Here is a 115343-nt window from a genome sequence, read left to right on the forward strand (position 1 = left end):
GACCTCATATTCGACGTGCCGACGTTGATCGAAACAATCACCGCCAGCATCGAACTTCGGCCCGGCGATGTCATCTCCACCGGTACGCCCGCGGGCGTCGGGTTCGTCAGCGGACGCTACCTCGTTCCCGGCGACGTCATCGAGATCACCCTCGGCGACCTCCCGCCGCTGCACAACGCATTCGGCCACGACTAGCCGGTAAATCGCGGTCAGCTGTACGCCCACCGGCGACATGGCGGTGACACGATTCCCAGCCCCAGGGCCATTCGCCATCAGTGTCGTTGTCAGAGAAATGATGCAAGGCGGAAAGGGAAGAAACGATCTCGCAGTGGAAAGGAAAGTGACATGAAGATAGAAGACGTTCGGCGGCACTTGACCACCCCGCTGACCAGCCCCGCGTACACGCCGATTCTCAGCCGATTCACCGACCGCGAGTACCTCAACATCGTCTACCGCACCGACGCCGACGCCCTGCGAGCCGTTGTCCCCGAACCCCTTCAGATCGACGAGCCGCTGGTGCGGTTCGAGGTCATGAAGATGGGCGACGTCACAGGCTCCGGCCCCTACACCGAGTGTGGCCAGGCGATCCCGGTGAGCTTCGACGGCGAGCAGGGCGAATACCTGCACGCCATGTACCTCGACAACTTCCGGGCCACTGCGTCCGGACGGGAGGTCAGCGCTTACCCGAAGATCGCCGGCGCGCCAAGGTTATACGTCGACAACGGGGTGCTGGTCGGCACGCTCGACTACGGCACGCTGCGGGCCGCGGCCGCGACCATGGGCTACAAGCACCACATGCTCGACAAGCGTGCGGCCGAAGCGCAGATCACCGTGCCGACCTTCATGCTCAAGATCATCCCGGGCTACGACGGCATGCCCCGCGTCCAGGAACTGGTTCGCACCGAGATCACCGACATTGTGGTCAAGGAGGCCTACACCGGACCCGCGCGACTGCAGTTGTTCCAGCACGTTCTTGCTCCGCTGGCCGATCTGCCCGTGCTTGAGGTCGTCTCCGCCAGCCACATCCTCACCGACCTGACTCTGGCCGGGGTCAAGCCGGTCTTCGACTACCTGACCGAGAGCACAGCATGACGCTGGCCAAGGGGAGCCGCCCTGGACGGGCGCTAGCGACTAGAGAGCGCCGATGCATACCCGGCCGACGGCGAAGGAAGATGTCTGTGAATGTCGCGACACGTGATGGATAGTCGCTGATATCCACCAGGTGTCTGGCGCTTTGCGCGTAGCCGTCTGGCCTGATGACGCTCGCCCATCGTGGGCGCGTGGGCGGCGGCACGTTGTGAGCGGTGGTGGTGAAGCGCGGGATGTGGCTGCCTGCAGTGACTTTGATTCCGCGCGGCCCGTTAGTGTTGATGATGACGGGAGCCGGCAGGTTGGGTAATGAGGCTATTGCGAATTGCTTGCGATTGACTCGCAACTGCTATTTACTAGTGTTATTATGAGTGACGACCTGCTGCACAACCCCAACCACACTGGTCACCTGCTGGCTGCCGCTTTGAAGCGGCACAAGGGCAAGCCGGTGCTGTCCCTCGGAGACACCACCCTCACGGGCGGCCAGCTCGCCGACCGAATCAGCCAGTACGTCCGGGCGTTTGAGGCGCTCGGTGCCGGTACGGGCGCTACGGCCGCGGTGCTCTCGCTCAACCGTCCCGAGGTGCTGATGATGGCCGGGGCCAGCCAGACCCAGGGTTTCCGGCGGACACCGCTACACCCGTTGGGTTCGCTTGATGACCACGCCTACGTGCTGGCCGACGCCGGGGTCACGTCGCTGGTCATCGACCCGAACCCGATGTTCGTCGAGCGCGCACGGCGCCTCCTTGACAAGGTCGACTCGCTCAAGCAGATCCTGACCATCGGGCCAGTGCCAGCCGAACTCGCCGACGTCGGCACCGACATCGCCGCAACAGCCGCCGGCTTCAGCCCGCGCACACTCGTCGCCGCCGACCTGCCACCCGATCACATCATCGGCCTCGCGTACACCGGCGGAACCACTGGCAAGCCAAAGGGTGTCATGGGCACGGCGGCGGCAATCATGACCCTGACCGCCATCCAGCTTTCAGAGTGGGAGTGGCCGACGAACCCGCGGTTCCTGATGTGCGCGCCGCTGTCGCATGCCGGCGGGACGTTCTTCACACCCGTCGTCGTCAAGGGCGGCGAGATGATCGTGATGGGCAAGTTCGACCCGGCTGAGGTGCTGAAGACCATTGAGGAACAGCGCATCACCGCGACGATGCTGGTGCCGTCGATGATCTACGCGCTGTTGGACCACCCCGACTCCCGGACTCGGGACCTGTCCTCGCTGGAGACCGTCTACTACGGCGCCTCGGCGATGAACCCGGTGCGGCTGGCCGAGGCGATCGAGCGGTTCGGCCCGATCTTCGCCCAGTTCTACGGCCAGGCCGAGGTGCCGATGTCCATCACCTACCTGGCCAAGGCCGACCACGACGAGAAGCGGCTGACGTCGTGCGGGCGGCCGACGCTGTTCGCGCGCACCGCACTGCTCGGCGAGGACGGCAAGCCGGTGCCCCAGGGCGAGCCCGGCGAGGTCTGTGTCAGCGGACCTCTGGTGACCGCCGGCTACTGGAACCGCCCCGAGACCACCGCCGAGACATTCAGGGACGGCTGGCTGCACACCGGTGACCTGGCCCGCGAGGACGAGGATGGCTTCTGGTTCATCGTCGACCGGACCAAGGACATGATCGTCACCGGCGGCTTCAACGTGTTCCCGCGCGAGGTTGAAGACGTGGTCGCTGAGCACCCAGCGATCGCGCAGGTCAGCGTGATCGGGACACCGGACGAGAAGTGGGGCGAGGCGGTGACGGCAGTCGTCGTGCTTCGGCCGGACGCGCCGCACGACGATACGGGGATCGCGACCATGACGTCGGAGATCCAGGCCACGGTCAAGGAACGCAAGGGTTCGGTGCAGTCGCCCAAGCAGGTCGTCGTGGTGGACTCGCTGCCGATGACGGCGCTGGGCAAGCCCGACAAGAAGGCGCTGCGCGCCAAGTTCTGGGAAGACGCGGACAGGGCGGTCGGCTGAATCTCGCTGCCTGGAACCGATAGTGGCCGAACTCGCCGCACTGCCCGGGATGCGGATGGCCTCCCAGGTCGGATCGAAGGCGCTGCAGGATGAGGACCACCCGGTCCGTCTGGATCGCTCAATTCTCCGCCGCGTAGACACTCACGCAAGCGACTTGCATAATCATGTTGCTCGCGGTATTACTTGCAGGGTGACGAAGAACAACGCACGAGCAGTGGGCGTGGGAATGGTCCCGTTCACGAGCCAGAGGCGGAGCGAGTCCTACGACGTGATGTGCGAGGAGGCAGCAGTGGTGGCCCTCCCGGTCGTCAACGTGAACAACGCCTCCGCGGCGGGTTCCTCCGCGCTTTTCCTCATCCGGCAGATCTCGCTCAGGGCCTGTCCGGCGGTCGCTCGGATCCGGACCGTGCGATACGGAAGGAGTCGACAAGATGTCTAGTCAAAACGAACCTGTGTTGTCACGTCGCGAAGACGCGGTCCTGGTCTTGACGCTGAACAACCCACAGAAACGCAACGCGATCAGTCTGTCGATGCGCGCGGCGCTCCGCGACCAACTCAACCGGGCGGAGCCGGATGTCCGCGCGATCGTCCTGACGGGTGCCGAAGGCTACTTCAGTACCGGGGGCGACTTCAGCGACACACGAGAGGCCGAGGCCGAGCGCAAGCGGTTCGAGCACTTTACGGCCATCATCGACACGATCGTGACCGGGAGCCGTCCGGTTGTCGCGGCCGTGGAGGGCGGTGCCCACGGTGCGGGCCTTGGTCTGGTCGCTGCGAGCGACTACGTGGTATGCGGCGAAAGCACCATGCTGGCGACTCCGTTCGTCAAACTGGGATTGACGGCTGACGCAGGGCTGTCCTGGTCTCTGCCGCAGCGTATCGGCGTTGCTCGGGCTCGCAGGATGGTCCTGAGCGGTGAGAGTCTGGATGCGACGACCGCCCATGCTTGGGGGCTCGTCGACGAGATCGTCGGAGACGGGGAGGCGGAGCGCCGCGCACTCGAAGTGGCCAAACTCTGGTCCTCGCGCGCTCCGCTCGCCGTCGGAACCTTGAAGCGTGTCTTTGCTCGAGGCCAGCTGTCTCATCGCGATGCGCTCGCGCAAGAAGGCCTCGATCAGCGAACGCTGATGGGAACTCGCGACACAGCGGAGGCGCTGGGCGCGTTCCTGGAGAAACGCCGACCCGTGTTCGAAGGGCGTTGACTCACATGACGAGGAGCCGCCAGGCCTCGCCGAACCGGCAACCTTGACGAGCGCGTGCGCGAACTGGCCGAACGAATCGGCGGAGCCGTGCTACAAGCTCATTTTTCGACTCAGATCACCCAGCGGCGAAGGGGCCTAATCGTATGAGTACCAATGAAGTAACACTGTCGATCGACGATCGCGTTGCGGTCGTGGAGATGCATCGTCCGCCCATGAACTTCTTCGATCGTGACCTGCTCGCCGTGATCGCCGACGCAGGTGAGGAGGCTCAATCCGATGGGGCCCGCGCGATCGTGCTGTGTTCGGAGGGTCGCCACTTCTGTGCTGGACTGAACCTCAGCGACGGGCCCGGCCAAGTCGATCGCCGCGATGCCGCAGCGGCTGTCTATCAGCAGGCGATGCGGATCTTCGCGCTCGAGCTGCCCGTGATTGCTGCTGTCCAGGGTGTCGCACTCGGAGGCGGTCTCGGACTCGCATGCGCTGCTGACTTCCGGGTCGTCAGTCCCGAGACGCGGTTCGAAGCCAACTTCTCACGGCTCGGCTTTCATCACGGATTCGCGCTGAGTGTCACCCTTCCGCGGATCGTCGGGAATCAACACGCCGCCTTAATGCTGTACAGCGGTGCTGAGGTCAGGGGCGAGCAAGCGCATCGAATAGGCCTGGCTGATCGCATCGTCGCCCAAGTTGACCTGCGGGATCAGGCGATCGTTCTTGCGCAGGAGATTGCTGCCGTCGCGCCGCTGGCTGTGAAATCGATGCGATGCACATTGCGCCAGGATCTAATCGCACAGCTCGAGAAGGCCCTGGAGCATGAACTTGACGAGCAAGTCCGGCTCTGGGGGACCGAGGATTTTGCGATCGGGATTCAGAGTGCTCGGGAACGTCAGGTGCCGGCCTTCGTTGGCCGTTGACCCGGCACGTGTCGAGGGCGCCGCGGCAGACGCCCTGCTCTTCTGACACTCTCGAGGAAAGACAGCGTCTGGACTTTACCAACGGCGACAGCTGATCGGGATCGGGCTGCAGTTGGTGAGAGACCCGCGGGTCGAATCTGAGTTGCTCGTTGAGAACTTTCTCGTACAAGGGTGACCAGTTAGGACTTGAGCGAGGCGGGCGGTGTGAACCGCTGGCCGTATTTGGCGGCGAGCTCTTCGGCGCGGGCGACGAATGCCGACTGGCCGCCGTTCGGATAGCCGACGATGAACTGGTGCACGCCGCCGGTCCAGGTCGGGTAGCCGATGCCGAAGATCGAGCCGATGTTCGCGTCAGCCGGTGCGGTGAGTACGCCCTCGTCGAAGCACCTCTGCGTTTCGATGGCCTCGATGAACAGCATCCGGTCGATCAGATCCTGGAACGGAACCGGGAGTTCGGTGCTGGTCTTGAAGGTGTCCCGCAGGCCCTCCCAGAGGGCGATGCGCTTGCCGTCTTCGTCGTAGTCGTAGAAGCCGGCCTTCTCCAGGCGACCAGGGCGACCAGCCTCGACGAGCGTGTCGATCACGGGGTAGGCCGCGTGCTCGGTTGCGAGCTTGCCGGCGCCGGTCTCCGCCTTCTCTGTTTCCGCCCGAACCTTCTGCATGAGCTTGAGGTTCAGCTCATCGGTGAGCTGTAGCGGCGGGGCCGGGTAACCGGCCTGCTGACCGGCCTGTTCGATGGTGGCCGGTTCGATGCCCTCTGCCAGCATGGCGATGGCCTCGTTGACGAAGGTGCCGATGACGCGGCTGGTGAAGAAGCCGCGGCTGTCATTGACGACGATCGGGGTCTTCCCGATCGCCAGGGTGTAGTCGAACACCCGGGCCAGAGCCTCGTCAGAGGTCTTCTCGCCCTTGATGATTTCCACCAGTGGCATCTTGTCGACCGGGGAGAAGAAGTGGATTCCGATGAAGTCCTCTTCGCGCTTCACGCCGGCCGCCAGACCGGTGATCGGCAGGGTGGAGGTGTTCGAGCCGAGCAGTGCGTCAGCGTCGACGATGTCCTCGATCGCCTGGAACACCTCGTGCTTGAGCTCGGTGTTCTCGAAGACGGCCTCGATGACGAAGTCGACGCCTGCGAAGTCGGCTACGTCGGCGGACGGGGTGATGCGATCGAGGAGTTCGCTGGACTTTTCTGGGGTGGTCTTGCCCCGCGAGAGCGCCTTGGCCTGGATCTTCTCCGAGTAGTTCTTGCCGCGCTCGGCCGCCTCGATCGTGACGTCCTTCAGCACGACCTGGTAACCGGCCTTGGCGGAGACGTAGGCGATACCCGCGCCCATCATGCCCGCCCCCAGCACGCCGATCTTGCGGATGTCGCGCTTCGGGACAACCTTGGGACGGGAACCACCGTTGTTGATCGACTGCAGGTCGAAGAAGAACGCCTGGATCATGTTCTTCGCGACCGGGCCGGTCAGCAGGCTGACGAAGTAGCGCGATTCGATCAGCGACGCGTTGTCGATATCGACCTGCGAGCCCTCAACCGCGGCGGCCAGGATCGCCCGCGGGGCAGGCATGTTGGTGCCCTTGAGCTGCTTACGCAGGTTGGCAGGGAACGCGGGCAGGCTCGCCGCGAACGCCGGGGTCGACGGCGTGCCACCGGGGATCTGGTAGCCCTTCTTGTCCCACGGCTGCACGCCACCCTCGGGGTTGGCCTTGATCCACGCCTTGGCTGCGGGCACCAGCTCGTCGATCGAGCCGACGACCTCGTTGATCAGGCCGATCTCCTTGGCCTTGCCCGGGTCGTGGCGCTGACCTTGCAGCAGCACACCCATCAGTGCACCCTGCAGACCGAGCAAACGCACGGTGCGGACGATACCGCCGCCAGCGGGCAGCAGGCCCAGACTGACCTCGGGCAGGCCCAGCTGCACACCCGGCACGTCCGCGGCGATGCGGTAGTGGCTTGCGAGCGCGATCTCCAGGCCCCCACCGAGCGCGGCACCGTTGATCGCGGCGACGACCGGCTTGCCCAGCGTCTCCAAACGACGTAGATCGCCCTTGATCTGACCCAGGTCGTTCATGATCGTCTGGGCATCTTCCGGGGCGACCTTCCTCATGTCCTTGAGGTCGCCTCCTGCGAAGAAGGTCTTCTTCGCCGAGGTGATGACCACACCGATGACGCTGTCCTGTTCGGCATGGAGCCGCCCGACGGTCGCGCTCATCGACGTCTTGTATGCCTCGTTCATCGTGTTGGCGCCCTGGTTCGGGTCGTCGATGGTCAGGGTGACGATGCCGTCTGCGTCCTGCTCCCAACCGATGATGCTATTCGTTTCAATCGTTGTCACAGCTCTGTGTCTCCTTGAATTCTCAGCTGCCGGTTGGAATTAGACGCGCTCGATGATGGTGGCAACGCCCATGCCGCCGCCGACACACAGGTTGATCAGGGCGTAGCGGCCGTTTCGGCGCTCGAGCTCGTCGACCATGGTGCCGGTGATCATCGCGCCGGTGGCGCCCAGCGGGTGGCCCATCGCGATCGCGCCACCGTTGACGTTGAGCTTCTCGTCCGGGATATTGAGGTCCTTCTGGAACTTCAGGACGACGGAGGCGAAGGCTTCGTTTAGTTCGAACAGGTCGATGTCGTCGACATTCAGGCCTGCGACCTCGAGCGCCTTCAGGGCGGACGGTGTCGGTCCGGTCAGCATGATCGTCGGGTCCGCGCCGGTGGTGGCGGTTGCGACGATCCGGGCGCGCGGGGTCAGCCCGGAGGCCTTTCCGGCATCCTCCGAGCCGATCAGCACGAGTGCGGCGCCATCGACGATGCCCGAGCTGTTGCCGCCGTGGTGGACGTGGTTGATCTTCTCCACGAAGTGATACTTCTGCAGCGCGACCGCGTCGAAGCCGGCCATTTCACCCATGATCGAGAACGACGGGTTGAGCTTGGCCAGGTCGGCTGGCGTGGTGCCGGGACGCATGTGCTCGTCGTTGTCGAGAACGACGAGACCGTTCATGTCCTTCACCGGCACGACGGACTTGGCGAAATGGCCGCCTGACCATGCGGCTGCGGCGAGCTCCTGGGAACGGATGGCATACGCGTCGACGTCGTCGCGGCTGAAGCCCTCGATCGTCGCGATCAGATCTGCGCCGATGCCCTGCGGAACGAAATAGGTGTCGTAGCTGGTGGCCGGATCCATGGTCACGGCGCCACCGTCGGAGCCCATCGGGACGCGAGACATCGACTCGACACCACCCGCGATCACGAGATCCTCGAAGCCCGACCGGACTTTCTGCGCGGCGACGTTCACGGCCTCGAGGCCGGATGCGCAGAAGCGGTTGAGCTGAACGCCCCCGACGGTGTCCGGCAGGCGCGCCGCGATGACTGCGGTGCGTGCGATGTCCATGCCCTGGTCACCGACCGGGGTGACTACGCCGAGGACCACGTCGGAGATGCGATCTTCCTCCAGGTCGGGGAACCTGGTGCGCAACTCCTGGATCAAGCCGACCAAGAGGTCGACCGGCTTGATGGAATGCAGTGATCCGGTCTTCTTGCCGCGTCCGCGCGGGGTTCGAATGGCCTCGTAGATGAACGCCTCTGTCGTCACTGTGACTTCCTTCCTGTTCGCGTGCCGGCAAACGCAGACGCGCGGTCGTTCGAACCTGTTCAACAGCACTCCCGAGTAAGACGCCGTTCAGGCGCGGGAAATCGGGCCGGAGCAGGAGGATTCATTTCATGTGAGGCGGGCGCCGACCATCAATCCGCACCTCCCGTCGATCCGATGTTAGACGAGAGTCGCTAGAAACAGCAAGTGACTTGCGTAATGAATATCTGACTGTCAGGTGCGGGCTGAATCTCACATCAGAACGCCGCCGGACTCACCGGGGCGATTCACATCGCCTACTAACTCTGTTGTGGCGCAACCCATTCAGAGCCCATGGCTACCCGGCGGCAACCTCGCGGATCAGTGCGCGGTCGCTGCGAGATCGGCAAATGTCGGCCCGCGCCGGATCAAGGGCGAATCTTGCCATGACGACGCCTACGGATACACGGGCTGGCTACCAACGATCCCAGTGAATGTGCTCGGCTTGGGGACTCCTGGGTCCGGGCTTGAAGTCGGTACCGATCGTGTGAGCAACCGGTATGAGCGCCGCCTGCGTCACCTGCTCGTACGAGAGCCCGAGCACTGCCGCAGCGTCGCGTTCGTGAGCCAGGTGCAGTGACGTCCATGCCGTCCCCAAGCCCCTGGCCCGGGCGGCGAGCATGAAACTCCAGGTCGCGGGCAGGATCGATCCCCACGCTATGGCTTGCCAAAGGTGAGGAGCATTTTCATACCGGCCTTCGATGCATGGGATGACCAGGACCGGCACTTCGTGGAGGTGCTCAGCCAGGTAGGTGGCGGACTTCATCACGGCTTCCTGTCCGGGAGGGGCCTCCGCCGGCTCGGTCTCGTCTTTGGATTTGCGGTACAGCTCGGCAAGAGCCTTCTTCTGGTCGGCGTCGGTGACGACGACAAAGTGCCAGCCCTGCTGGTTGCCGCCGGTTGGGGCTTGGAGGGCGAGGTCGAAGCACTCCTCCAACAGATCCCGCTCGACAGGGCGCGACAAATCGAGCCGCTTGCGCACTGTGCGGGTGGTCGACAACAGCTGATCCGGCGTTAGGTCAAGCGTCATGCGTGCATGCTCCTCGTTTGGCGCGTCGAACTGTCCATGATCCTATGCTATGTGAGAGTCACTAGAATTAACAAGTGACTTGCGTGAAATAATTCCCACGATCGGACCGCTTGAGGACGGCGCTGGCTGAACCTTGCGGCCATGCCCTCGATGCAGGCGACATGCAGTCGGACCGAATTACTAAACGCCCCGGGATGTCTGGAGACTCCACGGCCATCTGGACCCGCCGGCATGAAGGCCCTATCGAACTGAAAGGTGTTGTTCACCATACAGTTAGAGGCTCGCAGAACACTTCGATCCGGTTCATCGAGCGACTAGCCGAAGAATGAGACCACCTACTACGGTTCATTACGCTTGCGGTCCCGACTCGATCGGGATGTACCTCTAGCGCTCTGACGACGTCGACAGGATCCGGTCCGCGCGGAAAGTCCGACCAGTTCACCGCAATTGACTGCTGCACTCGCCGCGGATCCTGAAGAGCAGCCACACAACCAGAAGACCGCGATCCAGTCCCCTGACCAACAGATCGTGTGTCAGTCCGCGTTTGATTCGCTCCACGCGTTTTCGATCTTGGTGGCGGCCGCGATCAGCTGCTCACCCCACTTCGGAACGTGTCGCCAGTCGTAGCGGTCCTGCGGCATTGAAATGCTGATGGACGCAACCGCATAGCCGTCTCGTCCCCGGATTGGACATCCGATCGCGCATACTCCGGGTCGGTTCTCTGCGGTATTGAGCGCATACCCGCGATCACGTACCTCGTCCAGCTCGAGCCGCAACGCTTCGGGATCGACAGTGGTGCGGTCTGTCATCTTGAGCAGCGGGCGTGACAGCACGTCGTCGACACGTTGTTGCGGCCAAAATGCCAAGATTGCCTTCCCGGAGGCACACGAGTGAAACGGGAACGTCGCACCAAGGGGGTTGTAGACGCGAACAGGCTGGGTCGAATCCACCCGATCCAGGGTGACCACGCCCTGTGTGCCGCCGGGCACCGCCAAGTGGATGGCTTCAGCGGTCGTTGCACCGAGCTCTCGCATCAGAGGCATCGCGACGTCTCGCAGGAGGGTGCTCTTCCCAGCGCGCTGACCGATCGTCCACACATGTTGCGTCAATTCCCAACGGGTTCGTTCGGAGCCCCCATGTTCCAACCATCCGGCTTGAGCCAACGAAACCAGAGTCCTCTGGACGGTCGACTTCGGCAGCTTGAGCATCCGGGCAAGCTCGCCCACGCCAATGGGCTGGTGTTGTGAGACAACCTCCAGCATTTGAAGTCCACGGATGAGACTTCTCATACCTCCGCTGTCCGCCGCCGTTCCCTCGTCGGCGTGCCACTCCTCCGTCATGGCTATTTCGTACCACATAACGGCACGCCAATCCAGTAATCAGTGGGGTCTTCGCCTGTCGGGACCAGCCAGACGGCGAGGCCAAAGGTACGGAGCTTGACCGTTGACACCGCCCGCAGCCGATGGCAACCTCAGGTGTTCCACACCACGGGCCTCGATGCCGATATATGGCATGAGCCGTCGTACTGCGGCCCGCTACTGTTTCGGTTCTTCAGCACATTCGAAAGAGGATTCCATGCCACGTCCCTATCGTCCCCGGCGCTCCTGCCTCGCAGTTCCCGGCAGTAGCGAGAAGATGATCAAGAAGGCACAGGCCCTGCAAGCAGATCAAGTCTTCCTCGATCTCGAAGACTCCGTCGCTCCTGCCGCGAAACCCGGTGCGCGCGCAAATGTCATCGCCGCTCTCCGTGATGGAGCTTGGACGGGTAAGGCACGGGTCGTGCGCGTCAACGATGCCGATACGAAGTGGGCCTACGACGACGTGATCAGTGTCGTGACCAACGCAGGCGAGCATCTCGACTGCATCATGTTGCCCAAGGTCGAGAAGATCGCACACATCCTTTGGCTGGACGTACTGCTCAATCAACTCGAGATGTCATTGGGCCTTCCTCGTGGTGGTATCGGCATCGAGGCGCAGATCGAAGGGCCTGGTGGGCTGAGCGACATCGACGCGATCGCGGCGGCCACGCCCCGCCTCGAGGCGATCATCTTCGGCCCGGGAGATTTCAGTGCGGCAATGAACATGCCACAACTCACGATCGGGGGAGGGGATCTCGACCACGGCCCCAATCCGTTCGATCACGTCCTGATGGATATCGCCGTTGCCGCACGCAAGCACGGGGTTCAAGCCATCGACGGTCCATTCGCAAAGATCCACGACGTTGACGGATACCGCAGCTACTGCGAACGCGCCGCCGCCTACGGATTCGACGGAAAGTGGGTTCTACATCCTGGCCAGCTCGATGTGGCCAATGCAGTGTTCTCGCCACCACAAGAGTCCTACGACAAGGCAGAGCTGATTCTCGACGCGTACGCCTACTACACCTCCGCTGCCGGCGGATCTGTGGGAGCCGTCATGCTCGGTGACGAGATGATCGACGAGGCGAGCGCGAAGATCGCACTGTCGATGGCTACGCGTGGACGACGACTGGCGATGAAGCGAACCAGTGTCTTCACACCGCCAGCCCCCGCTCTCTAGATGAACGCCGGCATGACGATCACTGAGCTTGTCAGAAGCTCCGGCGCAGCACATCTGCGGCGTCACGCCAACCCAGGTTCATGATCTCGCCGGCCCGCGCGTGACCGACGCAGCGCGTCACCTTCGCGGAGAGGTCGTCGGCGCTGGCGGGTAGTTCAGGGTGCCCGTACGGGAGGTCGAGGGCGGACTCGGTAACCGTTCCGTCCGACCATTCGACAGCGATTCGCGTTTCGCCATGCATCACGCCCTCAGCAGGTCCAGGTGTAGCGACAATCTCAACGCGCTCCATCAAGGCGCGAATCGAGGATCGGTTTACCGAGGCGTCGGTGAACTCCGCCATTCCGGGAAACTCGTCGACCAGCGCGGTCGCCACCGCGTATTCCATACTGAACTTGGCTTCCAGCCCGGTGTTTGGGTTGTGGTGGATGAGCGGCTGCACACCAGCCTGCGGGGTTCGCACCTGAATTCCCTCGATGAGACTCAGATCCTTGCCGGCGCATGGCAATCCGCGTACCGCGCTGATCGGACGTTGCATGGCGTAACAGCAAGGATGCAACTTGATTGCCAGACCTCCCGGAACGGCTGGCCCGGACAGATCCGGTTCCACCGTTCCCCCCATCAATCGAAACCAATCATCGAGGACCGCGGGAGCGGCGGTCGCGCCGGCCGCTGCCAGTCGTGCAGCTCGGACTCCAGCGTCGGTGGCGAATCCCACCTGCAGGGCTTTGCCGGCTGTGCCGAAGGCTCGTTGAAGGCCTCCCGCACTGGGTATCGCCAGTGCCATCGCCCGAGCCAATCCGGAAACGTCCAGCCCAAGGGTAAGACCGGCTGCTACGGCAGCCGCCGGTGCGCCCGCGGTACAGGTGGTATGCCAACCCTGGGAATAGTGGGACCACCCCAGCGCCGTTCCGATCCTCGCCATGACGCCCGCCGCCGCGAGGTATTCGCGCGCACCACCTCCGACCGACAGCGTCGCGTTGACGCACACGACGCTCACATGGGAACTCGACGGCAGGTGCACATCATCGAAATCCAATGCGTGCCCAATTGCCGCCCAACGCAGAGGTTCCGGGAGACCTGCGGTCATCTGTACGACGGGTTCGTCGGACGCCGCCAACGCCACCGCGACGGTGTCGACCAGCGCCCTCCGGGCCAGCTCGAGGTCGTTGTCGTCTGGGCGTAGTTGGACGGCCCACTCGGCGATATCCGCGATCATCGGCTCACGTCCACGTGTTGCGCCGCGCGAGCGTGGCAATGCGCAACATCCGACCATGGTGTGCGATGCCCGCTTTGGGGTCGTCTCTCACGTCTTCGTACGACTCATTGCCGCGTCAAGTGCAATGAAGAGGTGACTGTGGTCAGGCCGCGCGAGGCGTGCAGTAATGCCTGTGAAAGTTGCTCGGGGCGTGAGCAATCCCCACATCGACTTGTGGCTGAAGTCGATGGACGAGGCGGGCGCCACTCGCCAGCCTCCGCGAAAGGGGTGCCGATCCGCCCGTCGGACTCGAAGAGGCTCACGGTCGCGGCGTGGATGGCGCGGTAGCTGTTATCGGTTGACATGTCAGCCCTTCCGTTGGGCTTCACGCGGCACTACTTTCCGCGGTCGAAATCCTATGCGACAGTCACTAGAAATAGCAAGCGGCTGTCATATCGCAGGTGTTTGGCGATGTCGGCAGTCTCGGTGATGGGTGGATTACACAGCGTCCGAGAGCGCCGTGAACTCGTCGTCGGTCAGGGTGACGGTCGCTGCTGCGGTGTTCTCCTCGACGTGCTCGACGCTCGAGGTGCCGGGAATCGGGAGGATCACCGGCGAGCGTCGCAGCAGCCAGGCCAGGGCCAACTGGGAGGGGCTGGCGCCGTGCTTCTTGGCGAAGGTGTCCAGCGGTTCGCCGGGGCGGGCGAGTTCGCCGGTCGCGATGGGGAACCACGGGATGAAGGCGATGTCGTTGGCCTCGGCGTAGTCCAGGACGTCCCCGGCCTTGCGGTGGGCGAGGTTGTAGAGGTTCTGCACCGAGACGATATCGGCTATCTCGCGGGCCTGCTTCAGCTGTTCGACGCTCACCTCGGAGACGCCTATGTGGCGAATCTTGCCTTCCTGCTGCAGTTCCACGAGCGCGCCGAGCTGATCAGCCAGCGGCACGGCCGCGTCGATGCGGTGCAACTGGTAGAGGTCGATCTGCTCGAGCCCGAGGTGGCGCAGGCTCAAATGCAGCTGCTGACGCAGGTATTCGGGCCTGCCAACCGGGCGCCAGTCGTGAGGGCCGGACCGGGTGAGACCACCCTTGGTGGCGATGACCACGTCGTCGGCGTAAGGATGCAGGGCAAGGCGGATGAGGCTCTCGCTGACGAACGGACCGTAGGAGTCCGCAGTGTCGATGAAGTTGACGCCCAGGTCCACCGCGCGACGCAGCACCCGCACTGCTTCGTCGGGATCCTTCGGGTCGCCCCAGACGCCTGGGCCGGTGAGTTGCATTGCGCCGTAACCGAGACGGTTGACAGGCAGATCGCCGCCGAGGGCGAAGGTGCCCGAGGAGTCAGCGGGTCGAGTACTGGTCGATGTGGTCATAGAGTCGCTCCGGGGGCCGGGATTGAGCGGACGGGCATGGTGATCTCTCCTTGCTCGGGCAATGGCGGCTCAGATGGTTGAGTCTGCGCCGTGCACCCGAAGCAATGCAAGCCACTTGTATAATCATGTCACTGGCGGTATTACTAACAGGGTGACGAAGAACAACGCACGGGTGGTGGGCGTGGGAATGGTCCCGTTCAAGAGCCCGAGTCGGAGCGAGTCCTACGACGTGATGGGCGAGAAGGCGGCAACCGCGGCCCTCGCCGACGCCGGCATCGACTACGACCAGGTCCAGCACGCATACGTCGGTTACGTCTACGGTGACTCGACCTCTGGACAAGCGGCCCTCTACGGGGTTGGCCAGACCGGTATCCCGATCGTCAACGTGAACAACGCCTGCGCGACGGGTTCTTCCGCGCTTTTCCTCGCCAGGCAGGCCGTGGAGAGCGGCGCGGTCGATTGTGTGCTCGCCCTGGGGTTCGAGCAGATGCAGCGCGGTGCCCTGGGCACGCACTGGTCGGACCGCCCAACACCTTTCGACCGGTTCGACGAAGTGATGCACGCGGTCCAGGGTCGGGACGAGTCCCCGTTCGCAGCACAATACTTCGGTGGCGCGGGACGGCAGTACTCCGAGAAGTACGGCATTGCCCCGGAGACCTTCGCCAAGATCTCGGTCAAGGCCCGCCGGCACGCCGCCAATAACCCATATGCCGTCTTCCGTGACCAGGTCACCGTCGAAGAGGTGATGGCCTCGCCGCACATCTACGGCCCGCTCACCCGCCTGCAGTGTTGCCCACCCACTTGCGGTGCGGCGGCAGCAGTGATCTGCAGCGCCGGGTTCGCTCGCAAATACGGCCTCGACGCTTCGGTCATCATCAAGGCGCAAGCGATGACGACCGACTCTGCGTCGACATTCGACAGTGCCGACATGATGAACTTGGTCGGGTACGGCATGGCCAAGGCTGCAGCAGACCAGGTCTACGAAGCTGCTGGCGTCGCCCCAGAGGACATTCGAGTCGTCGAGCTGCACGACTGCTTCACCACCAACGAACTGATCACCTACGAAGGGCTCGGGCTCACGCCGGAGGGCACTGCCGAGAAGTTCATCGCCGATGGCGACAACACCTACGGCGGACGAGTCGTCACCAACCCGTCGGGTGGCCTGCTCTCGAAGGGTCACCCGCTCGGGGCAACTGGCCTTGCGCAGTGCGCCGAGCTGGTGTGGCAGCTGCGTGGGCAGGCCGGGGCCCGGCAGGTCGAGGACGTCAAACTCGCGCTGCAGCACAACATTGGAGTCGGGGGAGCAGCGGTCGTGACACTGTACGAGAAGGTGAGTTGAGTGGCCGTAGACGCCGCATTCATCGGAACCCAGCTTCCGGCAACAACTCTCACTGTCGACGCCGGCCGCCTTCGCTTCTTCGCAAAGGCAATCGGCGAGACCAACCCGCTGTACACCGATGTCGCTGTGGCGAAGGCCGCTGGCTACGCCGATTTGCCCGTCCCGCCGACATTCCTCTTCTCCATCGAGCTCGAGAATCCGGATCAGTTCCGATGGGTCGTCGACCAGGGCATCGACCCTCGATTCGTACTACATGGCGAGCAGTCCTTCACCTATCACTCCATCGCACACGCAGGTGACACGCTCACGGCGACGCCGCGGATCGTCGACGTCTATAGCAAGAAGGGCGGAGCGCTGGAGTTCATCGTCAAGAACACCACCGTCACCCGCGCCGACGGGTCCGCCGTCGCCGACCTGGAGACCGTAATCGTCGTCCGCAACCCGGGGGCAGCCCAATGACGTGGACTCAGCAGATCGAGGTCGGCACCGAACTTCCGGCATTGAAGATCGGCACGATCTCGCGCACGACGCTGACATTGTTCGCCGGTGCTTCCGGCGACCACAATCCGATGCACATCGACATCGACGTGGCCAAGTCCGCGGGCCTGGGCGATGTGTTCGCGCACGGCATGCTGTCGATGGGCTACCTCGGCCGACTGCTTACCGATTGGGTTCCGCAGCAGCGGATCCGGTCCTACCGGGTGCGGTTCGCGGCCATCACTCCGGTGCTCGGCCAGCCGACTGCCACCGGGAAGGTCGTCTCGATCGACGAGGTGGACGGTGAATGCCGAGCCACATTGGAGCTCGCCGTCACTCTCGCCGACGGTACCGTCACCCTGACCGGCGACGCCGTCGTCGCACTGTGATATTCCCCGTCGCTTCGCTCGCCGCAACTGAAAGGTATTGCAGAACATGGGAACTCTTGATGGCAAGGTCGGCATTGTCACCGGCTCGGGTCGCGGGATCGGCCGCGAGATCGCGCTGAAACTCGCTGCCGAGGGCGCCTCGGTCGTGGTCAACGACCTGGACGCCGAACCGGCCAAGGAGACCGTCGCCGCGATCGAGACCGCCGGGGGCAACGCGGTCGAATGCTCGGGCAGCGTGACCGATGCGGGATTCGCCGAGCGCTTCGTGCAGGCTGCCGTCGACAACTTCGGCGGACTGGACATCATCGTCAACAACGCTGGCTACACCTGGGATTCGGTGATCCAGAAGATGACCGACGAGCAGTGGGACGCCATCCTCGACGTGCACCTCAAGGCGCCGTTCCAGATCCTGCGCGCCGCCCAGCCCGTGATCTCCGCCGCGGTCAAGAAGGCAAAGGCGGCCGGCGAGCCGGTCCCGTGCCGCAAGGTCGTCAACATCTCCTCGCTCTCGGGGACGGGTGGCAGCATCGGGCAGGCGAACTACTCGGCGGCCAAGGCCGGTGTCACTGGTCTGACCAAGACCCTCGCGAAGGAGTGGGGCCGCTACAACGTCACCGTCAACTCGGTTGCGTTCGGCATGATCAAGACCCGCCTCACCGAGGCGCCTGCCGGCGCCGGCGCCACCATCGACGTCGCGGGCAGGGCAATCAAGGTCGGCGTGAACCCGGACGTGCTCACTGCGATGGAACAGTCGATTCCGCTCGGCCGCGGCGGCTCACCCGTCGAAGCAGCCGGCGCCGTCTACCTGCTGTGCACGCCCGAATCCGACTACGTCAGCGCGCAGACCCTGATCTGCGGCGGCGGCCTCAACTTCTGAGAGACCACAATGTATCGCTCACTTTGGATCGACGACGAGGTCGCCGCGCTGAGGGACATGGCTCGCAAATTCTTCGACACCGAAGGGGCTCCGAATCGGGAGCGTTGGGAACAGCAGCAGCACGTCGACCGGGAGTTCTGGCTCAAGTCGGCGAAGCTGGGCCTGCTGTGCGCGGCGATACCCGTCGAATATGGCGGTGGCGGCGGCACACTTGCGCACGACCTGGCGATCTTTGAGGCGGCTTCGGCCAGCGGCGAGATCGGCTTCGGCAATCACGCGCACAGCGGCGTCGTCGCGCACTACCTGTCGACCTACGGCACCGTGGAGCAGAAGCGGCGCTGGCTTCCCAGGATGGCAACGGGCGAGCTGATCGGCGCAATCGCCATGACCGAGCCGGGTGGCGGGTCGGACCTCAAAGCACTTCGCACCACCGCGATCCGCGACGGTGACCATTACCGACTCAACGGCGCGAAGACGTTCATCTCGAACGGCGCCACTGCGGACATCATCGTGCTCGTGGTCAAGACCGATCCGGCTGCCACGTCGATCCACGGCATCTCGCTATTGGTCTTGGAGACAGCGGACGCTACCGGATTCAAGGTCGGCAAGAACTTGAAGAAGGTCGGCATGAAGGCGGCGGACACCGCCGAGCTGTTCTTCGACGACGTTCGAGTACCTGTCGCGAACTTGCTCGGTGACGAGGGCAAGGGCTTCAGCTACTCGATGGCCCAGCTCGCCTGGGAGCGGCTGATCATCGCCGTTCTGGGAATAGCCGCGCTGGAGCGAGCCGTCGAGGAAACCATCGCATACACAAAGCAGCGCAAGGTGTTCGGGCAGGCACTCTTGGACATGCAGAACACCCGATTCGAACTCGCCGAGTGTGCCACCATCGCCCACATCGCACGCGTCTTCGTTGACAGCTGTGTCGAGCGCCACCTGCGCGGCGAGCTGGACCCGGCCGCCGCCTCCATGGCCAAGTACTGGGTTACCGACATGCAGTGCCAAGTCGTCGACCGTTGTGTGCAGCTGTTCGGCGGATACGGCTACATGCTGGAGTATCCGATCGCCCAGATGTTCATCGACGGACGCGCACAACGAATCTACGGCGGCGCCAACGAGATCATGAAAGAACTCATCGCCCGCTCGTTGTAGCCGGGAAGAGGACGAAATGCAGACCATCCGGACCGGAAACCTGCGCGTCTTGAAATCTTGCCATCCCCACCCACCCACTAGGAGCACACCATGGGCGTTGAGTTCAGCCCGGAACAGCAGGACTTCGCCAAGGCCATTGCTGACTTCGCCAGGCGCGAGGCAGGCACCCGAGAGAAGCGGGACCGGCTCACCAACCATGATGCGCACCAGCACAATCAGGCCCTCTACGAGAAGATGGCCGAGCTGGGTTGGCTCGGCCTGACGGTCTCGGCGGAGTACGGGGGATCGGACGCCTCCATGGTGGACATGTGCATCCTGCTCGAAGAGACCTCGCGCGGCATGCTGCCGATCAGCGCGATTGGCCCGACGTTCATCACCGGCGGCCCCTACCAGAGATTCGGCACCGAAGCGCAGAAGGAGAATGTGCTGCGCGGCATCGTACGCGGTGCGTCCCAGTCGATTTCGATGTCCGAGCCCGAGGCGGGCTCCGACGTCGGCAACCTCAGCACCAAGGCTGAGAAGACCTCGGAGGGTTGGCTCATCAATGGCCAGAAGACGTGGTGTTCCAACGCGCACATCTCCGAGAACATCCTGCTCGTAGCGCGCACCGACCGCGGCGGCGGAAAGCACAAGGGACTCACCATGTTCCACGTTCCCGCCGATACCGAGGGCCTCAAGATCAGCCCGATCGAGCTGATGGGCGGTCAGAAGGATACCAACGACCTTTACTTCACCGACGTCGTGCTACCCGCCGAAGCGGTCATCGGCGAAGTCGGCAACGGCTGGCGCCAGCTCATGACCGGGCTCAATTTCGAGCGCCTCATCATCGCGGCCCAGAACCTCGGTGCCGCTCAGCGCGCGTTCGATGACACCCTCCAGTTCATCAGTCAGCGTAAGCAATTCGGCCGTCCGATCGGGTCATTCCAGGCGCTGCGGCACCGTGTCGCCGACCTCGCCACCGATATCGAATGCACCAAGCTGCTGGTCTACAGCGTCGCCCGCGAAGCCGACGCCCATCCTGACAAGATGCTCGCCCGCGAAGCCTCGATGGCCAAGCTCAAGGCCACCGAGACCGCGAAACAGGTCGCACTGGCAGGCATGCAGATGATGGGTGGCTACGGCTACGCCCGAGAGTTCGACATGGAAAAGCACGTCCGTGGTGCCCTGGTCTCCACGATCCTCGGCGGCACCAGCGAAATCCAACGCGACATCATCGGCAAGACCTACGGCTTGTAGATGTGTGAAACGCCAACCCAAACGTCAGCTCGGCGAGAACTCGACCGGCGTTTTTGCCGGCGATCATTCAGCCTCGCGTTCCGCCGGGTCCTGTTCTGCCGCACCCGAAGCGAGTAGCGGTTCCGGGTTTATGTCCGACTCGCAGAGCACCTCTATGGTGTGCCGGCCCGGAGTCGGCGGCGCGCTCGACACCATCACCGGGTGGTCAGCGAACCGAGGTGCCGGCCCGGGCTGGAACAGCCCGTCGCGGGTGAAAACTGCGTTTCGGTCCTTCATGTGCGGGTGCTCGGCAGCCTCGTGCATGGTCAGCACCGGCGCGACGCATGCGTCCGTGTCTTCGAACGCCGCCGTCCACTCGGCCAGCGTGCGCGCGGCAAACGCCTCCGCGATGACCTTGCGGGTCGCCTCCCACGTCGTGCGGTCATGTTGCTTTGCCGGATCTACGGCCACCCCCAGGCCCGCCACCAACTGCGCGTAGAACTTGGCTTCGATCGCACCAACGGCCATGTGCCGGCCGTCGGCCGTCTCGTAGACCGAGTAGAACGGGGCGCCACCGTCGAGCAGATTGACCCCTCGTTCATCGACCCAAGTGCCGGTGTTCATTAGTGCGTGAGTGCCCGCGAGCAGGTGGGCGACACCGTCGACGATCGCCGCGTCGACCACCTGTCCGCGCCCGGTCAGCTCGGCCTCGCGCAGGGCGGCAAGGATGCCGGCGACGAGATACATTGCACCACCGCCGAAATCGCCAATGATGTTGAGCGGGATCTGGGGTGGCCCCCCGGCCTGGCCGATCGCGTGGAGGGCTCCGGTGATCGCGATGTAGGTGATGTCGTGACCCGCCGTCTGCGCGAGCGGCCCCTCCTGCCCCCAGCCGGTCATCCTGCCGTAGACCAGCTTGGGGTTGCGCACCCGGCACTCTTCGGGGCCGATGCCGAGCCGCTCGGCCACGCCCGGACGGTGGCCCTCGATCAGGACGTCTGCTCGCTCGACCATGGCCAGCAGCGCTTCGACCGCATCGGGTCGCTTCAGGTCGAGGATCACGCCGCGCTTGCCACGGTTGAACACGTCCTGCCCTGGTTTGCCCGGAAAGACGCCGAGGCCGCCGGGGCGTTCGACCCGGACGACCTCGGCGCCCATGTCGGCGAGTGTCATGCCGGCGAACGGCCCAGGTCCCATGCTGCCGATCTCGAGGACCTTGACCCCCGCCAGCGGTCCCGTTCTGTTTGACTGCGTCACGCAATCTCCTGGTAGCGAGCCGCTACTACTCGGCCGGCTCCGGCTGGCGCCATGCCTCCCAGGTCACCAGCGTCCGTACGGGTTCTCCGGCTTCGTAGCGCCGTAGCAGATCTTCGGCATCGATCAAGACACCGACCACGTTCGCCTGCCCCTCGGGAGAGTCAACGAACTCTTGAGCCGTACCCATTGGCAGGTTATCGATCTGAAGTTCCACCCGGTTGCGGTCGGGGTCGTTGTAGTAGAACGACGTCGTCGGGCCGTGATTGACGGTCAGGATCGGCTTGATGTCCTTGTCGCGCAGTCGCACGTAGGTGTTGAGAAGGCCCTCGAGGCTGTCGTAGGTGAATGCGACGTGTTCGAGTCCGGGTTCGGTTGAGAATTGAAGAGCGTCGGCGCCAGCCGTGGCGGCGCGCTCAGCCTCATCTTGCACCAGGGTGCTGGCACCGAAGGTCTCCGTCTCGCGACCGGCTCCGGCTACTTCGATGAGACCGATTCGATGGTGCTCCTCGTCGTAGGTGATGCCGGCGAAAAAGCCACCGGAACCAACCATGCGCGCACCGAGCACTTCGCGATACCACGCGACGCTGCGCTCGAGGTTGGACACCCGCAACACCAGGTGTGCGAGTTTGTAAGGGGTTACCTGGCTGCCGTCGATGGGCCGGTTCGTCATGGTGGTCTCCTGTGAGTGCTGGTGGTGCGCCGGTGCTGTCGAGTCGTGAGCAATCTTGCGAGTCACTGGTATATTCATGTTACATGCAGAGTGTAGTGCATGGAGTTTCCCTGCGTCGCTGCATTGATCGCACTGGCGGCGAGCAGGATTCCCGGACCACTGGTGCCGGGGGAAGGTCGCGATGGGGATGGGGCTTCAGTTCGGCGTCGTCGACTCTGGGCCCGCGAACAGCTGCGAGGTTGCCGACCGAATCATGGCCACGAGTTCGTCCAACGTTTCGGGCGCGTCGACGGTGCGGCGGTGCACGGAGACACGCCGTCGGCGATACCACTCCAACGCCGCGAGCCAGACCGTCGCCGAAAGGTAGGGCCGTGGGTCGTTCTGGTGATCGATGCCCAGTCGTTCACCGATCAGCTCGGCCAGATCCGCGACCACCTGCTCGCGGCGTACCACGGTTTGGGCTCGCAGCTCGGCAGAGGACTGGGTTAACTCGGCGCGAAGATCTTCGAGTTGGTTGTCGAATCCCTGGGTGGTGACGAACTGCAGGGTGATAGCGCGCAGTGTGTCCAGAATCGGCTCGTCCAACGGCCGCTGATGGATCAGACCGCCAATCCGGGCGACGTACACGTCCATGTCGGTGAACAGCACCGACTCCTTGGAACGGAAATGCCGAAAGAACGTCGACGGATCGACGTCGGCCCGGTTGGCGATGTCGGTCACCGTCACGTTGTCGAATCCTCGCTCGGCGAACAAGTCCAGTGCTGAACGGGCGAGCACCGAACGTGTCCGCTGCACCTTGCGGCAGCGGCGACCAGCCGGTTGCTTGGTTGCAGACTCGTCCACCCTCGCTCACCGCATCCTCTCGGGCCATCCGAACCTCAGCACCCGCTACGGGGCAGCGCTACGCAGTGATAATACCAGTGACTGGTATTATCACGTCAGACGCGTAATACTGTGTCGAACCGTGGCGTCTCTGTACGGTGCAAGGTCTTCCGACGACGGTGAACCATGCTCACCGGTCATACCAACCACCGGCACACATCCTCAAACGAAAGCGCTGGAGGCACTGATGAGCAGTCCGACGATTACCAACCTGGCGTCCGTCACCGGATCCTGGATCCTGGATCCGAGTCGGACGGTGATCCGGTTCCAGACCAGTGTCCTGCGGGTGATCAAGGTGAACGGCACGTTCAGTGCGCTCGAGGGCTGGGCAAGCGTGGATCCCAATGGCGCACTCACCGGATCAGCAGTCATCGACGCCACCTCTATCGATACCAAGATCGCCAAGCGGGATACCCACCTTCGCGGTCCCGACTTCTTCGACGTCGAAACGTACCCGAGAATGGTTTTCACGGCGACAACCGGGAAACTCACCAGCGCAGGACAGTTCGAACTCATCGGAGACCTCGAAATCCTCGGACAGACGCGACCTCTGACTCTGCGAGCGGAGATCAGCAACACCGGGGGTTCGCTGAAGTTCTCCTCCGAGGTTGACATCGACCGCAGAGACTGGGGTATGTCATACGCCGCCCAAATACGGTCCAGCACGAAAATTCACGTGGACATCACTGCCTACTTCAATCGAGCGTAGCCGGGCCGGGCGTGAGCGTGGATCTTGTGCTACGGCAGACCCTTTGGTCACTTCTCTGGAGGAAAGAGCTGCGGCGGCTGTGTGAACGGACTACGTGGATCTCTTCTTCCGCCCGGCCGCCGACTTGGGGGACAAGAGCAAGACCGCGGGAGCAGATTGAACAAACTCCACTATGTCATTTACCGCAGTGGTCACGTTCTTCACCCGCTTGCGTGTCGATACGTTCCGGTGGCGGAACCAGTCGAACGCCGCGACCCAAACAGTGGCCGCGAGATAGGGCCTCGGATCGGTTTCTGAGTCAATGCGCAGATGTTCACCGATCAGCTGGGAAAGTTCGGCAGCCATTCGCTCGCGATGAATGACCACTTGTGCGCGCAATTCTGCTGATGACTCGGTCAACTCGGCTCGGAGGTTCTCCAGTTCATAGTCGTAGGAGTCGGAAAGCTGGATGGAAACCGCTCGCAGGCTCTCGATCAAGGGCTCGTCGGCCGGCCTCTCGTCAAGCAACGGCCGAATCGTCGCGACGTAGTTGTCCATGTCGGTGAAGAGCAGGGACTCCTTTGAGCGAAAGTGCCGAAAGAACGTTGAGGGATCTACATCCGAACGGTCGGCGATGTCGACCACCGTTACCGCATCGAATCCGCGTTCTGAGAAGAGATCCAACGCAGAGCGAGTGAGCGACGCTCGCGTCTGCTGCAACTTGCGCTCGCGTCTGCCGATTGGCCGTTCGTCTGCGAGCTCGTCTGCAGTCACCGTATGCACCTCGTCTCGTCCAACTTTCAGCATGCTAGCAGTCGGCAAATCTATCCTGTCGGAAGCTGTTGCGGTCTGTAGCCGGGCCGTGTCGAGGTGCGACCAGCGAGCGGAAGCCCGGACGCTCAACGGATCCAGCCGTGGCGGCCGGCTCTCAGCACGCCATCTCCGGCACCCGGGGGGAAGTTGAAAGCTCGTTGAGATGGCGCCGTATGTCTTCGAGTTCCCACCTCGGTCCTCACAGCTTCGAGCGTAACGAGGACCCCAAGCATGAGCGGCACACTCGGAGACACGCTCAACACGCAAATACTAGTCACTCTTGTGTGCGAGCCGTTACGCGCGTAGGGTCATCTTTGTACTGGACCCGGTGGAGAAGGACAGAATCACTGCCACCCGCCAAGGATTCCCGCTGGCGAGGGCCTTGATGGGTGTCGGCTGCAGCGCGACATGCAGTTGCTGCAGCGCGACGATTTGACCGCAAATGCTCGTGAATCGCAGGCAAGATGATGACATGGACGATATGCGCTGACCGCGCGGCTTGGATGGCGGAGTGGGCTCAGCGCCGTTGCGAACAGTGGTCTGAGGCTCAGGCGAAAGCCCAAGGGGATACGGGCAAGGGAGAGTCTCCACGGATTTGGGGTCGTGGCTTCCTGGGGTGGTTGATGTGAACGCCAGACAGGCATGGGCACTGCTGGCTGCCGCCGTTCTCGGTTATGAAGTCGTCTGCAAGGACGGCCAGCTCCTTAGTGAATGTGTGGACGAGTGGCTGATGTCTCGCCCGATGCTGACGCGCGCGGTGATAGCTGCTCTCGCGCTTCATCTAGGCAACGCATTACCCGTACGGTTTGACGTCGTCTCGCTGGGGTTCACGGCGATCAGAAGAACCTCGCGGTGTTGGCCCCGCGATCGGTGGGGATCGAGTAGAACGCCGCAAGGAGTGTGATGACCGCACCGGCAGGGAGCATCAGCCGGCTCACCCGGCCGGCAGCCCACTTCGACACGCCTGCGGTTAGCGATCGATCAGTCTGGGGCGAGCCATCTCGTGCCTGGTGTGTAGGCGCATATCGCCGATCCCGAAACGGCGGCGTGGCGGAACTGAGCGGAGAAGCTCAACAACAATCAGGGCGTTGCCGCCGAAGAAACCGACAGCTACTCCCAAACCACGCCCAACGACCAATCCCGTGTGGGACGGTCGCCCACGTGACCACGAATCACATGCAGAACGAAGGTCCCGTCATGAAGGCAACGACGCACCCTGAAACCCCGCCGCCGCAATCGCTCTGGCTGCGTTCGCCATATCCGGCCTTGACCATCGATAGCTGCAACCATGTGGACTCTCACCACTAGTGACGGCCGGCGGGTAACCGATGTCCGCTCGGAGATAGATGCACGCCGTATCGTCCACGCGCTGGGCACTACACAGCTACGCGGTCCCTATTCCTGGGACGTTGTCGACGACCAAGGGCACTGGTTTGTCGCTGAGATCGGGCATCGATTCGGAGGCGGTTGGCAATGATTGTCGGACGCAATCCGCGTAATCCGGTTATCGGCGATACCGTGCTGCTGCGGGCGGGCAATACGCGCGGTGTCGGCACGATCGTTGACACGAACGAGGTTAGGTACAAAGTCTATTGGCGCAATGGGAGAGGCATGCTTTCGTGGCATGCCCGCGGTGAGCTGACCGTCCCCCGACTCGACTATGACAGCGCACGTGGCAGTCACGATTGAACGTCGAATGCTCGGCACTCTCGGCTGCTGCTTTCGAAAATCCATGCGGTGCTCCTGGATTCGCGCCGCGCTGGGCTCCGGCACTGGGCGGAATACGAGCGGGTGGTAACCGTGGCGGCAATTGTGCAAGAAACCGACTTGGCATGGGCGCTCGCTGAGGCCGTAAAGCCGCACCTGAGCGCCCTTGAACGTAACCACATCTTCGGATCAATCGGCGCCGGTGACACATTCCCAGCGATTCGCCATCTGATCAAATCGGTCGCCATTAAGCGCATCCCCCTGCGACCCGATCTGGTGCAACAGTGCACAACGTGGTTGCACGCTTACGTTGGGCACAACGACGAGCGGTACCTTCGTCGCCTCATCGACGACTATTTGGTTCCATACTCGATGAACGTTCCGAGAGCGGTACGGGTCAACCGCCTGCCAACCACGTCGAAACCCGGTCAGATGATTGCCCTGACGGCGCAACGTCATCGGTTTGGGTCCGCAACCGATGGCGGCGTCGGCATCAGCCGCGGAACCGGCTGAGCGTGTGCATCTTGTCCGTCAGGTCCAACGCGGCGACGTTGTAGGCCTCCGCGAACGTCGGGTAGTTGAATGCCGCATCCACGAGATAGCTCCTTCGGAACGTCCGGTCGCAAGGTTGCGCTCCTCCGGGTCTGGCCGACGTGGCCGTTCAGGCAGCGTTTCACTGCGCGCTGCACGTATTTGCCATTGACTTGTATATACTGTTTACTGGTGTGAATATGAAGGACGACCTGCTGCGCAACCCCAACCACACCGGTCACCTGCTGGCAAGCGCGCTGAAGCGCCACCGAGACAAGCCAGTGCTGTTCCTCGGCGACACCACTCTGACGGGCGGCCAGCTCGCCGATCGAATCAGCCAGTACATAAGGGCTTTCGGGGCGCGAGGTGGAAGACGTTGTCGCCGAACATCCCTCGGTGGCCCAGGTGTGCGTGATCGGGACACCCGACGGGAAGTGGGGCGAAGCCGTCACCGCTGTCGTGGTGCTGCGGCCCGATGTCCCAGCGGACGAGGCGGCCGTCGCGGCGTTGACCGCAGAGGTCCAGGCAACCCGGTTCGAGAGCCGGTATTCACATCGAAGTCAGGGAAGCACAATGACAACCGCTACCACCTCGACAACTGTCGGCTCCTACCTGGCGACGCGGCTGGTGCAGCTTGGCGTCGGCCACCTTTTCGGGCTGCCCGGTGATTACAACCTGACGCTTCTCGACGAATTGCTCGCCGTAGAGGGCATCGACTGGTCGGGATCGACGAACGAGCTCAATGCCGCCTACACCGCGGACGGATACGCCCGGGTGGGTGGTCGCCTCGGTGCACTCGTCACTGCCCACGGGGTGGGCGAGTTGTCGGCCATCAACGGTATCGCCGGCAGTTACGCCGAAGACGTACCCGTGGTGCACATAGTCGGCATGCCATCGCGTGCGGCGATCGAGCGTCGCGCCCCGCTGCACCACACCTTGCTCGACGGTGATTTCCTGCGGTTCGCGCGGATGTCCCGTGAAGTCACTGCGGCGCAGGCGATCCTGGATCCGCGCACCGCAGCGCAGGAGATCGACCGGGTCCTGCAGGTCGCACTGGACACGAGCAAGCCCGTCTACATCGGCGTGCCGGTTGACGTCGCGAACGCGCCGGTTCTCGGTGCGCCGTTGCGGATCCCCTTGCGGTGCATGGGCAGTGAGCCTGGCGCGGTCGAGGCGTTCCGCAAGGCCCTCGGACGTCGTTTCGCCGGCGAGAAGGGGATCACCGTGCTGGCGGGGCCACGCATCCATCGCCGGGGACTGGAGGCGATGGTGGCCGAACTCGCCGGACTGCCCGGGGTCCGGGTGGCGTCCCAGCCTGGATCGAAGGCGCTGCTGGATGAGGACCACCCGGCCAGCCTGGGCACGTATTCCGGCGCCGCGACCCGGTCGGACGAGGCCCGAGACGCGATCGACAACGGTTCTCTTCTGGTCCTGGCCGGAACGGTGGAGAGCGACTTCACCACCGGATCCTTCACCCATCGCTATGACTCTGCCCTCGCGGTGGAGCTTGCGGTCGATCACGCGCGGATGGGGCGGGCGGTGTACCCCGGTGTGCGGCTGGAGGACTCGCTGCAGGTCCTGCAGCAGCTGGTGAGCAACAGCCAGTTCGCCGACGCCAGTGCGATCGCGGCCACGGCGCGCGCGTCCGTCCCCGTCGGGAACTTTGACGAACTTCTGAACCACGAACGATTCTGGGCACGGGTGCAGGACTGGCTTCCGGCGTCGACGACAGTGGCAGCCGAAATCGGGACGGCGCTCTACGGCGTGCTCGGTCTCCGGCTGCCACCAGAGTCCGACCTGATCGCCCAGCCGGTGTGGTCGTCGATCGGATACACCCTGCCGGCCGTGCTCGGCGCCGCGTTGGCCCGGCCCGATCGGCGACCGGTCCTCTTCATCGGGGACGGCTCGGCGCAGCTGACCGTGCAGGAGCTCGGGACGTTCTATGCCCGCGGTATCCGGCCGGTCGTGTTCGTGCTCAACAACGACGGCTACACGGTCGAACGACTGCTCCAGAGTCCAAACGCCGACTATCAGGACATCGTCCAGTGGAACTGGACAGAGCTGCCCGCTGCCCTTGGTGGTACCGATGTATGCACCGCGAAGGTCCGAACCGTCGGCGAGCTGGGGGCCGCCCTCCACGGCGCCTCGGACCCCGAACACGCTTGGTTCATCGAAGTAGTGCTGCCGCGGATGGACTTACCGCACCTGCTTATGGAATTCGCCCGTGGGAAGAGGGCAACCAAGTCGACGCCATCGGAGGATTGATCGGCTGGTAGGGGAGGCATCGAACCAGGGAGCGCTACCGATCCGGTCGCCCAGGCGTTCTACGGCTCGCCAATCGCTACTCGGCCGCCTTGAGCAGTTCTTCGGAGACCGTCCACAGTCGGTCGGTGTTCGCCGGGTCGCCGATACTCGGTGGTTGCCTTTGCGGGAGACCGGGGTGGCGCGGGTGCACTGGGTACTGGGTTGGGTGCGCCGCGGTGATTCGCCGCGCGAGCGGCAGGCAGTTGACGCGCCGTTGCGATTTGTCGTTCACTTTCGCGAGTGGCACACCCGCAAATGCCGTATGGCCCGCGCCTCGCGGGATAGCCGGACGGCGACTCTGGGCAGGGTCGGCGCCGTCGTGGAGGGGCCTTTGCAGTGGTTGCAGAGATAGATGGTCGGCTGAGCGGCCCTGCGCCCGGCCGGAACACATCCCGGGGTGGTGGGTGCCTGATGGTGTCTGGTTGTGCGGCGACCCTATCGAGTGTTAGTCAGCGGGCCGCGGCCGATCCGGACCGTGGCGCGCCGCCCGGCGGGTGCCTGGCGGGTGCTCGGTTTGTCGATTAGCGGATGGCTGCCAGGCGGAGATTCTGCGGACCTACGGGGCTGCCGAGCAGATCCTGACCGGCAACGGCAAGGTGTTACCAAGGTGGCGTTCCCGCTCCGATTAGGCCGGCGACGTCCGAATGCGAGGCGTTCGAGAACGCATGGGGCACTCCGCTATCGAACCGAGCGCAGCTCCCGGTCGTCAGCAGATGCTGCTGAGCGCCCAGATGCAGGTACACGTCGCCGAAGAGGACGTAGACGAACTCCTCTCCCGGATGGGCGATGGGATCGTCGGTATATCCGGCCCCGGCATCGAACATGATGCGGTAGGGCTGCAAGCTGTGCTCTCCGTGTGATCCCACGAGGGTGTAGTGCACGCCGCGGCCGCGGCGGATGGATGTCGCTCCGAGGTCCGCGGGTTGGCTGATCTCCAGAGGTCGGGCCTCGACGCTGGGCGCTTCCTCGTTGGTCAGCAGGTCAGAGACACTCATTCCGAGGCTTTTTGCCACCGACTGCAGTCGTTGCAATGAGATGCCGGCAATTCCACGTTCGAGTTCGGACAAGGTCGACGGGCTGACCTGCAGCAGGCTGGCCTGTTCGCGGAGGCTCAGGCCCCGCATCTTTCGCATCTCACGTAGGCGCCTACCGATGGCCGGGGTGAGGTCAGAATTCACGGCCGTCTCCTGATCAGTCGATGCGCTGTTGACTTCAGTCGACGGCTACTCTACCGTCCCCTTTACCGAACACTTACGTATCATTTGTTCGGTATAGCCGAACAGAATCGAGGGCTCCGGGTATGCCGTGCACGCGAGCCCAACTGCTCAAAGCGCTGGCCGATCATCCCCGCCTTTCCCTGGCCAATCTGCCGACACCCCTGACCTACGCCGCGCGATTCTCCGCCGCGGTAGGCGGCGACGTCTGGATCAAACGTGACGACCTGACCGGCCTAGCGCTGGGCGGCAATAAGGCGCGAAAGATCGAGTACATCTTCGGCAATGCCGTTGAGCGGGGCGATATCGACACCGTGGTGACCGTCGGAGCTCCGCAGTCCAACCATGCCCGAAGTGTCGCTGCGGCAGCATGTCTGGCGGGATGGGACTGCCACTTGGTGTTGGGGGGCGCCCGGCCTTCTCGACCCAGCGGCAACCTCTCCCTCGACGTCGCGCTCAACGCTGAATTGCATTTCGCCGGAACACACGATTGGGACGAGCTGGAAACCATCGCTCGATCCCTCATCGACGAACTCGCCGCCGCGGGTCGCCGAGCGTTGATGATCCCGGTGGGTGGCTCGACACCCATCGGAGCGCTCGGCTTTGTCGCGGCCTATCTCGAGTTGCTCGAGCAACTCGACGAACATGGGATTGCACCGGAATCGATCATGCACGCCACGTCGACGGGCGGAACACAGGCGGGTCTCGACTTCGCACACCGTGTCCTTGCCGAAGGCCCGCAGGTGATCGGCGTCGGAGTCGCCAAGACCCAGACCGACCTTGCTCGAGACGTCGTCACGATCGAGGGCGGCCTGCACACCTTGCTCGGCGCGGATCCAGGCGTCGTCGAACCCACCGTTCTGCGCGGATACCTGGGTGAGGCGTACGCCGTTCCCACAACCGGCGGACAGGCCGCATTCGATCTGTTGGCAAAAAATGAAGCAGTGCTAACCGATTCGGTGTACAGCGCCAAAGCGCTGCACGCCGTAGTCGACCGGGCAGCCAAAGTCGACGGCCCGATCGTGTTCTGGCACACCGGGGGCATCCCGGCGCTGTTCTCCGACACCGCCGGGGTCACCGCCTGGCGACAGACCGACCCCCCACCAACGCCCATCCACTCCTGACCCAAGGAACATTCATGAGCACACCATCGGACGCCGACGTTGAACAGTTCGGCTACAAGCAGCAATTCGACCGCACGCTGAAGTCGTTCAGCTCGTTCGCGGTCGGATTCTCCTTCATCTCGATCACCAGCGGCATCTTCACCACCTTCGCCTTCCTGTTGGCGACGTCGGGTCCGAGAGGACTGTGGATGTGGATCCCGGCCGCGATCGGGCAGCTGCTCATCACACTCGTCTACGCGCATTTCGCCGCCCGCATCCCCCTGGCCGGGTTCTCCTACCAATGGGCCTCCCGACTTGCTGGCCCCAAAGTCGGGTGGATTTTCGGCTGGCTGTCCTACGCGTTCCTCGCAGTGGTTGTGGTGGCGACCAACTACGGCTTCGTGACCCAGGCCCTGATGCCGCTGCTGCACATCGCACCCAGCTTGCACGTCGCCGAAGCGCTGACGATCGCAGTGGCAGCCATTGAGGCTGGCGTCATCATCTTCGGGACGAAACTCGCTGCGCGTATCAATGCCGCTGCGGTGGTGACCGAGATCGTCGGAGTCGCCGGACTGACGATCGTGCTGCTTGTCGTGGCACTGGCCGGCGGCAAAGGTGATCTGGCCAATCTGACCTCCACCGGTGTGGTGCCCGAGGGCTCCGGTTACTACGGCTTCAACGGGCCGTTCATGCTTGCCGTTCTCCTCGGCGCGTTCACTATCGTGGGCTTCGAATCCATCGCAAACCTCGCCGAAGAGACCCAGAATCCGACCAAGGTTGTTCCGAAAGCGATGATGAGGGCGACCGCAGCGTCCGGTGCGCTCGGGTTGCTGTTCCTGATCGCGCTGGTCGTGGCGATGCCCAACGTCATCGACATCAGCAACAGCGCGACCCCGATCACCGACATCATGCAGGCTCAGCTCGGCAGTGTGGTGGCCAACATCTTCCTCGTCATCTTCGTCATCTCACTGTTCGCCAACTCATTGATCATCATGATGAGCGGATCGCGGATGGTCTTCGCCATGGCACGCGACAAGCGTTTCCCGGCAAGCCGACTGTTCTCCACCGTGGCCCGCCGCACCGACAGCCCGATCGCCGCGACACTGCTCATCTTCGCCGGACTGGTCGTCATCATGCTCGCCGTAGGAAACCAGACCACCGCGCTGAGCAACCTGTTCACCGCCGCCACCATCCTGCCCGCCATCATCTATCTCGCCACGGTCATCCTGTTCGCCGTGACGAAGGACAGACTGCCCATGGCAGACGATGTCTTCACCCTTGGCCGGTCCGCGCCATACGTCGTCGGCGCATCGCTGGTGTGGCTGGCCTTCGAGCTGAGTGCCCTTCTGTTGCCCGAGAACTTCCGCACCGCCGTGATCATCGCAGCGGTCGTTTTGGGGATCGGGATTCTGGTGTTCATCGGCTACCTGATCTTTGCGCCCGAGGCGCTCACCGAGGAGCCCGGCGGTGTGCTCACCGACGACCAACCCGTGGCCTCGTAACCTCCGCACCGAAGACTAGGACACCTCATGGGACTGCTGGACCACAAGATCGTCCTCATCACCGGGGCGGCCGGCGGAATCGGCTCCGCCACCGCCGACGTCGTTTACGAACAGGGCGCCACCGTCATACCGACGGGTCGTGACGATAGCGAACTCGCCGCCCTTTCGGCGGTGCGTGACGACGCCCGCTGGCACCCCATCCAGCTGAACGTCACAGACGAAGCCAGCGTCAACCGCGGCTTCGCGGACGCGCTCGCGCAATTCGGACGCCTCGACGGCCTCGTCAACAACGCCGGCGTGCTTATCCCCAACGACGTCCCGTCCAGCACGCTGGCCGAATTTGACGCAATCTTCGGCGTGAACGTCCGCGGAACGTACCTGTGCTGTCGGGCCGCGCTGCCCATCATGATCGAGCAGCACACAGGATCGATTGTGAACGTCGGTTCCATCAACTCGATCGGCGCCGAAAAGAAACTTGCCCTCTACGCCGCGAGCAAAGGTGCCATCCTGATGCTCACCAAGGCCATCGCGCTGGACCACGCGCACCAGGGCGTGCGCGCCAACGTCGTCTGCCCGGGCTTCGTCGATACCGCACTCAATGTCCCTCATTACGAGATGCTCGGCGGCCGAAGCGAGCTTGAACGATCCCTCGCCGACTTTCAACCCATCGGGCGTCCGATCGAAACCCGCGAGATCGCGGAGCCGATCGCATTCCTACTCTCCGACGCATCAAGTGCCATGACGGGTTCAGCGATGCTCGTCGACGGCGGCGTGCTAGCCAAGGCGTGACGGATGCGGCACCGACATTCCGACTCGGTCGGGTTTGAAAGTTGTTGCATGGCAGACCTCATAGGGAGGAAGAGCTTCTGTGAGGACCGGTCGCCACAAATCCACAACGATCCACCTTTGCAGCGGAGTCGCGTGTGTCGACCGGGCCCACCGCGCTCGCCTCCCCGGCCGCTCCATTGCCGAAGAGTTGACCGGACGCAGATCCCGAGCTGGGCGCCGCAGCGATGACCCGGTAGCCGTCGGGCGGCGCGAGCGTTCAACCCCGAGAGGTGCGGCCGTGGCAACTTCGTGATCGGGTAGGTCACCGCGGCGGGTAACGCGGTATTCCAGCCTACTGCGAGCAGGCGACGCTCGACGACTCGGCGATCACCTACTTCTCGCTTTCATCTCCTAAAGCATTGTTGCCCAACAGTACCCACCCATCAACCCCTCTACAGGTCCATCCAACACTCTTTCCACGAATCAAATCCGCTGCATCCCAACAACTCCAACGCCATAACCTCCAAAGAAGTCGTCGGCACTTTGGCGCAAGAACCACCGCGATACTAGGTTTCCTGGCGCACCCGAAAACGCCTCCACGGTAACGCGGTTCGCCCCCAGGCGAGGTGATCGGAGAAGTGCCGATAGCCTGATTGGCGAAGTGGGGCATCAGCTACTACAACGACACCGCGAACAAAGCCATGGCCCGCGACGATGGATCGTCGCCGCGCCTACGGTGGGCGGGGGAGTACTACTCCGAGGGCGACACCCGCGCCCCGACCTGGATACTCATCGGGAACACTCGGAAGGTCGCGAGCTGGTTGGGCTGACGCTGCCGCTACGGACGACGGGTCCGCGGACACCGACACAGCGGCGACTTGGCTCGACGACGGCGTCAACCCGAACGGGCGCGCGGGGCGGGCGTTCACCGGCGCGTCGCACGTGACAAGAATTGGCGGAACAGCGTAAATGTGCCAATACCGGGCGAACAGTTGGAGACCAACCGTCTCCACCATTTGACCCGACATACTGGGCTGCTGAACCGGTCGCCCCGGATTTCGGCGGCACGCCGATCGCTACTCGGCCGCCTTGAGCAGTTCTTCGGAGACCGTCCACAGTCGGTCGGCGTTCGCCGGGTCGAGAGCGTATCGCGCCACGCCCGTGCGGATGCGAGAGCGACTGCGACCGATGGGAGGATCAACGGTCTCGGCTTGGTTGCAGTCTTCGAAGTAGCGGCCGCCAACACCGTCCAGCAGTGGCGACACGGCGAGTAGCACAGATGTGGCCGCACCCTGCTCCGCGGATTTGAGCTGTTCTTCTGGGATCCGATTCACGTTCGTGTCCTCGAGGTGGCGCATCAGGTTGGTCATGATGAGACCCGGCATGAGGGCATTGGCGGTGATGCCGTCGCGGGCCCATCGGCGAGTCGCTTCTACGGCGAACAGCACGTTGGCGGCTTTGGACTGCCCGTAGGCCAGCCACGGGTCGTAGGGCCGCGTCGTGAAGTGCAGGTCGTCGAAGAATACCGGGGAGAGCAGGTGGCCGGCGGAGCTCACCGACACGATCCTTGCTGCACCGTCCGCGGCGAGTGCCTTGTGAAGTCCGGTGGCGAGCGCGAAATGGCCTAGATGGTTGGTCGCGAACTGCAGTTCCCACCCCTGTGCAGTGCGGATTTCGGGGCTGGCCATCACTCCGGCGTTGTTCACTAGCACGTGAAGAGGTCCGTCCCAGGACTCGACGAACGCCGTGATCGAGGCCGGATTGGTGAGGTCGAGCGCGGCGACGTGCAGTGCGTGGTTGCCAGTGGACTCGGCGATGTCGTTGGCGGTACGTTCGCCAGCTGCGGTGTCTCGCACGGCCAGGGTGATTTCGGCGCCGGTCCCGGCGAGCGCACGAGCGGTCTCAACGCCGAGGCCGGACGCCGCGCCGGTGACCACGATGCGATGGCCGGACAGGTCGATGCCGGCGGCGACCTCTTCGGCGGTGCTGGAAAAGCCGAAGCGGGTCTTGATGGCAATCACGATGGGTCTCCTCATGGATTGGCGATGATCGACCCGGGTAAGTCAGGCAGGTCGACAGGCAGTGGCTTCAGGAGTGTCGATCTGTTCAATGATGCGACGATAGCGGAAATGGCGACATGATGTCGCCATTTGTCCTTTCCTGCGCTAGCGTGTGGTTGGGAAGCGGCCACCGACAGGACGCGGCAACGAGTTGGTGGGCGCCACCAAGAGCGCACCACGTTTCGAGAAACGTTGGAGCACTTGGGCATTACACCGCAAGCCGAGATTTCGCACGGTCCAATGACGATCTATGGAGGATTAGGGAATGTCACATCTGCTGCATATCGACAGCTCGGTCCGGGGCGACGCCTCGGTGAGTCGTCGACTGACCGCCCGGGCCGCCGATCGGTGGCGGGCAGCCCATCCCGGCGCAACGGTGACCTACCGCGATCTCGGCGCCAGCCCGATACCGCACTTGGATGCCGCGACGGGACTGGCGCGAATGGTGACCGCGGCGCAGCGCACTGAGGCAGAAGACGCGTCGCTCGCGCTCAGTGTCGAATTGATCGACGAGATCAAACAGGCCGACACGGTCCTGTTCGGCCTCCCGCTGTACAACTTCGGTCCGCCAAGCACGGTCAAGGCATGGGTCGACCACATCATCGCCCCGGGCTTGTCCATCGACGCCGAGACCCATGCCGGCCTCCTCGGCGACGCCGACTTCATCGTGCTTGCCAGCCGCGGCGGCGGTTACGGTCCCGGCACGCCGCGTGAAGGCTGGGATCATGCCGAAACCTGGCTGCCACATGCCCTGTCGGTGACCGGGCTCGAGTCGCGATTCATCACCGCCGAACTCACGACAGCCGATGCCGACCCGAAGCTGGCTCATCTGAAACCGCTTGCCGCCGAAAGCCTCAACAATGCTCTCATCGCCATCGACCAGCTCTGGACGGCCGGCGAAGACGCTGCCTAGCTGGCGGTCAGGCCTGCGAGTACGACCCGCAGTATCCGGCCGCACTCCTCCTCGGTGGGCGGGCGCTGGCGGGTCTCCCGCCAGAGCACGACGCCGAAGAACGCCAGGTGCGTCATCACTTCGGTGTCGTCGATTGGTCCCACCTCGCCCCGGGCGCGTGCGTGATCGAAGGCGCGCCGAAATGCGCCGAGCGCACGGTCGTTGACTGTATCGACGAGGTCCTTGAGTTCTTCTGACGTCGACCCCACCGCGCGGTAGACCGCCTGCCCCTCGGGCAAGGCCATTCTCTCCGCGATGATGAGCATCAGGGCCAGCAGATCACCGCCCAGCGAACCGGTATCGGGATCGTGGTCGAAACGCTCGAGTCCCGGTTCGAGGACGGCCAACAGCAGGGCGCCCTTGGATGGCCATCGCCGATAGATCGTCGTGCGATTGACGTTGGCGGCCTTGGCGACTCCCTCGACGGTGAGCCCCGGGAAACCCACTCGTGCCAGTTCGGCCATGGTGGCTTCGCGCACCTTCTCGACCACCTGCTGGCTTCGGGGACCGCGCTGCACGCCCGTCGTTCGCCGCGTCGAACCGTCCATAGGCCCACGACGCTAACACGTTTCGACTAATGGCAACAGAACGTTGCCATTAGTCGATATCCGCGCTAGCGTCGGTGCTGACCCCGACAAAAGACTTTCTCGGAAGGACTGGTGATTCTCGTGGCAACTGATACCCGTGAAGAGCGGTTCGCGCGCCGCATCGCCGATTTGTACGCTACGGACCAGCAGTTCGCCGCTGCCCTCCCCAGCGAGGCCGTTTCTGCGGCGATCGATCAACCCGGGGTGCGACTGCCGCAGCTTCTGCGAACGGTGATGGAGGGCTACGCGGACCGGCCGGCACTCGGGCAGCGCGCCCTCCGATTCGTCAATGACCCGGAGACCGGCCGCACTTCCCTTGAGCTGCTACCGCGGTTCGAAACCATCACCTACCGCGAGGTGTGGGACCGCGTCGGCGCGATCGCAACCGCCCTGGCGTGCGACCCGGTACGGCCCGGCGATTGCTTCTGCGTGCTGGGCTTTGCGAGCATCGACTACACGACTATCGACATGGCGTTGGTCCAGATGGGCGCAGTGTCGGTTCCGCTGCAGACCAGCGCGCCGGTCGCCCAGCTGCGCCCCATCGTCGCCGAGACCGAGCCGGCTGTGATCGCCTCGAGCGTCGACTATCTCGACGACGCCGTCGAATTGGTGCTGACCGGTCATGGGCCAGCGCGACTGGTCGCGTTCGACTATCACCCGGAGGTGGACGCGCAGCGCGAGGCGGTCGAAGCCGCCAGGACGCGGTTGGCAGAAGCGGGCAGCCCCGTGATCGTGGAAACGCTGGCCGAGGTTCTCGCCCGGGGGAAGGCGCTGCCGGTCGCGCCGCTGCCGGTCGCCGACGAGGACGACCCGTTGACGTTGCTGATCTACACCTCCGGCAGCACCGGCGCGCCGAAGGGTGCCATGTACCCCGAACGCTTGGTCGCCAATTTCTGGCGCAAGCCGCCCAGAGCGGTGGGTGGGCAGCACGGCGCCGAGCCGTCGATCGCGCTCAGCTTCATGCCGATGAGCCACGGCATGGGGCGGGGGATCCTGTACGGGACGCTCGGCAACGGCGGCACAGCCTATTTCGCGGCCAAGAGCGACCTCTCCACCTTCCTGGACGACCTCGCGCTGGTGCGGCCCACCGAATTGACCTTCGTGCCGCGGATCTGGGACATGCTGTTCGGCGTGTTCCAGAGTGAAGTGGGCCGGCGATATTCCGCCGGCGCCGATCGAGCGGCACTGGAGATGCAGGTGATGGCGGAGCAGCGGCAGACCGTGCTCGGCGGACGGTTCGTCTCGGCGAATACGGGCTCGGCGTCGATCTCGGCAGAATTGAAGGCGTTCGCTGAGTCCTACCTCGATCTACATCTGGTGGAGGGCTACGGCTCCACCGAGGCGGGAGCGATCTTCGTCGACGGCCAGGTGCGTCGGCCGCCGGTGATCGACTACAAGCTGGTCGACGTGCCCGATCTGGGTTACTTCCACACCGATCAACCGCACCCGCGAGGCGAGCTCGTCGTCAAAACGGCGAACATGTTCCCCGGCTACTACAAGCGACCCGAGGTCACCGCGGACGTGTTCGACCCGGACGGCTACTACCGAACCGGGGACGTCGTGGCCCAAGTCGGTCCCGATCGGCTCGTCTACCTCGACCGCCGCAACAACGTACTGAAACTCTCGCAGGGCGAGTTCGTCGCCGTCTCGAAGTTGGAGGCAGTATTCGGCGACAGCCCGCTGATCCGGCAGATCTATGTCTACGGCAACAGCGCGCGTTCCTACCTGCTGGCCGTCGTCGTGCCCACCGAGGACACGCTGGCGCGCAGCGGCGGCGATGTCGAGTCGCTCAAGCCACTCATCGGCGACTCTCTGCAGGGGCTGGCGAGATCAGCGGGCCTGCAGTCCTATGAGATTCCGCGCGACTTCGTCGTCGACACAAAACCGTTCACACTGGAGAACGGCTTGCTCACCGGTATCCGCAAGGTCGCCCGCCCGAAGCTCAAGGAGCACTACGGTCAGCGTCTCGAGCAGCTGTACACCGACCTCGCCGAGGGCCAGACCAACGAACTGCGCGCGCTGCGCCTGGGCGGCGCAACGGGGCCGGTACTGGACACCGTCGCCCGGGCCGCTGGCGCACTGCTGAGCGCGGCAGCCGTCGATCTACAGCCCGACGCGCACTTCACCGATCTAGGCGGAGACTCCCTGTCGGCGTTGACATTCGCCAACCTGCTGCACGAGATCTTCGACATCGACGTGCCGGTCGGCGTCATCGTGAGCCCGGCGACCGATCTGCGAGTGATCGCCGATTACATCGAGGCGGAACGGACCTCAAGCGCGCAGCGGCCTACCGTCGCGACCGTGCACGGCCGCGACGTCACCGAGATACACGCCAGTGACCTCACGCTGGACAAGTTCATCGATGTCGAGACGCTCGCCACCGCACCGTCGCTGCCCGGGCCCAGCACCGAGGTGCGCACCGTGTTGCTTACCGGTGCAACGGGTTTCCTCGGCCGCTATCTAGCTCTGGAATGGCTCGAGCGGATGGAACAGGTCGGCGGCAAGGTGATCTGCCTGGTGCGGGCCAAGTCCGACGAGGATGCCCGGGAGCGCCTGGACGAGACCTTCGACAGTGGCGATCCAGTGCTGCTGCGCCACTACCGGAAGCTGGCCACCGAGCGTCTCGAGGTCATCGCCGGCGACAAGGGCGAGGCGAACCTCGGCCTGGATCAGCAGACTTGGCAGCGCCTGGCCGACTCGGTCGATCTGATCGTCGACCCCGCCGCGCTCGTCAACCACGTGCTGCCCTACAACCAGCTGTTCGGCCCCAACGTCGTGGGCACCGCCGAACTGATCCGCATCGCGCTCACCACGAAGCGCAAGCAGTTCGCTTATGTGTCGACCATCGGCGTGTGCGAGGGAATCGAGCCGCCGTCGGCGTTCACCGAGGACGCTGACATCCGGATCATCAGCCCGACCCGCAGAGTCGACGACGGCTACGCCAACGGCTACTCGAACAGCAAGTGGGCGGGGGAGGTGCTGCTGCGCGAGGCCCACGACCTGTGTGGCCTGCCAGTCTCGGTGTTCCGCTGCGACATGATCCTCGCGGACACCAAGTACGTGGGCCAGCTCAACGTGCCCGACATGTTCACCCGGTTGATGCTCAGCCTGGTCGCCACCGGCATCGCGCCGGGCTCGTTCTACGAACTCGACGCCGACGGCAATCGGCCACGCGCGCATTACGACGGGCTGCCAGTCGATTTCATCGCCGAGGCGATCTCCACACTTGGCGAACGGACTGTGGCTGGGTTGGCGACCTACCACGTAATGAACCCGTACGACGACGGCCTCGGACTCGACGAATACGTCGACTGGCTGATCGACGCCGGCTATTCGATCCATCGCGTCGCCGACTACGGCGCGTGGTTCCAGCGGTTCGATACCACCCTGCGCGCCCTACCAGAGCGGCAGCGCCAAGCCTCGCTTCTGCCGCTGCTGCACAACTACCAACACCCCGAAAAGCCAACTCGCGGAACCATCGCACCGACCGACCGGTTCCGTTCCGCGGTGCAGGAAGCGAAAATCGGCCCTGACAAAGACATCCCACATGTCTCGGCGCCGATCGTCGTCAAATACATCACCAACCTGCAACTGCTCGGCTTGCTATAGACCAACCCTCTCACCAGCGGCGAAGACACGAGCCTTCAGGCTGTATTGCTGGACGCAGTCGCGTCCCATGACCATCTTCGACTTGGGAGGCATTAGGAACGGGAGGTAGTGAAAAGCGATGGGCGTGCGAGACGACGGACAAACACCTCAACATTGCCGGGCACCGCATCTTGACCGCCGAGGTGGGGTCCGCTCTCGTCGGACATTCCGGGGTGGCCGAGGCTGCCGTCGTGGGCGCCAGCGACGACACGACGGGTCAGGCGATCTGCGCGTTCGTCATCCTGGCGGCCAGCCAGGCCCGCGCAACCAACGATGAAGCGATGGTCGAAGAGTTCCGAAAGCAGGTGACCAACGAGTTATCACCGATCGCGATGGCGCGCGAGATCCACGTCGTTCCCGAACTGCCCAAGACCCTAGTCGTCGGCCATGCCCGTCACCGCACACTCGAACAGGCCGAGAATCGCGCGCATCCACTCGACCTCGTCGAAGTGCATCTCCGAGGTTCCGGGGTTGGCGAAACACGTCGTCACCCCACACGCCACCAACGTGCGCACCAGGCTCTCAGCACCGTTCACGTTCGAACCCTTCACGCATCGACCATTTCCCAGCCGGGTGAACGATGTTGGGGTGCCGGAGTTCACCTTGTCCAAGGTAGCCGCCTGCATCGGAGGTGTCCTAGGGTTTAGTCGGAGCCGAAGGAGTCGCATGAGGACACGAGTCGTTGCCGCGTTGGCGGCAGCCATGGTCGTGGCAGCGTGCGGTACGCCCCCGGACGTGACCACGTCGAAGGTGGAACCGCCAGGAACGCTGATGTCCAAGCGATCCTTGGCCAACTTCGACCCGAATTTGTCGTCAGTGGTCTCGTCTGCGACGTACATCCGGTATCAGTCGACCTCCCCGGCCGGACAGCCTATCGAGGTGTCGGGTGCGGTGTTCCTGCCGAACGGCAACGCGCCCGCTGGGGGCTGGCCGGTGATCGCCTTTGCGCATGGCACCTCCGGCGTGGTCGGTGCCTGCGCGCCGACCAATTCACCCAGCCTGTTCGGCTCCGGCCCCACGGTGACGCGGCTGCTCGCAGGGCACCGAGCCGTCGTGATGACCAACTACCAGGGGCTCGACGGCCCGGGAAACGCGCCGTACCTGGACACCCCGTCCTCGGGCTACGACGTGCTCGACTCGGTGCGCGCCGCGCACGCCACCGGCCTGCCGCTTTCCTCGGATACGGTGCTGGTCGGATCCTCCCAGGGGGGGCGAGCCGCGGAGTCTGCCGCCGAGACCGCGAAATCCTATGCACCGGAATTGAACATCCGCGGCGTCGTGCTGATGTCTCCGGCGTTGGAGATCAAGTTCGCCGATACCGTGCGCGCCGGCGCACTGAACGAACCCGCTCAATACCTGATCGTGCCGTATCTGGTGGCTGCAGTGCGCTACCACGATCCCGGGTACGGCTATGACCGGGTGCTGCACGGTGATCTGCTCACCGCCGCGTCGCAATTGGAGTCGACGTGCACCGGCGCCATCACGCCCGCCGACGTGGCCATCGGCACCTCCGCCACTCCCGATGAGGCCCGGTTCGTCGATGATGCTGCCGTACAACCCGTTTTGGACTTCGAGTCGCGCACCAACCTGCCGAAGGCGGCCACCACCTTGCCCACCTACATCGTCCGTGGCGATGCCGATCATCTGGTGAGCACCGCGTGGTCCACCGAAGCGATCGCCAAGATGTGCGCCCTTGGCACCCCGGTGCACGACCTGGTCGTCCCAGGCGATCACGACGCCCCTGGTCACGTGTCGGACCGGTGGACGCAGTGGATCGGCGACCTGTTCGCCGGCACTCCCATCGCAACGACCTGTCCGCGCTAGGGCGTGTCGACGAGCCGGCGATGCAACTCCGTTGTCAGCAAATGGATTTGACGGGTCAGCTCGAAGGTGGTGATCCGATCAGCCAGGCGCAGTTGAATATCCTGGCTTCGTCTCTCGGCCTCCTCCGGTACGACTGGATGGTGGGCCGCATTGCCGCGCAGAGGCCGGCGCTGGATCAGCTGAGGGCTGCACCAAACAGCAACGACGCTGTGATCGGTTGTCATGATCATTCCGCTCGCGGCCCATTGCAAACACCGGTCGAGCGCACTCTAACCGCGGGTAGCCGAGCGGTCGGTGCCCGCCAGCACACTGTCGGCACCATGGAATTGGTGCGCACGACAACTCCGCCGAGCGGGGCATCAAGATGCGAGAGACGCCATGCTCCTGTGAGATCCCCGATGAACGGCGGAATTCCGTTGGACCCCCCGAAATCGACTCCACCACAATACGACTCAAGTACTACGCTCTATCCAAATTGGGTGTTCCCGCCTACGACGAACACGGACACCGGCTAAAACAAGCTCAACGGACCCTTATCGTAGGGTCGCGGATCGAGGTTTGAGCACTTCAATCTCCCGACACCCACCCAAACGCTCTCACCCGAAAGATCTGGGATGCAATGGGTCTCGCTAATAGGCACCAGGTTCGACCAGATCGTCACTCAAGAGACGCAAGCGCCGGCTACTTGCGGACTCGGGACGGCCCGCGTGCATATCGGACCACACATGAGATACCGCCGCCGGCGTGCCCAATCCTCTGCGATTGCGTGATGCGTCGCCCGTCGGTCTCATCGTCGAACTCGCCGCGGTATGGACGGTAACACGCGCGAGTTTGATTGGCAGCGATCACATTACCGCTACGAGCACCGTCCAACGTCTCGCAGCGTCGCGGCGGCCGCTTCGTCGACACCAGCCACAGACCTGATCCGATCACCGACGGCATGCACCAAACCACACCATGCCGCCGTACTAGCGAGCGTGGGAGAAGCGAAGAGACGATGTAAATTGCAAACAGGCCTCGCTGCCGATCGCTGTCACCAATCACATCGACGGGGTCGGTGGCTCGCAGAACAATGGAATCGCCTGGTGCAGAAGTTAATCGAGCGCCCGGACCGGTAGCGTCGACAAAGGCGTCGACTGCCGGATCCTTATGAACCACCGATCGGACGGGGGCTGATCATGCCTGTTGTGACGGCCGCCTATTTGCGGTTGCCCCGGCTTGACGGGCCGACGCGGGATGCGCTTGAGCGTCTGCCGCCTGGTTCGGCGCTGATAGTCGTGAGACGGGGTCCCAACGCCGGATCCCGGTTCCTGCTGGATCAGCCGGTGACGTCGGCGGGCCGACATCCCAGCAACGATGCTTTTCTCGATGACGTCACTGTGAGCCGCCGGCACGCGGAGTTCCGGTGGGAGAACGACGAATTCCACGTCGTCGACGTCGGTAGCCTCAACAGCACCTACGTCAACCGGGAGCCGGTGGATTCGGCGGTGCTGGTCAACGGCGGCGAGGTGCAGATCGGCAAGTTTCGCCTGACGTTTTTGACCAAGCCCAAGAACCACGGTGGCGCGGGCGGAACTCACGACTCTGGATCAACTGACGGATAAGTCGTAGTCATCTTCAGGTAGTTGGACATTCACCGCATCGCGATTGTTCGACGAATTTGGCGGCTCATCAGGAGCACCCATCGAGTCGAGCACTACGGAGACACCGTTGGTCGCCGTCAAACGCGGAGGGCGCAGTTTCGGCGCTGGGGTCGATAGTGCTGTTGTCCCCCAACGTGATAACGGAGAGGTTTACCGGTAACGCCGCATATTCGATTGCGTCGTATTCGGCTAGTTCGGGTGGGCTGGGGATGGATGCTGCTGACTCTATGAGCGGCTCTTGCTGACCCGTGAAGCCAGGGACAGCGCGGCAGTCTGGGTCGCGGACGCTACATTAGCCAGCGACGCACCTCGAACGCCAGGCATAGTTCTGCGACACTGCGAGGGCGAGACAACGACCGACTGGTCAGCTTCTCGATCCTGCGCAGGCGATGACGCACGGTATTGGGATGGCAAAACAGTTGCGCCGCAACGACGTCCACCGACGCATCACTTTCCTCCCACACCCGAAACGTTTCATACAGCATCTCCCGCTCCCGCGCGGGTATCTTGGCAAGCCGGTCCAGTGCGCTTCCGGCAGATTTGAGCATCAGGTCCGGGGCGCCGATCGCGGCGGTCGCCAGGATGGAGCCATCAAATATCGCAACCGCAGAAGAACCCTCGGTGTTGCTTCGCATCATCACCTTGGCGAAATGGAGAGCTTCTGGTGTATCGCGAAGATCGCCGAAGCGTGCGCTGACGCCGACACGCTCGGCCCCCAGCCGGGACACGAGGGCCACGATCTTGTCGAACCGCTCGTCGGACGCGACGTGCAGAATCCCAACCTGCACATCGGGTAGCAGTCGCCACGCTGAATAGACGTCGATGCTGCGCAGCTTGGGTTCAACGTCGGTGAGCGCCTCGGTTACGGTGTTGCTGACGTCGGCGGCGACTACCACAAACGGGCCATTGCGTGGCAGCCGAAGACAACTAGCGACTTCCCACAGGCTCCACTCGTCGAGAACCTGGCCCTGAAGCAGCGAGTCGATCACGAGCGGGCGGCGCGATGCCCCACCCAGGATCTGCCTTTTCTGCTCATCGCGATACCCGGCCACCACTGCGGTGGCGACAAGTTCAGCGAAGCTGCCGATGTGCGCGTCGGTGTCGGCCGGCAGCACCCGGGAATGTGTGGATCCGACTGTGGCCAAGCCCCAGATGCGTCCATCGACCATGATCGGGACGCCCGCGGCCTCCCGAATGCCCGTCGCACGAATGCGGGCAGCCAGATCCCCCGCGGCGTCGTTGTAGGAATCCATGCGCGCGGGCCGACCGGTGCGCTGCAGCACCGCTGCAAGGTTGTCCTCGGTAAATGGTGCGCGGGTGCCCACCGGCCAGTTCACCAGCGACCCGGAATGATAGCTCGCGGCGATGAGCGTGATCTCACCAGCTGTCTCATAGCGCCACAGGAAGGCGATCTCCGCGCGCACGCATTGGCGCATTTCGCGGGCCACGGCGTCGAATACCTTCGGCGGTTCGACTCCGCGTCCAACCAGGGTGGCCAGTCGCCGCAAGGCCGCCTGCTCGGCAGCCAGCCGTCGATACTCGGGGCAGAGATGCGCGTGATCGGCCGACGCGTTGAGCTCGGCGGTGACTTCGGCGTTGCTGAGGCGGATGTTGGCGGGTTTGTTCATGACTTCATCACCTTTGTCGGCTGTTTGATCGCGGGTGCAGCTGACCCGCCCGTTTCACGGCACGTCGTCTTGGCGGACGTCTGTTGCTGTGGGGGTATGAGCCCCGACATCGCCACCACGGTTGACTGACCCCGGTCACGCCGAACGGTGCTAGATTTCATGACACGTAAAGCGCTTGCTCGCAAGCGAATCCTGAAGTCAGGGGTCCACCAAACACTGACCCAGCAGACTTTCTGCTGTATCGGTCAGTGTGTCGGCTGCCGAACGAGGCTGCCAACCAAGCACGTTGGTCGCCTTCGCGGCTGACACCGTCTTTGGCGGACCCAGCAGCCCCGCGAATGTCTCCAGCTGGGGCACGAAGCGTGCGGCCGCACGCACCAGCCAGTCAGGAGCCACCCGAGTGGGAATACGCGTGCCCCGGTCGCCCAATCGGGAACGCAGGATCGCGGCGATCTGCGGCAGCGTCACCGGTTCACCGGAGGCGGCCAAAAACCGCTGCCCGGCGGCCTTCGGACTCGTCATCGCCGCGACGTGCAAGTCGGCAACGTCTCGCACGTCGACAACTGCGAACGAGGACCGCGGTAACAGCGGTGGCTTGCCGTCGAGCAGCATCGCGATGAGACCGACTGAACTACTGTCGTTGCGGCCGAGCACCGGGCCGAAGATCCCGACCGGGTTGATCACCGTGAGTTCGGGCTGATTGCGATGCTGGTCCGCGAATTGCCAGGCCGCCCGCTCGGCCAGGGTCTTCGACCTGACGTACGGGCTGTTTGTCTGCGACAGGTCGGTCCAGTCCGACTCGTCGTAGGGCGTCCGTGACGGCTTGGGGCTGTATCCGATCGCGGCGAACGACGACGTCACCACCACCCGCCGAACCGCGGCATCAGCGGCCGCCTGCAGCACTCGCAATGTGCCCTCACGAGCAGGCCTAATCAGATCGGCTTCGTCCTTGGGCTGTTGCGAAGGAAAAGGCGACGCCACGTGCAGCACGTATTCACAGTCGGCAACCGCCTCCGGCCACCCGTCGTCGGCAGTGAGATCGGCTGCCACGAAAGCGAGTTCGCTCACGTCGGCGCCCGCTTGTTCTAGGGTGGCGCGGACCTCGGGCCCGCGGTCGAGAGACCGGATCGTGGCCCGGACCCGGCGGCCATCGCCTAGCAGCCGCAAGATGATGTGACGGGCCAGGAATCCGGAGCCGCCGGTGACCAACACCGGGTCGGAACTGTCAGGCATGGCTCAGCCCAGCCTTGTCTGCGAGTAGTCGCGCGGAAATATCCGCCACGATCGGGATGAGGCGTTGTTCGCCAGCGGAGTCGGCACGCTCGCGGGCGGCCCACAGGTCAGCCTTGACGGCGGCATAACGCTCGCGCAGCTTCAGCCGCGTGATCTCGGCGCCCAGCCGCTCAGCATGACGGGCAAACAGCTGCCGCTGCTGTGCGGCGCCCGCTAGTCCCAACTGCATGTTCGCGAGATACGCGCGCATGTCGGCCACGGACATTCCCATTCCGCGCAGGCAGCTCATCGCTTCGATGGCCGCGACCAGATCTGGCGGATAGCGGCGGTGGCCGCTGCGTTCGTCGCGCGGAACCTTATCGATTAGCCCGATGCCCTCGTAGTAGCGAAGCGTCGATTCCGAGAGGCCGCTCCGTCGCGATACCTGCTGAATCGTGAGGTAGCCGACGTCGTGCTCGGTCATGTTGATACTCATGGCACCAGTCTGCCGAACTTCAAGCGCTTTAAGTCAAGCTCTAGCCGTGACCGGCCAGGTTCGACGCGCAAGCGCTCCGAACGAGCCTGCGCGTCATCGGTGCTGCGAGCTTGATGATGCGCAGTTGCCGCGTCCCGATGAGCTCAAACATGATGCTGAGACCGACAAACGTGGTGCTAAGACCGATACCCGGGACAGTCGTAGCGGTGATCTAAAACCCGCTGGGACGGAGGACATCACACGACCCGTCAGATTGTCGGCACACAGCTGGTCCCGAATATGGTGCACCACAACATGGTAACGGATACACAGGTTCGTCATGGATAATAGAGACTATCCATCGAATGATCTCGGAAAACTGTTGCGGGTCAGCAATATTGACCGTACTCACCTGCCATGGGCTAGACCCGTCACTATGACGAATTGCGCTCCGACGGCGAGCCGCGATTGCTGTCGAGGTGGCCAGACTCTCGACGGGCAACCTGAGCGGGTGTGGGCTTATCGCTGGCAGAACAGCGCGGGTGAGGCGTACGAGAGCATCGGCATTGACGGCAACCAGATGGCGATCGGGATCAGCCGCCCCGACAGCGGGGCGTGCGAACCGTCACCGTGACGAAAAGGTTCTGCTAACTGCAAAGCTAAACGAACCGACATGAACAGCCGGCGTAACCGTCGCATGAGCAGAGTCGGGTAGTTCTGGACATGGCGACAGTGACGGAACACCTTGTGTGACAGACATCTTCCCGCGTCACCGTTCGCGGGCCTGCCAAGTCAATTCGGCCCGGGAAACCCTGACAGCGCCGAGCGGCATCCGAGAAGGCGCAGCGGCTGTCATCACGACCACGGTCATGTCGTCGACCACTCGCGCCGGCACACGCCACTGGGCCGCTACGGACTGCTTCGTGCCAACTTTCTCGCATTGCTGGGCGAACCATGTCGGGAACACGATCGCAGGTCCACCGGTGGCGATCTCCACATGGGCAGCTCCGGGCCGGCGCCATTGCACGACGTTGTGCAGCTGGACATTGGCCGCGACCTCGTGTTGTTACCGATTCCATCGGCATCGCTGCGTGATGTTTCGATCACGGATGCAGCCGGAGGCCAGCGGGAGTCGCCAATGAACTTGAGCTGTTGTCTCACCGAGCCGAACTGCCGGGCGTCAAAGTCAAAGGCGATAGATGTGTTCGGATGACAGCGTTACCGCCCGGGAGTGATCGCCGAGTTGGCCTCGCTGCCAGAACCTCTCGACCTCAGCACGGTCTACCAGAGCCCAAGCGTCACAGATCCCCCTGTGTCCCGGCCGGGGCGTGCTCCGGCGCCGTGCTGGTGCACACGCACACTGGTGGAGTCGACTGACAATAACTCCTGCAGGTCAGCGGCATCGCCATCGTCGAGGCTGTGCTGGATCACGGTGAAGATCCGCGCGTAGGTGCCATCGGTAGACCACCGCAGATGGCGTTCAGCCACCGACTGCCAGGCACCGAACTGCTCTGGCAGATCCCGCCACGGAGATCCAGTGCGACAACGCCAGATAACCCCCTCCAATGTGCGGCGATGGTCATTCCAAGGCCGACCGCGCCGCCGGCCACAGGGCATCAACGGCTCAATCAGCGCCCACAACTCATCAGAAACAACATCTGTCCGGATCGCCCAGCCAGCATCAGGCACAACACCATTCACATTAAGCAGACACGCCCTAGTCGAGATCCCACCGCTCTGACTATTCGTTAGCCAACCGTGGTGCAGAGGTTCGAGGTCGCCGAGGTCGGGAGAGGGCAGCATCGTCGCCCCCGAGGTGATGATTCCGGAACCGATCGGCGCGGTGCTACCGCGCACATCGCCCGACGAAGTCGAATACGGTAGGCATTTGGTCGTCGGTTGCCTCAACGGTTGGGACCCCCACCGTCCGACCTCGCTGCTGCGGGGTCGGGCATGTCGGGTTCCGAGTGGTCGACGAGCCGGCGATGCAACTCCGTTGTCAGCAAATGGATTTGACGGGTCAGCTCGGTATTGGTCTTGAGCTCCAACTCTTGAGACTCAAAGTCATGGTCTGCCTTGGCCTGCTGGAATGCCGACTGTCGGTTCTGGCCGATCATCACGAACGTCGAAAGGAAGATTGCCTCGAGCGAAACGACAACGGTCAGTATGGCCCACGGGCTCTTCTCCAGGAACAGCATCCAGATGGTGAACAACGCGGCATGAAACCAGACGAAGTTCATCGACCCGGCGAACGTCGTGATTCGATCGGCCAGGCGCAGCTGGAAGTCCCGGCTTCGTCTCTCGGCCTCGTCCAGCACGGCAGGATGGTGGGCCACCTTGCCGTGCAGGAGCCTGCGCGGGATCAGCTGTGGGATGCGTCGGCTGGTATCGGAGCTGTGTTCGGTCGTCATGGTCGATTCCTTTACGTCCTGTCTGCCTGCGAACTACTCGGTGGGCAGCGGAATCCTGTTGGAGCACAAAGTTGAGTGTCTGCAGGTGCCAAAGTAGATCGGGTCGGCGGCTAGACGGGTGTGGCGCGCAACAGCGTCTGCTCGCCGACGTTGTCTGCACCAACAATGACGGCGAGGGGACTGCGCTGCACGATTCAGGAGTTGTCCCATCGCACCCGAGGAGTCCCAGTGACAAACATTGACCTGAACGCGCAGTTCGACAAGATCTCCGATAAGGCGAAGAGCGCATCCGACAAGCTGAAGTCCGCGAACCACGCCGCCAAGGATCGGCTGGAGGCCGACGCGAGCAGCGCCCGCGATCGTGCGACTGCAGCAGCTGATCGACTCAACGACAAGGCAGTTGACGCCAAGGACAAGGCCTCGTCGCAGTGGAAGGAGATGCACGCGAAGTGGCAGGCGCATGTTGCGAAGGTGAAGGCCAACGTCAAGGACAAGGAGGACCGCCTCGACGCGGACTTCGCCGCCGACGACGCCGACCTCGCCGAAGACTATGCGTTGTCGGCGATCGACTTCGCCCAGGCCACCATCGATGAAGCAGAGTCGGCGGTGTACGACGCCTTGTATACACGTAGGTACGCGACCGCGCTCGACGCCAACGCTTCCTGAATCGATGTCCATGTGACTGCTGCCGCAGGCGCAGAGGGACGGCGGGTCGCGAGCTTTGGTCGGCTCGACCTCGGCCTGCGGCAAGCCAGTGACTGGTACCTCTGGGGGCCTTACCTCAGTGAAAGACAGTGGGGCACAGTCCGCGAGGACTACAGCGCCGACGGCGACGCATGGAGATATCTGCCACATGATCACGCACGCTCGCGCGCCTACCGCTGGGGCGAGGACGGCCTTGCGGGGTTCTGCGACATCGAGCAACGGTTGTGCTTGGCGCTGGCGTTGTGGAACGGACGCGACCCGATACTGAAGGAGCGGGCGTTCGGACTCACCGGTGCCGAGGCGAATCACGGCGAAGACGTCAAGGAGTACTGGTGGTACGGCGATGCCGTACCCAGCCACGCCTGGAACAGCTGGCGATATCACTACCCACAGCGGGCATTTCCCTACCAGCAGTTACTGGACGAGAACCGCAGGCGCGGCAAGCACGACCGTGAGTACGAGCTGCTGGATACGGGGATCTTCGACGACGACCGCTACTGGGTCGTCGACGTGCACTACGCCAAGGCCGACCCAACCGACGTGCTCATGACGATCAACGTGACCAATGCCGGTGCCGACACCGAGATTCTCCATGTGCTGCCGACGTTGTGGTTTCGCAACACGTGGTCGTGGGATGCCGGAGCCACCCGGCCTTCGTTATCGGCCGCCGCGGCGGGAACGGTGGCCGTCGCACATCCGATTTTCGGCGACATGGAGATGCTCGCCGGGCCGGCCCCTGACGGCGAGGGGCCAGAGCTGCTGTTCTGCGACAACGAGACGAACCAGCACCGGCTCTACGGTGTCTCGTCGGGTGCGCCATGGCCGAAGGACGGCATCAACGATCACGTCGTCGGCCGGGCCGACACCGTCAACCCTGCGCGCCGCGGCACGAAATGCGCTGCTTGGTACCGAATTTCACTGGATGCGGGCGAGACAGCCGAGATTCGGCTGCGGTTGCGACCGGCAACCACGGGGCCACTCGACGCGGCCACATTGGGGACGGACTTCACTCGGGTGAACACGCAGCGTCGGGCCGAAGCCGACGAGTTCTACACCTCGCTCACCCCGCCGCAGGCGTCGGCCGACGAGGCTGCCGTGATGCGGCAAGCGTTCGCCGGCATGCTGTGGAACAAACAGTTCTACTACTACGACGTGGCCAAGTGGCTCGATGGCGATGCGGCCCAACCGCCGCCCCCGCCGCAGCGCAAGGACGGCCGCAACGCCCGGTGGCGGGGCTTCGGGGCGTTCGATGTGATGTCGATGCCCGACACCTGGGAATATCCGTGGTTCGCGGCCTGGGACATGGCATTTCACTGTGTCGCGTTGGTGCACGTTGATCCGGCGTTCGCGAAGTATCAACTCTCCCTGCTGTGCCGCGAATGGTTCCAGCACCCCAACGGCGCCTTGCCCGCGTACGAGTGGGACTTCTCCGACGTCAACCCTCCGGTTCACGCGTGGGCAGCCCTGGAAGTCTTCGCCATCGACGGCGGTCGTGACTTCGACTTCCTCAGCAGGATCTTCGACAAGCTACTGGTGAACTTCACCTGGTGGGTGAACCGCGAAGACGCGAATGGCTCGAATGTCTTCGAGGGCGGCTTCATGGGCCTGGACAACATCGGCCCCGTGGACCGCTCACACCTTCCCTTCCACGGACTGCTCGAACAATCCGACGCCACCGGCTGGATGGCCGGATACGCGTTGTCCATGGCGACGATCGCAGCGATCCTGCACGGCTCTGGACAACGGCCCGCGCTCGACCTCGTACAGAAATTCTTGGAGCATTTTGCCGGCATCGCGGAAGCGCTTGAGGTTGTCGGTCTTTGGGATGAGAACGACGGCTTTTACTATGACCGAATCCTATTGGCCGACGGGGGCGCCGTGCCTGTTCGGGTGCGTTCGATGGTCGCCATGATCCCGCCGCTGGCAGCGGCGGTGGTCAACGAGGAGGCCATCAACCGGACACTCGTGACAGACAAGATGTTCGCCGACTACCTGCGACGCCATGGACTAGGGGGGACCAAGGAAATGGCCGACGCCGGGATTCTGCGCGGGGACCCCGGCGCTCGGCGGCTCTTGATCGGGGTGACCGGCCTGGACCGGGTGCGGCGGCTCTGCCAAACCCTGTTCGACCCAACGGAATTCCTATCTCCACATGGACTTCGTTCCGTATCCGCCTACCACCGCGAACATCCGTACCAGTTGGACGTGCAGGGTGTGCGGGCCGGAATCGACTACGAGCCTGCCGAGTCGACCACCGCCATGTTTGGAGGCAACTCGAACTGGCGGGGTCCGGTGTGGTTTCCGCTGAACTACCTCGTCGGGACGGCATTGGAGCGCTACCACGAATTCTTCGGCGACGAACTGACGATCGAATACCCGACCGGATCAGGAACCAATGTCACGCTCGACGTCGTCGCCGCCGATGTCTGGGAGCGCCTGGTGTCGACCTTCCTCGTCGATCAGGACGGAAGACGGCCCTGCTTCGGTGCCACGGAACGGATGCAGACCGATCCTCGGTGGCGAGACAACCTGCTCTTCCACGAATACTTCCACGGCGACAACGGTGCTGGACTAGGTGCGTCGCACCAGACCGGCTGGACCGGCCTGGTTGTCGACGTGATCCGCCGCCGCCATCGCGCGTACCCCGCGGTGTCGGAGGTGGTTCAGCGACTCGTCGAAGGTGAGGGGAGCGAATGACGATGACAGCCCTGCCCGGCAGCCCAGCTCCGCTGGGCGCGACGTGCGGACCGCATGGGACGAACTTCGCAGTGGCGTCGAATGGCGACCAGGTGAAGCTGTGCTTGTTCGACGACAGCGGAGCCGAGAGTCGGCTGGCGCTACCGGAACGTGACGGCGACATCTGGCATGGTTTCGTGCCCGGAGTGGGGGAGGGCCAGGCTTACGGTTTCCGAGTCAGTGGGCCCTACGATCCCGCGCGGGGCCTGCGCTACAACCCCGCCAAGGTTCTCATGGACCCGTATGCCCGCGCGATCGATGGTGAATGCCGGTTCGGGCCCGAATTACTCGACTACGCAACGGATGACGCCGCGGCTCCCAGCCTGCTGGATTCGGCCGGTCACACTCCACGCAGCCTGGTGACGGCGCCGTTGCCGCTCGTTCCGCCCGTGCCCGGTCCGGGGCATCCGCTCGCCGACACGATCATCTACGAGGTGCACGTCCGCGGATTCACCGCAACGCACCCCGACGTGCCGCCCGAGCTTCGCGGCACCTACGCCGGTCTGGCGCACGAGGCAGTACTCGACTACCTCGTCGGGCTCGGCGTCACCGCCGTCGAGTTGCTACCCATCCACCACAACGTGCCCGAGTCATTCCTCGTCGAGCGTGGGTTGACGAACTACTGGGGCTACAACACCATCGGCTTCTTCGCGCCGCACGCGGCGTACTCGGCTGCGGTGCGGGCCGGCCGACGGGGCGGCCAGGTGGCGGAGTTCCGCAGCATGGTCGATGCCCTGCACGCGGCCGGGGTGGAGGTGGTGCTCGACGTCGTGTTCAACCACACCGCCGAGGGCGGGCCCGGCGGCCCCACGCTGTGCCACCGCGGCCTCGACAACGCCGCGTACTACCGCCTCGACCCGAGCGATCCGGGTCGCTACATCGACACGACCGGCACGGGCAACTCGTTGAATGCGGCGGACCCGACAACGCTGCGGATGATCATGGATTCGCTGCGCTACTGGGTGTCGACCATGGGCGTCGACGGGTTTCGTTTCGACCTCGCACCGACCCTCGGACGAGAGCACGGCGCCTTCGACCCGTTCTCGGCGTTCTTCGATGTCGTGAGCCAGGATCCGGTCATCTCACAGGTCAAGCTCATCGCCGAACCGTGGGACGTCGGCCGAATCGACAGTTACGACATCGGTCGCTTCCCGCCGCTGTGGAGCGAATGGAACGGACGCTTCCGCGACACCGTGCGCGACTGGTGGCGCAGTCACGACGGAGTATTGGGGGATTTCGCTGCACGCCTGTGCGGTTCGGCTGACATCTACGACCACCCCGATGAAGGACGCCGACCCAGCGCGTCGGTCAACTTCGTCACCGTGCACGACGGGTTCACGCTCACCGATCTGGTCTCCTACAACGGAAAGCACAACGAGGCCAACACCGAGGACAACCGCGACGGCACCGACGACAACCGTTCGTGGAACTGCGGAGCCGAAGGCCCAACCAGCGATCCCGACGTGCTGGCGTTGCGCGTTCGGCAAGCGCGGGCATTTCTTGCGACCCTGCTGCTCTCGGCAGGCGTACCGCTGTTGTTGGGGGGCGACGAGCTCGGCCGCACTCAGTCGGGCAACAACAACGCCTACTGCCAGGACAACGAGATCACCTGGTTCGACTGGACGACAGACGACCATGGGTTGTTGGATTTCACAACGGACCTCATCGCGTTACGCCGTCGTCATCCGGCATTCCGCAGGCGCCGCTACCGCACCGGCAAGGCCGCGTCGGACCTGCGCTGGTTCACATCGTCAGGTGCGGAGATGACTGCCGAAGACTGGTCAAACCCGAGTGCCCGTGGCGTCGCGTTGTTCGTCGACGGTTCAACGGATCCGGATGAGGGAGCCGACGGAACGCCGATGGTGGATGACGACTTCCTCATGCTCGTAAACTCATGGTGGGAGCCGTTGACTTTCACGGTGCCCGCCGAACTTTCTGTGCGGCGGTGGGACATGGTCTGTGACAGTTTCGACCCGTCACGCACGGGCACCGCGGGGCGAGAGCTCAAGGTCGGGCCGCGGTCAACGGTGGTCCTGCGCTCCCCGCCTTGACCGCGGCAATCGAACCGCCCCAGCTCAACCTCGGTAGGCGGCTCATTGACCCAGCGCGGTCCCCATTCGTGGCCGAACGGCTTGGGATTGAAGTCGTTTGGTGGACCCAGTGTCAGGCGACTTTTGCCGTCTGAGTGAGTCGGTCTTCGAACTCGGCGAGGTGATGGTACCGAGGGCCGCGAGACGTGTGCGATTGTTGTGGAATTCGACTTTCGTTGTGGTCCAAGATGTTTGGGCCAGTGCATTGTCCCAACCTCCGTGCGGCCGACCGAACGGGCCAGATTGTGCTCACGGGCACAGCTGGCGTTGTCCAGCGAACAGTCCGGGCGTCCGAACTATCTACGACGCGTTATGTGGCCGAATCCAATACTTGCCGAGGCCACAATCGTCGGGCGGCACGACTCGAGCTGAGCACTGGATCGCCCGATTGGTGAACACGGTGCTCGGGTCACGGTTCAAGACAATTGGAACGCAACGTGATTCGGACAACGCGTGCGCCGAACGATGCGGGGAATCCCATCAGGGCCGTCTCCGGTGGCGCGCCGTGGGAGTACCACGCAGACCAGCAGCTGTTGGAAACCGTTTGCCACTGGTGCCACAGAACAACCGAATGGGTGCTCGTCCTGCGCACCGATGCTTCTAGCTGCGGCGGCGCGCCGACGCGTATTCTTTCGCAGCCTCCGCTGCATACCGGATGGCATGCACCTGATGGTCATGCGCCAGATGTGCTTGATCTACTGCCGCCAGAATATCTTTCGCCTCCTGAAGCTTGGCGGCTTCGCGATGGTGCCGTGCCGCGTGCTCATGATGTTCAGCCGCACGTTGATGAAGTTTGCTTAACCCTGACATGGAGGTCCCTTCTTGGTTGCAATCTCTGCTCCCCATCGTGGGCGCCGGCACGCCAGGAGTCATTGTCCGGCGGCCCACGATGTTCCGCCAGTCATTAGTCGCATCAACAACCGATCGAAGAACCCAGTCACCGCGACAACAAGATCGATGCCTTCTCCGAATATCCGCTCCGGCGGTGGTCGCAGCTCTCGCAATCTCACTCCGGCAGTACCTTGAGGCGTTCTGACCGCGATGCCCTCGGCGACCTCCTCCGCCCCAATACTCTATCGGTCGGTGTTCGCCGAGACATGATCTTCAGATCAACGTTAGTCACCGCCACAACCCGGACCGGCAAACCGTGCATTAGCTTCTCTCTTAACACCACAGCGGAATCCGACGAGTGGTGGTCGTCTGCAGGGTGCCTCGCGATCCAGGGCGGTTAGGTATTGATCGCCAAACGGGCTGACCTTCAACCGCTTACACCCTCGCCGGACGGCACACTGAGCGAAGGAGAGCACCTATGAGGCGCTGGTTCGAGAATCGGCTGGCCATGCTGTTCGCCGCCACCTACGTGGCGGCGACGGCACGGGCGATGACCGCGCTGCCGCACGACGAACTGACCTGACAGGGGTGGGAAGCGGCTAAGGCCCTATCTGGCACCGAGCATCGCCGTCCAGCAATACGAAACGCGAACTCGCGGGACGCAAGTTCTACGCGGCACCGCCAGAACAGTCGAAAAGGAGCAACACGTGACCCAGACGGACGACGACCAGACGTCTCGAGAAATCATCGCCGAGATCGCAGTGCCGGACGTCGAATGGACCGCCTCCGCGATGGTCGTCGTCACGCGTGGCCCCATCGCCGGTTCCCGATTCCCGCTGCATCAGGCGGTCACATCCGCAGGCCGCGATCCGCGCGGCGACATCTTCCTCGACGACGTGACCGTCAGCCGGCGCCATGCCGAATTCCGCTCGGAACGCGGTGAATTGCAGGTCGTCGACATTGACAGCCTCAACGGCACCTACGTCAACGGCCGGCCGATCGATTCAGCTGTGCTGACCAACGGCGACGAGATTCAGATGGGTAAGTTCCGGCTAGTATTGTTGATCCAACCGCGACGGGTTGACACCGACGACCATCCCCATTCGACGAATCGGTTCACCCATCAATCCCAATTTTCGCCACCGCACTGACGGGACCCCGCTAGCTGGTCCGGTGTGGGGTTGCGCCACAAACTATGCAGGCTGCCTGTACAGGTGTCTGTTTTGGCTAGCCCGTGGAATATCAAGGCGGGGACACAACAAGACGCGGTATGCACTGTTGCCGCGAACCTCACCGGTCGGAGCCGCCACACACTCGCGGGAAAGTGGCTCAGTTCGGTGAGTGAGTATTGCTGTAACACAAGCTGACTGCACCGTCGTGGTGCCGCACGCCGGGCACGATCGATTCTCGGTCGGTCACAAAGGGACGGAGAATCAACGACATCGTCAGAGAACAGAACCTGGCGACCGGCATCGCGAGGGAGCTGCCGCCGATGCGGGTTGGCACATGGCAGTGACCGGCGGCGATCGGGACCGTGCCCAGGCGCGAGCTTGGACTCAGCCATCCTGCACCGCTGTTAGCACCTCGAGCCGGGCGCCGTCCGAAAGTTTCGTCTGCCAGGCGGATCGCGGTAGCACCGCTCGGTTCAACGCCACGGCGACACCGCGGGCGGGGCAGCCGAGCGACTCCAGCAGCAGCGCGACCGTGACGTTATCCCCAACCCACATACGCCGGCCATTGACGGTGATGACCGCCGGGCCATCGTCCCCGGCTCCGTTCGGGCCGTCGTGACCGACAGTGTCGCTCATGTCAGTTCCCCCCATTGCTGAGCCGTACTGCGGCAGCCTTGCACCACCCGATTGTTGCCCTGCCTGGTATCGAAGCCGATGTGTGCAATGACAACGTCGCGACAACGCCGATGTGGCGGCCGCCACAACATGTACAGCGGCCGTCGTGGCTTGAAACATCGGTTGGAGTGATCGTTGCCGCAGCAGCCGACTCTTACGGGGTACGTCGGCCGCCGACACCGTCAACCAGCTCAGAGGCGACGGGTACAACGTGGAGTTGAACTTCGACGGGACCAGGGATGTCCCGCTGTCGGAGTGCACGGTGACCGGGACCCACGAATCCCCGAGACGGCCCCCTCGGCAGCGCACCGGTGCCCCGGGGTAGCTCGTCACCGTGTCCGTCGACGTGCTATTGGAAAGTAAGCATTGCGTCGTCGAGTTTGAGAGCGACGGCGCGGCGGCGCAAGTGTCGTCCGCGACGCCACCAAAGGCTGGCCGGGTATCAAGCGGCGCCGCGTGAGGATTTTCGTTGCTGGTATCAAGGCGACGAGGTGCAGAAGCAGGTCGCTGAAGTAGCGAAAGCGCTCTACCAGCGCGCCGATGATCTGGCGGTTCTGCTTGCCCGCGCGATCACCCGCCGTTCGTGGTCGTCGCCGCTGATGTTCGGCTGTCGGCGCCGAGGCGCTGCCCTCGATCGCGTGCACGCTGAGCAGCATCGACGTGTATTCCGCGTAGCTGGGCGGAAGCCTACAATGACCCGCACTGCATTGGCAGTCCAGTAACGGTAGACAGGACACCCCATGGGGCCTTCGACCGGTCTTTTTGATAGTGGCGCCCAGCGGCTCGCAACTCCGCCGATTCGGGGCCGGGCGGGCGAGCTGAAGGTGATCGGCGCGTTGGTGACGGCGCTGGTGCAGGGGCGCGGGGGCGTGCTGGTCATCGAGGGCCCGCCGGGCATCGGGAAGAGTCGGTTGCTGACCGAGGTGATGGCGCTGGCCGACAAGGGCGGGGTGCGCACCTTGTTCGGTGAGGCATTCGAGTATCAGCAGACGGTGCCGTTCTTCTCGCTGTTCATGGCCACGCTGCGCGCCGATCCGCCGGTTGGCGACGCCGACGCGTTGCGCCGGCTGGGGGGCTCGGCGGATCTGCGCTACTGGGTGGTGCGCGATCTGGCCGACGCGATTCATGCGGCGGCCGCGGAAACCCCGCTGGCGATCGTGTTGGAGGACATCCACTGGGCCGATAACAGCACGTTAATGGCGCTGCGGTCGCTGGCCAGCGCGCGGCCGGATGCGGCGGTGTTGTGGGTTCTAACCGCCCGCACCGGGGCTGGCGGTCCGCTTCTCCAGGAGACGTTGTCGGTGCTGCAACGCGCGAATGCCGCAGTTGTGCGCGTGGCCGCTATGTCGCCGGGCGCGGTCGTCGACATGGTCCAGGACGCCGTGCGGGCCAACGCCGACGAGTCGCTGCTGAACCTGGCCGCCAAGGCGCACGGAAATCCATTCCTCGTCAGGGAGCTGGTCGGGGGTCTGGACGAGGAGGGCCGGCTCAACGTCAGCGGCGGGCGTGCGGTGGCCACCGGACATGCGCTGCCGCGACGCCTGAGCGCAAGCATGCAGCAACGACTCGACCACCTCTCCGCGGGTTCCGGCGAGGTGGTGCGGGTGGCCGCGGTGCTGCCGAACCGGTTCTCGGCTGGGCTGCTGGCCGCGATGCTGGAACGCCAGCCGGCGTCGTTGATGTCGGCGCTCGAGGAGGCGGTGCGCGCGGATCTGCTCGTCGACGACGGTGAGCAGTTGAGGTTTCGGCACGACTTGCTGCGCGAGGCCACCCGGCAGTCGTTGCCGCAGTCGCTGCGCCGCGCGATGGAGCGCCAATCGGCGTCGATCATGCTGAGTATGGGCGCGTCGCCGGCCGAGGTGGCCACCCAGCTGGTACGCAGCGCCGAGCCCGGAGACCGGGAGGCGATCGACGCGCTGCGACAGGCCGCTCAATCAGTGGGCCACAGCGACGCGAGTGCGGCGGCGGACTTGAGCCAGCGCGCGTTGGAGCTGTTGGCGGCCGATGACGCTGAGCGCGGGCTGCTGGTCGCCGAAACGGTGGGGTTGCTCAACCGGGCCAGCCGCCATCCCGAAGCCGAAGAGTTGGCCGTTGCGGCGCTCTCGGAAGCGGCGTCGCCCCAAGAAGAGGCCGAGATTCGCCTGCGCCTCCCGACGATCAATAAGCACACTACTCAGCGGCGCGTTGAGGAGAATCGGCGCGCGTTGCAGTTGGGCGAGATCAGCGAGGTCACCCGGGCACGGCATCTGGCACACCTGGCCTACAACCTGGCGTACCACAACCAAGGTGAGCAAGAGCGCACGGCGGCCGATGAGGCCGCCGCGGCCGCTGCATCGACCGGTGATCTCGAGGCCACGATCATGGCTAACCTCACCCTCGCTTTGCTCGATGATGGGGAGGGGTACGCGGGCCGCTCGGTAGGCCGCCTCGAGGAACTTTGCGCGCTCGCCCGCACGAGTGATGCGACCGCAGCCCATGACTTGGCCGCGATCCACTACGCCAACCTGCTGGCGGTAGTCGGCCGGTTGGACGACGCTGCGGCCCAGGTCGCCGACGGAACACAGCAAGCCCGCCGGGAACGCAACGCGATGGCCCTTGCAATCTGGGCCACGATTGACGGGATGGTCCACCTGGCTGCGGGCCGGTTGTCTGCCGCCCGCGCCGCGACTGAGTCCCTGCCGCCCCCACAGCCGACAGGCGTGACCGAGCCGGACATGATCCGCATCGTGATTCTGGCCGAGGTGGCGGCCCGCACCGATGACCGAAACTTGTTGCAGCAGATGGTCAATCACGCGCGCAACGCCTACCCCACTGGCTCATCTGTCGTGCGTCGGGGAGCGGCGCATGTGCTAGCGCTGGCGGCGTGGCTGCGCGACGACGTCCATGACGCGATGCGCTGGCTCGGCGACATCACTCTATTCGGGTCACCAATCTGGCCCCAGGTCTTAGATCAGGTGATCTTGGCCGCGCGGGTTGCATCGGCCGCCGGCGATGCCGGCTTGCGCATACGTGTCCTGCAGGCCACGGAGCTGCTCGAGCGTGAGCGGCCGGCGATCCCGTTGCTCAGCGGGGTCGCCACGTACGCTCGCGGGATCCTCGAACGTGACGCCCACGCGCTCGTGGGCGCCGCCGACGTGCTTCGGGCGTCGTCGCGGCCGCTTCTTTACGCCGCGGCCGCCGAGGACGCCGGCGCTGAACTCTCACGCACCGACCGGGGTGATGAGGCGCTGGATCAGCTCAACGCCGCGTTCGACACCTACCTGCACCACGAAGCGCTCGCCGATGCGCGCCGGGTGGGCCGCGAGTTGCGCCGGTTGGGTGTGGAACGTCGCATCGTCAGCCAGCCGCGGGCAAAAGCGGGCTGGGACAGCCTCACCGACTCCGAGCTCAAGGTGGTCAACCTGATCGCACAGGGCGTGACCAACCGCGACGCCGCCATGCAGCTGCACCTTTCCCTGCATACGGTGAAAAACCACGTCCACAATGCGTTCGCCAAGCTGGGCATCAACTCCCGCGCCCAATTGACGCAGCTCATGCCCGGGTCCGATTAACCAGCCAGTCTCATATCGGGTCCGCCTAGTATTAGGTCCATGCGGCTCTAAACATGAATCCTCGGGCCATGGTGCGGGGCTGGCCGCGCGGCGACCGTAGTAGTCGTCAACTCATCACGTTCTCACTCGCACGACGGCCGAGGCTAGGCCAGACACCGCGCCGGTGAGCACACGAGGAAAAGAGCCAACGATGCTGAATGCAACGCTTGGAATGCTGGCGATGCTGCCGGTGGTGTTCGGTGTCGCTGGGTGGGCAATGGTGTCCCGATGACCATAGACTCGCCTAGCTCGGTCGCCGAATCAGTAAGTAGCACTAGCGATCCCGACGCGCAGGCACGACGTGCGAGCGATGGCGAACTGAGCGCAGGGTTTCAATCTGACCTGACGATTGATGAGGATGCCGTGGACGGACTCTTGTCCGCCGAGGAACTTGCTGCCGAATTCGAGGAGAACCTCGACGATGGCAAGTGGTACACCGAGTATCGCCGGCTCGCCACCGAACAGGCCGCCTTGCGCCGGCTCGCCACGCTCGTCGCGCGCGGCGTTGAACCTTCGGAGGTATTTGGCGCGGTCGCCGACGAGATGCGCCGATGCGTGCCTGCGGCTGCCGCAGGGTTGTGGCGATACGAAACGACCGGCGAAATTACGCTGCTCAGCCTCGCGGCTTACCTTCCTGACGCGGCGATGAAGTGGCCGGTGGGCACTCGAACACCGATCGAGGGCAACACCCTCGCGGCGGTGGTGCAACGCACCGGCCGCCCTGCCCGGATGGACAGCTACGACAACGCCACCGGAATTTTCGCCGAGCTCGTCCGCGCAATCGGCCTGAGCGCTGCGGTGGGAGTCCCCATCATCGTCGACGGACGCCTGTGGGGCCTGGCGGCCGTCGGCGCGGACCGGCCAGGCCCCATGCCGGCCGACACAGAGGACCACGTGGGCCACTGTGCCGAACTGATCGCCACTGCACTCGTGGCCGGCCATCGCGACGAGCAGAACCGGCAGCTCCTGGCTGAGGGGTCACAACGCTTGAGTCTGATTGACGCCCTGCTTGAGGGACGGGCCTTCGACGATTGGAGCCTGCGGGATCTCGCCGGCCATCTTCGGCTGCCGATCAATGGTCCTTTTGTGGTCATCGCCGCCCACGTTCCCAGCGCGGGCGATGAGCCGCTACCCGAGATCGGGTCGAAGCTTCGTAGCCTTGACATATTTTCAGCGTGGCGGCTGCTGCCTGATTTGCAGGTCGGGGTCGTACACGTCAAGTCCGAACGAAAACTCGACATGGTCATTGGCCTGGTATCTCGGATGACGACTGCGCGGGTGGGCGTAAGTGCGGCCTTCGGGGATCTGCGCGATACGCGACGAGCCCTGCATGTCGCAAGGGTGATGTTGCGGGGCCCGACCGATTCCACATCCTCGGTCGCCGTGTTCGACGGCTCCATCCTGGCCACCGCTGCCGTCAGCGCACCGGAGGCGATGATCAAAACGGTCCGCGCTGCGTTGGACGGTTTTGGCAACCTTCCCGACGAGGACCGGGAGATGCTGTTCGAAACGTTTCGGGTCTGGCAGGACAACGATGCGTCGGTGTCCGGTGCGGCTGAGGTACTCATTTGCCACCCGAACACCGTCCGCCACCGGTTGCGCCGGATCGAGAAACACACCGGAAGATCCCTCTCGCGGCCAAGGGATGTCGCCGAGCTGTGTTTGGTTTTCGAGGTACATCGCCGTCTGATGTAGCCGAAAACCATTGAGGCTGTGGACGAGCGGAAGGCCGCCACGATAACGATGCTGCCTAGTCAGGGCCCGCGCGCGTAGCACATCATGCAAAGCCGTTGCCACACTGTGCGTAGCCGAAGTCGGTCTGCTCTCGTTCGTCGTGCTCGTTCAAACGGTTTTTGGGCTCGGCTGCCGGTGTTCCCCGCTACACCCAACCGGATTCATCGCTGTCATCGGGGCCAATGACGTGGATTCCCTAGCGGGCAATAGTCGGGACATGACAGTCACCGCGGCATGGAGATGAAAGGACCAACATGAGCAGCAACAGTGTGGTTACACCAACCCTGTCTACGGGCTTCGACGTCAACGCGCATTTCCGCTCTGTCATGAGCGATCTCGGACTGTCGCCCGAAGACACCGGCGGCGCAATAACTTTTGTTGGCGCGGATCCGATTTTCCCGACCGTGCATCGGCTCGGGGCGTGCATCGGCATCCCGATCATGGCCGGGGCCGCGGGCATCGCCGATATCTGGCGCCAGCGCACCGGCCGCGGCCAGGACCTGAGCCTCGACCTGCGCAAGGCCATCCACGGCATCAACCCGATGTACAAATTCATGCCCACGATCAACGGCTACCCCTACCAGCTGCCATATTTCATCGGCAACCCGATGGGGTTCGACCTGTACCAGACCAAGGACGGCCGGTTCTTCCTGCCGACGGGGGCCTACCCGCGTCTGCTGAACAGCATGTGCACGTTCCTGGGGTGCTCGCCGGACAAGAACAGCATCGCCAAGACCGTGTCCAAGTGGGACGCCATGGAACTCGATGAGGCGGCCGCTGACAAGGAGCTCGTCTTCGCCGTCGTGCGCACGCCCGAAGAGTGGGCAGTCCACCCCCAGGGCAAGTACCTCGCCGAAAAGCCGTTGGTGGAAATCGTCAAGATCGGCGATAGCGATCCAGAGCCGTTCACACCGGCGGCACGCCCGCTGTCGGGGCTGCGGGTGCTGTCGGCAACCCACGTCATCGCCGGCAACGTTATGTCGCGCACGTTGGCCGAGCACGGCGCCGAGGTGCTGCAGATCGCCCACCCCGAAGAGTTTGAGCACGAGGCCCTAATGCAGGACCCCTGCGCCGGGTTCACCTCCTCGGCGTGGCTCGACCTCAACCAGCCCGAAGCCCGCCAAAAGGCCTACGAACTCGCCGCCGGCGCAGACGTATTCGTCGAAAGCTACCGCACCCGCAAGATCTCCAACCTCGGACTGTCGCCCGAGGAACTGGCCGCCCGCCGCCCCGGCATCGTCTACGCCTCCGCACGCTGCTACAGCTACGACGGGCCGTGGGCCAACCGGGCGGGGTTTGACATGGAAGCCCTCTGCGTCACCGGGTTCACCACCGAAGAGGGCACCCCCGAGCAGCCCGCGTTCCCCCCCACCCACGTCATGAACGATTACATCGCCGGCTACCTCGGCGCGGCCGGCATCCAAGCCGCCCTGATCCGCCGGGCCAAGGAAGGCGGCAGCTACCATGTGCGCGTCAACCTGGCCCGCTGCGCAATGTGGTTCATGTCCTTGGGCGAATTCGACAAGAACGCCCCAACGCCCACCGGCGAGCAGCACCAAATCCTGGACCCGGCCAGCATTACCGCGCACACCCCCTACGGGGAACTCGTCCGACTCGCCCCACCCGTGAAGTTCTCCGAAACCAGGCCCTTTTGGCAAGACCCCGTACTGGTGGTGCGGGGGTCAAGCCGGGCGCAATGGAAGGACAGCTGACTTCTCGGGTTATGCGCAGTAAGAGTCCCGAGCGCCCGCTCAGGTCGTCGACCGCCGCCCGTGCCGTGTCGTCGTATGGGCACACCGCCCGGTGCTGATGGCTGAGCATCCCGGGGATTGCCCCAGTCCCTTCGGCCGCTTTCCTGGGGACCATTGGGGACTATCTTGCGCCCGATGCGCCAATACGGAAACACGCCAGAACCGCACAACAAACCATCGACGACATATCAAACCGGCTAGCAGCGTGAGCGATTCACTCACGGAGGTCGGAAACAGCCATCACCATGGAAGAACGACAATGACCGTTACGCAGCACCACGCGAGGACGGTACGAAGCCGCAAACCGGTCGAAAGGCGGTCACCCGATGACGAATTGAGCGCACGGTCCGAACGAGACGTGGTTCCATTGCGGGAGGCGCTCTACCGTCACTCATTTCGGCTCAGCCGCAACCAGGCCGATGCGGAGGACTTGGTGCAGGAGACCATAATGAAGGCATTCGGTGCTTTCCACTAATTCCAACCGGGCACCAATCTCAACGCCTGGCTGTTCCGAATTCTGACCAATACCTGCACCAACGGCTACCGCAGGAAGCGGCGCCAACCTGTGTTGCACTCCACCGAGCAGTTCGCCGACCAGCATCTGGCCGAGGCCTACGCCCATTGTGCCCCGACAGGGATGCGCTCCTCAGAGGACGAATCGCTGGATTTGTTGCCGGACACCGACATCAAGGCGGCCATGCAGGCGCTGACACAGCAGTTCCGCGACTTCGTGTATTACGCCGACGTTCAGGGGTTGCGCTATCAAGGAGATCGCGGCGATCATGAAAACCCCGATCGGTGCTGTGATGACGCGGCTTCATCGCGGCCGACAACGACTCCGCACCCTGCTCGGCGACGGCGCCTCCCGTGTTGAGCCAGAGCCAATCCCGGCCGCCGGATAACTCCGTGTCAGAAGTGCTGCAGAACGGCCGGCGAAGTCTGAAAGACATCGGAACCTTGATTCTGCGTGGCCTCGCGGTGGCGTTGTTTTCCGGGGTGATTGGTGCAGCGGCAGCGATCCTTGTCCATCCGCCCACCATCGGCGGCCAGTTGTTCGTGCCCACGGCGGGAAGTCCGGCGGCGATGACCACATAACGACCTCGACAGTTTGGAAACTACCGTTCCACGAGTCGGCGTAAAGGGCGACCAGACGCAACGTCTTGCGCTCACCGGTGCCGCCCATCAGGATCGGCGGGGCGGGCCGCTGCACGGGTTGGGGCGAACGTTCGCCGACACACGATCTTCAACCGGGGGTTAGTCGCCAAGACAAAGGTAGCCGATGAGCCTTGACGCAACGTGACCCGCGCGCCGGCTTCAAAGATCGGTATCGGCAAGGAAGCGTCCGGCGTCGTGCTCCAGGAGATCTGTCGTGTTTGGGGAAATCGCAAGCATGTCTGGAGGTTTCCCGCATCCGGACATGTTTTCCGCTCTCGTCGAGGCAATCCCGAAGAGTAGTGCTCACATGGGCGTTGTCTGCCGGCACTGCGTCGTGACAGTGATGTTGTGCCACAACACATCGCCATTGGATGCGGCCGGGGGCACTCTCGAGTTGTCGCCGACTCAAGGGTTGGCGAGGCCACATCAATCGAATGTTGAGGAGCACCCAATGAGCGAGAACCGTCGTCAGGCCACCACGACACCGGCCGGGCCAGTGAGTAGTTTCTTCGCGGACGCCGTGTCCAAGTCCCGGTTCTGGTGGCTGCTGCTGATCACCGGCGCTGCCTGGATCGTGCTGTCCGTCGTGATCCTGCGCTTCGACTACACCACCGTCGAGGCGGTGGCCGTGCTGTTCGGGGCGTACTGCCTGGTCGCCTCAGTCAACGAGATCACGATCGCGGCGGTGTCCTCATCCACTGGCTGGCGCATCGCACACTGGGTAATGGCGGGGCTGCTGGTGGTGGTGGGGGTGGTGTCCTTGACGAACCTCGGCGCCACCTTCGTCACGCTTGCCGCCATCGTGAGCTTCTACTTCATCTTCCGCGGTAGCTTCGACATCGTCATGGCCTTCGCCGGTAGCGCGGTGTCCGGGTGGTGGGTGTTGTTGATCACCGGGCTCGTTGAGCTGGGGTTGGGGTTCTGGGCCGCTGGGTCATGGAGCATCTCCGTGGTGATCTTGGTGGCGTGGGTGGCCGCCGGGGCCCTGCTGCACGGCATCGGCGAAATCGCCCTGGGCTTCCAGATCCACCAAGGACGTAGTGGTATCACCGCCATCGAAGGGCTGGCCGATCGACTCGGGGTCACCAACGACCAGCCTGCGCCCGACGCAGCCGTCCCCACTCGGTGATCCACCTGACTCGACGGGCGAGTGGTCATGCGAAGCGTCGAGTACGTCCACGGATGGTGGGTGCTGCGCGCATGCGGCCGTAATCCGCTGGTGCGCGGCATCGACCGCCTGGAACTGTTGATCGTCGCCCTGGGATTCCTGTTCGTTCTGGCGGCCGCCGCCTGTGCGGGGGCGCTGGGCACGGCCGTGCACGATGCGCGCACCCGCGTGTACGTCGAACAGGCCCAGACGCGGCACACCGTGACCGCCAGAGCCACCGACGTCAGCACGATCGTTCCGAGAGCCAACGGAAGCACGGCGACGATGGTCAACGCCCGATGGCAAGTCAAGGGGACCCAACGCATCGCCACCATCAGCGTGGATGGTGGCGTCAAAATCGGTGACCCGCTGATGATTTGGGTTGACCGTGACGGCGCTCGCGTCGACCCACCCACGCCGACATCGCGGGCCGGTGTGGAGGCGGTCGGTGTCGCCTACGCGGCCTGGCAAGCGGTGGCGCTTGCCGTGACCGGATTGGTCCGCTGGGGACGCTCGCACCTTGACGGCCGGCGTGATTCCGCCTGGGAACACGACATCCGATGCCTCATTCACGACGACAGCGGCCGGAGACCATGAGTCATGTCAGGACCCACAGTCCGATTGTGCCCGGGTGTGCACACACCAACATCGAGCGCAGACAAGGTTGCAGTGATGGCAACTCCTCAAACACCAAATGCACAACCGGATTTCATCGTCGTGTTGGTCTTGGTCGGTCTTCCTGCGGGTCCGGTCAGTCGTGCGTTGTGCCGACATGCCATCGACAGCTCGCCCGACGGAGTAATGGTGCACGTGGTCGACGACCTTGTCCGCCTGCCCCACTACGACGAAGCGTTGGAAACCAACGGGACGCCGGACGCCGTCGTCGCCTTGCGTATGGCCGCCAGCGAGGCCGATGCGGTGCTCGTCGTCACGAGCTACCGCGGGCGGATTCCTTCCACGGTGAATAGTGCAATCGACTGGCTGACGCGCCGCTGGCGTGACGGTGCGCTCCATGACAAGCCGCTCGCCGTGGTCGGCCGGTCGACCGGGTGCTATACCGGCGTCTGGTCGCGTCAAGTCGAGGACACCCGTGGGGGTTTGGGACCCCGAATGATCGAGCCATTGACTGTGCCGACTCTGCGCGAAGCGATCGCGAAGCTCGCAGATGAAGTGCACAGAGACAACCTGCCCCGAGACCAGACCCTGATCGTAGGGTCGCGGATCGAGGTCTGACGGTGTCACTGCGGACAATCCTCGCCGCAGATTGCTGTTCGCAATCACATCGACGCCGTCAGCGGGTCACACGACGATGGAATTGCTTGGCGCAGAAGAGAATCCGACATCCCGTTCGGATTCCAACCGATACTTGGAGTGAAGGCACATCGTGAGTTCGCAACAGCAGGCATCGAAACATGCATCCGGCGACCCAGTAACGGTGGGTCGGCTGTTCCTTCTCGACCTCAGCGACGACCGCATCGTCTCGCTCAATTCGGACGGCTCCGACCGCAACGTCATCGTCACCGAGTGCAGGCTCCCCGACGGGATCGCGGTCGATGTCGCGGCGGGACACATCTACTGGACCAATATGGGGATCCCCAAGGTGAACGACGGCTCGGTCGAGCGAGCCGACCTCGACGGGGGGAACCGAACGACGGTCGTTCCCAAGGGCGGCACGTTCACTCCCAAGCAGCTCCAGCTCGAAAGGACGAGCGGAAAGCTGTACTGGTGTGACCGCGAGGGCATGCGCGTGATGCGCGCCAATCTCGACGGCACCAACATCGAGACACTCGTGGACACGAGTCAGGGCGACCCGCGACCCGGGCCGGATGCAACCAAGTGGTGCGTGGGTGTGGCCATCGATGTCGATGGCGGCAAGGTCTACTGGACTCAGAAGGGCCCCGACAACGCAGGCAAGGGCCGCCTTTGCCGCGCCGGCATCGACGTTCCCGCTGGGCAGTCGGCGTCCAATCGAGCTGACATCGAACTGGTCTACGACGGGCTTCCCGAGCCGATCGACCTGGACCTCGATCTGACCAACCGCGTCGTGTATTGGACTGACCGGGGCGACCCGCCCCGCGGCAACACGGTGAATCGCGCCCCGATGGATTCTGGTGCGTTGGACCGTCCGGCCCCTGAGATCGTGCTCACGCACTTGATGGAAGGGATCGGCATCGCCCTGGATCTCAAGGGCGACCGGATGTTCGTCACCGACTTCGGTGGCGACGTCCTCGTGGCCAAGCTCGACGGATCGGACGCCAGACCAGTGCTCGTCGCTCAAGGAAACCTGACCGGTATCGCATATTCCGAAATCTCTTGAGAGGGAGACGCATCATGTCATTCGCAAAACCAATTCGTCGTGTCGCAGTCGTCGGTACGGGAGTCATCGGCGCCAGCTGGGCGGCTCAGTATCTGGCGCGCGGGCTAGACGTCGTTGCGACCGATCCGGCTCCAAACGCTGAGGCCAATTTGCGCAACTACGTCGACGAGGCCTGGGGACAGCTCGAAGAGATCGGCCTGTCACCGGGCGCATCTCGCGCCCGATTGAGCTTCACGACAGACTCGGATCGGGCGTTCGCGACAGCCGACTTCGTCCAGGAAAACGGCCCCGAACGACCTGACTTCAAGATGAAGTTGTTCGCGGCCATCGATGAGGCGACGCCGCTCGATTCGATCATCGCCTCGAGCTCGTCGGGCATCACGCCGAGTGTCATTCAGTCGGCGTGCAAGAACCCGGAGAGGGTCCTCGTCGGGCACCCGTTCAATCCGCCCCACATCGTCCCGCTCGTGGAAGTGGTTGGGGGTAGCAAGACATCGCCGGACGCCGTCGAACAGGCGATGCGCTTCTACGCATCGATCGGCAAGAAGCCCATCCATCTGCGCAAGGAACTGCCAGGACACGTCGCCAACCGGCTACAGGCAGCGCTCTACCGAGAGATGCTCCATCTCATAGAACAAGATGTGCTCAGCGTCGAGGAGGCCGACACCGCCGTTAGCTTCGGACCCGGGCTCCGGTGGGGCGTGATGGGCCAAAGCCTGCAATGGCATCTGGGTGGGGGAGCGGGCGGCATCAATCACTTCATGGAACAGCTCATGGACCCGCTCGCGGCGATGATGAAGACGCTGGGAAATCCCGACGTAACTCCTGAACTCAAGCAAACCATCGTTGACGGTGTGATGCGCGAAGCCGGAGGACACTCCGTCCACGAGCTCGCGCGCGAAGAGAACGAGGTCATCATCGGACTTCTGCGGCTGCGCGCGAACGGCGCAGGCGCCCTCTCGGCGACAAGACAAACGGCGTGAGTGTATTTACCGCGGGCGCAACCTCTTTGACTGACGCTCTCGAATCGAGCATCAAGAACCCGCTGAGTTCATCGGAGTTCGATCTGCTGGCGAACACGAACGCGGTGCTGAGCGACGTTGGACTCACTGCCACGGACAGCGGAGGGCGACTTTCCTTCTACGGGCAGGACCCGATCATTTCCAGCCCGCATCGGTTCGGTGCGATGGCCGCGACCGGCCTTGCCGCGAAGTCCGTCGCCGCCGCAGCCCTTTGGCGGGCGAGAACCGGGGAGGGGCAGGACATCCACGTCGACGTTCGCAAGGCGCTTCGACGGTTCTGCGGTTTCTTCGACGGGAAGTGGGAAACGATGAACGGACGTCCTCCCGCGATGGGCGGGTTTGCAGGCAACCCTTTCCTCGAACTGCCGCTCTTCCGCAAGACCCGAGATGGCCGCTACGTCGTGGCCTTGGACTTCTATCCTCGATCGAAGACGGACACGCTCAAGTTCCTGAGGTGTACCGACAGCCTCGCCTCCGTCGAGAACGCGATACTGCAATGGCGCGCAGATGATTTGGAGGCGGCCGCGGCAGGCGAAGGTCTGGTGCTCGCCAAGGTGCGAACGCTCGACGAGTTCCTCGACGAGCCGCAATACACCGAAGCCCTCTGCACGATGCCGTTGATCACGGTCGAGAAGATCGGTGATAGCGAGCCCATGCCGTTCACGAAGGACGGCAGGAATCCGTTGGACGGCATCCGCGCGTTCGGGATGGGGCATGTGATCGCGGGAGGTGCGATCGGCCGGGACCTCGCCATGTACGGCGCTGACGTCCTCAACATCTGGCGGCCCGACGCCACCGAGGTCGAGGCCTTCGCCTGGGATGTGCAGGTTGGTATGCGCTCCACGATCTTGGACGGCGCCAAGGAGGATCGCGCCAAGTTCGACAACCTCCTCGAGGATGCCGACGTCTTCTTCGCCAACAAGCGCCCCGGTTATCTGGAGCGAAACGGTCTCACCGCTGAGGAGCTATGTGCGACGAAGCCCGGACTGATCCACGCCAAGGTGATCCTCCACGGCGAAACGGGCCCATGGTCGAACCGTCCCGGCTTCGATGAGATCGGCGCAGCCGTATCGGGTGTGTTCTGTATCGAAGGGACGCCTACGTTCCCGAAATCGCCTGCGATAATTCCCATCTGCGACAACGTGGTGGGCTGGCTCGGCACTGTCGGCATACTCGAGGCGCTGCGCCGGCGCGCGACCGACGGTGGCAGCTATCGAGTGGTCGTGTCTCTGACCCGAACCGTGCTATGGCTGCTGTCGCTTGGGATTTTCGACAAGGAGTACGCCGCGGCTACGGCCGGATCGAGCGACGAGCACTCCTATGTCGCTCCCGACCTGTTCACCGCGGAAACTCCGCTCGGCACGTACCAGGGGATGACGGACCAGGTGGTGATGTCGCGAACGAAGGAGTCATACCGAACGGTCTTGGCGCCGCGCGGTTCAGCGAAGCCGCAATGGCTGGAACCGTGAACCGGTTTCGAAGGGGCGTCCGCTCGATCGAAACGAACCACCGACCTGACAGGAGATCATCATGCCCGCTGTAACGGCCGACTACTTGCGGTTGCCACGGCTTGACGGGCCGCCGCGTGGTGCGCTCGAGCGCCCGGTGCTGAGCGTGACCAGTGCGCCGACCGGCCTTGAAGGCGAAGGCTTTCCCGTTCACCGGGCTTTTGCCGGGGTGCAAGGTGCGCTGCTCGATCCGTTCGTGCACATGGACCAGATGGGCGCGGTGCACTACGCGCCCGGCGAGCCCAAAGGCACACCGTGGCATCCACATCGGGGGTTCGAAACCGTGACCTACATGATCGACGGTCGTTTTCAGCACCAGGACTCGCATGGGGGCGGTGGGATGATCCAGGACGGCGCCACCCAATGGATGACGGCCGGTTCCGGGATCTTGCACATCGAGACGCCGCCGGAGGACTTGGTCATGTCGGGCGGCCTGTTCCATGGCGTGCAGTTGTGGGTGAATCTGCCCGCGAGGAAGAAGATGATCCCGCCTGCCTACCAGGGCATCGACGCCGCCGCAGTGAGGCTGGCGGTGTCCGCCGATGCGGGCGCGTTGGTGAGGGTGATTGCGGGCGAGGTCGGTCGCCACCGAGGCCCGGGGGCGACACACACGCCCATTACGCTGATCCATGCGACCGTTTCGCCGGGCGCGCGATTGCAATTGCCGTGGGATCCGTCCTTCAATGCGCTCATTTACGTTCTTTCTGGCGCTGGGCGCGTGGGTACCGAGGGGCGACCGGTACGTGACGGTCAGCTGGTTGTGTTTGGCCGCGGCGACTGGTTCGAGGTCCGCGGTGATGATCGCCAAAACTCGCAAAGTCCGGCCTTGGACCTGCTCATCTTGGGTGGCCAGCCCCTTCGCGAATCTGTCGCGGCGTATGGGCCCTTTGTGATGAACACCAAGGCCGAATTAGGGCAGGCGCTGCAGGACTTCGAGGCCGGACTGTTCGGTCAGATTCCACCTGATGCCCTGATGCCCCACGTCCCCGACCCATCCCCGATACGCACCGAAGAAACCGGGATCTGAGGCCTCGACAGCTGGCGCCCGGTGGGTCCCGACACGCATCGAGCGTGACGCTAGGCGTCACGCTCGGGTGCGAAAGCTGAGTTACGCGGCGGCGGGCACCAGACCGGCGGCCGGACGGTACTGGCGGGCCGGGCGGAACTGGCGGGTCATGCGGTTCAGGCGAGCGGTGATGGCGTCGCGCCAGTCGCCGAACTCGTAGACCACGGTGACACCGATCGGAATGAACAGGGGGGACAGAACCAGCAGGAAGAGGGTGATTGCGAACAACATGGTTTTCTCACATTCTCCGCGAAGCGGATCGTAGGTTTGTCTCTGGTGGAAACTCGTCGCTGAACTTCTGAACAGAAATCTACGAGCGAAACCGCAGGTCAACGATGTCCCGAAAGGACCAACTTTCGCCTGCGACTTATCGTCGGGAGACAAGGCGTCCGCATACGATGCACTCGAGGAGGCGGTGACCTCGCATGGACGCATCGGTAGCGCAACGGAGAGACCTCGGTCGTGACCGCCGTTCGGTGATGCCCAGGTCGGCGCTGGCAGAGTTCAATCCGCCGCAGAACCGCCCGAACCCGGTCGACTTGCTCGAGTCGCAGGCCGCGGATCGGATCGCGGACCTGCTGCCGGTGCGATACGGCAGGATGCTGCGATCGCAATTCTCGTTCTTCCGCGGCGCCGCACTGATCATGGCGTCCGACTTGGCGTCCGGCCGACACACTGGCCTCACCGCGCAGCTGTGCGGCGACGCACATGTGTCGAACTTCGGGCTGTTCGCCTCGCCTGAGCGAAGCCTCGTCTTCGACATCAACGACTTCGACGAGACGCTGCCAGGACCTTGGGAGTGGGATGTCAAGCGGTTGGTGGCCAGTGTGGCGATCATCGCTCAGGAGAACGGCTTTGGCCGCGACGAGTGTGTGCGCGTCGTGCGCACCTGCGCGCAAGCCTATCGAGACCGAATGCACACGCTTGCGGAGATGCGTGAGCTCGACGTGTGGTACGCCCAGACAGTGGTCGATGATGCGCTCGAGGAAAGTGTCGATCAGACCTACGCAGAAGCGATCCGACGCACCGCGGCCAAGGCCCAAAGACGCGACAGCCTTCAAGCGCTGTCGCAACTGACACGGCTCGTCGACGGGCGGCGCCGACTCGTCAGCGATCCGCCATTGCTCATACCGATCGACGAACTCGTCGGCGAAACGGAGGCCCGACAACACGAGGAACACATGGGCGCCCTATTCGACGCCTACGAGGAGAGTCTCGAGACCAGCCGTCGCGCGCTCGTGCACCGGTTCCGCTACACCGGCATGGCCCGCAAGGTGGTCGGCGTTGGCAGTGTCGGCACCCGGGCCTGGGTCGTGCTGTTGCTTGGACGCGACGACCACGACCCGTTGCTGTTGCAAGTCAAGGAGGCCCAGCCCTCGGCGTACGAGCGCTTCCTCGGTTCGGGTGGCCATACCAACGCCGCGGAGCGGGTGGTGGCGGGTGAGCGGCTGATGCAGGCCTGCAGCGACATCCTGCTGGGGTGGTTGCGTGGCGTCGGCCCCGATGGCCACGAAGGCGACTACTACGTGCGCCAGCTACGGGATTGGAAGGAGTCGGCGAGTGTGGAGTCGGTGAGCCCGCAGCTGCTTGCCGACTATGGGCGATCGTGCGCGCACGTCCTTGCCCGCGCGCACGCCCGCACCGGTGATCGCATCGCGATCGCGGGATATCTCGGCAGCAGCGACACCGCCGACGTCGCGCTCACCCAGTTCGCAGAGACCTACGCACAGCAGAACTCCCGTGACTGCGCGGCACTGCGTGATGCGGTCGCCGGCGGCCGGGTGTCGGCCCAACTGGACCCTTAGGCGGCTACACGAACGCGCTGAGCCCCGTGATGGCGCGGCCGACGATCAACGTGTTCATCTCGCGCGTGCCTTCGTAGGAGTAGATGGCCTCGGCGTCGGCGACGAAGCGTCCGACGTTGTGTTCCAAGAGGATTCCGTTGCCACCGAGAAGTTCGCGTGCGTACCCAACGGTCTCGCGCATTCGCACCGTGCACCATGCCTTCGCCAGCGACGAGTGCCGATCCTCCGCGTGGCCCTCGTCCTGGAGCTGGGAGAGGCGGGCACACAACGCCCAGGACGACGTGATGTTGCCGAGCATCCGCACCAAGAGATCCTGGACGAGTTGGAAACCCGCGATCGGCCTGCCGAACTGTTCACGGGAAACCGCGTACGCCAACGCATTGTCGTATGCACCCCGGGCGCAGCCGACCGCCATCCAGGCGACACCGGCGCGGGTCATGCGCAGCACTTCGGCGGTGTCGCGGAACGAGTTGGCGTTCGCGAGTCGGTCGGCCTCGTCCACTCGGACGTCCTGCAGCGTGATCACCGCGTTCTGCACGATGCGCAGCGCGATCTTGTCCTCCAGCTTGGTCGTCGAGAATCCGGGGGTGTCGTTCGCGACGACGAACCCCTTGACCTCACCGTCGGCGACGTCTCTTGCCCAGATCACGGTCAAGTCGCCGAAGGTGGCATTGCCGATCCACTTCTTCTGACCGTTGAGGATCCACGAGTCGCCGTCCCTGCGTGCGGTCGTCATCAACCCGCGTGACGCGCCTGACCCGACGTCCGGCTCGGTCAGACCAAATGCGCCGATCGTCTCGAGCCGCGCCATGCCCGGCAGAAACCGCTGCTTCTGCTCATCGCTGCCACACAGATAGATCGAACCCATCGACAAGCCCCCGTGGACACCCGAGAACGTGGCGATCGACGGGTCGGTGCGGGCGAGCTCCATCGCGACCATGCCGTCGAGGAGATATGACCTTCCGGCGCAACCGAAGCCGTGATAGGGCAGCCCGGCCAACCCGAGTTGTCCGAATCCCGGCACGATCTCGAACGGGAAGCTGCCTCGCTGCCAGTGCTGATTGACCGTTGGCTCGACCTCGGACTTCATGAAGTCACGGACGCTGTGCAGATACTCCTGCTCGTCGTCGTCGAGCAGTCCCTCTAGTGCGTAGAAATCGGCACTGTCGGTCGTCGTCGGGGTACTCATCGCTGCTACCTCAATCGGGTTGGGATCTGAACTGCTCGATCACCGGTGCCAACTCCGAGGCGTTGGTGATCAGGTCGACATGGCCGCCGCGGTGTAGGTGGACGGTCGGGTGGGGCAGCAGCCAGCCCATGATCTTCGCGTTGACGACCGGGATGATGGGATCGTCCAACCCGGCCACGATCAGTGTTCGCTGCCGGACCAGGGGCAACGCGAACACGCTGGTCCACACCGCTCCCGCGAGCAGTTGATGCAGGTAACCCACCCGCGAGCCGGCCATCAGCTGACGGTCGAAGAGCTGCTTGATCATCGTCGGGTCGTCACGGACGGTGCCACCGTAGATGTCACCGGCGATCGTCGCGGCGTAGTCGTGGTCGAGGAACCGGCGGGGCGTCACCATCTTCGCCAGAATGCGCGGCCCTCCAGGAACCATGATCGCGCCCGTGCCGGTCGACACCAGGATCAGCCTGCGGCAGCGGCGCGGGTTCTGGAACGCGAACTGCTGGGCAAGGGCACCTCCCCACGACAGCCCGAGAACGTCGACCTGGCCGGCGATTCCGAGTTTGCGCAGTACCCTTCCGAGCACGGCCGCCATGTACGGGAAACCGTACGGCAGAGGCGAATCCGGTGAGCCGCCCGTACCGGGGACGTCGAACCGCACCACCGTCGTGTCGGGATCGAGCTGCGCCACCAGCGGATCGAGAACTTCAAGGCTCGCGCCGATCCCGTTGCACAGCACCAGTGGAACCCCACTACCGCGGCGTACCTTCACTCGGATCTGCTGGCCGAGCACGGGCAGGAGTTCTTCCACGCTCGTCCTGAATCTCGGTGCCGGGGCCGTCATGGGTACAAAACTATGACGTCGGCGACACATGCGGGGCGTTCTTCACCGTCGACCTCGTAGGTCAGCGTGAACACCGACTCGACGCCGGAGGTCTTCTGTTGCGCGCTTGCCACGATGACGGCGGCGCGAACCTGCGATCCGACGCGCACGGGCGCCGGGAAGCGCACGGTGTTCAATCCGTAGTTCAGGGCCGCCGTCAGTTCCCGGATCTGCAACACCTGTGCAATCACCGCAGGCGTGAGCGCCAACGTCAGATAGTCGTGCACGATCGTGCCCTTGAAAGGGCCCTTCGCGGCCCGCACGGGGTCGATGTGGATCCATTGGCGGTCGCCAGTTGCATCGGCGAACAGATCGACCTGTTGCTGCGTGACCCTCATCCACTCGGTTGTGCCGAGAGTCTGCCCGACGAGACCGAGCAGGTCGGCCGGTTGTTCGAGAACTGTAGTCATACAATGCCTTTCATGACGGAGACGGGGCTAGTGCTCCAGTACGTAGCTGCCAGGAGCCGGCTCCAGCGGCGTCATTCCTGCACCGCCGAGGGCCTCAGGGGCGGGCTGCTTCTTGCCACTGCGTTCACCCAGCCAGGACACGAAGTCAGGCCACCAGGAATCGGCGTGCTGGTCGGCCGACTCCAGCCAGAACGCAGGATCGGGTTCGTCCACGTCGGCGACGCGAAAGCTCGCCTTCGGATTCCCCGGCGGGTTGACCAGCGAGGCGATGTGGCCACTCGATGACAGCACGAACCGGACGTTCTTCACGCCGAGCGTCCTTGCACTGCGATAGCACGCCTGCCACGGCGAGATGTGGTCGGAGATCCCGGCGATCACGTAGGCATCGGTGGTGAGCTGATTGAGGTCGACGGGCGTGCCCAACATGCTGACGGCACCCGGCGTGACGAGCGAGTTGTGCAGCCCCATCGTGATCATGTCGCGGTGCAGTGCGGCTGCCATCCGCGTGGTGTCGGCGTTCCAGAAGAGCACGTCGAACGCCGCAGGCGACTTGCCTTCGACGTAGTTGTTGACCCAGTAGCGCCACACCAGGTCGGTCGGCCGCAGCCAGGCGAATACCTCTGCCAGCGATCGGCCGTCCAGGTAGCCCTGTCGAGCGGACAACGCGATGGCGATGTTGGCGGCCTCTTCGTCGATGGCGGCCGAAGCGAAGCCCGCCGTTTGCTGGTCGAGCACGGTGACCATCAGCGTCAAGCTGGCGAGCCGGTGTCCCTCGCCGATGGCGTTGAGATGCGCTGCGGTCATCGAGGCGAGGATCCCGCCCGAGCAAGAGGCCTGCAGATGGATGCGGTCCGTTTGAGTGATCTTCTCGACGGCATCCATTGCGTTCAGGATTGCCTGGCCGTACGTGTCGAATCCCCAATTCCTTTGCTCTGCCGTGGGATTGCGCCACGAAATGGCGAACACCTGCACGCCCTGGCGCACGAAGTACTCGATCATGCTTCGGCCGGGCGCGATGTCCATGATGTAGAACTTGTTGATCACGGGCGGCACCATCAGCAGGGGCACCGCATACACCTCGTCGGTCTCCGGCGCGTACTGGATGAGCTCGAACTCCTCGGTTCGGTAGACCACCGATCCAGGTGTCACCGCGATCGTCTCGCCAAGCGTGAACGCGTCGGGGTCGACCATCGACGGCACGCGGGGCGCCGACATCATGTCCGAGACGAAGTGCCGCACCCCGCGAACGGCACTCTGTCCCCCGGTGTCGATCAGTGCCTTCCATCCCAACGGGCTCAGAACGGGATTGTTGCTCGGCGCCAGTCCCTCGGTGAGCACGTCCAACACGAACCGGATCCGCTCGGCGTCGCGCCAATCCAGGGCGGCGTCCGAAAACAGTTGGTCGACGGTGTCGTTGGTGGCCAGGTAGGCCTGCATGGTGCGGCGGAGCAGTGGGTTGCCACGCCACGCAGGGTCGGCGAACCGCTTGTCACCCTTGGCGGGTGCCAGCTCGGAGCGGCCCTCGGCGATGGACAACAACTCGCGGCCGAGTGTTCCTACGCGCGATGCCACTGTTCGTGGCTGTTTGGCGAGGCTGAGCGCGAATCTGCTCCACGCGACGTTGGGCATCAGCCGGTCGGCGACGCCGACGGCCGAACTGGTCAACAGCAGATCCAACGGTGCGGCGAGTTCGTCTGCACTCTTGCTGGTCGTGGCTACCACGGGCGACTATGCCTCCTCGATTGGTGGTGGTGTTACCTCGCGGCGCAACAGTTTTCCGGTCGGGCCGGTGGGAAGGTCGTCCACGAACCAGATCCGGCGGGGATACTTGTATGCCGCCACCCGTGCCTTGACGAACTGGCGCATTTCCTCCGCGACCGCCGCGATGCCGGCCTTCAGCACGACGGCGGCTCCGACTTCCTCACCGAGGGAGTCGTGCGGGATGCCGATCACCGCGACCTGGGCGACGGCGGGATGTTCGTGCAGCACTTCTTCGATCTCGCGTGGGTACACGTTGTAGCCACCGCGGATGATCAGGTCCTTCTTGCGGTCGACGACGTAGTAGTAGCCGTCGTCGTCGACGACGGCGATGTCGCCCGTGGAGAACCATCCGTCGGTGATCGCCGCGTCGGTGGCGTCGGGCAGATTCCAGTACCCCTTCATGACATTGGGGCCCTTGACCTCGATCTCTCCCGGACTGCCATCCGGGACTTCGTTGCGGTTCTCGTCGACCAGGCGCACCTGCACGCCCTCGATCGGCGTGCCGATCGATCCTGGGCGGCGGTCGGCGTCGGGATGGTTGAACGTCACGGCAGGCGATGTCTCGGACAGCCCGTACCCCTCCAGAATGATTGCGTCGAAGGTCTTCTCGAAATCGTTGAGGACCGCGACGGGCAGCGCTGCGCCACCCGAAACACACGTGCGCAGTGAGGCGGTCGCCTCGGGCGAGACCTGATCGGCCACGGAGAGCAGCGCCGAGTACATGGTTGGCACCGCCTCCAGGATCGTCACGCCGTCACGGCGGATCCGCTCGATCGCGGTAGCCGGATCGAAGCGGGCGATCAACGACAGGCCCGCACCTGCGGCGATCGCGGCGTTCATCGCGCACGTCATCCCGAACACGTGGAACAGGGGCAAACAGGCGAGCACCACGTCGTCGTCCGTCAGCTTCAGCAGGCGCTGCACGATGACGTCCCGGTTGTTCCCCAGGCTTCCGTGGGTCAGCTCGGCGCCCTTGGGCGTGCCGGTCGTTCCCGACGTGTGCAGCACGACCGCGGTATCGGAGGCGTCGCGCGGGACCGGCTTTCCGTATTCCGGCAGATCGTCGGTCAACCGTGCCAGCTCGGCGTCGTCGACGAGCCACGACTTCGCGCCTGCGCCCTGGGCGCCTTCGGTCGCGGCGGCGGCGAATCCAGGAGTTCCGATGAGTGCCTTGGCTTCGGTGTTCGTCAGGTAGAACTGCACCTCACGGCCCTGCATCAGCGGGTTCATCGGCACTGCGATGGCGCCCATTCGCCAGATGCCGTAGTAGGCGATCGGTGCGGCCGCGATGTTCGGCAGCATCACGCCGACCCGGTCCCCGACGCCGATACCCTCGCGCTGGAGCAGCGTGGCCAGCCGGGCCGACGCGCTGTCCAATTCCGCGTACGTCATCGTCTGATCGCTCGTGATTGCCGCGATGCGATCGGGGATACGTGCGGCGCTAGCAACAAGATTGAGCGCGAGATTCGACATCTTGGTTCCATTTCGTGGCTCATCCGCCCCGCTTCGATGATCGTTCAATCGTCTCGACCGGCGGCCGGTCTGTCGTTGTTGCGCAGAACACCGCGACCCCGGCGATCTTGTACGGACAGACAATCGTCCGGTTTCCGTGCGGACTGACAATGAACTTCACGGCGTCGCCGAATTCGGTCTCGGCCGACCGGGATTCTCCGCCTGCCACATGAGAAGTCGATGAACCTCGAACGCCAAGGAGACCTCGGCGACGTCCCGCGGTCGAGACAGGGAGCGGCCGGTTCGCTGCTCGATCCGGTGTAGCCGATAGCGGACGGTGTTGGGATGGCAGAAGAGCAATTCGCCTGCGGTGCGCAGGGAACCGTCGTTCTCCAACCACACCCTGAACGTGTCGAAGAGGATGTTGCGCTCTTCATGGGAAAGTTCGGCGAAGCACTCGATCGTGGGAGTTACGAGCTTGACCATCACCTCGGGTGCGCTGAGCGCGGCGGTGGACAGAATCGAGCCGTCGAACTGCGTGACCCGCGGCCCCTGGTCAGGGCGCCCGCGCAGCGTCACGCGCGCGTAGCGCAGCGCAGCCGCGGTGTCCCGCAGGTCGTCGAATTGTGCGCTGACTCCGACACGGCCGGTGGCCAGCCGCGACACCAGCGCCAGCACGTTGTCCAACTGCTCGGGGGTCTTCACGTGCACGATCCCGACGTGCAGGTCGGGCAATCGGCGCCACGCGGAGAAGACGTCCATGCTGCGCATCTTCGATTCGATCCCTGGCAGAGCTTCGGTGCCGACACCCGCGTCCGCGGCGATCACGACGTACGGCCCCTTTGCGGGCAGCCGCAGGAAGTCGGCGGCCTCCCAGACGCTCGACTGCTCGAACAGCCGTCCGTGCAGAACCGCGTCGATGAGAACCTCACGTTCGGACTCGTCGCCATGAAGTCGGCGGCTCTGTTCGGCACGGTAGGCCGCTGCCATCGCGGCGGTGAACGTGTCTTGGGCCGCAAGGATTCTCACAGTCAGTACCCGCAGTGCGTCGCCTTTGACACGGGTGCCGTTCACCGCGGCGTCCCAGAACTCCCGGAACCCGACCCGGTACGCCTCCATCACGGCGGCCAGCGGAATCTCGTCGCGGGCACGTTCGGTTCCGACGTCGGTCGCCGCGGTCGGCTGCACCTCGGAGTCGGTGGAGATCGCACTGAGCACCTGCCCAATGTTCGACCGGCAGGCGTCGACGACCGTTTCGAACGGCAGCGGCGCAGTTGCCTTGTACAGCTTCACCTCTCGGACGATCGCGTCCGCAAGCGTGGTCGCGAGTTCGCCGGTGCGCAATCGAAGCGCCTCCGCGATCTCCGCGACTTGTTGCCCCACTGCATCGCTTGCCATGCGGGGAAGGCTAATTTCCAACGACCCCTGCGCCATTGTCCTCTGACAACGAATACCGACGAGTTCGTTGTTGGCGCGAGATGACCGGGTCGACCGGCCTACTCGAGCACTGCCGCCCCGTACCACTGGCAGGCCAGCAGCGCGAGTTCGACGTCGAGACGGTCCTGCCCGATGGGGGTGCCCCTCCTCGCGACCGCCCGGCCGATCCGGTATTTCACGGTGTTGAAGTGCAGGTCCAGTTCTTCGGCCGCCTGTTTGTAACTGGACCCGCACCGAAGGAAGATTCTGAGCGTCTCGCGCAAGCGGGCGTCGTTCTCGGTGCATGCCGACAACTCACCCAGTACGTCGGTCACCCATGTCCGGGTCGCGCCGATGTCGCCGCCGAGCAGCGCAGCGGCCGCCAATCCGGGGTCCGACGCCGCGACGACGGTCGGCGCCTCCGCCCCACCAGCCACCGCAACGCCGCGCGCCGCCTGTGCCTCGCGATGCGACCGGCGAAATCCGTCGACGCCGGACGCCACCGTACCGATCGCGACGTTCGGCGAATCTGTTCGCGCCCTGGAGAACTCGCGCACCGACTCGACGCCGTTCGGCGCCGCACGGTAGGGGAGCCACCCCCATCCGGTGGTTTCGTCGGCAGCCGCGAACAGTGGGTTCGAGCCGACGTCGGTGGCCTGGCCGAGCTCACGAAGGAAGCGCTGCAGCCGAGCGAGTTCGTCACCGGCTGCGCCCTCGTCCGGGTACCAGATCACCACGGCGAGGTGGTGCCACAGCAGCGGATAGCGGATGGAGTCGCTGGTCGCGTCGACGTCGACGATCGCCTTTCCTGCCACGACCTCGCGAACACGCAGTGCGCGGACGCTGTTCTGGTTCTCCAGCCATCGCTCCCGTTCGTCTTCATAGACGGAGGCCACCTGCTGCGAGATCCAGTCGATGTACGCGTAGAGAGTGGTGGTGATCGCCTCGATCACGTCCACGCGGATCGCCTGGTCCATGTCGGTTTCGCGCACCTCGCGGAAGACCAGCTCATTCATCCGCCGCTGACCAAGACGGTAGGCCCGGACCAGTGCATTGACCGGCACCCCGTGCTGCGCCAACCGGCGCGCGTACTCCAGTGCCGCGGTCGGCGCGACGACGTGTTCCACGGTGATGTCGTGCTGCAGCGCGTGAAGGACCGTGTCGACGTTCCCCTCGACGCTGGCGCCAAGCAATTCGATGATGCGGGCGTCACCGCGCAACTCGGGGATCTCCTCCTCGAGGGACACCCGAATGAAGCCCGATACCGTAGCGAGCCGGTCGTTCAGTTGGGCGCCGATCTCGGCGACCACGCGTTTGATGTCCGCCGCCGTCGCGACGGCCTGTTTCGTCACCCTCTGACGGTAAGTCGTCGGATGGCCGCGGGTGGGCGGTTTGGTGCTGCGGACTTGTCTCCAGGAAACAACACCGGCCTCGATGTTCATTCGTCCGCGACGGTGCTTCTACCTCGTCGAATTTCTACCGTCGTAGCCAGTCAAACAGCTACCTTCACTGAGGAGCATTCGCTATGAATCTGCCGGCCTTGCCCGACCTGCGCGCAACCGAGGACCCGTCGGGGCCTGCGGTCGCAGACGACGACACCGACCTCGACAACAGTCAGTTCCTCGCCGCCGTGCAGCGCGCGGCCGCGTCGCTGCGCGGCCATGGGGTATCGGCAGGCGACGTCGTGGCGATCATGCTGCCCAACACGGCCAGCTTCGTAGTGGCGCTGTTCGCGGCGTGGCGACTCGGTGCGGCGGTAACCCCGATCAATCCCTCCCTCACTCCGGTCGAGGTGAACTATCAGGTCGCCGATGCCGCAGCCACGGTGGTGATCACCAAGACCGTCCCGCAGTTCGACGCAGGCGCGCCGGTGATAACCACCGATGCGCTCGACGGCGGCGAGCCGTCGCCAGGGCTCGTGACCGCGCCGCAGTATCCCGACAGTGCGCTCGCGCTGCTCATCTACACCAGCGGCACGACGGGACGGCCGAAGGGCGTCATGCTCGATCACGCCAACCTGAATGCCATGTGCGGCGCGGTGATCGATGGCTTCACCATCACCGGCGACGATCACAGCCTGCTCATCCTTCCGCTCTTCCACGTCAACGGAATCGTGGTCAGCACGCTCTCGCCGCTGTTGGCCGGTGGCCGGACGACCATCGCCGGCCGGTTCAAGGTGGACACGTTCTTCGACCGGATCGAACAGACCGGGGCGACCTACTTCTCAGCCGTGCCAACGATTTACACGATGCTGTGTGGACTGCCCGTCGGGGTGGAGCCCGACACGTCGTCGGTGCGCTTCGCCGTATGCGGCGCCGCACCCGCCAGCGTGGAACTGCTCGAGGCGTTCGAATCCCGTTACGGCATCCCGATCATCGAGGGGTACGGGCTGTCGGAGGGATCGTGCGCCAGCACCGTCAACCCACTGGCCGGGAAGCGCAAGGCCGGAACGGTGGGCCTACCGCTGCCCGGCCAGACGATCCGATTGGTCGACGCGTCGGGCCACCCGGCGCCCGAGGGCGGGGCAGGCGAGGTCGTGATCAAGGGCGCCAACGTCATGCGGGGCTATCTCAACCGGCCCGAGGAGACCGCCAAGACCATCGTGGACGGCTGGCTGCACACCGGTGACGTCGGGCGGTTCGACGAGGACGGCTACCTGGTCCTCGTCGACCGGGCCAAGGACATGATCATCCGCGGCGGCGAGAACATCTACCCCCGTGAGATCGAGGCCGTCGTCCACGGGCTACCCCAGATCGCCGAGGCCGCCGTCGTCGGACGCGCACACCCGGTCTACGGCGAGGAACCCGTGCTGTTCGTGTCGCTGCATCCCAAGGCGATACTCGATGCCGACGCGATCCGCGAACACCTGCGTGGCTCCTTGTCGAAATACAAACTGCCGGTGGAGATCACGATCATGGATGACCTGCCAAAGAACGCGGTCGGCAAGATCGCCAAGCCGGAGTTGCGCAAGCGACTCACCGGGGGCGAGCGAAGCGACGGGGAATTCGTCGAAACACACTGAGACACAAAGCCCGTCAGAACGCAAAGGAGCGTAAATCATGGGATTCATCAAGCCGAACCTGCCCGACGTAGACCCGGACACGTTCATGGAGAAGCCGCTCATGGAGCGGATGCGGATCCTGGTCACCGACTGGGTGGACAACGGATTCGGCTCACCCCGGATGGTGCACACCATCTACATCGTCAAGTTGGTCTTCTTCTACGCGCTCGGCGGAGTCCTGGTGGCAACGCTGACGTCGGGGCTCTCGGTCCTCGACGTGACGCAATGGTGGAACCAGCCCATCGTCTACGAGAAGGCCGTGCTGTGGACGGTCCTGCTGGAGCTGATCGGCGTGGCCGGATCGTGGGGCCCGCTGGCAGGCAAGGTCAAGCCGATGACCGGTGGCATCCTGTTCTGGGCGCGGCCCGGCACCATCCGGCTGCGGCCGTGGAAGTGGATGCCGTTGACCGGAGGCGACCGCAGGACCTGGTTCGACGTTGGCCTGTACATCGTGCTGATGGTCAGCGTCGCGATCCCGCTGGTTTCGCCTGGGGTGCACAGTGATTCGTTGTCGGCGGTGATGGCCCGCAACACGTCGGGGCTGGTCGATCCGGCTCTGCTGATCGCGCCGATCGTGCTGCTGGTGGTCATGGGCCTACGGGACAAGATCGTCTTCCTCGCCGCTCGCGGTGAGCAGTACCTCCCCGCCCTGCTGATATTCGCCCTGTTTCCGTTCGTCGACATGATCGTCGCGCTGAAGCTGTTGATCGTGGTGGTCTGGGTCGGTGCCGGAGTGTCGAAGTTGGGGCTGCACTTCACCAACGTGATCCCGCCGATGGTGAGCAACAGCCCCTTGATTCCGTTCAAGTGGCTCAAGCGAGCCCACTACCGCAACTACCCCGACGATCTGCGCCCCTCTCATCTCGCCGGCTTCATGGCCCACGGACCGGGCAGCGTGGTGGAGATCCTGGCGCCATTGACTCTGCTGTTCTCGACGAACAAGTGGGTGACGATCGTTGCCGTGGTGATCATGGTGAGCTTCCACCTGTTCATCATCTCGACGTTCCCGCTGGCGGTTCCGCTGGAATGGAACGTGCTGTTCGCCTACGCCACCATCTTCCTGTTCCTCGGCTTCCCGTCATGGAACGGCTACGCCGTGTGGGACATGTCCTCGGTCTGGCTGACGATCGTCGTCGTCGCCGCGCTGCTGTTCTATCCGATCCTCGGAAACTTCCGGCCCGACAAGGTGTCGTTCTTGCCATCGATGCGGCAGTACGCAGGCAACTGGGCATCCGCGGTGTGGGCGTTCGCACCGGGCGCCGAAGCCAAGCTGAACAACGTCACCCGCTCCGCCAAGAATCAGGTCGACCAGTTCATCGAGTTCGGTTACGAGCCCAAGTGGGCCGACATAACGATGCAGCGGGTGATCTGCTGGCGCACCATGCACAGCCAGGGCCGAGGCTTGTTCTCGGTGCTGCTGAAGAACCTTCCGGACATCGACACCCGCTCCCTGCGCGAGGGTGAGTTCGTCTGCAATTCGCTGGTCGGATTCAACTTCGGCGACGGTCACCTGCACGATGAGGAGATGATCGCAGCGGTGCAGCGCGAGGCGGCGTTCGAGCCGGGCGAGCTCATCGTCGTCTGGGTGGAGTCACAGGCCTGGGGGAGCAAGGTTCAGCACTACAAGGTCATCGACGGGGCGCTCGGGGTGATCGAGCGCGGCACGTGGAAGGTGACCGACGCCGTCGCCGAGCAGCCATGGCTGCCCAACGGCCCGATCCCGACCGAGGTCACCTGGACGCTCTCCGGCAAGAAGTCCGCGGGCCACGACCACGGTGCGCTGGCGTGAGTACAGCCATCGTGGTGGGGTCAGGGCCGAACGGCCTGGCCGCAGCGGTCGCTCTCGCCAAGGCCGGCGTTCAGGTCACCGTGCTGGAAGCCGCCGACGAAATCGGCGGCGGCACCCGCACCAGCGAGGCAATCATCCCCGGCCTGCTGCACGACCACTGTGCGGCGACTCACCCGATGGCCGTCGGCTCGCAATTCCTGGCAGAGCTGGGCCTCGAGCGTTACGGATTGTCCTGGCGCCTGCCCGAGATCGACTGTGTGCACCCTCTCGACGGCGGCAGCGCGGGTGTGTTGTACCGCTCGGTCGAGGGCACCGCCGCCGGGTTGGGCATCGACGGCAGGCGGTGGCGGACACTGTTCGGCACGACGTCAGCCAACTACGACGCGTTGGCCGAAGACATCATGGGACCGCTGTTGCGGGTGCCGCGTCATCCGTTGACACTGGCCCGGTTTGGTGGACCCACCGTGCTGCCGGCATCCACCCTCGTCAGGTCGTTTCGCAGCCCGGAAGCGAGGGTATTGTTCGGAGGTGCAGCGGCGCACTCCTTTCGGCCGCTGCACTACCCGATGACATCGGCGATCGGCTTGGGCATCCTCACCGCGGGACACCGGCACGGATGGCCGGTCGCCGCGGGTGGCTCACAGTCGATCACCAACGCGCTGGCGGCACTGCTTGCCGACCTCGGTGGCAAGATCGAAACCGGCTCGCGGATCGAGACGGCGTCGCAGTTGCCGTCCGCCGATGTGACGATGTTCGATCTGGCACCAGAAGCCGTGGCAGGCATCCTCGGTGACCGTCTGTCCCGCCGGGTATCCCGTGCGTATCGACGGTTCCGGCGTGGACCCGGCGCGTTCAAGGTGGACTTCGCGGTGGAAGGCGCTGTCCCGTGGACCAATCCGTCGGCTCGTCGGGCAGGCACGGTGCACGTCGTGGGCGACTACGCCGAACTGGCCGCCACCGAACGGGACGTCCACGCGGGACGCATGCCCGAGCGCCCCTTCGTGCTGGTCGGCCAGCAGTACCTCGCCGACCCGCAGCGGTCCGTCGGGAATATCCATCCCTTGTGGACGTACGCGCACGTGCCGAACGGATACTCGGGTGACGCGACAGAGGCGATCATTGCCCAGATCGAGCGGTTCGCCCCCGGTTTCCGTGATCGGATCGTCGGAAAAACCGTCCGCGCCACCACGCAAATGGCGACCTACAACGCCAACTACGTCGGCGGCGACATCATGACCGGGTCCAAGGACATTCGCCAGTTGACGTTCGGTCCACGGATCACGCTGTCGCCCTACAAGATCGGCGTCCCAGGCATGTACATCTGCTCGGCGGCTACTCCGCCGGGACCTGGCGCGCACGGCATGTGCGGCGCCAACGCCGCAGAAGTCGCACTTTCCGAACTGAACTGAACACCCAACAAGAACGGAGGTTCTCTCCATGACCGACGTGCTGGAATCCGCGCCGCACCAATCGGCGTCGGCGCACGGCGGCAACGTCGGCGCCGCCGGCGACTGCCGTCGCACGATCGCCGAGGTCATCGACACCCACGGGCGTCTCGACATTCTGATCAACAACGCGGGCATCACGATCGACAAGACCGTCGCCGCCATGACGGAGGACGACTAGCACAACGTGCTCGCCGTGAACCTCTCCGGGGCGTTCTTCCTGTCGCAGGCCGCCCTTGCACACATGGTGGAACGCGGGAGCGGACGCATCGTCAACGTGTCGTCGGTGGTTGGAGAGACCGGCAACATCGGCCAAGCCAACTATGCGGCATCGAAGTCCGGTCTGTTCGGGCTCACCAAGACGCTGGCGAAGGAAGCGGCTTATCAGTTGGCCAAGTCGGGCAGGAGCACCGACGACGGGATCGGGATCACGGTCAACACCGTGACGCCTGGTCTGATCACCACCGAGATGACCGCGGACATCCCCGAGAAGGTGATGGCGAAGCTGACCAGCCAGATCCCCGTCGGCCGCGCGGGAAGGCCAGAAGAAATCGCGCGGGTCGTGCACTTCCTTGCCGCCGATGCATCGTCGTACATCACTGGGCAGGTGTGGAGCGTCAACGGTGGGATGGACATGTAAACCTCGACGGTGATGGTCGAGGATTGCTGACATCGATCCGTATGCGATGCACGGGATCTCGCCCTGAGGCGCCACCGTTGTTCACCGGCACCACGAAAAGTCACCGGCGTTGTCGACATCGACGTCGACAGGGGTTCGGACTTCCAGAAGGCTCGACTTGGCCGAGTCGAGCGAGTGGGAGTGATGCAAGCTATGAGGAGCTATACCGTTGGCTACATCGTCGGTAGTCTTTCAGTCGAGTCGATCAATCGCAGGCTAGCGAAGGCGCTCATTCAGTTGTCGCCAACACATTTGAGGTTTGTGGAGATCCCGATACGAGATCTTCCGTTGTACAACCGCGACTTCGACACTGATTACCCGCAGGCGGGCCGCGCGCTCAAGGATGCGATCGCCGCAGTCGATGCGGTGCTTTTCGTAACCCCCGAGTACAACCGGGGTATCCCCGGCTGCCTGAAGAACGCCATCGACTGGGCCAGCCGCCCGCATGGAACGAACTCATTGGCACGCAAGCCGTCGGCGATGATCGGCGCCTCCCCAGGCAAGATCGGAACCGCTGTCGGGCAGCAGAGTCTGCGCAGCGCGCTGAGCTTCTGCGATTCACCACTGATGGGGGCGCCGGAGGCTTACCTTCAGCTCACTCCCGGCTTGATCACCAACGTGGGGGAGGTCACCGACGAAGGGACCGAACAGTTCTTGCGCGATTTCATGGAAGCGTTCGACGTGTTCGTGGGGCGTGTTCTCACAGTGGTGCCGAACGAAGGCTTCAACGCCACTGGATGACATTGTGATGCCCGTCCGACGGTAAGGTTGTCGCCACTTCCGGTGCAGACGGCGGCGGACTTCACGGTGCAGGGCGGCGCGATGGAGTTAGTTGACCGTCGCGCCGAGCGCGGGGTGCTCGACCGGTTGATCAAGGCTGTTCGGGCCGGTGAAAGCCGGGCATTGGTCGTGTCCGGCGAAGCGGGTGTGGGCAAGACAGCGCTCCTCGAGTACCTGGCCGGGCAGGCTTCGGGATGTCGTCTGGCCCGCATCGCGGGTGTGCAGTCGGAGATGGAGCTGCCGTTCGCCGCGTTGCATCAGTTGTGCGCGCCGATGCTCGACAAGCTCCAGCGCTTACCGGTACCGCAACGAGATGCCCTGGAAATTGTGTTCGGCACGAGTTCGGGATCGACACCGGACCGGTTTCTGGTCGGGCTGGCGGTGCTGAGCCTGCTGTCCGAGGTTGCCGAGGAGCGACCGCTCCTATGTTTGATCGATGACGAGCAGTGGCTCGATCGCGCCTCGGCTCAAGTCCTCGGCTTCGCCGCCCGCCGTTTGGGTGCGGAATCGGTCGGATTGGTCTTCGCCGCCCGCGCACCAAGCAGCGACATCACCGGATTACCTGACCTCGTCGTGGAGCGCCTGGGAGAGACAGATGCGCATGCGCTGCTCGATGCCGTCCTGACCGGGCCACTGGACACTCGGGTCCGCGATCGGATAGTTGCCGAGACTCAGGGAAATCCGTTGGCATTACTGGAGTTACCGCGCGGATTGACTCCGCAGCAGCTTGCTGGCGGCTTTGGGCTTCCCAGCACGGGGCGACTGTCCGGCGGCATCGAAGAGAGCTTTCGCAGGCGCGCGGCCGTTCTTCCCGACCAGACCCGGCGCCTGCTGCTCGTCGCTGCGGCCGAGCCGATCGGCGATCCGGTACTCGTGTGGGGGGCCGCGGCGCGGCTGGGGATCGCCGCCGAGGCGGCGGCGCCGGCGACCGAGTCGGGCCTCGTCGAGTTCGGCATGCGAGTGCGGTTTCGTCATCCTCTCGTCCGCTCGGCGGTCTACGGGGCGGCGTCCCAACAGGAGCGACGACAGGTACACGGTGCGCTGTCGGAGGCCACCGATCCAGAACGTGATCCCGACAGACACGCCTGGCATCGGGCACATGCCGCAGCTGGGGCGGACGAAGCGGTCGCCGCGGAGCTGGAACGATCGGCTGGCCGAGCGCGAGCGCGCGGCGGCATGGCTGCGGCGGCCGCATTCCTCGAGCGCGCCACGATGTTGACGCTCGATCCCATTCACCGCGCCGACCGAGCGCTGGCCGCCGCCTCCGCCAAGATCAAGGCGGGCGGGTTCGGCGCGGCGCGGGACTTGCTGTCCATCGCCGACGCAGGCCCCCTCAGCGACTTTCAGCAAGCCCGCATCGAGCTGATGGGGGCTGAACTCGCGTTCCTCACCGATCGCGGCAGCGAGGCGCCGCCCCTGCTGCTGAAGGCCGCCAGGCGGCTCGAGCCGATAGACCCAGAGCTGTCGCGCGCGACCTACCTGCAGGCCTTGACGGCGGGCTACTTTGCCGGTCGCCTCGCCGTCGGCGGAGGAGTGGAGGAGGTAGCGCGTGCGGCCGCGTTGGCACCGCCGCCATCTCACCCCCCGCGCGCACCCGACCTTCTTCTGGATGGCCTGGTAGCGCACCACATCACGGGATACTCGGCCGGGTTGCCGATCCTCCGCGCGGCACTGCATGCCTTCCGCAACGGCATATCGGTAGACGAAGAGCTGCGTTGGCATTGGGTCGCCGGCATCGTCGCCCGTTACGTCTGGGATGACCATAGCTGGCAGGTGCTCTCCGATCGGCATGTCTGGCTCGCTCGTAGCGTCGGGGCGCTCAGCGAGCTACCCGTTGCCCTCAATTCGCGTGCGTTCATGCTGTTGTTTGCCGGTGAGCTCGCCGCCGCAGGCTCGCTGATCCAGCAGCTCCAGCCGGCGATCGAGGCGACCGGTAGCAACCGCATTCCCTACTCGGCCCTTGGTCTAGCCGCCTTCGCCGGTAGACAAGCCGAAGCGGCCACCATGATCGAAGCGATCATCGTGGATGTCAGGCGTCGAGGTGAAGGCGTCGGGCTTACCATCGTCGAATGGGCAAGTGCATTGCTCAACAACGGCATTGGTGACTACGAGAAGGCCGTGACGGCAGCCCAGCGCGCCACTGAGTACCTGGGGGAAATGATCACGCCGCCGTGGCCGGCGGTCGAGCTCGTCGAGGCGGCCGTGCGGAGTGGCCGCAGCGACATGGCCGCCGACGTCTTCTGCCGGCTAGCCGAGATCACCACCGCCAGCGGCACCGACTGGGCGCTCGGCATCGAGGCTCGCTCGCGGGCCTTGCTGAATGACGGCGACACCGCTGAACGTCTTTACCGCGAGTCGATCGAGCGTCTTGGCCGGACCCTCATCCGAGCCGACCTCGCCCGTGCGCACCTGCTGTATGGCGAGTGGCTACGCAGGGAGCGGCGCCGTATCGACGCGCGCGCTCAGCTTCGCATCGCCCACGACATGCTGGACACGATGGGGATGGATGCCTTCGCGGAGCGGGCAAGGCGCGAAATCGAGGCCACCGGAGAAACGGCCCGCAGGCGCACCGTCGCCCCGCGCGATGAGCAGCTCACTGCGCAGGAGACCCAGATCGCGCGGATGGCCCGCGACGGCCTGTCCAATCCCGAGATCGCCGCCCGCCTGTTCATCAGCGGCCGCACCGTCCAGTACCACCTGCGCAAAGTGTTCACCAAGCTCGGTATCGAGTCGCGCACGCAGCTCAACGTCGCCCTGCCTGATTGACGGTAAGGTTTTCGCCACTTCCGGTGCAGACGGCGGCGGACTTCACGGTGTGGGGCGGCGGAATGGAGCTGATTGACCGCGTCGCCGAGCGCGACTCGCTCGACCGGTTCGTGGCCGGTCTTCGCGCCGGTGAGAGTCAGGCGTTGGTGGTGTCCGGCGAAGCGGGTGTCGGCAAGACCGCATTGCTTGACTATCTGGCCGCGAACGCATCCGGCTGCCGTGTAGCGCGCACCACGGGTTGCCAGTCCGAGATGGAATTGGCCTTCGCCGCATTGCACCAGCTGTGCGCGCCCATGCTCGGTAGCCTGCAGCGTTTACCGGCACCGCAGCGCAATGCGGTGCTGACCGCCTTCGGCATGAATTTCGGACCGGCACCCGACCGGTTCTTGGTCGGGCTCGGGGTGCTGAGCCTGCTGTCCGAAGTCGCCGAGGAGCAGCCTCTTCTGTGTTTGGTCGATGACGAGCAGTGGCTCGATCGCGCCTCCGCGCAGGTCCTTGGATTCGTCGCGCGCCGTTTGGTGGTGGAATCGGTTGGCATGGTCTTCGCAGTCCGGATGCCGAGCAGCGAGCTGGCGGGTTTGGGGGTGCTTCGAGTCGCGGGGCTGCAGGAGGCGGACGCGCAAGCACTCCTGGAATCTGCGCTGAAAGGGCCGCTCGATACGCAGGTGCGCGATCAGATCCTTGCCGAGACTCAAGGCAACCCGCTGGCATTGCTGGAATTGCCTAGGGGATTGACCACGCAGCAGCTGGCCGGGGGGTATGGACTTCCCGGCGCGGTTCGGTCGTCGGGCGGTATCGACGAGAGCTTCCGCCAACGGGTGCACGTCCTCCCAGAACAGACTCGCAGGCTCTTGCTGATCGCGGCGGCCGAGCCAGTCGGCGATCCGGTACTGACTTGGGGAGCCGCCGCGAGGCTCGGGATTGGCTCCGAAGCGGCGGAACCCGCGGAGGAGGCGGGCCTGGCCGAGTTCGGCACACGGGTGCGGTTCCGACATCCCCTCGTGCGCTCAGTGGTATACGGGTCGGCGTTGCCGCAGGAGCGACAAGAGGTGCATGCAGCTCTGGCTGACGTCACCGATCCGCAGCTAGATCCCGATCGACGCGCCTGGCATCGGGCGCATGCTGCGGCTGGACCGGACGAGGCCGTGGCCGCGGAGTTGGAGCGCTCCGCGGGCAGGGCGCACGCGCGTGGCGGCGTGGCCGCGGCGGCGGCATTCCTCGAGCGCGCCACGATGTTGACGATCGATCCCACGCGTCGAACCGAGCGGGCGCTGGCCGCCGCGTCGGCCGACTTACAGGCTGGCGCTTTCGACGAGGTGCGGCACATGCTTTCCGTCGCGGAGGCCGGAGCGAGCACTGACCTGCAGCAAGCTCGTATTGACTTGTTAGGGGCTGACCTCGCCTTCGTCACAAACCGGGGCAGCGATGCGCCATCCCTGCTGCTGAAGGCCGCCAAGTGGCTCGAGCCAATCGACGCCGACCTTTGCCGGGCGACCTACCTGCAGGCATTTTCGGCCGCGATCTTGGCCGGCCGCCTGGCCCTCGGCGGTGGCGCGCCGGAGGTGGCGCGCGCCGCCGTGGCCGCACCGCCGCCTCCGCACGCAATGCGCGCCCCCGACCTTCTCCTGGAAGGCCTGGCAGCGCACTTTGACAGGGGTTATGAAGCGGGACTGCCGATACTGCGGAGGGCACTGGACGTCTTCGGCATCGGCATGTCGGTCGACGAGCAGCTGCGCTCCCACTGGGTTGCCGGCGTCGTGGCGCCACACCTCTGGGATGACGATCGCTGGCACCTGCTTTCCGAACGGCACGTACAGCTTGCCCGGGGCGTTGGTGCGCTGAACGAACTGCCGCTGGCCCTCAGTTTGCGCGCGTTCACGATGTTGGTCGAAGGTGATCTGACGGGCACAGCCTCCCTGGTCGGGGAATTTCAGGTCGCGATGGATGCGACCGGCAGCCACCTGTCCTCCCCGGCTGAACTAGGCATGGCGGCTCTGCGCGGCCAACAAGCCGAGGCGGCCGCGCTGATCGACGCGTCCATCAGGGAGGTGAACGTTCGCGGCGAAGGCATCGGGATCGCCGTCGCCGAGTGGGCGAACGCCGTGCTGTACAACGGCCTCGGTGGCTACGAGAAGGCGATGCAGGCAGCCCAGCGCGCCATCGCCTACCCGGTGGAAATGGTGGTACCGAGCTGGGCGACCGCCGAGCTCGTCGAGGCGGCAGTGCGCAGCGGACACTATGACGTCGCCGCCGACGCGCTACGCCGGTTGACTGAGAGGACCACACCCAGCGGAACCGACTGGGCGCTCGGCGTCGAGGCTCGTTCGCGCGCGCTGCTGAGTGAGGGTGACTCCGCTGAACGTCTCTATCTCGTGTCGATCGAGAATCTTGGCAACACCCGCGTCCGCACAGAACTCGCCAGGGCGCACCTGCTGTACGGCGAATGGCTGCGGCGGGAGCGCCGCCGCGTCGATGCGCGCGCACAGCTTCGCATCGCCCACGACATGCTTGACACGATGGGTATGGATGCCTTCGCTGAGCGGGCGCGGCGTGAGCTCGAGGCCACCGGCGAAACGGCCCGCAAGCGCAATGTCGCCACCGGCGATGAGCAGCTCACTGCGCAGGAGACCCAGATCGCGCGGATGGCTCGCGACGGCCTGTCCAATCCCGAGATCGGCGTCCGACTGTTCATCAGCCCGCGCACCGTCCAGCACCACCTGCGCAAAGTGTTCACCAAGCTCGGCATCGAGTCGCGCAGCCAACTCGACCGTGTCCTGCCTGACTAACCTGGCCGACGGCCATTGATTGCACTGTGCACTGTGCACTGTGCAGTGGCGGATGCGAACGCGTCCCCCTTCGGCTGACGATAACGAGGGACATCACGGTGTCGTGGTGCCGGTCATCCCTAGCGATTTACGAGGAAGTCATGGACGAACTGCTAGCCGCCGACGAACCCCCCCTTGCTGAGTATCTCGACGATGTCGCCTTGCACACCGAGTACCGTCGGCTCGTTTCCGAGCAGGCGGCGTTGCGCCGACTTGCGACGCTGGTCGCCCGCGGGGTCGAACCGTGCGAGGTCTTTGACGCGGTGACCAGCGAGATGTGTCGGTGCGTTGGCGGTGAGTGCGCCGGCCTGTACCGCTACGAGACCAACGGCGAAATTACTCTGGTGGCGGGGGCGTACCACCCGGCTGCAACGCCGGTGCAGTGGCCAGTGGGCACCCGGACACCGATTGCGGGCAACACCCTCGCATCGAACGTGCTGCGCACCGGCGGGCCGGCGCGAATGGACAGCTACGAGAACGTCGCCGGGGCCTTGGCGACACGAGTGCGTGCGATAGGTATCCGCGCTGCGGTGGGCGTCCCCGTCATCGTCGATGGACGCGTATGGGGGCTGGCGACGGTCGGTTCGGCGCGACCCGGCCCCATGCCGGCCGACACCGAGGCCCGCATCAGCGGCTTCGCCGAACTCGTCGCGAGTGTCGTGGTTGCCGGATACCGCGACGAGCAGAAGCGGCAGCTCCTTGGCGATGCTTCTCAGCGTCCGTTCCTCATTGAATCGTTGCTCGAGGGGCGAGCCATTGACCGCTGGAGCTCGTGGAAAGCGGCCAGTGGTCTGCGGCTGCCGACCAATGGTCCGTTCGTGGTCATTGCCGCGGAGATTGCCGCCATCGGTCGCGAGGCGTTACCAGAGATCGAATCGAAGCTACGCAGCCGGGACGTGTATTCGGCATGGCGACTGGAACCTGATCTGCAGGTCGGGATCGTGCATGTCAACTCCGACCGGCATCTTGACGAGATCATCGCGTTGGTGTCTCGCTTGGCGACGAATCGAGTCGGGGTCAGTGGGCGCTTCGACGATTTGCGCGACACGCCACAAGCTCTGCACTTCGCCAAGGTGATGCTCCGCGGCCATCCCGACGAGGCCTCACCAGTCTCGGTATTCGACGGCTCGATTCTGGCCACCGCGGCAGTCAGTGCCCCCGAGGTCATGGTGAAACTGATTGGCAACGCATTGGACGGCTTTGACGATCTCCCGGACGCCGAGCGCGAGATGCTGTTCGAAACGTTTCGGGTGTGGCAGGACAACGACGCATCGGTGCGCAGTGCCGCCGAAGTGCTCATCTGCCACCCCAACACCGTGCGTCATCGATTGCGCCGGATCGAGAAACGCACCGGCCGATCTCTTTCGCGGCCGAAGGACGTCGTCGAACTATGTCTGGCCTTCGAAGTGCGCCGCCGTCTCATGTAACGACGTGGATGGTTGTCGATACATCGACGCCGGAGCAACGTTGTATCGGACGACAACGAGTGGCATCGCTGTAGCAGCCAAAATTGGTCGTGGCACCGTCAATGTGGATGTGCGACCACTCCGTCATGCACGAAGTGAATCCATAACGATATCAATCACATTCACTGGAGTGTGATGAACGGCTGCTGCCCGGCCGTCGAAATACTGCAGGGATCACGATGTGGCCGTGGGTGATTGGTTCGCTCTCACTCGCTGCTGCGGTAAATCAGATTGCCATCGCCCTGTGCCGGCGCGCGCAGGCCGCCACCGACCCCGATCCTCACGAGCAGTGGTGAGTGCGCGCGCGTGGAAGTGAAGGTCGTTCTCGTTGACGTGCGCGACCGTCGGGAGTGGCCGTGAAGGGCTTCTCCACGGCTGAGTTGTCTGCCTCGGGTGTTGGTGGCGACATTTCGAGGCGCGTCGCGTTGTCCGGGAGGATATCGACTCCCGTGGTGATGGGCTCGACGATCGAAGGGTCGATGGACCTGATCGACCCAAACAGATCGGAGATGGCAATGACCACGAGTTCTCAAGGCGTGGAGCGTGAAACCGCGCAGGAGTCGCCGGGGAGTACACCGGTTGCGGCAGCCGCACTTATGCTGACAAGCGCGATATTGACGTTCTTCGTCGGCATTTTCGCCCTTGCCGCCGACGACTTGGTGTTCTCGGGGCCTGGATATGAATACACCTTCCAAACCTCCGGATGGGGATGGGTGAACCTCCTGACGGCCTTGCTGGTGGCGGCATTCGCCATCGGCCTCTTCGTGAACGCCAATGCGACATGGGTCGCGGCAGTGGTCGTCGCCTGCTTGGCCATGGTGGTTTCATTCCTCTGGATGCCGTACTACCCCACTGGCGCAATTGTCTTGATAGTCCTTGACGTGGCGGTCATCTGGGGCGTCGCGACGTGGGGCACGTCGCGTGGATCGGCATGAGATCCCAATGCAAAGCCATACTGTCGGTTCTGAATTGAGGGCCAAGTTCGAGCGCGATGTCGTCTCGATGCGTGACCCGCTCTATCGCCACGCGTACCGCATGTCCCGGAGTCACGAGGACGCTGAGGATCTGGTCCAAGAGACGATGATGCGGGCGTACGCAGCGTTTCACACCTTCCGGGTGGGTACCAATCTGAGGGCCTGGCTGTTCCGAATCCTGACCAACAGCTACATCAACGCGTACCGCAAGAGCAAGCGGGAACCCGCGCGTTGCGCCACGGATGAGGTGACCGATCACGGGTTGGCGAAGGTCTACAGCCATGCCATTCCGGCGGGGATGCGGTCCTCCGAGGACCAAGCTCTGGAACTGTTGCCGGACAACGACATCAAGGCGGCGATGCAGGCTCTGCCAGAGAAGTTCCGCGACGTGGTGTACTACGCCGACGTCGCGGGATACCGCTACAACGAGATCGCCGCGATCATGAACACTCCGAAGGGAACCGTCGTGTCGCGGCTGTGGCGCGGCCGAAAGCGACTCCGCTTGTTGCTCGGCGACGGCGTCGGTGGTGCCGGCGGGGATGCCCTCCCTGCCGCCGGGTGAGGCTACTGTGCCGGAGCCCCGGAGACCGATGGTGACGGCTGGATCGCGCTGCGCCAGGCCAGGGGGTTCAGCTCGCGGTAGGGATCGTCGGAACGGACGGCCAGGAGGTCGGCCAGGATCTGCTCCAGTGATTCCTGGGTGTTCTGCTTGACGGTGTCCACCCACGTCGCGTCTGAGATCCGCGCGGGCTTGGTGGTCTCGATGGGGGCACCGAACCGCAGGTACATCCGCTGCGGCCGGGGAATCATGGTGGGCCCGATCCCATGCATGATCGGCATGGCCATGTCGGCGCGACCGGACAGTTTCTCGGTGAGGCCCTTGCTCAGCCGGCCCCACAGACCGTCGCGCGTGGTCAGGCTCCGGTACATGTCGTCGCCGCCGATCAGCCCGACGGGCACGATCGGATAATCGTTCTCGACGGACAGGCGGGCGAATCCGGCGCGGCCCTGCCAGCGCAGGGTGTTCTCCTCACCCTTGAACTTCGGGATCTCACGGCCACCGCCGGGGAATACCAGAATGGGCTCGTCGTGGCGCATCAACTCGCGCGCCGTCTCCGGAGCCCCAACGACCGCACCGCAGGCGGCGAGCAAGTCGGCGGCCGGGCCGCGCATCCGGCCGATGCCACGGTCGGTCAGCGGCCGCACCCTGATGCCGATCTCGCGCCGCACCAGGTACGGGACCAACATGGCCTCGACACCGCCCTGGGTGTGGTTGCCCACCAACAGGAATCGCCCGTCGCGGGGCAGGTTGTCCAGCCCGTCGACGTACGGCCGGGAGAGGTCGACCAGGGGTCCGACGCGATCGGCGACGGTCTCTGCGACGCGGCGCCAGGCCTGGACCCGCTCCGGCTGATTCATGATGATGTCGATGTTCACGGGGTCCACTACGCCCATTTGGCTGGCCACCTCACTCATCGAAACGCTCCTTGTATGTGGTTCATTCTGGCTGATGCCACGTTCTGGCTGATGTCATCACCATACCGAACGAACCAGTTCGTCTGTGTATGATTTGCCTGTGAGAAACACGACAGAGCTGCGCGGCGAAATCCTGGCGGCCGCCCGAACCGAGTTCGCCCACTACGGGCTGGCAGGCGCCCGGATCGACCGCATCGCAAAATCCGCCCATGCCAGCAAGGAGCGCCTCTACGCGCACTTCGGTGACAAGGAAGCCCTCTTTCGTGAAGTGGTCGCTGCCGACGTCATCGACTTCTTCGGTGCTGCCGTGCCGCGTCCCGACGCCGTCGCCGAATGGGTTGGCAACCTCTACGACCTGATGTGCACGCGGCCCGAGCACCTGCGCATGATGACGTGGGCTCACCTGGAGGGCTTCATCCTCGACGAACCCCGCACCGACGGCGACCCCATCCCCATCCAGGCCATCGCCGCGATCGAGACCGCCCAGGCCGACGGTCACGTCGACCGCGCGTGGCAGCCGCTGGACCTGCTCGTCACACTCTTCGGGATCGGCCTGGCCTGGGCGCACTGGCCAGACCCGCACTCCGTCACGGACGACCCCACCCTCGTCGCGCACCGCAGGGCCGTCGTCGTCGAAGCCGCCACCCGGGTCATCACCAGCCCTGCTTGATCACCTCAGAGCAGCTTCTCGATGGTGATGGGGAGGTCGGTGACGCGCTTGCCGGTGGCGTTGAAGACGGCATTGGCGATCGCCGCGGGCACGCCGACGATCACCACCTCACCGAGTCCCTTGACGCCGATGGGGTCGGCGATCATGTCCTCGGCCGTCACGAACGTCGCGTCGAGCACGGGAACGTCGGCGTTGGACGGGACCAGGTAGTCCGACATGTTCGCGTTCACGACGTGCCCGTCGCGGTGATCAAGCAGAGTGCCCTCGAGGAGGGCCATGCCGATGCCCCACACCATCCCGCCGAGCGCCTGACTATGCGCCAGTTTGGGATTCACGATCCGGCCACCGTCGTAGCACCCGAAGATTCTGCGGATCCGAACCGTGCCGAGGCGCTCGTCGACGGCGACCTCGGCGAACACCGCCCCGTACGCATACAGCGAGAACCGCGAGTTGACGTCTCCTGGGGACCAGGTCTGCCGGGAGTCGAGGCTCGGCAAGTTACGACGACGCAGCAGGTCTTGGTAGGTCTCGCCCCGCGCCGGGTCCTCGGTGCGAAACATCCGGCCGTCGGCCACCAACACGCCATCGGGACGCGCACCGTTGAGCGGTGACCCCGGGTCCACCACCGCGGTGCGAATGAATCTGTCGCGCAGCATGTTCGACACCGTGTAGACGCCCGACCCAACGCTGGCCATGGTCTTCGATCCCGAATGCGCAGGCGCCTTGGGAAAGCGGCTGTCGCCGAGGGCGAAACGGATCCGGGGCATCGGGATGCCGAGGGCATCCGACGCGACCTGCGTCATCGACGTGTACGTGCCCGGGCCCATGTCGATGGTCCCGGTCTGCACGTCGGCGGTGCCGTCGGCGTTCACCCTGGCCAGCACCTCGCACTCGTTGCGCACGGCGTGGTAGGCCGCCCCGGCCACGCCCATCCCGATCAACTGATCGCCGTCGCGTACCGACCGGGGGACCGGATTGCGTTGCGACCAACCGAAACTCGCCGCTCCTTGCGTCAAGCAATCCGTGAGGCGACGGGTGGAGAACGGTTTGCCCGTCTCCTGGTCCACTGCGGGCTCGTTGCGCATCCGCAGTTCGATCGGATCCATGTCGAGCTTGTGTGCGAGGTCGTCCATGGCGGACTCCAGCGCGAACGCACCCGAGCTCTCACCAGGTCCCCGCATATAGGTCGGCATATTGACGTCCAGCCGCACCACCCGATACGTGGACCGCATGTTCGGGCTGCTGTAGACGAACCTGGGCAAGCCCATCAGGCCCTCTTCGTAGAGCTGGTAGCGAGCAGCCTCGGTGTGGCCCTCGTGGACCGTCGTGGTGATGCGACCGGAGCGGTCGGCGCCGATGGCCAGCCGCTGCCTGCTGGTGGGCCGGTAGCCGATGCCGCTGTACATCTGCTTGCGGGTGAGCACCAGCTTGACCGGTCGCTTCATTTCGCGGGCTGCGAACGCCGCCAATACCTGATGGGGCCAGGTGCGGCCTGCACTGCCGAACGCCCCACCGACGAAGGGCGCGAGCACCCGGACGTTGTCCGGCGGAACGTCAAAGGCGGCTGCGGTGTTCGTCTGTGCCTGCGTGATGCCCTGGACCTTGTCCCACACGGTGAGCTGGTCGCCGTCCCAGCTGGCGACCGTCGACGGTAGTTCCATGGGGTTGTGGTTGTTTCGGGCGATCGTGTACCGAAGGTCGGTGACGACGGCTGCGCTGCGCAGCGCCGCGTCGGCGTCACCGCGCGCATAGTCGGGGGTGTCGGGAGCGATCTCCATGACCGCCTGCGGCGAATCGATGTCCGTCAACGATGGTTGGCTCCTGTAGCGCACGTCCACCAGCGACGCGCCGTGCATCGCCGCCTCGAGCGTGGATGCCACGACCATCGCGACGGGCTGGCCGTAGAACGCCACCCGGCGGGGGTCGAAGGGCAACTTGACCGCGCCGAAATCGGTCAGCACCCGCAGGACGTCCGGATGCGCGAGAGCCGTTGTGCCGTCGATGCGTTCGACGGATCCGAGTGCCACGGTGCTGCAGACCAGAACGGCGTACACGAGGTTCGGCTGTGGGTTGTCGGCGGCGTAGCGCGCTTGTCCTGTGACCTTCAGCGGGCCGTCCACCCGGACGATGGGTTGCCCGACGACGGGCTCGGATCCCCGTACCGGCTGGGTCACGGCTGCCCCGCGACCTGGCGGAGTTGACGCTCCACCGTGCGCTTGAGAAGCTCCACCTTGAAACCGTTCTCCTGCAGGGGTTTAGCGCCGTCTGCCGCCCGCGCGGCTGCTGTGCTCCACAGATCTACGCCGGGAGCGCGTCCTTGCAGGGCCTGCTCTACCGCGGGCAGTCGCCACGGCACCGTTCCGACGCCGCCGACTGCGACCCGCGCCGCGTGGATCACTCCGGCGTCTATGTGGAGGGCGACGGCGGCCGAGGCCAAGGCGAATTCGAAGGACTCTCGATCGCGCACCTTCAGATAGCCCGAGCGGCGCATCTCCGGGCCGGTGGGGACGTCGACGGCGACGATGAGTTCACCGGGACGCAGATCGTGTTCCCGGTCGGGTGTCGTGCCGGGTTGGCGGAAGAACTGCCCGATCGGGATCTGGCGGTCGCCAGTACCGTCCCTGGTGATCACGACGGCATCGAGTGCGACGAGTGCCACCGCGAGATCGGAGGGATGGGTGGCGACGCATTGCTCGCTGGCGCCGAGAATCGCGTGGCCCCGGTTGAGGCCGTTGATGGCGGCACATCCCGACCCGGGAGTGCGGCGGTTGCAGCTCGCCGATACGTCGCGGAAGTACAGGCACCGCGGGCGTTGCATGAGGTTGCCGCCGATGGACGCCATGTTGCGCAGTTGTGCCGATGCGCTCAGTTCCAATGCTTGAGCGATGACCGGGAATTCACGACGGACGTCGGGGTGGGCGGCGAGCGTCGACATGCGCACCAGTGATCCGATCCGGAGCCTGGATGCCTGCAGATCGATGGATCGATATGGCAGTCCGTTGATGTCGACGACGGCGGTCGGTCGTTCCACGGTTTCGCGCATCAGGTCCACCAACGTGGTGCCCCCGGCGATGTAGCGGGCACCCGAGGACGCGGCCGCAAGGGCCGACCGCTCGTCGGTGGCCTTGCTGAAGTTGAACGGATACATCGTGCCTACGCGCCGGTGCTCGTCTTGGCGATGGCGGTAACGATGTTGGTGTAGGCACCGCAGCGACAGATGTTGCCGCTCATCCATTCCCGGATCTCGGCTGCCGAGCCCGTGTGTCCCTCCTTGATGCATCCGACGCCGGAGAGGATCTGCCCTGGCGTGCAGTAGCCACACTGGAACGCGTCCTCGTCGATGAACGCCTGCTGCAGCGGGTGGAGCCTGCCGTTGGTGGCCAAGCCCTCGATGGTGACGATGTCGGCCCCGTCGTGCATCGCCGCCAGCGTCAGACACGAGGTCACCCTGGTGTCGTCCATCAAGATGGTGCAGGCGCCGCACGCACCCTGGTCGCAGCCCTTCTTGGTGCCGGTCAGCCCGACCCGTTCGCGCAGCAGGTCCAGCAGCGAGCTCCGGTTGTCGACGGTGACTTCGTGTGGCTCACCGTTGATGCGCAGGGTCAGTGTTGTTTGGCTGGCTTCGCTTGCGGCCGGTTCGGCATCGTCACAGCCGGCCAGCAGTGACCCCACAGCAACCGCACCGCCGACCGTGACCGACGCGCCGACGAACGTCCGCCGATTGACGCGAAATACCGAGTGTTCGTCTGCCCCATCATCATCGGGTTGATCCACATATCCAATGTAGGGAAAACCCGAGGCTTCGTCGCGATACTCATATCGAACGCACATACGTGCAGGTCGGCACCCGTCAGGATCCAGATTGTTCAACCGGTACGGTAGATCGACTCGTCACCCAGGTGGCCATCGAACTCGGTGACCGCGTCATCGAACTCGCGTACCACGATTGCCCGAACGGCGACGAAGCGGTGATCGGGGAAGGCAAGCTGGCGCTCACCCGGTACCTGGAAACGTACGGGCCGTAGTCCGGGCAGCCGACTAAGGAGCGCAGACGCATCACCACCGAATCCCAGAACAAGTCACTGATCGCCGCGGCGTCGGTCTTCGCCGGTTACAGCGCGGTCATGCTCGTCCCCGAACGCGGTATGACACGAACGGGCGGACCCGGGATCGTTGCGTTCGAACTGGCCGGCACCGAGGAACGCGCCAACCAGATCATGGACACCTGGGGAGACAGTGGGCGCCGGGCGGCACGGACTTCCCTGAGGCTGGACTTCGGGTACGCGGCGTCCTACGGCGTCCTGACGGGGTTGCTGCTCGATCGGATCAGGCGGCAGCACAACGATTCACGCCTAATCGTTCTGGTCGCCGGTGCCGCAGCCCTCGCCGATGCGGTGGAAGGCTACTCGTTGCTTTCGATTCTGAAAGGCGCCGACACCGCCGTGAATGCACGTCGCGGGCGTAGGGCCGCGTTGGCCAAGTTTGGATTCCTGGCGGCCGCGTTGGGGTACATGGCCTGGTCCGGGCTTCGGCCCGAGCCAGTGGACACATCGGCGTCAAACACGCACGAATGACCCCGACCGCTTCATCCCCTTCGACGCAGGAACCGGAGAACACCCAATGGCAGACATTCAGATCCCGACGTTGCAAGGGGACATCGACGCCGCGTTGGAGGTACCGGTCGGCGACGGGCCGTGGCCAGGAGTCGTTGTCGTACACGACCTGCTCGGCCTGAGTGCCGACATCCGCAACATCACACGCCGCTTCGCCGACAACGGGTACCTCGCGATCGCGCCCGACCTGTACTCGCGGGGCGGGCGCGCACGCTGCGTGAGGTCAGTGATGCGGGACCTGTTCGCCGGCCGGGGTGGTGCTGTCGAGGACATCATCGCTGCGCGCGACACCCTGGTGGGGCGCCCGGACTGTACCGGCATGGTCGGCGTCGCCGGTTTCTGCATGGGCGGTGGATTCGCACTAGTGGTCTCGCCCAAGGGGTTCGGTGCATCCGCACCGTTCTATCCCTCGATCCCGCCGAGATACGACGCGATGGTCGAGGGTGCATGTCCCATCGTCGCCAGCTTCGGCAGGCGTGACCCGCTGAACGTCGGCAACGGTGAACGGCTGCGAAAGACGCTCGAACGCAAGGGCATCGCCCACGACGTCAAGGTCTACCAGGGTGTCGGGCACAGCTTCGCCAACGACGTCCCCGCCCAGCCGTTCGCAAGAATCATCGGGTTCGGGTACGACGCAGAGGCCACCGAGGACGCATTCGCCAGGGTGTACGCGTTCTTCGGTCGACATCTGGTTTGATCTCGTCGACGGTGGATCGGGCGTCAGGTCCTGAGGATGAGCTTTCCGGTGTTCTCTCCGGTGAACAGCTTGAGCAGAACCTCGGGAAAGGCGAGGACCCCGCCGTCGACGACGTGCTCGTGTGACGTCAACTTCCCGGCGTGCAGCCATTGGGCCAGCTCGACGGAGGCGGCCTGATACTGATCTTCGTAGTCGAAGACGACCATGCCGATCATCGATGCGCGGTAGACCAGCAGCGACATGTAGTTCGCGGGTCCAACGGCCTTGGCCTGGTTGTACTGAGACACCGCACCGGAGATGACGATGCGTGCCCCGCGGGCGAGGCGGGTCAGGACCGCATCGAGAACCTCGCCGCCGACGTTGTCGAAGTAGACGTCGACGCCATCGGGTGCGAGCAGGCGAAGGGCCTTGCGGATGTCCTCTGACTTGTAGTCGATGGCAGCATCGAACCCGATGTCGTCGACCAGCGCCTTGCACTTGTCGGGCCCGCCCGCGATGCCGATCGTGCGGCAGCCCTTCAGTTTTGCGATCTGGCCTGCGACGCTGCCGACTGCTCCCGCGGCGCCCGAGACGACGACGGTGTCACCGGCGTTGATCTTCGCGACGTCGAGGAGTCCGAAGTAGGCGGTCAGCCCGGTGATGCCGAGCGCGCCCAGATACGTGGTTGCGGGCGCGACCGTCGTATCGATCTTGATCACGCCCTTGCCGTCGGACACCGCATGCTCCTGCACGCCGAAGGTGCCGTAGACGTGGTCGCCGACCGCGAAGCCGGGATGTTGGGAGGCGCTGACCGTGCCGATCGCTCCTGCGCGCATGACGTCGCCGATCGCCACTGGAGGGATGTAGGACGCGCCGGCGTTCATCCATCCGCGCATGGCCGGGTCGATCGAGACGTGGGATACGTCGACGACGAACTCGCCTGCGGCTGGGGTGGGAACCGGTTCCTCGGTGAACGTGAAGTCGTCGTGCGTCGCCAGCCCGGTGGGGCGGGCAGCGAGTCGGACCTGGCTATTTAGTCGGACCGGGTTGTTTAGTCGGACCGGGTGGTTGATCGTCATGGTGTTCTCCCATCGTCGCCTTGACTGGCGTCGACACGCCTAGTAAAAATATTGAACTAGTAATCAAAATAAACCATAGGAGGCCAAGTCGATGACCGCAATGGCGCAGCGGGACACAGCCGGTTTCTCCGATCTGCTTGCCGAGGCCGAGAAGATCTCCGAGCTGGCTCGCGAGCTCGCCGTCGACACCGAACGCGAGCGCCGGCTGGTGCCGGCTTTGGTGGACCGCCTGCGCGACTCGGGCCTGATGCGCGCCGGTGCCCTCCGCACGTTGGGCGCAGCCCAAGCCCCACCGGGCATCGCCCTCGAATGCGCGGAGACCATTGCTCGCGGCGACGCTGCGACCGGATGGTGCGTATCCATCGCGATCACCAGCAGCCTGCTCGCCGGCTACCTGCCAGAGGAGGGCGCCGCCGAAGCCCTCGGCGACCCGCGCGCGATCGCTGCAGGGGTATGGGCGCCGCGCGGGACCGCGCGGCCAGTCGACGGCGGCCTCTTGGTATCCGGACGATGGGCGTTCTGCAGCGGTATCACCCACTCCGAGTACTTCTTTGGCGGATGCGTCCTCGTCACCGGTGAGGAAGCAGAAGGTGCCGGGGCGAGCGAAGCGACGGGAGATCAGATCCAGCCCGTCCTGCGGGCGGTCGGCATCCCGACGAGCCAGATGGAGATCCTCGACACCTGGCACACGTCGGGATTGCGAGCCACCGGAAGCCACGATGCGGTCGCCGATGACGTCTTCATCCCGACCCATCGGACGCTGTCGCTGCTCGACGGCCCGCTCGTCGACGCGCCGCTCTACCGGTTCCCGTTGTTCGGCTACTTCGCGCTGTCCATCGCGGCGGCGGCGCTCGGCAATGCGCGCGGTGCCATCGACGACCTACTCGATCTCGCGGGCCGCAAGGTCGCTCTCGGAGCGCGCCGCACCCTGGCCGAGAAGCCGATGACGCAGGCAGCGGTCGGTCAGGCCGAGGCCGCGCTGCGCGCCGCCCGCGCGTTCTACTACCAAGCGATCGACGAGGCCTGGCAGGCGGCCGAGTCGGGTGAACCCGTCTCGGTCGAGCTGCGCACCGGCCTTCGGTTGGCCGCAACGCATGCGGTGCGCACCTCCGCGGAGGTCGCACGGTCGATGTACGACCTGGGCGGCGGGTCGTCGATCTACGAGACCTCGCCGCTGCAGCGCCGATTCCGCGACGCCAATACTGCGACCGCTCACATGCAGGTCAACCCCGCGATGTGGGAGACCACCGGACGCGTCCTGCTCGACTTGCCCACCAACACCAGCCAGTTATGAGCCAGGGCTCCCTCGGAGTCGTGCTGCCCTATTGGCTCGACCGACCCGACTCCGAAGGGCTCGACATCGCCGAACAGGCACGGTCCCAAGGCTTCTCCCGCCTCTGGATCGGGGAGATGGTGACGTTCGACGCCTTCGCGCTCGCCACCGCGATCGGGCTGAAGTCGCCAGGTCTCGACATCACCATCGGACCGGTGGCGATCGGTGTGCGCAGTCCCGTCGCCCTTGCGCTCGGCGTGTCCAGCGTTGCGACGCTCACCGGTCGCACCGTCGACTTGGCGCTCGGCGCGTCCAGTCCCGCGATCGTCTCCGGATGGCACGACCGCGATTGGGCTGCGGCGCCGACGCGGATGCGCGAGACGGTCGAGGTCCTGCGGCGGACGCTGGACGGCGAACGAACCGACTACGCAGGCAAGCTCGTCCGCACGCGCGGCTTTCGACTCCGCGTTCCGCAGCCCTCGACCAGAATCACCGTCGCCGCGTTCGGGCCGCAGATGACCCGTGTCGCAGTGCAATCTGCTGACCAACTCGTGCTGAACCTGGTCAGCCCCGGCCACGTCGCCGCCGTGCGGGCATCCATCGATGCCATCGCCGCTGAGCACGGGATCGCCGCTCCGCGATTGGCGGTATGGGTGAGCGCCGCGGTCGACCCGGGACCCGCGACGCACCGCCAGATCACGGCACAGATCGCGGCCTATCTGAAACCGCCCGGCTACGGGGAGATGTTCGCCGATCTCGGATTCGGCGACCTCGTCGCGCGAGCACGGGCCGGTGCTTCCCGAACCGAGCTTGCCGATGCGATTCCGCCTCAGCTTCCCGCGGCCGTCGGAGCCATCGGGTCCACCTCCGAAGTCATCGCAAGGATCGAGTCGTACTTCGAGGCAGGCGCCGACCACGTGGGGATAGTCCCCGCGACGGCGGAGGATCCGGCCGGCCAGCGGGTACTCAGCGCGGTGAGCGCCCGTGGCTGACACCGATCGGCTCGCGCACCGCTTCGACGGCGACTCCGTAAGCCGCGCACTGGATCTCGTCGGCGAACGATGGACGATGCTCATCCTCCGGGAGGCCTTCTTCGGCGTGCGGCGCTACGGGCAGTTCGCCAGCAACCTCGGCATGCCCAGGCCGACGCTGTCGAGCCGGCTGGCCAAGCTGGTCGAGTACGGACTGCTCGACCGCGTCCCCTACGGCGGCGGACCGGTCCGCCAGGACTTCGAGTACCGCCTCACCGCAGCCGGCCGCGATCTGTTCCCCGCCATCGTCGTCCTGATGCGTTGGGGCGACACCCATCTCGCGGGCCCGCAAGGTGCGCCCATCGTGCTGACCCACGAAACCTGCGGCAACCTCACCCAGCCCCGGCTCACGTGTGAGCACTGCGGCGAAGAGGTCACTGCGCACAACGTCCGTCCGGATCCTGGGCCGTCGTTCGTGGGAGGCGCCTAACTACCCGCGTGCGAGCTGCTCCAGCAGCGGCCGCGTGCGGTAGGCGACGACCTCGTGCATCGCCACCGACATGGTGGTGCGCTCCACCCCTGGCACCGCGAGAACGAGGCCCGCAACCCGGTAGAGATCGTCGGCGTCGGCCGCGACCACGCCGATCAACAGGTCGGCGATACCCGAGAGCCCGGTGATCTGGGTGACCTGGGCGACGGTCTGCAACTCTGCAATGCACTCATCCAGACGATGTTGATCGACCACCGCGGTAATGAACGCCTGCAGCGGATACCCGAGGTCACGCGGCGACACACAACGGTCGATCGGCGCCAGGATCTTCTGCTGCTCCCAGCGGGCCAGCCGCGCCTGCACCGTGTTGCGGGCCAGGTTCAGAACGTTCGCCAACTGCACCCCGGTGGCCCGTGGCGCGTCACACATCGCCAGGAGTATTCGGGCGTCGGTGCGATCCAGCCTCATCATGACGCTCAGTATTGCACGCGTGGCTCGGGTCACAATGCGCATATTGCTCAGTCTTGATGGTATCGCTTGCTCAATATGCGTTGCGCTGGTTCGCTTGAGGGAGCAGTACGCCCACCAGCCCAGCAACCGTAACGCCGCAGCCCGGCAAGCACGGAGAAATGGTGAGTCGCATGACAGACCTCGACATTCGCAGGCCCGACCAGCAGCCCTACGACCTCAGCGATCGCTATCGCACCGGATCCGCTCCGGTGATCCTGACCGGCGTGCAGGCAATCGCGCGTGCGTTCGTCGAGCAGAACGAGCGTGACGCGCGTGCGGGGTTGCGCGTCGCGACGTTCGTCTCGGGATACCAGGGCAGCCCGCTCGGCGGCGTGGACCGGATGCTTGCCGGAATGCCGGAGGTTCTGCAGAAGCACGACATCACCTTCGTGCCCGGCATGAACGAGGAACTCGCGGCGACCTCGGTGTGGGGTAGCCAGGCCGATCTGGCGAAGTTCTCCACGGGCACCGCGCTCTACGACGGCGTCGTCGGAGTCTGGTACGGCAAGGGGCCGGGACTGGACCGGGCGACGGATGCCATCCGGCACGCCAACATGTACGGCGCCAACCCTCGCGGCGGAATGCTGCTCCTCGTCGGCGACGACCCGGCCTCCAAGTCCTCAACGGTGCCCGCCGTCAGCGAGCGGTCGCTGGCCGCCCTCGGCATTCCCGTGCTCTTCCCGCGCAACGCCCGCGAGATCGTCACGATGGCCATGCACGGTGTGGCGATGTCACGGGCGTCGGGATGTGTCGTTGCGCTGAAGATCGTCGCCGACGTGGCCGACGGTGCCTGGTCGGTCGACGGCAGCGTCGCCGACATCGACATCGAGGTCCCCCAAGTTCGTTGGGAGGGAAGGCCGTTCGTCTACCGCCAGCGGCCGATGGCCGCGCCCACCGACAGCTTGGACGCCGAGGCCGACCTCTACGGTCCCCGCTGGGACGTCGTGCGCGCCTACGGGGCCGCCAACGGACTCGACGTGATCGAGCTCGATCCACCTCACGCGAGCATCGGCATCGCGGCGACGGGGCCGACGTTCGACTCGGTGCGCCAGGCGCTGACGGATCTGGGTGCCGACGACATGGCACTGCACCGGGCGGGTATCAAGCTGCTGCGCATCGGCATGCCGACGCCGCTGGGGCCCGACGCGGTGCTGTCGTTCGCCGAGGGTCTCGAGGAGATCCTCGTAGTCGAGGACAAGACCGCGTTCGTCGAGACCCAGGTGCGCGAAATCCTCTACGGTAGAACGGATGCGCCGCGGATCATCGGCAAGAAGGACGCGGCGGGAAGGTTGCTGATCCCGGTCGGCGGCGAACTCACGGCAGGACGGCTGCTTGCGCCCCTGCGCCGGGTGCTCCGCAGCCGACTCGAGCTCAAGAAGCCGCCGCCACCGGCGTTGACGCTGGAAGTCCTTACCGCCAAACGCGCCGCGTACTTCTGCAGTGGCTGCCCGCACAATCGCTCGACCGCGATTCCCGAGGGATCCATCGCGGGTGGCGGGATTGGGTGCCACACCATGGTGACGATGTCGGGTAGGCAGGACAGTGCCGTCACCGGACTCACTCAGATGGGCGGCGAGGGCAGCCAGTGGATCGGGCAGGCCCCCTTCATCGACGTGCCCCACATGTTCCAGAACGTCGGCGACGGAACCTTCTTCCACTCAGGCCAACTCGCGGTGCAGGCCTGCGTCGCCGCAGGGGTCAACATCACCTACAAGCTGCTGTACAACGAAGTCGTCGCGATGACCGGCGCGCAGGACGCCGAGGGCGCGCTCACCGTCGCGAAGCTGACCCACAAGCTGACCGCCGAAGGCGTCAAGCAGATCATCATCTGCGCCGATGAACCCCACCGGCACGACAAGTGCGCACTCGCCAAGGGCACGGTCCTGTGGCACCGGGACCGCCTCGACGAGGCCCAGAAGAGGCTGCGCGACGTCAAGGGCGTGACCGTCCTGATCTACGACCAGCACTGCGCCGCCGACGCCCGCAGACAGCGCAAGCGTGGCACGCTGCCCACCCGCAACACCCGGGTGCTGATCAACGAAGCGGTGTGCGAAGGCTGCGGGGACTGCGGCGTCAAGTCCAACTGCCTTTCGGTGCAGCCCGTGGACACCGAGTTCGGCCGCAAGACGCGGATCGACCAGACCTCGTGTAACACCGACTACAGCTGCCTGGACGGCGACTGCCCGTCGTTCGTCACCGTCGAGGTCGTCCCCGGCAAGAAGGCGAGCCCGCGGCGCACCCCCGAGCCTCCCGTCCTGCCCGATGTGGTCGTGGAGCCCGTGACGTCCACCCAGAACGTCTTCTTCGCCGGAATCGGTGGCACGGGAATCGTCACGGTGAACCAAGTTCTCGCCACCGCGGCGCTGCGTGCCGGTTACGAAGTGGAGAGCCTGGATCAGATCGGACTCAGCCAGAAGGCAGGGCCCGTGGTGTCGCACCTGCGATTCGCCGAAGCCAAGCTCGATCCGTCCAACCGGCTCACCCCTGGCAGCGCGGACTGCATCCTGGCATTCGATCTGCTCGCTGCCGCTGACACCAAGAACCTCGGATACGGCGACCCGTCCAAGACCATCGCCATCGTGTCGACGAGCAAGACGCCGACCGGTGAGATGGTGTACGACAAGGCGGTCAGCTATCCCGAGACGCCCTACCTGCTCAACCGCCTCGGCCAGGTCTCGCACGACGTGCATTCCTTCGATGCGTTGGCCGCGGCCCACGAGCTGTTCGGCAACACCGCCGCAGCGAACTTCCTGCTCATCGGGGCCGCCTATCAGACTGGGGCGCTTCGACTTCCGGCAGAATCGATCGAAGAGGCCATCAGCATCAACGGCGTCGCCGTCAAGGCCAACGTCGCGGCCTTCCGCTGGGGACGACTCGCCATCGCCGATCCGGTGCGCTTCGACACCGCCGCCTCACCCGCATCCGACCGGCAGTCGCCTCCGCCGCCACCGGCACACGTCCTCGCCGGTACCACCTTCACCGGACGGGTCGGCGACCTCATCTCCCGGCGGGCAGCGGACCTGGTCCAGTTCCAAAGCGGACGGGTCGCCACGCGATACACCACACTGCTGCAGCAGATCTGGACGGCCGAGCGCGCAGTGAGCGATCGCACCGACTTCAGCGAAGCGGCCGCCAAGGGCCTGTACAAGTTCACCGCCTACAAGGACGAGTACGAGGTCGCGCGATTACTCACCGATCCGGGATTCCTGTCCCAGGTGCAGGCAGAGATCCCGAACGGCGAGAACCTGACCTACAAGCTGCATCCGCCCGCGCTGCGGGCCATGGGACGGAAGAAGAAGATCGGCCTCGGCCCGCGCAGCCATGTCTCTCTGCGGGTCCTCGCCAAGGGGAAACGACTGCGCGGTACCGTGTTCGACCCATTTGGCTACGCGCACGTGCGCAAGGTCGAGCGCGCCCTGTTGGCGGAGTACGAGAACATCGTGTCCCGGCTGGCTGCCGAACTCGACATCGCCAACTACGACCGTGCCGTCACGATCGCCGCCCTGCCCGATATGGTGCGCGGCTACGAGGACATCAAACTCGCCAGTGTCGAGGGCTACCACGGCCGGCTACGGGAACTGGGAATCATTCCTTCGCAGTAGGTGGCGATTCACATCTCGTGCGACGAAACGCGTGGCTGGATCAGCGGGGTGTCCAGACGGCGAGCGCGCGGCAAGCGGCGCTGACGACGGCAGCGCTCGGGGCGTAGGTCAATCGGATGTGATCGGCGTATTCCGGACCGAATGCTTCACCCGGAACTACCGCGATCCCGGCAACATCGAGGAGGGACTCGGCAACCTTGGTGCCGCTCAAACCGGTCGCCGAGACGTCTGCCCACACGTACAGCGCACCTTCCGGCACGGACGGCTGGAACCCAGCGACCGTTTCCAACGCGGAGCACAGCTCGTCGCGTCGTCGGCCGTATTCGTGGACCATTGCGCCGATCTCGTCTTGGACTCCGCTGTCGCTCAGCGCGACGATCGACGCGCGCTGTACGAACGCGGGCGCACAACCCACACTGTTCTGGATGAACCCGTCGAGAGCCTCTTGGGCCGACTCCGGGGCTGCGATGTAGCCGATGCGCCAACCGGGCATCGCGTGCGACTTCGAAAGACCGCCGATGGTGAACGTGCGGTCGGCGAGTTCTTGGTGCGCAGCGGGAGCACGATGCTGCACCCCATCGAATCGGATCTGCGCGTAGATTTCGTCCGAGACCACCCAGCAACTACTCCGTCGGCATGCCTCAGTGACGGCTGTGATCTCCCCCTCGTCCAGCACGCGTCCAGTTGGGTTGCCCGGCGTGTTCAACACAATGGCCCGGGTCCTGTCGCTCATCGCTGCGAGAAGCTCGGTGCTGTCGAAGCGGTACCCCGTGGCGGCCCCGGGCAGGACGCGGCGCACGGTCGCGGACAGCAATGTGATCATCGGTTCGTAGCTGACCCAGTGAGGTCCGACCACCACCACTTCGTCACCCGGCTCCAGGATCGCCGCCAGGCTCGCGTAGACGCCGTACTTCGCCGACGGCACCACGTAAACCCTGGAGCTGGGGACATCGACACCATGGTCCCGCCTGAGTGCCTCCGCGGCCGCCCCACGCGCTTCGGGCAACCCGGCGCTCGGCGTGTAGCGGGTGTACCCGTCTCGGAGTGCCTGCTCGGCTGCTTCGACGATCCGAGTGGGTGTAGCGAAACTCGGTTCGCCGGTTGCGAGGTCGAGGATGGTCTCACCGGCGGCACGCAATACGGCCACGCGCCGCGCGATTTCATAGGTCGCCGATTTCGGCACCGGACGGGCGGTCGGCGGGGCTTGCAGAATTGTCACGCCAGTGCTCCTTGAGGTTGCTTGCGCAATCGGACTGTGTTCTGGATCGAGCCGATCTGTGTGATCGAGCATTCGACAACGTCGCCGTTCTGGAGGAAGTCGACCGCCGAATCGCCGGCTGCCGTGCCCGCGGGACTGCCCGTGAGCACGACGTCACCGGCCGCCAGTGGCGCGGCACGCTCAATCGCGGCGATCAATTCCACTGCCGAGTGCACCATTTCGTCTAGGGAGGCGTGCTGTCTTAGCACGCCATTGACGGATGACCTCATCACCAGTTGTCCGAGCTCGGGCAATTCGTCGGCGGTCGT

98 protein-coding genes and 7 pseudogenes (1 of these 105 running past the window's edge) are annotated in these 115343 nt (G+C 64.6%); 63 read left to right on the top strand and 42 right to left on the bottom strand.

Going from position 1 to position 115343, the window contains the following annotated elements:
* From HNP02_RS32820 to HNP02_RS32840, 5 genes are all read left to right on the top strand, one after another.
* Window positions 1-195: fumarylacetoacetate hydrolase family protein (locus HNP02_RS32820; RefSeq protein WP_184444846.1), on the top strand; the 195-nt coding region annotated here is incomplete at its 5' end.
* 150 nt (window positions 196-345) lie between these two features.
* Window positions 346-1092 carry an acetoacetate decarboxylase gene (locus tag HNP02_RS32825; RefSeq protein ID WP_184444847.1) on the top strand — a complete coding sequence of 249 codons (747 nt, stop codon included), beginning with the start codon at window positions 346-348 and terminating at the stop codon, window positions 1090-1092.
* 364 nt (window positions 1093-1456) lie between these two features.
* The gene (gene fadD8 / locus HNP02_RS32830; RefSeq protein ID WP_184444848.1) at window positions 1457-3058 is read left to right on the top strand and encodes a fatty-acid--CoA ligase FadD8; all 1602 of its coding nucleotides are present in this window, start codon (window positions 1457-1459) and stop codon (window positions 3056-3058) included.
* Window positions 3059-3489: 431 nt separating this feature from the next.
* A complete protein-coding gene (locus HNP02_RS32835; RefSeq protein WP_255507230.1) occupies window positions 3490-4260 on the top strand; it encodes an enoyl-CoA hydratase/isomerase family protein in 771 nt (256 codons plus the stop codon).
* Window positions 4261-4403: 143 nt separating this feature from the next.
* A complete protein-coding gene (locus HNP02_RS32840) occupies window positions 4404-5171 on the top strand; it encodes an enoyl-CoA hydratase/isomerase family protein (protein ID WP_184444850.1) in 768 nt (255 codons plus the stop codon).
* A gap of 179 nt (window positions 5172-5350) precedes the next feature.
* Here HNP02_RS32840 and HNP02_RS32845 read toward each other — a convergent pair whose 3' ends face one another.
* The 5 genes and pseudogenes from HNP02_RS32845 to HNP02_RS44170 all read right to left on the bottom strand — a co-directional run.
* Entirely contained in the window at window positions 5351-7483 is a 2133-nt protein-coding gene (locus HNP02_RS32845; RefSeq protein ID WP_375373740.1) for a 3-hydroxyacyl-CoA dehydrogenase NAD-binding domain-containing protein, read from the bottom strand.
* A gap of 63 nt (window positions 7484-7546) precedes the next feature.
* Window positions 7547-8761: an acetyl-CoA C-acetyltransferase gene (locus HNP02_RS32850; RefSeq protein WP_184444851.1), complete on the bottom strand. Its 1215-nt coding sequence runs from the start codon at window positions 8759-8761 to the stop codon at window positions 7547-7549.
* A 451-nt stretch (window positions 8762-9212) separates the two neighbouring features.
* Window positions 9213-9827 (bottom strand): nitroreductase family protein, encoded by a 615-nt coding sequence (locus tag HNP02_RS32855; protein WP_184444852.1) that lies wholly within the window; start codon window positions 9825-9827, stop codon window positions 9213-9215.
* 533 nt (window positions 9828-10360) lie between these two features.
* Entirely contained in the window at window positions 10361-10870 is a 510-nt protein-coding gene (locus tag HNP02_RS43120; protein ID WP_255507231.1) for an IclR family transcriptional regulator, read from the bottom strand.
* A 90-nt stretch (window positions 10871-10960) separates the two neighbouring features.
* A pseudogene (locus HNP02_RS44170) lies at window positions 10961-11185 on the bottom strand (helix-turn-helix domain-containing protein); the annotation flags it as partial.
* A gap of 217 nt (window positions 11186-11402) precedes the next feature.
* Between HNP02_RS44170 and HNP02_RS32865 the strand changes: the two are divergent.
* Window positions 11403-12365 (top strand): CoA ester lyase, encoded by a 963-nt coding sequence (locus HNP02_RS32865; RefSeq protein ID WP_184444854.1) that lies wholly within the window; start codon window positions 11403-11405, stop codon window positions 12363-12365.
* Between the two features lie 31 nt (window positions 12366-12396).
* On the opposite strand, the gene HNP02_RS32870 is transcribed toward HNP02_RS32865, so the two are convergent.
* Window positions 12397-13581, bottom strand: coding sequence for an MmgE/PrpD family protein (locus tag HNP02_RS32870; RefSeq protein ID WP_184444855.1), 1185 nt, complete (start codon window positions 13579-13581; stop codon window positions 12397-12399).
* Between the two features lie 477 nt (window positions 13582-14058).
* A complete protein-coding gene (locus HNP02_RS32875) occupies window positions 14059-14931 on the bottom strand; it encodes an aldo/keto reductase (RefSeq protein WP_184444856.1) in 873 nt (290 codons plus the stop codon).
* Window positions 14932-15082: 151 nt separating this feature from the next.
* Between HNP02_RS32875 and HNP02_RS32880 the strand changes: the two genes are divergently transcribed.
* The 6 genes from HNP02_RS32880 to HNP02_RS32905 all read left to right on the top strand — a co-directional run bounded on the left by HNP02_RS32880 (window position 15083) and on the right by HNP02_RS32905 (window position 20401).
* A complete protein-coding gene (locus tag HNP02_RS32880) occupies window positions 15083-16270 on the top strand; it encodes a lipid-transfer protein (RefSeq protein ID WP_309241774.1) in 1188 nt (395 codons plus the stop codon).
* Complete coding sequence (locus tag HNP02_RS32885) at window positions 16271-16729, top strand: MaoC family dehydratase N-terminal domain-containing protein (protein ID WP_184444858.1); 459 nt, start codon at window positions 16271-16273, stop codon at window positions 16727-16729.
* On the top strand, window positions 16726-17136 hold the full coding sequence (locus tag HNP02_RS32890; protein WP_184444859.1) for a MaoC/PaaZ C-terminal domain-containing protein: 411 nt from the start codon (window positions 16726-16728) through the stop codon (window positions 17134-17136). Before HNP02_RS32885 ends, HNP02_RS32890 begins: the two co-directional genes overlap by 4 nt.
* Before the next feature lie 46 nt (window positions 17137-17182).
* On the top strand, window positions 17183-18013 hold the full coding sequence (locus tag HNP02_RS32895) for an SDR family NAD(P)-dependent oxidoreductase (RefSeq protein ID WP_184444860.1): 831 nt from the start codon (window positions 17183-17185) through the stop codon (window positions 18011-18013).
* Between the two features lie 9 nt (window positions 18014-18022).
* Complete coding sequence (locus HNP02_RS32900; protein ID WP_184444861.1) at window positions 18023-19165, top strand: acyl-CoA dehydrogenase family protein; 1143 nt, start codon at window positions 18023-18025, stop codon at window positions 19163-19165.
* A gap of 90 nt (window positions 19166-19255) precedes the next feature.
* Entirely contained in the window at window positions 19256-20401 is a 1146-nt protein-coding gene (locus HNP02_RS32905; protein WP_184444862.1) for an acyl-CoA dehydrogenase family protein, read from the top strand.
* Between the two features lie 63 nt (window positions 20402-20464).
* On the opposite strand, the gene HNP02_RS32910 is transcribed toward HNP02_RS32905, so the two are convergent.
* From HNP02_RS32910 to HNP02_RS32920, 3 genes are all read right to left on the bottom strand, one after another.
* A complete protein-coding gene (locus HNP02_RS32910) occupies window positions 20465-21577 on the bottom strand; it encodes a CaiB/BaiF CoA-transferase family protein (protein WP_184444973.1) in 1113 nt (370 codons plus the stop codon).
* 85 nt (window positions 21578-21662) lie between these two features.
* Complete coding sequence (locus HNP02_RS32915; protein WP_184444863.1) at window positions 21663-22307, bottom strand: VOC family protein; 645 nt, start codon at window positions 22305-22307, stop codon at window positions 21663-21665.
* Between the two features lie 195 nt (window positions 22308-22502).
* The gene (locus HNP02_RS32920) at window positions 22503-23150 is read right to left on the bottom strand and encodes a TetR family transcriptional regulator (protein WP_184444864.1); all 648 of its coding nucleotides are present in this window, start codon (window positions 23148-23150) and stop codon (window positions 22503-22505) included.
* Window positions 23151-23376: 226 nt separating this feature from the next.
* Between HNP02_RS32920 and HNP02_RS32925 the strand changes: the two genes are divergently transcribed.
* On the top strand, window positions 23377-23898 hold the full coding sequence (locus tag HNP02_RS32925; RefSeq protein ID WP_184444865.1) for a YceI family protein: 522 nt from the start codon (window positions 23377-23379) through the stop codon (window positions 23896-23898).
* Window positions 23899-23988: 90 nt separating this feature from the next.
* Here HNP02_RS32925 and HNP02_RS32930 read toward each other — a convergent pair whose 3' ends face one another.
* Both HNP02_RS32930 and HNP02_RS43125 read right to left on the bottom strand, forming a co-directional pair.
* A complete protein-coding gene (locus tag HNP02_RS32930; RefSeq protein ID WP_184444866.1) occupies window positions 23989-24651 on the bottom strand; it encodes a TetR family transcriptional regulator in 663 nt (220 codons plus the stop codon).
* Window positions 24652-25526: 875 nt separating this feature from the next.
* Window positions 25527-25652 carry a hypothetical protein gene (locus HNP02_RS43125; RefSeq protein ID WP_255507233.1) on the bottom strand — a complete coding sequence of 42 codons (126 nt, stop codon included), beginning with the start codon at window positions 25650-25652 and terminating at the stop codon, window positions 25527-25529.
* Between the two features lie 775 nt (window positions 25653-26427).
* Here HNP02_RS43125 and HNP02_RS32935 point away from each other — a divergent pair.
* From HNP02_RS32935 to HNP02_RS32945, 4 genes and pseudogenes are all read left to right on the top strand, one after another.
* Window positions 26428-26910, top strand: coding sequence for a hypothetical protein (locus HNP02_RS32935; protein WP_309241776.1), 483 nt, complete (start codon window positions 26428-26430; stop codon window positions 26908-26910).
* 218 nt (window positions 26911-27128) lie between these two features.
* Window positions 27129-27296: pseudogene (locus HNP02_RS44175) on the top strand (acyl-CoA synthetase); the annotation flags it as partial.
* A pseudogene (locus HNP02_RS32940) lies at window positions 27289-27456 on the top strand (acyl-CoA synthetase); the annotation flags it as partial. The pseudogenes HNP02_RS44175 and HNP02_RS32940, both read left to right, overlap by 8 nt.
* A gap of 45 nt (window positions 27457-27501) precedes the next feature.
* Window positions 27502-29193: an alpha-keto acid decarboxylase family protein gene (locus HNP02_RS32945; RefSeq protein ID WP_184444867.1), complete on the top strand. Its 1692-nt coding sequence runs from the start codon at window positions 27502-27504 to the stop codon at window positions 29191-29193.
* Window positions 29194-29269: 76 nt separating this feature from the next.
* On the opposite strand, the gene HNP02_RS32950 is transcribed toward HNP02_RS32945, so the two are convergent.
* Window positions 29270-29464 (bottom strand): hypothetical protein, encoded by a 195-nt coding sequence (locus tag HNP02_RS32950; RefSeq protein WP_184444868.1) that lies wholly within the window; start codon window positions 29462-29464, stop codon window positions 29270-29272.
* Between the two features lie 367 nt (window positions 29465-29831).
* The gene (locus HNP02_RS43865; protein WP_184444869.1) at window positions 29832-30410 is read right to left on the bottom strand and encodes a helix-turn-helix domain-containing protein; all 579 of its coding nucleotides are present in this window, start codon (window positions 30408-30410) and stop codon (window positions 29832-29834) included.
* A 122-nt stretch (window positions 30411-30532) separates the two neighbouring features.
* Between HNP02_RS43865 and HNP02_RS32960 the strand changes: the two genes are divergently transcribed.
* From HNP02_RS32960 to HNP02_RS32975, 4 genes are all read left to right on the top strand, one after another.
* Window positions 30533-31570: a 1-aminocyclopropane-1-carboxylate deaminase/D-cysteine desulfhydrase gene (locus HNP02_RS32960; protein WP_184444870.1), complete on the top strand. Its 1038-nt coding sequence runs from the start codon at window positions 30533-30535 to the stop codon at window positions 31568-31570.
* 14 nt (window positions 31571-31584) lie between these two features.
* The gene (locus tag HNP02_RS32965; RefSeq protein WP_184444871.1) at window positions 31585-33051 is read left to right on the top strand and encodes an APC family permease; all 1467 of its coding nucleotides are present in this window, start codon (window positions 31585-31587) and stop codon (window positions 33049-33051) included.
* A 27-nt stretch (window positions 33052-33078) separates the two neighbouring features.
* Window positions 33079-33840, top strand: a complete 762-nt coding sequence (locus tag HNP02_RS32970) for an SDR family NAD(P)-dependent oxidoreductase (protein WP_184444872.1) — start codon at window positions 33079-33081, stop codon at window positions 33838-33840.
* Between the two features lie 632 nt (window positions 33841-34472).
* Window positions 34473-34649, top strand: a complete 177-nt coding sequence (locus HNP02_RS32975; RefSeq protein ID WP_184444873.1) for a hypothetical protein — start codon at window positions 34473-34475, stop codon at window positions 34647-34649.
* 246 nt (window positions 34650-34895) lie between these two features.
* Here the strand turns inward: HNP02_RS32975 and HNP02_RS32980 are convergent, their stop codons facing one another.
* A complete protein-coding gene (locus HNP02_RS32980) occupies window positions 34896-35840 on the bottom strand; it encodes an SDR family NAD(P)-dependent oxidoreductase (RefSeq protein WP_184444874.1) in 945 nt (314 codons plus the stop codon).
* 304 nt (window positions 35841-36144) lie between these two features.
* On the opposite strand from HNP02_RS32980, the gene HNP02_RS32985 reads away from it, so the two are divergent.
* Window positions 36145-36792, top strand: a complete 648-nt coding sequence (locus HNP02_RS32985) for an FMN-dependent NADH-azoreductase (RefSeq protein ID WP_184444875.1) — start codon at window positions 36145-36147, stop codon at window positions 36790-36792.
* Here the strand turns inward: HNP02_RS32985 and HNP02_RS32990 are convergent.
* Window positions 36789-37379: a TetR/AcrR family transcriptional regulator gene (locus HNP02_RS32990; RefSeq protein WP_184444876.1), complete on the bottom strand. Its 591-nt coding sequence runs from the start codon at window positions 37377-37379 to the stop codon at window positions 36789-36791. The two genes, HNP02_RS32985 and HNP02_RS32990, sit on opposite strands and share 4 nt — an antisense overlap.
* Before the next feature lie 120 nt (window positions 37380-37499).
* Here HNP02_RS32990 and car point away from each other — a divergent pair, with 120 nt between their 5' ends.
* Both car and HNP02_RS42305 read left to right on the top strand, forming a co-directional pair.
* Window positions 37500-41027 (top strand): carboxylic acid reductase, encoded by a 3528-nt coding sequence (car, locus tag HNP02_RS32995; protein WP_184444877.1) that lies wholly within the window; start codon window positions 37500-37502, stop codon window positions 41025-41027.
* 182 nt (window positions 41028-41209) lie between these two features.
* A pseudogene (locus HNP02_RS42305) lies at window positions 41210-41428 on the top strand (acetyl-coenzyme A synthetase); the annotation flags it as partial.
* Window positions 41429-41446: 18 nt separating this feature from the next.
* Here the strand turns inward: HNP02_RS42305 and HNP02_RS42310 are convergent.
* Window positions 41447-41602: pseudogene (locus tag HNP02_RS42310) on the bottom strand (thiamine pyrophosphate-binding protein); the annotation flags it as partial.
* Window positions 41603-41732: 130 nt separating this feature from the next.
* On the opposite strand from HNP02_RS42310, the gene HNP02_RS33005 reads away from it, so the two are divergent.
* The gene (locus HNP02_RS33005) at window positions 41733-42890 is read left to right on the top strand and encodes a lipase family protein (protein WP_184444878.1); all 1158 of its coding nucleotides are present in this window, start codon (window positions 41733-41735) and stop codon (window positions 42888-42890) included.
* Here HNP02_RS33005 and HNP02_RS33010 read toward each other — a convergent pair.
* Entirely contained in the window at window positions 42887-43114 is a 228-nt protein-coding gene (locus tag HNP02_RS33010; protein ID WP_184444879.1) for a hypothetical protein, read from the bottom strand. The two genes, HNP02_RS33005 and HNP02_RS33010, sit on opposite strands and share 4 nt — an antisense overlap.
* 984 nt (window positions 43115-44098) lie before the next feature.
* Here HNP02_RS33010 and HNP02_RS33015 point away from each other — a divergent pair.
* Window positions 44099-44494 (top strand): annotated as a pseudogene (locus tag HNP02_RS33015) (FHA domain-containing protein); the annotation flags it as partial.
* Window positions 44495-44820: 326 nt separating this feature from the next.
* Here HNP02_RS33015 and HNP02_RS33020 read toward each other — a convergent pair.
* The 3 genes from HNP02_RS33020 to HNP02_RS33030 all read right to left on the bottom strand — a co-directional run bounded on the left by HNP02_RS33020 (window position 44821) and on the right by HNP02_RS33030 (window position 47857).
* Complete coding sequence (locus HNP02_RS33020; RefSeq protein ID WP_184444881.1) at window positions 44821-46161, bottom strand: helix-turn-helix domain-containing protein; 1341 nt, start codon at window positions 46159-46161, stop codon at window positions 44821-44823.
* Between the two features lie 198 nt (window positions 46162-46359).
* Window positions 46360-47394, bottom strand: a complete 1035-nt coding sequence (locus HNP02_RS33025) for an NAD-dependent epimerase/dehydratase family protein (RefSeq protein WP_184444882.1) — start codon at window positions 47392-47394, stop codon at window positions 46360-46362.
* Window positions 47387-47857 (bottom strand): MerR family transcriptional regulator, encoded by a 471-nt coding sequence (locus HNP02_RS33030; RefSeq protein ID WP_184444883.1) that lies wholly within the window; start codon window positions 47855-47857, stop codon window positions 47387-47389. The genes HNP02_RS33025 and HNP02_RS33030 overlap by 8 nt, the downstream gene beginning before the upstream one ends.
* A gap of 502 nt (window positions 47858-48359) precedes the next feature.
* On the opposite strand from HNP02_RS33030, the gene HNP02_RS43140 reads away from it, so the two are divergent.
* Window positions 48360-48482 (top strand): hypothetical protein, encoded by a 123-nt coding sequence (locus HNP02_RS43140; protein WP_255507234.1) that lies wholly within the window; start codon window positions 48360-48362, stop codon window positions 48480-48482.
* 647 nt (window positions 48483-49129) lie between these two features.
* Here HNP02_RS43140 and HNP02_RS44180 read toward each other — a convergent pair.
* Entirely contained in the window at window positions 49130-49651 is a 522-nt protein-coding gene (locus HNP02_RS44180; RefSeq protein ID WP_375373741.1) for an IS5 family transposase, read from the bottom strand.
* A 101-nt stretch (window positions 49652-49752) separates the two neighbouring features.
* Window positions 49753-50259 (bottom strand): DUF1003 domain-containing protein, encoded by a 507-nt coding sequence (locus tag HNP02_RS33040; protein ID WP_184444885.1) that lies wholly within the window; start codon window positions 50257-50259, stop codon window positions 49753-49755.
* Between the two features lie 228 nt (window positions 50260-50487).
* On the opposite strand from HNP02_RS33040, the gene HNP02_RS33045 reads away from it, so the two are divergent.
* Genes HNP02_RS33045 through glgX form a run of 3 tightly spaced genes read left to right on the top strand, consistent with a single transcriptional unit; the run spans window position 50488 to window position 55751 of the window.
* Window positions 50488-50925 (top strand): YtxH domain-containing protein, encoded by a 438-nt coding sequence (locus HNP02_RS33045; protein WP_184444886.1) that lies wholly within the window; start codon window positions 50488-50490, stop codon window positions 50923-50925.
* Window positions 50926-50937: 12 nt separating this feature from the next.
* Window positions 50938-53661: a glucosidase gene (locus tag HNP02_RS33050; RefSeq protein ID WP_184444887.1), complete on the top strand. Its 2724-nt coding sequence runs from the start codon at window positions 50938-50940 to the stop codon at window positions 53659-53661.
* Window positions 53658-55751 carry a glycogen debranching protein GlgX gene (glgX, locus tag HNP02_RS33055; RefSeq protein ID WP_184444888.1) on the top strand — a complete coding sequence of 698 codons (2094 nt, stop codon included), beginning with the start codon at window positions 53658-53660 and terminating at the stop codon, window positions 55749-55751. The genes HNP02_RS33050 and glgX overlap by 4 nt, the downstream gene beginning before the upstream one ends.
* A gap of 639 nt (window positions 55752-56390) precedes the next feature.
* On the opposite strand, the gene HNP02_RS33060 is transcribed toward glgX, so the two are convergent.
* Window positions 56391-56600 (bottom strand): hypothetical protein, encoded by a 210-nt coding sequence (locus HNP02_RS33060; RefSeq protein ID WP_221318327.1) that lies wholly within the window; start codon window positions 56598-56600, stop codon window positions 56391-56393.
* A gap of 728 nt (window positions 56601-57328) precedes the next feature.
* Here HNP02_RS33060 and HNP02_RS33065 point away from each other — a divergent pair.
* Window positions 57329-57772: an FHA domain-containing protein gene (locus HNP02_RS33065; protein ID WP_375373737.1), complete on the top strand. Its 444-nt coding sequence runs from the start codon at window positions 57329-57331 to the stop codon at window positions 57770-57772.
* Between the two features lie 405 nt (window positions 57773-58177).
* Here HNP02_RS33065 and thiS read toward each other — a convergent pair whose 3' ends face one another.
* Window positions 58178-58429, bottom strand: a complete 252-nt coding sequence (gene thiS / locus HNP02_RS33070) for a sulfur carrier protein ThiS (protein WP_184444889.1) — start codon at window positions 58427-58429, stop codon at window positions 58178-58180.
* A 368-nt stretch (window positions 58430-58797) separates the two neighbouring features.
* The gene (locus HNP02_RS33075; RefSeq protein ID WP_184444890.1) at window positions 58798-59124 is read right to left on the bottom strand and encodes a hypothetical protein; all 327 of its coding nucleotides are present in this window, start codon (window positions 59122-59124) and stop codon (window positions 58798-58800) included.
* An 84-nt stretch (window positions 59125-59208) separates the two neighbouring features.
* On the opposite strand from HNP02_RS33075, the gene HNP02_RS33080 reads away from it, so the two are divergent.
* From HNP02_RS33080 to HNP02_RS33135, 13 genes are all read left to right on the top strand, one after another.
* The gene (locus HNP02_RS33080; protein ID WP_184444891.1) at window positions 59209-62019 is read left to right on the top strand and encodes a LuxR family transcriptional regulator; all 2811 of its coding nucleotides are present in this window, start codon (window positions 59209-59211) and stop codon (window positions 62017-62019) included.
* 402 nt (window positions 62020-62421) lie between these two features.
* Window positions 62422-63753: a helix-turn-helix domain-containing protein gene (locus HNP02_RS33085; RefSeq protein ID WP_309241777.1), complete on the top strand. Its 1332-nt coding sequence runs from the start codon at window positions 62422-62424 to the stop codon at window positions 63751-63753.
* Window positions 63754-64046: 293 nt separating this feature from the next.
* Window positions 64047-65504 (top strand): CoA transferase, encoded by a 1458-nt coding sequence (locus tag HNP02_RS33090; protein WP_184444893.1) that lies wholly within the window; start codon window positions 64047-64049, stop codon window positions 65502-65504.
* A gap of 298 nt (window positions 65505-65802) precedes the next feature.
* The gene (locus HNP02_RS44185) at window positions 65803-66018 is read left to right on the top strand and encodes a sigma factor (RefSeq protein ID WP_375373742.1); all 216 of its coding nucleotides are present in this window, start codon (window positions 65803-65805) and stop codon (window positions 66016-66018) included.
* A gap of 307 nt (window positions 66019-66325) precedes the next feature.
* Window positions 66326-66445 carry a hypothetical protein gene (locus HNP02_RS43870; RefSeq protein WP_309241778.1) on the top strand — a complete coding sequence of 40 codons (120 nt, stop codon included), beginning with the start codon at window positions 66326-66328 and terminating at the stop codon, window positions 66443-66445.
* 4 nt (window positions 66446-66449) lie between these two features.
* Window positions 66450-66638 carry a hypothetical protein gene (locus HNP02_RS33100; RefSeq protein WP_184444894.1) on the top strand — a complete coding sequence of 63 codons (189 nt, stop codon included), beginning with the start codon at window positions 66450-66452 and terminating at the stop codon, window positions 66636-66638.
* Between the two features lie 511 nt (window positions 66639-67149).
* Entirely contained in the window at window positions 67150-67827 is a 678-nt protein-coding gene (locus HNP02_RS33105; protein ID WP_184444895.1) for an HdeD family acid-resistance protein, read from the top strand.
* Window positions 67828-67854: 27 nt separating this feature from the next.
* A complete protein-coding gene (locus HNP02_RS33110; RefSeq protein ID WP_184444896.1) occupies window positions 67855-68442 on the top strand; it encodes a hypothetical protein in 588 nt (195 codons plus the stop codon).
* Window positions 68443-68517: 75 nt separating this feature from the next.
* A complete protein-coding gene (locus HNP02_RS33115) occupies window positions 68518-69078 on the top strand; it encodes an NAD(P)H-dependent oxidoreductase (RefSeq protein WP_184444897.1) in 561 nt (186 codons plus the stop codon).
* Between the two features lie 151 nt (window positions 69079-69229).
* Window positions 69230-70162 carry a 3-hydroxyacyl-CoA dehydrogenase gene (locus tag HNP02_RS33120; RefSeq protein ID WP_184444898.1) on the top strand — a complete coding sequence of 311 codons (933 nt, stop codon included), beginning with the start codon at window positions 69230-69232 and terminating at the stop codon, window positions 70160-70162.
* Window positions 70163-70176: 14 nt separating this feature from the next.
* Window positions 70177-71145: a 3-hydroxyacyl-CoA dehydrogenase NAD-binding domain-containing protein gene (locus HNP02_RS33125; RefSeq protein WP_184444899.1), complete on the top strand. Its 969-nt coding sequence runs from the start codon at window positions 70177-70179 to the stop codon at window positions 71143-71145.
* A 26-nt stretch (window positions 71146-71171) separates the two neighbouring features.
* Window positions 71172-72653, top strand: a complete 1482-nt coding sequence (locus tag HNP02_RS33130; RefSeq protein WP_221318328.1) for a CoA transferase — start codon at window positions 71172-71174, stop codon at window positions 72651-72653.
* Between the two features lie 61 nt (window positions 72654-72714).
* A complete protein-coding gene (locus HNP02_RS33135) occupies window positions 72715-73719 on the top strand; it encodes a pirin family protein (protein ID WP_184444901.1) in 1005 nt (334 codons plus the stop codon).
* Window positions 73720-73800: 81 nt separating this feature from the next.
* Here the strand turns inward: HNP02_RS33135 and HNP02_RS33140 are convergent, their stop codons facing one another.
* Window positions 73801-73989, bottom strand: coding sequence for a hypothetical protein (locus HNP02_RS33140; RefSeq protein WP_184444902.1), 189 nt, complete (start codon window positions 73987-73989; stop codon window positions 73801-73803).
* Window positions 73990-74183: 194 nt separating this feature from the next.
* Here HNP02_RS33140 and HNP02_RS33145 point away from each other — a divergent pair, with 194 nt between their 5' ends.
* Window positions 74184-75563 (top strand): DUF2252 domain-containing protein, encoded by a 1380-nt coding sequence (locus tag HNP02_RS33145; protein WP_184444903.1) that lies wholly within the window; start codon window positions 74184-74186, stop codon window positions 75561-75563.
* Window positions 75564-75567: 4 nt separating this feature from the next.
* Here the strand turns inward: HNP02_RS33145 and HNP02_RS33150 are convergent, their stop codons facing one another.
* From HNP02_RS33150 to HNP02_RS33180, 7 genes are all read right to left on the bottom strand, one after another.
* Entirely contained in the window at window positions 75568-76752 is a 1185-nt protein-coding gene (locus tag HNP02_RS33150; protein WP_184444904.1) for an acyl-CoA dehydrogenase family protein, read from the bottom strand.
* Window positions 76753-76762: 10 nt separating this feature from the next.
* The gene (gene phaZ, locus HNP02_RS33155) at window positions 76763-77593 is read right to left on the bottom strand and encodes a poly(3-hydroxyalkanoate) depolymerase (protein ID WP_184444905.1); all 831 of its coding nucleotides are present in this window, start codon (window positions 77591-77593) and stop codon (window positions 76763-76765) included.
* Complete coding sequence (locus HNP02_RS33160) at window positions 77590-78042, bottom strand: MaoC family dehydratase (RefSeq protein ID WP_184444906.1); 453 nt, start codon at window positions 78040-78042, stop codon at window positions 77590-77592. Before HNP02_RS33160 ends, phaZ begins: the two co-directional genes overlap by 4 nt.
* Before the next feature lie 27 nt (window positions 78043-78069).
* Window positions 78070-79764, bottom strand: coding sequence for an alpha/beta hydrolase (locus tag HNP02_RS33165; protein ID WP_184444907.1), 1695 nt, complete (start codon window positions 79762-79764; stop codon window positions 78070-78072).
* A 6-nt stretch (window positions 79765-79770) separates the two neighbouring features.
* Window positions 79771-81276, bottom strand: coding sequence for a long-chain fatty acid--CoA ligase (locus HNP02_RS33170; protein WP_184444908.1), 1506 nt, complete (start codon window positions 81274-81276; stop codon window positions 79771-79773).
* A gap of 156 nt (window positions 81277-81432) precedes the next feature.
* Window positions 81433-82653, bottom strand: a complete 1221-nt coding sequence (locus tag HNP02_RS33175; RefSeq protein ID WP_184444909.1) for a CdaR family transcriptional regulator — start codon at window positions 82651-82653, stop codon at window positions 81433-81435.
* Between the two features lie 98 nt (window positions 82654-82751).
* Window positions 82752-84023 carry a helix-turn-helix domain-containing protein gene (locus tag HNP02_RS33180; RefSeq protein WP_309241779.1) on the bottom strand — a complete coding sequence of 424 codons (1272 nt, stop codon included), beginning with the start codon at window positions 84021-84023 and terminating at the stop codon, window positions 82752-82754.
* A gap of 173 nt (window positions 84024-84196) precedes the next feature.
* Between HNP02_RS33180 and HNP02_RS33185 the strand changes: the two genes are divergently transcribed.
* The 10 genes and pseudogenes from HNP02_RS33185 to HNP02_RS33230 all read left to right on the top strand — a co-directional run bounded on the left by HNP02_RS33185 (window position 84197) and on the right by HNP02_RS33230 (window position 99018).
* Window positions 84197-85693 (top strand): class I adenylate-forming enzyme family protein, encoded by a 1497-nt coding sequence (locus HNP02_RS33185; protein WP_184444911.1) that lies wholly within the window; start codon window positions 84197-84199, stop codon window positions 85691-85693.
* Window positions 85694-85730: 37 nt separating this feature from the next.
* On the top strand, window positions 85731-87521 hold the full coding sequence (locus HNP02_RS33190) for a DUF3556 domain-containing protein (RefSeq protein WP_184444912.1): 1791 nt from the start codon (window positions 85731-85733) through the stop codon (window positions 87519-87521).
* Window positions 87518-88930, top strand: a complete 1413-nt coding sequence (locus HNP02_RS33195) for an NAD(P)/FAD-dependent oxidoreductase (RefSeq protein ID WP_309241780.1) — start codon at window positions 87518-87520, stop codon at window positions 88928-88930. The genes HNP02_RS33190 and HNP02_RS33195 overlap by 4 nt, the downstream gene beginning before the upstream one ends.
* A gap of 28 nt (window positions 88931-88958) precedes the next feature.
* Window positions 88959-89606: pseudogene (locus HNP02_RS33200) on the top strand (SDR family oxidoreductase).
* 183 nt (window positions 89607-89789) lie between these two features.
* On the top strand, window positions 89790-90386 hold the full coding sequence (locus HNP02_RS33205; protein WP_255507256.1) for an NADPH-dependent FMN reductase: 597 nt from the start codon (window positions 89790-89792) through the stop codon (window positions 90384-90386).
* A gap of 81 nt (window positions 90387-90467) precedes the next feature.
* Window positions 90468-93191, top strand: a complete 2724-nt coding sequence (locus HNP02_RS33210; protein WP_184444979.1) for an AAA family ATPase — start codon at window positions 90468-90470, stop codon at window positions 93189-93191.
* Between the two features lie 62 nt (window positions 93192-93253).
* A complete protein-coding gene (locus HNP02_RS33215; RefSeq protein ID WP_184444980.1) occupies window positions 93254-95977 on the top strand; it encodes a LuxR C-terminal-related transcriptional regulator in 2724 nt (907 codons plus the stop codon).
* Window positions 95978-96117: 140 nt separating this feature from the next.
* On the top strand, window positions 96118-97443 hold the full coding sequence (locus tag HNP02_RS33220) for a helix-turn-helix domain-containing protein (RefSeq protein WP_184444914.1): 1326 nt from the start codon (window positions 96118-96120) through the stop codon (window positions 97441-97443).
* A 518-nt stretch (window positions 97444-97961) separates the two neighbouring features.
* Window positions 97962-98417 (top strand): hypothetical protein, encoded by a 456-nt coding sequence (locus tag HNP02_RS33225; RefSeq protein WP_184444915.1) that lies wholly within the window; start codon window positions 97962-97964, stop codon window positions 98415-98417.
* Between the two features lie 7 nt (window positions 98418-98424).
* Window positions 98425-99018: a sigma-70 family RNA polymerase sigma factor gene (locus HNP02_RS33230; protein WP_184444916.1), complete on the top strand. Its 594-nt coding sequence runs from the start codon at window positions 98425-98427 to the stop codon at window positions 99016-99018.
* Window positions 99019-99020: 2 nt separating this feature from the next.
* Here HNP02_RS33230 and HNP02_RS33235 read toward each other — a convergent pair whose 3' ends face one another.
* A complete protein-coding gene (locus HNP02_RS33235) occupies window positions 99021-99932 on the bottom strand; it encodes a lysophospholipid acyltransferase family protein (protein ID WP_375373738.1) in 912 nt (303 codons plus the stop codon).
* A 100-nt stretch (window positions 99933-100032) separates the two neighbouring features.
* On the opposite strand from HNP02_RS33235, the gene HNP02_RS33240 reads away from it, so the two are divergent.
* Window positions 100033-100602: a TetR family transcriptional regulator gene (locus HNP02_RS33240; RefSeq protein ID WP_184444917.1), complete on the top strand. Its 570-nt coding sequence runs from the start codon at window positions 100033-100035 to the stop codon at window positions 100600-100602.
* A 5-nt stretch (window positions 100603-100607) separates the two neighbouring features.
* Here HNP02_RS33240 and HNP02_RS33245 read toward each other — a convergent pair whose 3' ends face one another.
* From HNP02_RS33245 to HNP02_RS33255, 3 genes are read right to left on the bottom strand one after another with little or no spacing between them, the layout of a single operon-like run.
* Window positions 100608-102776: a xanthine dehydrogenase family protein molybdopterin-binding subunit gene (locus HNP02_RS33245; protein WP_184444918.1), complete on the bottom strand. Its 2169-nt coding sequence runs from the start codon at window positions 102774-102776 to the stop codon at window positions 100608-100610.
* Window positions 102773-103750 carry a xanthine dehydrogenase family protein subunit M gene (locus HNP02_RS33250; protein ID WP_184444919.1) on the bottom strand — a complete coding sequence of 326 codons (978 nt, stop codon included), beginning with the start codon at window positions 103748-103750 and terminating at the stop codon, window positions 102773-102775. Before HNP02_RS33250 ends, HNP02_RS33245 begins: the two co-directional genes overlap by 4 nt.
* A 5-nt stretch (window positions 103751-103755) precedes the next feature.
* Window positions 103756-104376: a 2Fe-2S iron-sulfur cluster-binding protein gene (locus tag HNP02_RS33255; protein WP_309241781.1), complete on the bottom strand. Its 621-nt coding sequence runs from the start codon at window positions 104374-104376 to the stop codon at window positions 103756-103758.
* Window positions 104377-104501: 125 nt separating this feature from the next.
* Here HNP02_RS33255 and HNP02_RS43150 point away from each other — a divergent pair, with 125 nt between their 5' ends.
* From HNP02_RS43150 to HNP02_RS33265, 3 genes are all read left to right on the top strand, one after another.
* Window positions 104502-104627, top strand: a complete 126-nt coding sequence (locus tag HNP02_RS43150; protein WP_255507238.1) for a hypothetical protein — start codon at window positions 104502-104504, stop codon at window positions 104625-104627.
* Window positions 104628-104726: 99 nt separating this feature from the next.
* Entirely contained in the window at window positions 104727-105176 is a 450-nt protein-coding gene (locus HNP02_RS33260; RefSeq protein WP_184444921.1) for a hypothetical protein, read from the top strand.
* A 46-nt stretch (window positions 105177-105222) separates the two neighbouring features.
* Window positions 105223-105912: a dienelactone hydrolase family protein gene (locus HNP02_RS33265; protein ID WP_184444922.1), complete on the top strand. Its 690-nt coding sequence runs from the start codon at window positions 105223-105225 to the stop codon at window positions 105910-105912.
* Window positions 105913-105935: 23 nt separating this feature from the next.
* On the opposite strand, the gene HNP02_RS33270 is transcribed toward HNP02_RS33265, so the two are convergent.
* Entirely contained in the window at window positions 105936-106970 is a 1035-nt protein-coding gene (locus HNP02_RS33270) for an NADP-dependent oxidoreductase (protein ID WP_184444923.1), read from the bottom strand.
* Window positions 106971-107061: 91 nt separating this feature from the next.
* Here HNP02_RS33270 and HNP02_RS33275 point away from each other — a divergent pair, with 91 nt between their 5' ends.
* Genes HNP02_RS33275 through HNP02_RS33285 form a run of 3 tightly spaced genes read left to right on the top strand, consistent with a single transcriptional unit; the run spans window position 107062 to window position 109704 of the window.
* On the top strand, window positions 107062-108264 hold the full coding sequence (locus HNP02_RS33275) for an acyl-CoA dehydrogenase family protein (protein WP_255507239.1): 1203 nt from the start codon (window positions 107062-107064) through the stop codon (window positions 108262-108264).
* Window positions 108261-109235 carry an LLM class F420-dependent oxidoreductase gene (locus tag HNP02_RS33280; RefSeq protein ID WP_184444924.1) on the top strand — a complete coding sequence of 325 codons (975 nt, stop codon included), beginning with the start codon at window positions 108261-108263 and terminating at the stop codon, window positions 109233-109235. The genes HNP02_RS33275 and HNP02_RS33280 overlap by 4 nt, the downstream gene beginning before the upstream one ends.
* On the top strand, window positions 109228-109704 hold the full coding sequence (locus tag HNP02_RS33285) for a helix-turn-helix domain-containing protein (RefSeq protein WP_184444925.1): 477 nt from the start codon (window positions 109228-109230) through the stop codon (window positions 109702-109704). Before HNP02_RS33280 ends, HNP02_RS33285 begins: the two co-directional genes overlap by 8 nt.
* Here HNP02_RS33285 and HNP02_RS33290 read toward each other — a convergent pair whose 3' ends face one another.
* A complete protein-coding gene (locus HNP02_RS33290) occupies window positions 109705-110175 on the bottom strand; it encodes an Lrp/AsnC family transcriptional regulator (protein WP_184444926.1) in 471 nt (156 codons plus the stop codon).
* Window positions 110176-110345: 170 nt separating this feature from the next.
* Between HNP02_RS33290 and HNP02_RS33295 the strand changes: the two genes are divergently transcribed.
* Window positions 110346-113816, top strand: a complete 3471-nt coding sequence (locus HNP02_RS33295; RefSeq protein WP_184444927.1) for an indolepyruvate ferredoxin oxidoreductase family protein — start codon at window positions 110346-110348, stop codon at window positions 113814-113816.
* A gap of 40 nt (window positions 113817-113856) precedes the next feature.
* On the opposite strand, the gene HNP02_RS33300 is transcribed toward HNP02_RS33295, so the two are convergent.
* Entirely contained in the window at window positions 113857-115035 is a 1179-nt protein-coding gene (locus HNP02_RS33300) for a pyridoxal phosphate-dependent aminotransferase (RefSeq protein WP_184444928.1), read from the bottom strand.
* Window positions 115032-115343, bottom strand: partial view of a fumarylacetoacetate hydrolase family protein gene (locus HNP02_RS33305; protein WP_184444929.1) — the final stretch only. It continues 552 nt past the right edge of the window; 312 of the gene's 864 nt are visible here — the last part of the coding sequence; the start codon falls outside the window, past its right edge — the gene reads right to left on this strand; its stop codon occupies window positions 115032-115034. The genes HNP02_RS33300 and HNP02_RS33305 overlap by 4 nt, the downstream gene beginning before the upstream one ends.

This window comes from Mycobacterium sp. AZCC_0083 (genome assembly GCF_014202335.1).
Taxonomy (GTDB): Bacteria; Actinomycetota; Actinomycetes; order Mycobacteriales; family Mycobacteriaceae; genus Mycobacterium.

What these genes read in the sequence shown, in the direction of transcription:
- HNP02_RS32825 (WP_184444847.1), top strand. Translation starts at nt 346, where the DNA reads ATGAAGATAGAAGACGTTCGGCGGCACTTGACCACCCCGCTGACCAGC.
- fadD8 (WP_184444848.1), top strand. Translation starts at nt 1,457, where the DNA reads ATGAGTGACGACCTGCTGCACAACCCCAACCACACTGGTCACCTGCTG.
- HNP02_RS32835 (WP_255507230.1), top strand. Translation starts at nt 3,490, where the DNA reads ATGTCTAGTCAAAACGAACCTGTGTTGTCACGTCGCGAAGACGCGGTC.
- HNP02_RS32840 (WP_184444850.1), top strand. Translation starts at nt 4,404, where the DNA reads ATGAGTACCAATGAAGTAACACTGTCGATCGACGATCGCGTTGCGGTC.
- HNP02_RS32855 (WP_184444852.1), bottom strand. Translation starts at nt 9,827, where the DNA reads ATGACGCTTGACCTAACGCCGGATCAGCTGTTGTCGACCACCCGCACA.
- HNP02_RS43120 (WP_255507231.1), bottom strand. Translation starts at nt 10,870, where the DNA reads ATGCCTCTGATGCGAGAGCTCGGTGCAACGACCGCTGAAGCCATCCAC.
- HNP02_RS32865 (WP_184444854.1), top strand. Translation starts at nt 11,403, where the DNA reads ATGCCACGTCCCTATCGTCCCCGGCGCTCCTGCCTCGCAGTTCCCGGC.
- HNP02_RS32870 (WP_184444855.1), bottom strand. Translation starts at nt 13,581, where the DNA reads ATGATCGCGGATATCGCCGAGTGGGCCGTCCAACTACGCCCAGACGAC.
- HNP02_RS32875 (WP_184444856.1), bottom strand. Translation starts at nt 14,931, where the DNA reads ATGACCACATCGACCAGTACTCGACCCGCTGACTCCTCGGGCACCTTC.
- HNP02_RS32890 (WP_184444859.1), top strand. Translation starts at nt 16,726, where the DNA reads ATGACGTGGACTCAGCAGATCGAGGTCGGCACCGAACTTCCGGCATTG.
- HNP02_RS32895 (WP_184444860.1), top strand. Translation starts at nt 17,183, where the DNA reads ATGGGAACTCTTGATGGCAAGGTCGGCATTGTCACCGGCTCGGGTCGC.
- HNP02_RS32900 (WP_184444861.1), top strand. Translation starts at nt 18,023, where the DNA reads ATGTATCGCTCACTTTGGATCGACGACGAGGTCGCCGCGCTGAGGGAC.
- HNP02_RS32905 (WP_184444862.1), top strand. Translation starts at nt 19,256, where the DNA reads ATGGGCGTTGAGTTCAGCCCGGAACAGCAGGACTTCGCCAAGGCCATT.
- HNP02_RS32910 (WP_184444973.1), bottom strand. Translation starts at nt 21,577, where the DNA reads ATGGGACCTGGGCCGTTCGCCGGCATGACACTCGCCGACATGGGCGCC.
- HNP02_RS32915 (WP_184444863.1), bottom strand. Translation starts at nt 22,307, where the DNA reads ATGACGAACCGGCCCATCGACGGCAGCCAGGTAACCCCTTACAAACTC.
- HNP02_RS32925 (WP_184444865.1), top strand. Translation starts at nt 23,377, where the DNA reads ATGAGCAGTCCGACGATTACCAACCTGGCGTCCGTCACCGGATCCTGG.
- HNP02_RS32945 (WP_184444867.1), top strand. Translation starts at nt 27,502, where the DNA reads ATGACAACCGCTACCACCTCGACAACTGTCGGCTCCTACCTGGCGACG.
- HNP02_RS32960 (WP_184444870.1), top strand. Translation starts at nt 30,533, where the DNA reads ATGCCGTGCACGCGAGCCCAACTGCTCAAAGCGCTGGCCGATCATCCC.
- HNP02_RS32965 (WP_184444871.1), top strand. Translation starts at nt 31,585, where the DNA reads ATGAGCACACCATCGGACGCCGACGTTGAACAGTTCGGCTACAAGCAG.
- HNP02_RS32970 (WP_184444872.1), top strand. Translation starts at nt 33,079, where the DNA reads ATGGGACTGCTGGACCACAAGATCGTCCTCATCACCGGGGCGGCCGGC.
- HNP02_RS32985 (WP_184444875.1), top strand. Translation starts at nt 36,145, where the DNA reads ATGTCACATCTGCTGCATATCGACAGCTCGGTCCGGGGCGACGCCTCG.
- HNP02_RS32990 (WP_184444876.1), bottom strand. Translation starts at nt 37,379, where the DNA reads ATGGACGGTTCGACGCGGCGAACGACGGGCGTGCAGCGCGGTCCCCGA.
- HNP02_RS33005 (WP_184444878.1), top strand. Translation starts at nt 41,733, where the DNA reads ATGAGGACACGAGTCGTTGCCGCGTTGGCGGCAGCCATGGTCGTGGCA.
- HNP02_RS33010 (WP_184444879.1), bottom strand. Translation starts at nt 43,114, where the DNA reads ATGACAACCGATCACAGCGTCGTTGCTGTTTGGTGCAGCCCTCAGCTG.
- HNP02_RS33020 (WP_184444881.1), bottom strand. Translation starts at nt 46,161, where the DNA reads ATGAACAAACCCGCCAACATCCGCCTCAGCAACGCCGAAGTCACCGCC.
- HNP02_RS33025 (WP_184444882.1), bottom strand. Translation starts at nt 47,394, where the DNA reads ATGCCTGACAGTTCCGACCCGGTGTTGGTCACCGGCGGCTCCGGATTC.
- HNP02_RS33030 (WP_184444883.1), bottom strand. Translation starts at nt 47,857, where the DNA reads ATGACCGAGCACGACGTCGGCTACCTCACGATTCAGCAGGTATCGCGA.
- HNP02_RS44180 (WP_375373741.1), bottom strand. Translation starts at nt 49,651, where the DNA reads ATGCTGCCCTCTCCCGACCTCGGCGACCTCGAACCTCTGCACCACGGT.
- HNP02_RS33040 (WP_184444885.1), bottom strand. Translation starts at nt 50,259, where the DNA reads ATGACGACCGAACACAGCTCCGATACCAGCCGACGCATCCCACAGCTG.
- glgX (WP_184444888.1), top strand. Translation starts at nt 53,658, where the DNA reads ATGACGATGACAGCCCTGCCCGGCAGCCCAGCTCCGCTGGGCGCGACG.
- HNP02_RS33060 (WP_221318327.1), bottom strand. Translation starts at nt 56,600, where the DNA reads ATGTCAGGGTTAAGCAAACTTCATCAACGTGCGGCTGAACATCATGAG.
- thiS (WP_184444889.1), bottom strand. Translation starts at nt 58,429, where the DNA reads ATGAGCGACACTGTCGGTCACGACGGCCCGAACGGAGCCGGGGACGAT.
- HNP02_RS33075 (WP_184444890.1), bottom strand. Translation starts at nt 59,124, where the DNA reads ATGCTGCTCAGCGTGCACGCGATCGAGGGCAGCGCCTCGGCGCCGACA.
- HNP02_RS33080 (WP_184444891.1), top strand. Translation starts at nt 59,209, where the DNA reads ATGGGGCCTTCGACCGGTCTTTTTGATAGTGGCGCCCAGCGGCTCGCA.
- HNP02_RS33090 (WP_184444893.1), top strand. Translation starts at nt 64,047, where the DNA reads ATGAGCAGCAACAGTGTGGTTACACCAACCCTGTCTACGGGCTTCGAC.
- HNP02_RS44185 (WP_375373742.1), top strand. Translation starts at nt 65,803, where the DNA reads ATGACCGTTACGCAGCACCACGCGAGGACGGTACGAAGCCGCAAACCG.
- HNP02_RS43870 (WP_309241778.1), top strand. Translation starts at nt 66,326, where the DNA reads ATGAAAACCCCGATCGGTGCTGTGATGACGCGGCTTCATCGCGGCCGA.
- HNP02_RS33105 (WP_184444895.1), top strand. Translation starts at nt 67,150, where the DNA reads ATGAGCGAGAACCGTCGTCAGGCCACCACGACACCGGCCGGGCCAGTG.
- HNP02_RS33110 (WP_184444896.1), top strand. Translation starts at nt 67,855, where the DNA reads ATGCGAAGCGTCGAGTACGTCCACGGATGGTGGGTGCTGCGCGCATGC.
- HNP02_RS33115 (WP_184444897.1), top strand. Translation starts at nt 68,518, where the DNA reads ATGGCAACTCCTCAAACACCAAATGCACAACCGGATTTCATCGTCGTG.
- HNP02_RS33125 (WP_184444899.1), top strand. Translation starts at nt 70,177, where the DNA reads ATGTCATTCGCAAAACCAATTCGTCGTGTCGCAGTCGTCGGTACGGGA.
- HNP02_RS33135 (WP_184444901.1), top strand. Translation starts at nt 72,715, where the DNA reads ATGCCCGCTGTAACGGCCGACTACTTGCGGTTGCCACGGCTTGACGGG.
- HNP02_RS33140 (WP_184444902.1), bottom strand. Translation starts at nt 73,989, where the DNA reads ATGTTGTTCGCAATCACCCTCTTCCTGCTGGTTCTGTCCCCCCTGTTC.
- HNP02_RS33145 (WP_184444903.1), top strand. Translation starts at nt 74,184, where the DNA reads ATGGACGCATCGGTAGCGCAACGGAGAGACCTCGGTCGTGACCGCCGT.
- HNP02_RS33150 (WP_184444904.1), bottom strand. Translation starts at nt 76,752, where the DNA reads ATGAGTACCCCGACGACGACCGACAGTGCCGATTTCTACGCACTAGAG.
- phaZ (WP_184444905.1), bottom strand. Translation starts at nt 77,593, where the DNA reads ATGACGGCCCCGGCACCGAGATTCAGGACGAGCGTGGAAGAACTCCTG.
- HNP02_RS33160 (WP_184444906.1), bottom strand. Translation starts at nt 78,042, where the DNA reads ATGACTACAGTTCTCGAACAACCGGCCGACCTGCTCGGTCTCGTCGGG.
- HNP02_RS33170 (WP_184444908.1), bottom strand. Translation starts at nt 81,276, where the DNA reads ATGTCGAATCTCGCGCTCAATCTTGTTGCTAGCGCCGCACGTATCCCC.
- HNP02_RS33175 (WP_184444909.1), bottom strand. Translation starts at nt 82,653, where the DNA reads ATGGCAAGCGATGCAGTGGGGCAACAAGTCGCGGAGATCGCGGAGGCG.
- HNP02_RS33185 (WP_184444911.1), top strand. Translation starts at nt 84,197, where the DNA reads ATGAATCTGCCGGCCTTGCCCGACCTGCGCGCAACCGAGGACCCGTCG.
- HNP02_RS33190 (WP_184444912.1), top strand. Translation starts at nt 85,731, where the DNA reads ATGGGATTCATCAAGCCGAACCTGCCCGACGTAGACCCGGACACGTTC.
- HNP02_RS33205 (WP_255507256.1), top strand. Translation starts at nt 89,790, where the DNA reads ATGCAAGCTATGAGGAGCTATACCGTTGGCTACATCGTCGGTAGTCTT.
- HNP02_RS33210 (WP_184444979.1), top strand. Translation starts at nt 90,468, where the DNA reads ATGGAGTTAGTTGACCGTCGCGCCGAGCGCGGGGTGCTCGACCGGTTG.
- HNP02_RS33215 (WP_184444980.1), top strand. Translation starts at nt 93,254, where the DNA reads ATGGAGCTGATTGACCGCGTCGCCGAGCGCGACTCGCTCGACCGGTTC.
- HNP02_RS33220 (WP_184444914.1), top strand. Translation starts at nt 96,118, where the DNA reads ATGGACGAACTGCTAGCCGCCGACGAACCCCCCCTTGCTGAGTATCTC.
- HNP02_RS33225 (WP_184444915.1), top strand. Translation starts at nt 97,962, where the DNA reads ATGGACCTGATCGACCCAAACAGATCGGAGATGGCAATGACCACGAGT.
- HNP02_RS33230 (WP_184444916.1), top strand. Translation starts at nt 98,425, where the DNA reads ATGCAAAGCCATACTGTCGGTTCTGAATTGAGGGCCAAGTTCGAGCGC.
- HNP02_RS33235 (WP_375373738.1), bottom strand. Translation starts at nt 99,932, where the DNA reads ATGAGTGAGGTGGCCAGCCAAATGGGCGTAGTGGACCCCGTGAACATC.
- HNP02_RS33250 (WP_184444919.1), bottom strand. Translation starts at nt 103,750, where the DNA reads ATGTATCCGTTCAACTTCAGCAAGGCCACCGACGAGCGGTCGGCCCTT.
- HNP02_RS33260 (WP_184444921.1), top strand. Translation starts at nt 104,727, where the DNA reads ATGCTCGTCCCCGAACGCGGTATGACACGAACGGGCGGACCCGGGATC.
- HNP02_RS33265 (WP_184444922.1), top strand. Translation starts at nt 105,223, where the DNA reads ATGGCAGACATTCAGATCCCGACGTTGCAAGGGGACATCGACGCCGCG.
- HNP02_RS33270 (WP_184444923.1), bottom strand. Translation starts at nt 106,970, where the DNA reads ATGACGATCAACCACCCGGTCCGACTAAACAACCCGGTCCGACTAAAT.
- HNP02_RS33275 (WP_255507239.1), top strand. Translation starts at nt 107,062, where the DNA reads ATGACCGCAATGGCGCAGCGGGACACAGCCGGTTTCTCCGATCTGCTT.
- HNP02_RS33280 (WP_184444924.1), top strand. Translation starts at nt 108,261, where the DNA reads ATGAGCCAGGGCTCCCTCGGAGTCGTGCTGCCCTATTGGCTCGACCGA.
- HNP02_RS33290 (WP_184444926.1), bottom strand. Translation starts at nt 110,175, where the DNA reads ATGATGAGGCTGGATCGCACCGACGCCCGAATACTCCTGGCGATGTGT.
- HNP02_RS33295 (WP_184444927.1), top strand. Translation starts at nt 110,346, where the DNA reads ATGACAGACCTCGACATTCGCAGGCCCGACCAGCAGCCCTACGACCTC.